Origin of the sequence: Pseudomonas sp. P5_109, assembly GCF_034009455.1 — a bacterium.
Taxonomy (GTDB): Bacteria; Pseudomonadota; Gammaproteobacteria; order Pseudomonadales; family Pseudomonadaceae; genus Aquipseudomonas.
Genome location: NZ_CP125380.1, coordinates 5,836,347 through 5,948,623, shown reverse-complemented (window position 1 = coordinate 5,948,623; position 112,277 = coordinate 5,836,347). Strand labels below are relative to the sequence as shown.

106 protein-coding genes, 1 tRNA gene, 1 other RNA gene, 1 pseudogene and 1 riboswitch (2 of these 110 cut by a window edge) are annotated in these 112,277 nt (G+C 60.5%); of the genes and pseudogenes, 64 read left to right on the top strand and 45 right to left on the bottom strand.

The window, feature by feature from the left end; translation table 11 throughout:
• A protein-coding gene (locus QMK54_RS26370) for an ABC transporter permease (protein WP_320401581.1) crosses the window boundary here: on the bottom strand, positions 1 to 526 show its 5' portion. 395 nt of this gene lie to the left of the window's left edge; 526 of the gene's 921 nt are visible here — the first part of the coding sequence; the start codon lies at positions 524 to 526; its stop codon lies off the left edge, out of view.
• Positions 527 to 541: 15 nt separating this feature from the next.
• Positions 542 to 1,660: an ABC transporter ATP-binding protein gene (locus QMK54_RS26365; protein WP_320401580.1), complete on the bottom strand. Its 1,119-nt coding sequence runs from the start codon at positions 1,658 to 1,660 to the stop codon at positions 542 to 544.
• A gap of 228 nt (positions 1,661 to 1,888) precedes the next feature.
• Between QMK54_RS26365 and QMK54_RS26360 the strand changes: the two genes are divergently transcribed.
• The gene (locus tag QMK54_RS26360) at positions 1,889 to 2,794 is read left to right on the top strand and encodes a LysR substrate-binding domain-containing protein (protein ID WP_110661198.1); all 906 of its coding nucleotides are present in this window, start codon (positions 1,889 to 1,891) and stop codon (positions 2,792 to 2,794) included.
• A gap of 15 nt (positions 2,795 to 2,809) precedes the next feature.
• Here the strand turns inward: QMK54_RS26360 and QMK54_RS26355 are convergent, their stop codons facing one another.
• Positions 2,810 to 4,867, bottom strand: a complete 2,058-nt coding sequence (locus QMK54_RS26355) for a methyl-accepting chemotaxis protein (RefSeq protein WP_223588366.1) — start codon at positions 4,865 to 4,867, stop codon at positions 2,810 to 2,812.
• Positions 4,868 to 5,201: 334 nt separating this feature from the next.
• Here QMK54_RS26355 and QMK54_RS26350 point away from each other — a divergent pair, with 334 nt between their 5' ends.
• A complete protein-coding gene (locus QMK54_RS26350) occupies positions 5,202 to 6,419 on the top strand; it encodes an MFS transporter (protein ID WP_223588371.1) in 1,218 nt (405 codons plus the stop codon).
• A 167-nt stretch (positions 6,420 to 6,586) separates the two neighbouring features.
• On the opposite strand, the gene ychF is transcribed toward QMK54_RS26350, so the two are convergent.
• The 8 genes from ychF to QMK54_RS26310 form a co-directional block, all read right to left on the bottom strand.
• Positions 6,587 to 7,687 carry a redox-regulated ATPase YchF gene (ychF, locus tag QMK54_RS26345; RefSeq protein WP_056726278.1) on the bottom strand — a complete coding sequence of 367 codons (1,101 nt, stop codon included), beginning with the start codon at positions 7,685 to 7,687 and terminating at the stop codon, positions 6,587 to 6,589.
• A gap of 22 nt (positions 7,688 to 7,709) precedes the next feature.
• A complete protein-coding gene (gene pth, locus QMK54_RS26340; RefSeq protein WP_046030136.1) occupies positions 7,710 to 8,294 on the bottom strand; it encodes an aminoacyl-tRNA hydrolase in 585 nt (194 codons plus the stop codon).
• 169 nt (positions 8,295 to 8,463) lie between these two features.
• Positions 8,464 to 9,063: a 50S ribosomal protein L25/general stress protein Ctc gene (locus tag QMK54_RS26335; protein ID WP_110662322.1), complete on the bottom strand. Its 600-nt coding sequence runs from the start codon at positions 9,061 to 9,063 to the stop codon at positions 8,464 to 8,466.
• 142 nt (positions 9,064 to 9,205) lie between these two features.
• A complete protein-coding gene (locus tag QMK54_RS26330; protein ID WP_003171603.1) occupies positions 9,206 to 10,147 on the bottom strand; it encodes a ribose-phosphate pyrophosphokinase in 942 nt (313 codons plus the stop codon).
• Positions 10,148 to 10,193: 46 nt separating this feature from the next.
• A tRNA-Gln gene (locus QMK54_RS26325) sits at positions 10,194 to 10,268 on the bottom strand.
• Between the two features lie 36 nt (positions 10,269 to 10,304).
• Complete coding sequence (gene ispE / locus QMK54_RS26320; RefSeq protein ID WP_320401579.1) at positions 10,305 to 11,156, bottom strand: 4-(cytidine 5'-diphospho)-2-C-methyl-D-erythritol kinase; 852 nt, start codon at positions 11,154 to 11,156, stop codon at positions 10,305 to 10,307.
• Position 11,157: 1 nt separating this feature from the next.
• A complete protein-coding gene (gene lolB / locus QMK54_RS26315; RefSeq protein WP_320401578.1) occupies positions 11,158 to 11,775 on the bottom strand; it encodes a lipoprotein insertase outer membrane protein LolB in 618 nt (205 codons plus the stop codon).
• Between the two features lie 4 nt (positions 11,776 to 11,779).
• Positions 11,780 to 13,504: a tetratricopeptide repeat protein gene (locus tag QMK54_RS26310; protein WP_110662950.1), complete on the bottom strand. Its 1,725-nt coding sequence runs from the start codon at positions 13,502 to 13,504 to the stop codon at positions 11,780 to 11,782.
• 325 nt (positions 13,505 to 13,829) lie between these two features.
• Here QMK54_RS26310 and hemA point away from each other — a divergent pair, with 325 nt between their 5' ends.
• The 6 genes from hemA (at position 13,830) to QMK54_RS26280 (ending at position 19,205) form a co-directional block, all read left to right on the top strand.
• The gene (gene hemA / locus QMK54_RS26305; RefSeq protein ID WP_223588379.1) at positions 13,830 to 15,119 is read left to right on the top strand and encodes a glutamyl-tRNA reductase; all 1,290 of its coding nucleotides are present in this window, start codon (positions 13,830 to 13,832) and stop codon (positions 15,117 to 15,119) included.
• The gene (prfA, locus tag QMK54_RS26300; RefSeq protein WP_223588383.1) at positions 15,116 to 16,198 is read left to right on the top strand and encodes a peptide chain release factor 1; all 1,083 of its coding nucleotides are present in this window, start codon (positions 15,116 to 15,118) and stop codon (positions 16,196 to 16,198) included. Before hemA ends, prfA begins: the two co-directional genes overlap by 4 nt.
• Positions 16,199 to 17,029, top strand: a complete 831-nt coding sequence (prmC, locus tag QMK54_RS26295; RefSeq protein ID WP_320401577.1) for a peptide chain release factor N(5)-glutamine methyltransferase — start codon at positions 16,199 to 16,201, stop codon at positions 17,027 to 17,029.
• Positions 17,023 to 17,778, top strand: a complete 756-nt coding sequence (locus tag QMK54_RS26290; protein WP_223588387.1) for a molybdopterin-synthase adenylyltransferase MoeB — start codon at positions 17,023 to 17,025, stop codon at positions 17,776 to 17,778. Before prmC ends, QMK54_RS26290 begins: the two co-directional genes overlap by 7 nt.
• A complete protein-coding gene (gene murI / locus QMK54_RS26285; protein WP_110658462.1) occupies positions 17,771 to 18,562 on the top strand; it encodes a glutamate racemase in 792 nt (263 codons plus the stop codon). Before QMK54_RS26290 ends, murI begins: the two co-directional genes overlap by 8 nt.
• 124 nt (positions 18,563 to 18,686) lie before the next feature.
• The gene (locus QMK54_RS26280; RefSeq protein WP_110658461.1) at positions 18,687 to 19,205 is read left to right on the top strand and encodes an acyloxyacyl hydrolase; all 519 of its coding nucleotides are present in this window, start codon (positions 18,687 to 18,689) and stop codon (positions 19,203 to 19,205) included.
• A gap of 132 nt (positions 19,206 to 19,337) precedes the next feature.
• Here QMK54_RS26280 and QMK54_RS26275 read toward each other — a convergent pair whose 3' ends face one another.
• The 6 genes from QMK54_RS26275 to QMK54_RS26250 form a co-directional block, all read right to left on the bottom strand.
• A complete protein-coding gene (locus tag QMK54_RS26275; RefSeq protein WP_110658460.1) occupies positions 19,338 to 19,643 on the bottom strand; it encodes a YkgJ family cysteine cluster protein in 306 nt (101 codons plus the stop codon).
• Between the two features lie 99 nt (positions 19,644 to 19,742).
• Positions 19,743 to 20,525: an SDR family NAD(P)-dependent oxidoreductase gene (locus QMK54_RS26270; RefSeq protein WP_110658459.1), complete on the bottom strand. Its 783-nt coding sequence runs from the start codon at positions 20,523 to 20,525 to the stop codon at positions 19,743 to 19,745.
• Positions 20,526 to 20,622: 97 nt separating this feature from the next.
• Positions 20,623 to 22,065, bottom strand: a complete 1,443-nt coding sequence (phrB, locus tag QMK54_RS26265) for a deoxyribodipyrimidine photo-lyase (protein WP_320401576.1) — start codon at positions 22,063 to 22,065, stop codon at positions 20,623 to 20,625.
• Positions 22,066 to 22,086: 21 nt separating this feature from the next.
• Positions 22,087 to 23,028 carry a MerR family transcriptional regulator gene (locus QMK54_RS26260; protein ID WP_110658457.1) on the bottom strand — a complete coding sequence of 314 codons (942 nt, stop codon included), beginning with the start codon at positions 23,026 to 23,028 and terminating at the stop codon, positions 22,087 to 22,089.
• Positions 23,028 to 23,987, bottom strand: coding sequence for a DUF523 and DUF1722 domain-containing protein (locus tag QMK54_RS26255; RefSeq protein WP_320401575.1), 960 nt, complete (start codon positions 23,985 to 23,987; stop codon positions 23,028 to 23,030). The genes QMK54_RS26260 and QMK54_RS26255 overlap by 1 nt, the downstream gene beginning before the upstream one ends.
• Before the next feature lie 154 nt (positions 23,988 to 24,141).
• On the bottom strand, positions 24,142 to 25,128 hold the full coding sequence (locus QMK54_RS26250; RefSeq protein ID WP_110658455.1) for an NAD(P)/FAD-dependent oxidoreductase: 987 nt from the start codon (positions 25,126 to 25,128) through the stop codon (positions 24,142 to 24,144).
• A 196-nt stretch (positions 25,129 to 25,324) separates the two neighbouring features.
• Between QMK54_RS26250 and QMK54_RS26245 the strand changes: the two genes are divergently transcribed.
• Together QMK54_RS26245 and hemH are read left to right on the top strand one after the other, a co-directional pair.
• The gene (locus QMK54_RS26245; RefSeq protein ID WP_320401574.1) at positions 25,325 to 26,227 is read left to right on the top strand and encodes a TIGR01777 family oxidoreductase; all 903 of its coding nucleotides are present in this window, start codon (positions 25,325 to 25,327) and stop codon (positions 26,225 to 26,227) included.
• A gap of 13 nt (positions 26,228 to 26,240) precedes the next feature.
• Positions 26,241 to 27,263 (top strand): ferrochelatase, encoded by a 1,023-nt coding sequence (gene hemH / locus QMK54_RS26240; protein WP_320401573.1) that lies wholly within the window; start codon positions 26,241 to 26,243, stop codon positions 27,261 to 27,263.
• Positions 27,264 to 27,366: 103 nt separating this feature from the next.
• Here the strand turns inward: hemH and QMK54_RS26235 are convergent, their stop codons facing one another.
• Complete coding sequence (locus QMK54_RS26235) at positions 27,367 to 28,641, bottom strand: uracil-xanthine permease family protein (RefSeq protein ID WP_110658452.1); 1,275 nt, start codon at positions 28,639 to 28,641, stop codon at positions 27,367 to 27,369.
• A 2-nt stretch (positions 28,642 to 28,643) separates the two neighbouring features.
• Positions 28,644 to 29,282 (bottom strand): uracil phosphoribosyltransferase, encoded by a 639-nt coding sequence (upp, locus tag QMK54_RS26230; protein ID WP_102671705.1) that lies wholly within the window; start codon positions 29,280 to 29,282, stop codon positions 28,644 to 28,646.
• A gap of 175 nt (positions 29,283 to 29,457) precedes the next feature.
• Between upp and QMK54_RS26225 the strand changes: the two genes are divergently transcribed.
• The 4 genes from QMK54_RS26225 (at position 29,458) to QMK54_RS26210 (ending at position 31,484) form a co-directional block, all read left to right on the top strand.
• The gene (locus QMK54_RS26225) at positions 29,458 to 30,015 is read left to right on the top strand and encodes a hypoxanthine-guanine phosphoribosyltransferase (RefSeq protein ID WP_007981338.1); all 558 of its coding nucleotides are present in this window, start codon (positions 29,458 to 29,460) and stop codon (positions 30,013 to 30,015) included.
• Between the two features lie 3 nt (positions 30,016 to 30,018).
• Positions 30,019 to 30,492 carry a WbuC family cupin fold metalloprotein gene (locus QMK54_RS26220; protein ID WP_223588406.1) on the top strand — a complete coding sequence of 158 codons (474 nt, stop codon included), beginning with the start codon at positions 30,019 to 30,021 and terminating at the stop codon, positions 30,490 to 30,492.
• Between the two features lie 155 nt (positions 30,493 to 30,647).
• Positions 30,648 to 31,133 carry a hypothetical protein gene (locus tag QMK54_RS26215; protein WP_223588409.1) on the top strand — a complete coding sequence of 162 codons (486 nt, stop codon included), beginning with the start codon at positions 30,648 to 30,650 and terminating at the stop codon, positions 31,131 to 31,133.
• A gap of 63 nt (positions 31,134 to 31,196) precedes the next feature.
• Positions 31,197 to 31,484, top strand: a complete 288-nt coding sequence (locus QMK54_RS26210; RefSeq protein ID WP_015096805.1) for a PA4642 family protein — start codon at positions 31,197 to 31,199, stop codon at positions 31,482 to 31,484.
• 151 nt (positions 31,485 to 31,635) lie between these two features.
• Here the strand turns inward: QMK54_RS26210 and mqo are convergent, their stop codons facing one another.
• Positions 31,636 to 33,144: a malate dehydrogenase (quinone) gene (gene mqo / locus QMK54_RS26205; protein ID WP_320401572.1), complete on the bottom strand. Its 1,509-nt coding sequence runs from the start codon at positions 33,142 to 33,144 to the stop codon at positions 31,636 to 31,638.
• Between the two features lie 706 nt (positions 33,145 to 33,850).
• Positions 33,851 to 34,090 carry a hypothetical protein gene (locus QMK54_RS26200; RefSeq protein WP_320401571.1) on the bottom strand — a complete coding sequence of 80 codons (240 nt, stop codon included), beginning with the start codon at positions 34,088 to 34,090 and terminating at the stop codon, positions 33,851 to 33,853.
• Between the two features lie 204 nt (positions 34,091 to 34,294).
• Between QMK54_RS26200 and QMK54_RS26195 the strand changes: the two genes are divergently transcribed.
• On the top strand, positions 34,295 to 34,879 hold the full coding sequence (locus tag QMK54_RS26195; RefSeq protein ID WP_007973847.1) for a YajG family lipoprotein: 585 nt from the start codon (positions 34,295 to 34,297) through the stop codon (positions 34,877 to 34,879).
• 123 nt (positions 34,880 to 35,002) lie between these two features.
• Here QMK54_RS26195 and QMK54_RS26190 read toward each other — a convergent pair whose 3' ends face one another.
• Positions 35,003 to 35,209: a hypothetical protein gene (locus QMK54_RS26190; protein ID WP_033052291.1), complete on the bottom strand. Its 207-nt coding sequence runs from the start codon at positions 35,207 to 35,209 to the stop codon at positions 35,003 to 35,005.
• A gap of 191 nt (positions 35,210 to 35,400) precedes the next feature.
• On the opposite strand from QMK54_RS26190, the gene QMK54_RS26185 reads away from it, so the two are divergent.
• Positions 35,401 to 35,679 carry a hypothetical protein gene (locus QMK54_RS26185; RefSeq protein ID WP_223588416.1) on the top strand — a complete coding sequence of 93 codons (279 nt, stop codon included), beginning with the start codon at positions 35,401 to 35,403 and terminating at the stop codon, positions 35,677 to 35,679.
• 146 nt (positions 35,680 to 35,825) lie between these two features.
• Here the strand turns inward: QMK54_RS26185 and QMK54_RS26180 are convergent, their stop codons facing one another.
• The gene (locus QMK54_RS26180) at positions 35,826 to 36,989 is read right to left on the bottom strand and encodes a 1-acyl-sn-glycerol-3-phosphate acyltransferase (RefSeq protein ID WP_181432077.1); all 1,164 of its coding nucleotides are present in this window, start codon (positions 36,987 to 36,989) and stop codon (positions 35,826 to 35,828) included.
• 142 nt (positions 36,990 to 37,131) lie between these two features.
• Here QMK54_RS26180 and QMK54_RS26175 point away from each other — a divergent pair, with 142 nt between their 5' ends.
• From QMK54_RS26175 to QMK54_RS26165, 3 genes are read left to right on the top strand one after another with little or no spacing between them, the layout of a single operon-like run.
• Entirely contained in the window at positions 37,132 to 37,314 is a 183-nt protein-coding gene (locus QMK54_RS26175; protein WP_320401570.1) for a CPXCG motif-containing cysteine-rich protein, read from the top strand.
• Positions 37,315 to 37,323: 9 nt separating this feature from the next.
• Positions 37,324 to 37,584, top strand: a complete 261-nt coding sequence (locus QMK54_RS26170; RefSeq protein WP_160390402.1) for a putative signal transducing protein — start codon at positions 37,324 to 37,326, stop codon at positions 37,582 to 37,584.
• Positions 37,585 to 37,619: 35 nt separating this feature from the next.
• Positions 37,620 to 38,243 (top strand): SOS response-associated peptidase, encoded by a 624-nt coding sequence (locus QMK54_RS26165; protein WP_110660668.1) that lies wholly within the window; start codon positions 37,620 to 37,622, stop codon positions 38,241 to 38,243.
• Between the two features lie 101 nt (positions 38,244 to 38,344).
• Here the strand turns inward: QMK54_RS26165 and QMK54_RS31315 are convergent, their stop codons facing one another.
• Positions 38,345 to 39,088: a methyl-accepting chemotaxis protein gene (locus QMK54_RS31315; RefSeq protein ID WP_413787378.1), complete on the bottom strand. Its 744-nt coding sequence runs from the start codon at positions 39,086 to 39,088 to the stop codon at positions 38,345 to 38,347.
• Between the two features lie 111 nt (positions 39,089 to 39,199).
• Positions 39,200 to 39,397 (bottom strand): annotated as a pseudogene (locus tag QMK54_RS31310) (HAMP domain-containing protein); the annotation flags it as partial.
• 1,364 nt (positions 39,398 to 40,761) lie between these two features.
• Between QMK54_RS31310 and QMK54_RS26155 the strand changes: the two are divergent.
• The gene (locus QMK54_RS26155) at positions 40,762 to 41,580 is read left to right on the top strand and encodes a M48 family metallopeptidase (RefSeq protein WP_110660670.1); all 819 of its coding nucleotides are present in this window, start codon (positions 40,762 to 40,764) and stop codon (positions 41,578 to 41,580) included.
• A 151-nt stretch (positions 41,581 to 41,731) separates the two neighbouring features.
• On the opposite strand, the gene QMK54_RS26150 is transcribed toward QMK54_RS26155, so the two are convergent.
• The 3 genes from QMK54_RS26150 to QMK54_RS26140 all read right to left on the bottom strand — a co-directional run bounded on the left by QMK54_RS26150 (position 41,732) and on the right by QMK54_RS26140 (position 44,578).
• Positions 41,732 to 42,316, bottom strand: a complete 585-nt coding sequence (locus QMK54_RS26150) for a TMEM165/GDT1 family protein (protein ID WP_008016665.1) — start codon at positions 42,314 to 42,316, stop codon at positions 41,732 to 41,734.
• A gap of 89 nt (positions 42,317 to 42,405) precedes the next feature.
• A riboswitch (yybP-ykoY riboswitch) is annotated at positions 42,406 to 42,528 on the bottom strand.
• 51 nt (positions 42,529 to 42,579) lie between these two features.
• A complete protein-coding gene (locus tag QMK54_RS26145) occupies positions 42,580 to 43,578 on the bottom strand; it encodes a class I SAM-dependent methyltransferase (protein ID WP_110660671.1) in 999 nt (332 codons plus the stop codon).
• A gap of 34 nt (positions 43,579 to 43,612) precedes the next feature.
• A complete protein-coding gene (locus tag QMK54_RS26140; RefSeq protein WP_110660672.1) occupies positions 43,613 to 44,578 on the bottom strand; it encodes a 2-hydroxyacid dehydrogenase in 966 nt (321 codons plus the stop codon).
• 263 nt (positions 44,579 to 44,841) lie between these two features.
• On the opposite strand from QMK54_RS26140, the gene QMK54_RS26135 reads away from it, so the two are divergent.
• From QMK54_RS26135 to QMK54_RS26105, 7 genes are all read left to right on the top strand, one after another.
• Positions 44,842 to 45,471, top strand: coding sequence for a LysE family translocator (locus QMK54_RS26135; protein ID WP_110658928.1), 630 nt, complete (start codon positions 44,842 to 44,844; stop codon positions 45,469 to 45,471).
• A 160-nt stretch (positions 45,472 to 45,631) separates the two neighbouring features.
• Positions 45,632 to 47,314, top strand: coding sequence for a fatty acid--CoA ligase (locus tag QMK54_RS26130; protein WP_223588423.1), 1,683 nt, complete (start codon positions 45,632 to 45,634; stop codon positions 47,312 to 47,314).
• 338 nt (positions 47,315 to 47,652) lie between these two features.
• Positions 47,653 to 49,539, top strand: a complete 1,887-nt coding sequence (locus QMK54_RS26125; RefSeq protein WP_110658932.1) for a DUF1302 domain-containing protein — start codon at positions 47,653 to 47,655, stop codon at positions 49,537 to 49,539.
• A gap of 28 nt (positions 49,540 to 49,567) precedes the next feature.
• Positions 49,568 to 50,932, top strand: a complete 1,365-nt coding sequence (locus QMK54_RS26120; RefSeq protein WP_320401569.1) for a DUF1329 domain-containing protein — start codon at positions 49,568 to 49,570, stop codon at positions 50,930 to 50,932.
• A 175-nt stretch (positions 50,933 to 51,107) separates the two neighbouring features.
• Positions 51,108 to 53,846, top strand: a complete 2,739-nt coding sequence (locus QMK54_RS26115; protein ID WP_320401568.1) for a LuxR C-terminal-related transcriptional regulator — start codon at positions 51,108 to 51,110, stop codon at positions 53,844 to 53,846.
• A gap of 87 nt (positions 53,847 to 53,933) precedes the next feature.
• A complete protein-coding gene (locus tag QMK54_RS26110) occupies positions 53,934 to 54,575 on the top strand; it encodes an MBL fold metallo-hydrolase (RefSeq protein WP_223588427.1) in 642 nt (213 codons plus the stop codon).
• A 103-nt stretch (positions 54,576 to 54,678) separates the two neighbouring features.
• A complete protein-coding gene (locus QMK54_RS26105) occupies positions 54,679 to 55,419 on the top strand; it encodes an OmpA family protein (protein WP_110658945.1) in 741 nt (246 codons plus the stop codon).
• Positions 55,420 to 55,557: 138 nt separating this feature from the next.
• On the opposite strand, the gene ehuA is transcribed toward QMK54_RS26105, so the two are convergent.
• From ehuA to ehuB, 4 genes are all read right to left on the bottom strand, one after another.
• Entirely contained in the window at positions 55,558 to 56,433 is an 876-nt protein-coding gene (gene ehuA / locus QMK54_RS26100) for an ectoine/hydroxyectoine ABC transporter ATP-binding protein EhuA (protein WP_411740826.1), read from the bottom strand.
• Positions 56,433 to 57,089 (bottom strand): ectoine/hydroxyectoine ABC transporter permease subunit EhuD, encoded by a 657-nt coding sequence (gene ehuD / locus QMK54_RS26095; RefSeq protein WP_110658947.1) that lies wholly within the window; start codon positions 57,087 to 57,089, stop codon positions 56,433 to 56,435. Before ehuD ends, ehuA begins: the two co-directional genes overlap by 1 nt.
• Positions 57,086 to 57,745 (bottom strand): ectoine/hydroxyectoine ABC transporter permease subunit EhuC, encoded by a 660-nt coding sequence (gene ehuC, locus QMK54_RS26090; RefSeq protein WP_110658949.1) that lies wholly within the window; start codon positions 57,743 to 57,745, stop codon positions 57,086 to 57,088. Before ehuC ends, ehuD begins: the two co-directional genes overlap by 4 nt.
• 75 nt (positions 57,746 to 57,820) lie before the next feature.
• Positions 57,821 to 58,675 (bottom strand): ectoine/hydroxyectoine ABC transporter substrate-binding protein EhuB, encoded by an 855-nt coding sequence (gene ehuB / locus QMK54_RS26085; protein ID WP_320401567.1) that lies wholly within the window; start codon positions 58,673 to 58,675, stop codon positions 57,821 to 57,823.
• Between the two features lie 292 nt (positions 58,676 to 58,967).
• Between ehuB and QMK54_RS26080 the strand changes: the two genes are divergently transcribed.
• The 8 genes from QMK54_RS26080 (at position 58,968) to QMK54_RS26040 (ending at position 68,469) form a co-directional block, all read left to right on the top strand.
• Positions 58,968 to 60,362 (top strand): PLP-dependent aminotransferase family protein, encoded by a 1,395-nt coding sequence (locus tag QMK54_RS26080; protein WP_110658963.1) that lies wholly within the window; start codon positions 58,968 to 58,970, stop codon positions 60,360 to 60,362.
• A 106-nt stretch (positions 60,363 to 60,468) separates the two neighbouring features.
• Positions 60,469 to 61,440, top strand: coding sequence for a hydroxyectoine utilization dehydratase EutB (gene eutB / locus QMK54_RS26075; protein WP_320401566.1), 972 nt, complete (start codon positions 60,469 to 60,471; stop codon positions 61,438 to 61,440).
• Between the two features lie 36 nt (positions 61,441 to 61,476).
• Positions 61,477 to 62,469, top strand: a complete 993-nt coding sequence (gene eutC, locus QMK54_RS26070; protein WP_110658955.1) for an ectoine utilization protein EutC — start codon at positions 61,477 to 61,479, stop codon at positions 62,467 to 62,469.
• A 42-nt stretch (positions 62,470 to 62,511) separates the two neighbouring features.
• Positions 62,512 to 63,702, top strand: a complete 1,191-nt coding sequence (gene doeA / locus QMK54_RS26065) for an ectoine hydrolase DoeA (protein ID WP_320401565.1) — start codon at positions 62,512 to 62,514, stop codon at positions 63,700 to 63,702.
• A 3-nt stretch (positions 63,703 to 63,705) separates the two neighbouring features.
• On the top strand, positions 63,706 to 64,707 hold the full coding sequence (doeB, locus tag QMK54_RS26060) for a N(2)-acetyl-L-2,4-diaminobutanoate deacetylase DoeB (protein WP_110658959.1): 1,002 nt from the start codon (positions 63,706 to 63,708) through the stop codon (positions 64,705 to 64,707).
• 131 nt (positions 64,708 to 64,838) lie between these two features.
• Positions 64,839 to 65,318, top strand: coding sequence for an Lrp/AsnC family transcriptional regulator (locus tag QMK54_RS26050; protein WP_320401564.1), 480 nt, complete (start codon positions 64,839 to 64,841; stop codon positions 65,316 to 65,318).
• 270 nt (positions 65,319 to 65,588) lie between these two features.
• Positions 65,589 to 67,061 (top strand): NAD-dependent succinate-semialdehyde dehydrogenase, encoded by a 1,473-nt coding sequence (locus tag QMK54_RS26045; RefSeq protein ID WP_110660703.1) that lies wholly within the window; start codon positions 65,589 to 65,591, stop codon positions 67,059 to 67,061.
• A 22-nt stretch (positions 67,062 to 67,083) separates the two neighbouring features.
• Entirely contained in the window at positions 67,084 to 68,469 is a 1,386-nt protein-coding gene (locus QMK54_RS26040; protein WP_110660702.1) for an aspartate aminotransferase family protein, read from the top strand.
• A 185-nt stretch (positions 68,470 to 68,654) separates the two neighbouring features.
• Here the strand turns inward: QMK54_RS26040 and QMK54_RS26035 are convergent, their stop codons facing one another.
• Complete coding sequence (locus QMK54_RS26035) at positions 68,655 to 69,089, bottom strand: YhcB family protein (protein WP_110660701.1); 435 nt, start codon at positions 69,087 to 69,089, stop codon at positions 68,655 to 68,657.
• A 144-nt stretch (positions 69,090 to 69,233) separates the two neighbouring features.
• On the opposite strand from QMK54_RS26035, the gene QMK54_RS26030 reads away from it, so the two are divergent.
• From QMK54_RS26030 to zapE, 3 genes are all read left to right on the top strand, one after another.
• Complete coding sequence (locus QMK54_RS26030; RefSeq protein ID WP_320401563.1) at positions 69,234 to 69,863, top strand: alpha/beta hydrolase; 630 nt, start codon at positions 69,234 to 69,236, stop codon at positions 69,861 to 69,863.
• 24 nt (positions 69,864 to 69,887) lie between these two features.
• The gene (locus QMK54_RS26025) at positions 69,888 to 71,243 is read left to right on the top strand and encodes a tryptophan--tRNA ligase (protein WP_110660699.1); all 1,356 of its coding nucleotides are present in this window, start codon (positions 69,888 to 69,890) and stop codon (positions 71,241 to 71,243) included.
• Positions 71,244 to 71,333: 90 nt separating this feature from the next.
• Positions 71,334 to 72,428, top strand: a complete 1,095-nt coding sequence (zapE, locus tag QMK54_RS26020) for a cell division protein ZapE (RefSeq protein ID WP_110660698.1) — start codon at positions 71,334 to 71,336, stop codon at positions 72,426 to 72,428.
• Positions 72,429 to 72,619: 191 nt separating this feature from the next.
• On the opposite strand, the gene QMK54_RS26015 is transcribed toward zapE, so the two are convergent.
• A complete protein-coding gene (locus QMK54_RS26015; RefSeq protein ID WP_110658921.1) occupies positions 72,620 to 73,615 on the bottom strand; it encodes a GlxA family transcriptional regulator in 996 nt (331 codons plus the stop codon).
• A 146-nt stretch (positions 73,616 to 73,761) separates the two neighbouring features.
• Here QMK54_RS26015 and QMK54_RS26010 point away from each other — a divergent pair, with 146 nt between their 5' ends.
• Positions 73,762 to 74,898 carry an acyl-CoA dehydrogenase family protein gene (locus tag QMK54_RS26010; protein ID WP_110658919.1) on the top strand — a complete coding sequence of 379 codons (1,137 nt, stop codon included), beginning with the start codon at positions 73,762 to 73,764 and terminating at the stop codon, positions 74,896 to 74,898.
• Between the two features lie 125 nt (positions 74,899 to 75,023).
• On the opposite strand, the gene QMK54_RS26005 is transcribed toward QMK54_RS26010, so the two are convergent.
• The gene (locus QMK54_RS26005; protein WP_320401562.1) at positions 75,024 to 76,064 is read right to left on the bottom strand and encodes an NADP(H)-dependent aldo-keto reductase; all 1,041 of its coding nucleotides are present in this window, start codon (positions 76,062 to 76,064) and stop codon (positions 75,024 to 75,026) included.
• A gap of 245 nt (positions 76,065 to 76,309) precedes the next feature.
• Here QMK54_RS26005 and rplM point away from each other — a divergent pair, with 245 nt between their 5' ends.
• The 7 genes from rplM to QMK54_RS25970 all read left to right on the top strand — a co-directional run bounded on the left by rplM (position 76,310) and on the right by QMK54_RS25970 (position 81,199).
• Positions 76,310 to 76,738, top strand: coding sequence for a 50S ribosomal protein L13 (rplM, locus tag QMK54_RS26000; RefSeq protein ID WP_007917032.1), 429 nt, complete (start codon positions 76,310 to 76,312; stop codon positions 76,736 to 76,738).
• Positions 76,739 to 76,752: 14 nt separating this feature from the next.
• Positions 76,753 to 77,145, top strand: coding sequence for a 30S ribosomal protein S9 (gene rpsI, locus QMK54_RS25995; protein WP_003228056.1), 393 nt, complete (start codon positions 76,753 to 76,755; stop codon positions 77,143 to 77,145).
• Positions 77,146 to 77,413: 268 nt separating this feature from the next.
• Positions 77,414 to 78,007 (top strand): ubiquinol-cytochrome c reductase iron-sulfur subunit, encoded by a 594-nt coding sequence (gene petA, locus QMK54_RS25990; protein WP_110658915.1) that lies wholly within the window; start codon positions 77,414 to 77,416, stop codon positions 78,005 to 78,007.
• Positions 78,007 to 79,218: a cytochrome b gene (locus QMK54_RS25985; RefSeq protein WP_008045954.1), complete on the top strand. Its 1,212-nt coding sequence runs from the start codon at positions 78,007 to 78,009 to the stop codon at positions 79,216 to 79,218. The genes petA and QMK54_RS25985 overlap by 1 nt, the downstream gene beginning before the upstream one ends.
• Positions 79,218 to 80,000 (top strand): cytochrome c1, encoded by a 783-nt coding sequence (locus QMK54_RS25980; protein ID WP_320401561.1) that lies wholly within the window; start codon positions 79,218 to 79,220, stop codon positions 79,998 to 80,000. Before QMK54_RS25985 ends, QMK54_RS25980 begins: the two co-directional genes overlap by 1 nt.
• Positions 80,001 to 80,151: 151 nt before the next feature.
• Positions 80,152 to 80,769, top strand: a complete 618-nt coding sequence (locus QMK54_RS25975; RefSeq protein WP_007972581.1) for a glutathione S-transferase N-terminal domain-containing protein — start codon at positions 80,152 to 80,154, stop codon at positions 80,767 to 80,769.
• Positions 80,770 to 80,785: 16 nt separating this feature from the next.
• Positions 80,786 to 81,199 (top strand): ClpXP protease specificity-enhancing factor, encoded by a 414-nt coding sequence (locus QMK54_RS25970; protein ID WP_007972582.1) that lies wholly within the window; start codon positions 80,786 to 80,788, stop codon positions 81,197 to 81,199.
• Positions 81,200 to 81,362: 163 nt separating this feature from the next.
• Here the strand turns inward: QMK54_RS25970 and QMK54_RS25965 are convergent, their stop codons facing one another.
• The 4 genes from QMK54_RS25965 to QMK54_RS25950 all read right to left on the bottom strand — a co-directional run bounded on the left by QMK54_RS25965 (position 81,363) and on the right by QMK54_RS25950 (position 84,809).
• Complete coding sequence (locus tag QMK54_RS25965) at positions 81,363 to 81,941, bottom strand: BON domain-containing protein (protein ID WP_223588441.1); 579 nt, start codon at positions 81,939 to 81,941, stop codon at positions 81,363 to 81,365.
• Positions 81,938 to 82,531, bottom strand: coding sequence for a phosphoheptose isomerase (locus QMK54_RS25960; protein ID WP_007972584.1), 594 nt, complete (start codon positions 82,529 to 82,531; stop codon positions 81,938 to 81,940). The genes QMK54_RS25965 and QMK54_RS25960 overlap by 4 nt, the downstream gene beginning before the upstream one ends.
• Positions 82,532 to 82,635: 104 nt before the next feature.
• Complete coding sequence (locus tag QMK54_RS25955; protein ID WP_110658909.1) at positions 82,636 to 82,998, bottom strand: YraN family protein; 363 nt, start codon at positions 82,996 to 82,998, stop codon at positions 82,636 to 82,638.
• Positions 82,998 to 84,809: a penicillin-binding protein activator gene (locus tag QMK54_RS25950; protein ID WP_110658907.1), complete on the bottom strand. Its 1,812-nt coding sequence runs from the start codon at positions 84,807 to 84,809 to the stop codon at positions 82,998 to 83,000. Before QMK54_RS25950 ends, QMK54_RS25955 begins: the two co-directional genes overlap by 1 nt.
• A gap of 177 nt (positions 84,810 to 84,986) precedes the next feature.
• On the opposite strand from QMK54_RS25950, the gene rsmI reads away from it, so the two are divergent.
• The 18 genes from rsmI to lpxC all read left to right on the top strand — a co-directional run bounded on the left by rsmI (position 84,987) and on the right by lpxC (position 104,497).
• On the top strand, positions 84,987 to 85,892 hold the full coding sequence (rsmI, locus tag QMK54_RS25945; protein WP_320401560.1) for a 16S rRNA (cytidine(1402)-2'-O)-methyltransferase: 906 nt from the start codon (positions 84,987 to 84,989) through the stop codon (positions 85,890 to 85,892).
• 75 nt (positions 85,893 to 85,967) lie between these two features.
• Positions 85,968 to 86,321, top strand: an RNA gene (gene rnpB / locus QMK54_RS25940) — RNase P RNA component class A.
• 357 nt (positions 86,322 to 86,678) lie between these two features.
• Entirely contained in the window at positions 86,679 to 87,134 is a 456-nt protein-coding gene (mraZ, locus tag QMK54_RS25935; RefSeq protein WP_103396242.1) for a division/cell wall cluster transcriptional repressor MraZ, read from the top strand.
• Positions 87,131 to 88,078, top strand: a complete 948-nt coding sequence (gene rsmH, locus QMK54_RS25930) for a 16S rRNA (cytosine(1402)-N(4))-methyltransferase RsmH (RefSeq protein WP_411740827.1) — start codon at positions 87,131 to 87,133, stop codon at positions 88,076 to 88,078. The genes mraZ and rsmH overlap by 4 nt, the downstream gene beginning before the upstream one ends.
• Positions 88,075 to 88,368: a cell division protein FtsL gene (gene ftsL, locus QMK54_RS25925; RefSeq protein WP_085724063.1), complete on the top strand. Its 294-nt coding sequence runs from the start codon at positions 88,075 to 88,077 to the stop codon at positions 88,366 to 88,368. Before rsmH ends, ftsL begins: the two co-directional genes overlap by 4 nt.
• Positions 88,368 to 90,107 (top strand): peptidoglycan D,D-transpeptidase FtsI family protein, encoded by a 1,740-nt coding sequence (locus tag QMK54_RS25920; protein ID WP_223588465.1) that lies wholly within the window; start codon positions 88,368 to 88,370, stop codon positions 90,105 to 90,107. The genes ftsL and QMK54_RS25920 overlap by 1 nt, the downstream gene beginning before the upstream one ends.
• On the top strand, positions 90,107 to 91,570 hold the full coding sequence (locus tag QMK54_RS25915; RefSeq protein ID WP_110661761.1) for a UDP-N-acetylmuramoyl-L-alanyl-D-glutamate--2,6-diaminopimelate ligase: 1,464 nt from the start codon (positions 90,107 to 90,109) through the stop codon (positions 91,568 to 91,570). Before QMK54_RS25920 ends, QMK54_RS25915 begins: the two co-directional genes overlap by 1 nt.
• Complete coding sequence (locus QMK54_RS25910) at positions 91,563 to 92,930, top strand: UDP-N-acetylmuramoyl-tripeptide--D-alanyl-D-alanine ligase (RefSeq protein ID WP_223588448.1); 1,368 nt, start codon at positions 91,563 to 91,565, stop codon at positions 92,928 to 92,930. Before QMK54_RS25915 ends, QMK54_RS25910 begins: the two co-directional genes overlap by 8 nt.
• Positions 92,930 to 94,012, top strand: a complete 1,083-nt coding sequence (gene mraY, locus QMK54_RS25905) for a phospho-N-acetylmuramoyl-pentapeptide-transferase (RefSeq protein WP_008005012.1) — start codon at positions 92,930 to 92,932, stop codon at positions 94,010 to 94,012. Before QMK54_RS25910 ends, mraY begins: the two co-directional genes overlap by 1 nt.
• Before the next feature lie 6 nt (positions 94,013 to 94,018).
• Positions 94,019 to 95,365, top strand: a complete 1,347-nt coding sequence (gene murD, locus QMK54_RS25900; protein ID WP_223588450.1) for a UDP-N-acetylmuramoyl-L-alanine--D-glutamate ligase — start codon at positions 94,019 to 94,021, stop codon at positions 95,363 to 95,365.
• The gene (gene ftsW / locus QMK54_RS25895) at positions 95,362 to 96,579 is read left to right on the top strand and encodes a putative lipid II flippase FtsW (protein WP_103396249.1); all 1,218 of its coding nucleotides are present in this window, start codon (positions 95,362 to 95,364) and stop codon (positions 96,577 to 96,579) included. The genes murD and ftsW overlap by 4 nt, the downstream gene beginning before the upstream one ends.
• Positions 96,569 to 97,639, top strand: coding sequence for an undecaprenyldiphospho-muramoylpentapeptide beta-N-acetylglucosaminyltransferase (gene murG / locus QMK54_RS25890; RefSeq protein WP_110659918.1), 1,071 nt, complete (start codon positions 96,569 to 96,571; stop codon positions 97,637 to 97,639). Before ftsW ends, murG begins: the two co-directional genes overlap by 11 nt.
• Entirely contained in the window at positions 97,632 to 99,092 is a 1,461-nt protein-coding gene (gene murC / locus QMK54_RS25885; RefSeq protein ID WP_110659917.1) for a UDP-N-acetylmuramate--L-alanine ligase, read from the top strand. The genes murG and murC overlap by 8 nt, the downstream gene beginning before the upstream one ends.
• Positions 99,089 to 100,057 carry a D-alanine--D-alanine ligase gene (locus QMK54_RS25880; protein WP_110659916.1) on the top strand — a complete coding sequence of 323 codons (969 nt, stop codon included), beginning with the start codon at positions 99,089 to 99,091 and terminating at the stop codon, positions 100,055 to 100,057. Before murC ends, QMK54_RS25880 begins: the two co-directional genes overlap by 4 nt.
• A gap of 4 nt (positions 100,058 to 100,061) precedes the next feature.
• On the top strand, positions 100,062 to 100,931 hold the full coding sequence (locus QMK54_RS25875) for a cell division protein FtsQ/DivIB (RefSeq protein ID WP_103396251.1): 870 nt from the start codon (positions 100,062 to 100,064) through the stop codon (positions 100,929 to 100,931).
• 15 nt (positions 100,932 to 100,946) lie between these two features.
• Entirely contained in the window at positions 100,947 to 102,206 is a 1,260-nt protein-coding gene (ftsA, locus tag QMK54_RS25870; protein ID WP_110659915.1) for a cell division protein FtsA, read from the top strand.
• 73 nt (positions 102,207 to 102,279) lie between these two features.
• Positions 102,280 to 103,473 (top strand): cell division protein FtsZ, encoded by a 1,194-nt coding sequence (gene ftsZ / locus QMK54_RS25865; protein ID WP_046041931.1) that lies wholly within the window; start codon positions 102,280 to 102,282, stop codon positions 103,471 to 103,473.
• Between the two features lie 112 nt (positions 103,474 to 103,585).
• Positions 103,586 to 104,497, top strand: a complete 912-nt coding sequence (lpxC, locus tag QMK54_RS25860; RefSeq protein WP_007939852.1) for a UDP-3-O-acyl-N-acetylglucosamine deacetylase — start codon at positions 103,586 to 103,588, stop codon at positions 104,495 to 104,497.
• 173 nt (positions 104,498 to 104,670) lie between these two features.
• Here the strand turns inward: lpxC and QMK54_RS25855 are convergent, their stop codons facing one another.
• The 6 genes from QMK54_RS25855 to QMK54_RS25830 form a co-directional block, all read right to left on the bottom strand.
• A complete protein-coding gene (locus tag QMK54_RS25855) occupies positions 104,671 to 106,173 on the bottom strand; it encodes a sensor domain-containing diguanylate cyclase (protein WP_320401559.1) in 1,503 nt (500 codons plus the stop codon).
• Between the two features lie 367 nt (positions 106,174 to 106,540).
• Complete coding sequence (locus QMK54_RS25850) at positions 106,541 to 106,765, bottom strand: hypothetical protein (RefSeq protein ID WP_110659919.1); 225 nt, start codon at positions 106,763 to 106,765, stop codon at positions 106,541 to 106,543.
• Positions 106,766 to 107,045: 280 nt separating this feature from the next.
• Positions 107,046 to 108,410 (bottom strand): heavy metal sensor histidine kinase, encoded by a 1,365-nt coding sequence (locus QMK54_RS25845; RefSeq protein ID WP_110662599.1) that lies wholly within the window; start codon positions 108,408 to 108,410, stop codon positions 107,046 to 107,048.
• Complete coding sequence (locus QMK54_RS25840; RefSeq protein WP_007989910.1) at positions 108,400 to 109,077, bottom strand: heavy metal response regulator transcription factor; 678 nt, start codon at positions 109,075 to 109,077, stop codon at positions 108,400 to 108,402. Before QMK54_RS25840 ends, QMK54_RS25845 begins: the two co-directional genes overlap by 11 nt.
• A gap of 9 nt (positions 109,078 to 109,086) precedes the next feature.
• The gene (locus tag QMK54_RS25835) at positions 109,087 to 112,200 is read right to left on the bottom strand and encodes a multidrug efflux RND transporter permease subunit (RefSeq protein ID WP_320401558.1); all 3,114 of its coding nucleotides are present in this window, start codon (positions 112,198 to 112,200) and stop codon (positions 109,087 to 109,089) included.
• Positions 112,197 to 112,277: the final stretch of an efflux RND transporter periplasmic adaptor subunit gene (locus QMK54_RS25830; RefSeq protein ID WP_110662358.1), read on the bottom strand. Its footprint extends 1,080 nt past the window's final position; 81 of the gene's 1,161 nt are visible here — the last part of the coding sequence; its start codon lies beyond the right edge, outside the window — the gene reads right to left on this strand; the stop codon is at positions 112,197 to 112,199. The genes QMK54_RS25835 and QMK54_RS25830 overlap by 4 nt, the downstream gene beginning before the upstream one ends.

Below are 112,277 nucleotides of genomic sequence, written 5' to 3'. Positions count from 1 at the left end.
GCAGCACCGCGCCGTCGGTGTAGAGCAGTTGCAGCGGCTGGTCGATGACCCCGAGGCCCATGAGGCTGTTGTTGATCACCCCGGTGTTGCGCAGCAGCAGAATCCACGCATAGGTGCGGATCAACAGGTTGGCCCAGAACGGCACGGTGATCAGGAAAATCAGCAAGCCGCGACGATGGGCCGGTTGCATCGCCAGCCACACCGCCACCGGAAATCCGATCAGCAGGGTGATGACCGTGGTCAACCCGGCGATGCCGATCGAGCGCAGGGCGATGATCAGGTAGGAGTCGGCGAAGGCCAGGCTGTCGTCCAGTTGCCGCTCGAACAGCAGCGAGGTGTAGGCGTCAGTGCTGAAGACCTTGTTCACCCCGCCGTAGGGGTTGGCTTCCATCAGCGAGTAGCCGATGACGATCAGGATCGGCACGATCAGGAACAGGCCGATGGCGATCAGCGCCGGGCTGACTCCGAGAAAGCTCTGGAAGGCCCGCCGACGTTCCAGCGTGTTGGCAATCGGTAAAGCGTGCATGGCAATTCCTCGTGCTCAATCGTGCAGGACGCTGGCGCTGCCCTGGTCGAACAGCAGACCGGCCTCGCTGCCGACGGCGAAACGCTTGCTCTGGTCGACGCAGTTGGGGGTGCGTACGGTGAGGCGCGAACCGTCGCTCAGGCTGACCTGGTATTGCAGGTCGGTGCCGAGGTAGATCTGCGCTTCTATGCGGCACGGCAGAGCGTTTTCAGTGGTGGCTGGCACCAGATGCAAACGCTCGGGGCGCACCGACAACGCAACGCTGGCACCGACCCGCACATCGCTGCACGGCTGCGCAGGCAGCGGATGTCCCGCTGGGCCGGCGAACCAGGCCAGGCCGTCTTCGACGCGGGTGACCGTGCCTTCGATGAAGTTGGTTTCGCCGATGAAGTCCGCGACAAAGCGATTGCGCGGGCGCTCGTAGATGTCTTCCGGGCGGCCGACCTGCTGCACTTCGCCTTCGGACAACACGGCGATGCGATCGGACATGGTCAGCGCTTCTTCCTGGTCGTGGGTGACAAAGATGAAGGTGATGCCGGTGCGCGCCTGAATGGTTTTCAGCTCTTCGCGCATGGCCTGGCGCAGCTTGAGGTCCAGCGCCGAAAGCGGTTCGTCGAGCAGCAAGACTTTGGGGTGCGGCGCCAGTGCGCGAGCGAGGGCGACGCGCTGTTGCTGACCGCCGGACAGTTGCGCCGGCTTGCGATTGGCGAAACGCTCCATCTGTACCAGGGCGAGCATCTCGCGCACCCGTTCGGCCATCTGCGTTTTGTTCAGGACTTTGCCCATCGGGTGGGACTCAAGACCGAAGGCCAGGTTCTCGGCGATGGTCATGTGCGGGAACAGTGCGTAATGCTGGAACACCGTGTTGACCGGGCGCTGGAAGGGCGGGCGGTCGGCGATGTTTTCGCCGTAGAGCAGAATTTCGCCTTCGGTAGGGAATTCGAACCCGGCGATCATCCGCAGGAGCGTGGTTTTGCCACAGCCCGAAGGGCCGAGAAGGGTGAAGAACTCGTTGTCACGAATGTCCAGGTCGATGCTTTTCAGCGCCACCGGGCCAGTCTTTGGATCACCGTAGACCTTGCGCACTGAGCGGATGGACACCGCCAGCGTTTGCAGCGAATGCAGGGCATTCATGCGTTACCTCCGATTCCCCCATCGCCTGCGCACGGGCTGAAAACAGCTGTGTCGTCGGGCCATGGATATTATTTTTCTGGGCAGGATCGAGATTGCGTTCGGGTGTTGTAACCAGCTGTTTTTTTGTTCTGCTGTGGATCGATTATCAGCGAGGGGTTGCGGGGGCGAAACTTCAATTTTAACATAGGGGTTGTTAAAAAATTTAACAGCAAAAGGCGCCCGGAACTCATGCCCGACCACCGTTTGCCGCCGCTCAACGCGGTGCGTGCCTTTGATGCCGCAGCCCGGTTGGGCAGCTATGTCGAAGCCTCCAAAGCCCTGCACGTGACCCAGCCGGCCATCGGCCGTCATGTGAAGTTGCTGGAAGACTGGCTGGGCATCCAACTGTTCGAGCGCACCTCTCGCGGGGTCAACCTGACGCTGGCGGGGGAGAAGTACCACCGCAAGATCAGCGCCGCCTTGCAACTGATCATCGAGGCCGGAAAAGAGGCGCAGCCCAAACACGCCGAGCGCTGGTTGCGCATCATGGTGGTGCCGGGGTTCGCCAAGCGCTGGCTGATGCCGCGCATCGAGGCCATGCGCCATCTGCGCCCGGGTTTGAAATTCGCCATCGAACCCAACTCCACCTTCACCGAAGTCGACGGTAAAAGCGCTGACCTCGGCATCGTCTACGGGGTGGATGGCCAATATGCCCACTCGCGCACCAGCCTGATTTGCCCTCGGGTGTTTCCGATCTGCTCCCCCGACTACCTGGCCAGTGTCGCGCCCATCGACAGCCCGGCGGACCTGGTGAAGCACAACCTGATCCACGTCGATGACGGCGAATGGTGGAACCTGTGGTTCGCCGCCAACGACCTCGACATCCACCTCAATTCGGACATGCTCTACGTCAACAATGACCATGCATTGTCGGTGGCCGAGAGCGGGCAGGGCATCGCACTGGCCAACGAAGTGCTGGTGCGCGAAGAACTCCATAGCGGCAAGCTGGTGCGGGTGGTGGACGCGCAGGTGAAGCTGGAAAGCTATCGGGTGCTGACGCCGTCCGCCGAGCTCTCGGCGGACGTGGCGTGGTTTATCGACTGGCTCAAGACCGAGCTGGAGCAGGACTTCCCGGAGGCGGTGATCCGCGCCTGAGAAGTCCTGGCAGGTTCAACTCAAACGGAAGCGTCCAGTGTTGTCGCTGAGGGCCTTGCTGCCGTGGCTCAAGGTGTCCGCTGCCTGATTCACCGCGCGCGCCCCTTCGAGCAAACGCACCGCCGCTTGATCGACCTGCTGGATATTGCCGCTGACCTCGTCGGCGGTACTGGCCTGTTCTTCAACCGCCGTGGCGATCTGCGCCAGGGTATCGGTGACGCTCTGCACGGCACTGGCGATTTCCCCGAGTCGTTCACCGAGGTCGGTGACCGTTTGTGCATCATTCTCTGCCTGAGAGCACGCGGCTTGCATCAGGTTGACGGCCTCGTTCACGGTGTGACGCAGGCTGTCGACCGTACCGGCTATCTGTGCGGTCGACGATTGCGTGCGTTGTGACAGGCTGCGTACTTCATCGGCCACCACCGCGAAGCCACGCCCTTGCTCGCCCGCCCGCGCCGCCTCGATGGCGGCGTTGAGGGCCAACAGGTTGGTCTGCTCGGCGACGCCGCGAATGGTGTCGACCACCAGCTGAATCTGCTGTCCCTGCTCGCTGACCCGGCCCAGCGCCGCAGCGGTCTCGTTCAGGCGTTGATTGAGTTGCTGGATACTCGCGGTGGTGCGTTGGCTGTCACGGCTGCTGTCGGCGGCAATGCGCCGGGTGTGCTGGGCGCTGCCAGAGGCCTGTTCGCAACTGTGGGCCACCCCTTGTGAGGTGGCGGCCAGTTGCGTCGCCGCCGCGGCAATCTGGCTGATCTGCAACTGCTGGGCTTCGACTTCACCCAGGGCGTCGCTGGAATGATGGTTGAGGGCTTGCACTGCGTGGCTCAATTGCAGGGTTTCGTGGTCGACCCCTTGCAGGCTGGTGCGCAGTTGCACCACGGCGACGTTCAGCGCGGTGCTGATGACTGCCAGTTCGTCCCGGCCTTGAACCGGCACTTGCAGGCTCAGATTGCCGTCGCGCAAGGCCTCGGCCAGTACTGTGATGCCGCTGGCGCTGCGACGGATCGAAGCCTGCAAGCAGATGAACAGATACAGCGCGGCCAGTAACAGGCAACCCAACACGGTGGCCGCCACAATGAACTGGCGGATCGCCGAGCCGTGGTAGTAATCCAGGCGTTGATCCAGCGACACCAGCGACTGCTGGCGCAACGAGGCGAGTTCAGTGAGCAGGGCATCGAGACTGCGTTCGAAGTCATCCGGCTTGAGGTTGATGCTGCCGCCGAATACACCGTCATCAAGGACTTTCAGGCCTGCATCGAGGCGCTTGAGGCTGTCATGGTATTGCCCGGCCCAGGTTTGCAGGGCGCTGGGCAAACGTGCTTCGAGCAGGCTCGCGGTTTTAACCAACTGCTCCCGTGCGTCGCCAATGCGGCTGCGCAGGTCGCGCAGTTGCAGGCGGCTTTGCAGGGTGAATTGCCCGGACACAACCGATGCCTGGCCTACCGCCGCCAGTCGACCGACCCGCTCGATCAGGTCGGGCGCATGCTGGGTGGAAATCTGCGTCAGCAAATAAGTCTCAAGCCACGGCGCCAGCGTCAGGCGATTGTCCATGGCGATCTGCTCGCGCAAGGCTTGCAGGGCGCTCAAGGCGTTGGTGAAGCGATCGTAGCCATCCGGCCACCAGCCAACACTGCTCAGGCTTTTTGAGTCAAGGCCATCGAGGGCGGTTTGCAGGGACTGGTAGCGGGTCAGCGTCTGACCTTCTGCACCTTCTTTTTGCAGGGCATTGCCCAGCTCGGCAGTGGCCTGGCTGACGGCTGGCTGCACCGTATCGAAGGCGGCCATCGCGGCGAGGGTGGCCGGCGTTGGCTGGCGATTGGTTTCCGTGGCACGCCAGCGGGCGGCGCGATCACGCTGGGCGGCGAGCAGGTCATCCAGCACATCAAGCGCCAGCAGTTGCCGCACCCCGGCGCGTTCGCCGGAGATCAGGTTGAGTTTGTCGCGATAATCCTGGCCGATCATCCACAGGCTGCCGGCCAGCGGCAGGATAAACAGCAGAAACAACAACTGGAATTTGCGTGCAAAACCAAAACGCCCCAGCAGCCCGATCCCCGGTGATAAAAAAGCCTGCATGCCCCATGACTCCTCTGGACACCACGCACTATTGGCGTGCGTCGGAGGTTGTTGCACCGCCGACCCGTGCCCTCTAAAAAGGCCTCGAAAGTTCACCCTTGTCCGCTCTGTAGGCCGACTCTGTGGCAAAACTTCCCATTGTCGGCCTCCTTTGTAAGGAAGCCGCGTTCAAGCCGACAAGGAAGGCAAGATTCAGACCATGGCGTTGCGCCATCAAGGTTGTGGCGATGAAGATGGAGGTCGTTAGCAGGCTAAGGGGATGGCGTTGCTGCACTGAAAAATGGCACATTGGCGCACCTGCCCGTTTGCACCCATCTGTTGTACGGAAAACCCCATGGCTATCAGCAACGCCCAGACCGGCTCAGTGCCGGCATCCGCAACGCCCCAAAGCAGCCCCCTGGTGATGCGCATCATTGGCGCGGTGGCGCTGGCGCATTTGATCAACGACCTGATCCAGTCGGTGCTGCCGTCGATCTACCCGATGCTCAAGGCCAACTATGGCCTGACCTTCACCCAGGTCGGCCTGATCACCCTGACGTTCCAGTTGACGGCCTCGCTATTGCAGCCGTGGGTGGGTTACTACACCGACCGCCATCCAAAACCGTGGCTCTTGCCGGCGGGTACGGTCTGCACCTTGATCGGGATTTTGATGATGTCGGTGGTCGCCAGCTTCCCGTTGATTCTGCTGGCGGCGGGCCTGATCGGCATCGGCTCTTCGACCTTCCACCCGGAAGCATCCCGCGTGGCGCGCCTGGCTTCGGGCGGGCGCTTCGGGCTGGCGCAGTCGACCTTCCAGGTCGGCGGCAACGCAGGCTCGGCGTTCGGCCCGTTGCTGGCGGCGGCGATCATCATTCCCTACGGACAGGGGCATGTGGCGTGGTTCGGCCTGTTCGCGGTGTTTGCGCTGTTCGTGCTCTATCGGATCAGCCGCTGGTACGCCAACCACTTGAACCTGTTCAAGCTCAAGCAAGGCCAGGCCGCGACTCACGGCCTGTCGAAGGGTCGAGTGACCAGCGCGCTGGTGGTACTCGGGTTGCTGGTGTTCTCCAAGTATTTCTACATGTCGAGCCTCACCAGCTACTTCACCTTCTACCTGATCGAGAAGTTCGACCTGTCGGTGGCCAGTTCGCAGTTGCACCTGTTCCTGTTTCTCGGCGCGGTAGCGGCGGGGACATTCTTCGGCGGACCGATCGGCGACAAGATCGGGCGTAAGGCGGTGATCTGGTTCTCGATCCTCGGCGTTGCGCCGTTCACCTTGTTGCTGCCCCATGTCGACCTGTTCTGGACCAGCATCCTCAGCGTGGTCATCGGCTTCATCCTCGCCTCGGCGTTCTCGGCCATCGTGGTATACGCCCAGGAACTGGTGCCGGGTAATGTCGGGATGATCGCCGGGGTGTTCTTCGGCTTGATGTTTGGTTTTGGCGGGATTGGCGCGGCGTTGCTCGGGCATCTGGCGGACATTCACGGCATCGAATACGTGTACTACCTGTGTTCGTTCCTGCCGTTGTTTGGCGTGTTGGCGATCTTCCTGCCGCGTACCCGGAAGGCGTGAGTAGCAGGTGACCTGTAGGAGCCGGCTTGCTGGCGATGAACGATTACGCGGTTTGCCTGGTTAACCGCGGCGTCCGGATCGCCAGCAAGCCGGCTCCTACGGGATGCGGAGATGTCAGGCACAAAAAAGCCGCGTATCAAACGCGGCTTTTTCTTGGGGGTTGCGGCTTACACGTTGAAGCGGAAGTGCATCACGTCGCCGTCTTTAACGATGTAGTCCTTGCCTTCCAGGCGCCATTTACCGGCTTCCTTGGTACCGGCTTCGCCCTTGTACTGGATGAAGTCGTTGTAGGCGATCACTTCGGCGCGGATGAAGCCTTTTTCGAAATCGGTGTGGATCACGCCAGCGGCTTGTGGTGCGGTGGCACCGACGCGGACGGTCCAGGCGCGGACTTCTTCGACACCGGCGGTGAAGTAGGTCTGCAGGTGCAGCATTTCGTAGCCGGCGCGGATCACGCGGTTCAGGCCAGGCTCTTCGAGGCCCAGGGCTTCGAGGAACATGTCTTTCTCTTCGCCGTCATCGAGCTCGGCGATTTCCGCTTCGATCTTGTTGCACACCGGTACAACCATGGCGCCTTCTTCTTCGGCGATGGCGCGCACAACGTCCAGGTGCGGGTTGTTCTCGAAGCCGTCTTCAGCGACGTTGGCGATGTACATGACCGGCTTGGTGGTCAGCAGGTGGAAGCCCTTGATCACCGCCTTCTCGTCGGTGCCCATGTTCTTCATCAGGCTGCGCGCCGGCTTGCCTTCGGTGAAGTGAGCGATCAGTTGCTCCAGCAGGCCTTTCTGGACCACTGCGTCCTTGTCACCGCCCTTGGCGTTGCGCGCGACTTTCTGCAGTTGCTTCTCGCAGCTGTCGAGGTCGGCGAAGATCAGTTCCAGGTCGATGATTTCGATGTCGCGTTTCGGGTCGACGCTGTTGGAGACGTGAATCACGTTCTCGTCTTCGAAGCAGCGGACTACGTGGGCGATGGCATCGGTTTCACGGATGTTGGCCAAAAACTTGTTACCCAGGCCTTCACCTTTCGACGCGCCGGCAACCAGGCCCGCGATGTCGACGAATTCCATGGTGGTCGGCAGGATGCGCTTTGGATTGACGATGGCCGCCAGGGCATCCAGGCGCGGATCCGGCATCGGCACGATACCGCTGTTCGGCTCGATGGTGCAGAAGGGGAAGTTCTCGGCCGCGATCCCGGATTTGGTCAGGGCGTTGAACAGGGTGGACTTGCCGACGTTAGGCAGGCCGACGATGCCGCAATTGAATCCCATGGTGTTTCCCCTCGGATAAGAGTCAGGCCTTCTGGCTGTGCAGGTTTTTCATCGCGCGGTTCCATTCCCCGGCGAGGATATCCGGCAGCACGCCGAGGGCAAAGTCGATGCTGGCATCGAGTTTTTCCTGTTCGGCGCGTGGCGCACGACCCAGGACGAAATTTGAAACCATACTGGCAACGCCCGGGTGGCCAATGCCAAGCCGCAGGCGATGAAAGGTATTCTGATTGCCCAGTTGCGCAATGATGTCGCGCAACCCGTTGTGACCGCCATGGCCGCCGCCCTGCTTGAGCTTGGCAACGCCGGGTGGCAGGTCGAGTTCGTCGTGCGCCACGAGGATTTCTTCAGGCTTGATGCGGAAGAAACCGGCGAGTGCCGCTACGGCCTGGCCGCTACGGTTCATGTACGTGGTGGGAATCAGCAGACGAACATCCTGACCCTGATGCGAATAGCGACCGGTCAGGCCGAAATACTTGCGATCCGCCACAAGGTTCACGCCTTGTGCGTTCGCGATGCGCTCAACAAAAAGGGCCCCTGCGTTATGCCGGGTCTGTTCGTATTCAGCGCCTGGATTTCCCAGGCCAACGATCAGTTTGATGGCAGTCACGATAGGGGCCCTTCCTTGGAGTGGTGGATAACATCGCCGCGATCAGGGAAAGCGGCGAAAGTGGACGAAAAATGCTCATTTACCATGATGTAAACTCCGCGTTCTCGCCCGCTTTCTCGCTATGCTCTAGTCCGCGATGTTTCCGGTCACTCCGGCGTACAGAGTAAAATTACTCTGCAGCGCCTTCTGCAGCTTCTGGAGCAACACGTGGAGCGTGGACGTTGGCAACAGCCTTGTCATCGCCGTGTGCCAGAGCAACGAATTCAACGCCTTTAGGAGCTTTGAGGTCCGACAGGTGAATGATCGCGCCGATTTCGGCGTTAGCCAGGTCGACTTCGATGAATTCAGGCAGGTCTTTCGGCAGGCAGGAAACTTCGATTTCCGAAGTAACGTGCGAGATTTCGCCGCCTTTCTTGATCGGTGCTTCTTCGTTGATGAAGTGCACTGGAACGATAGCGGTCAGTTTCTGGCCAGCTACTACGCGTACGAAGTCAGCGTGCATCACGTGGCCTTTGGCCGGGTGACGCTGCAGGGCTTTGATCACGACGTTCTGCTTGGTGCCACCAACGTTCAGCTCGATGATGTGGCTGTAAGCCGCTTCGTTTTCGAGCAGTTTGGCAACTTCTTTGGCCAGCATGCTGATGGATTCAGGGGCTTTGTCGCCACCGTAAACTACAGCTGGAACCAGGCTTGCGAGACGACGCAGGCGGCGGCTCGCACCTTTCCCCAGGTCGGAACGCACTTCAGCATTCAGGGTAAAATCGTTCATGTTGTATCTCCAAAATAACCACATTCGCCCCAGCGTTTGCGACCAGCGCTAAAGGCGATATGGGCAAAAAAGCCCCGCCCCGACAGGAATGCCGGGGCGGGGCGCTTTTCGTCAACGAGACATTTCGAGAAGGGCAGGGCCCTTAGCGGAACATCGCGCTGATCGATTCTTCATTGCTGATGCGGCGGACCGCCTCGGCAACTACCGGTGCGATATCCAGTTGGCGGATACGCGCACAGGCTTGTGCTGCAGCGGACAGAGGAATGGTGTTAGTGACCACCAACTCGTCCAGCACGGAATTTTCAATGTTTTCGATCGCCCGACCCGACAGCACAGGGTGCGTGCAGTAGGCGAAAACCTTGGCAGCGCCATGCTCTTTCAGGGCCTTCGCCGCGTGGCACAGGGTGCCGGCGGTATCGACCATGTCATCGACCAGAATACAGGTACGCCCTTCGACATCACCGATGATATGCATCACTTCAGAGTGATTGGCTTTCTCACGGCGTTTGTCGATGATCCCGAGATCCACGCCCAGGGATTTGGCAACGGCACGTGCACGCACGACGCCACCAATGTCCGGGGACACGATCATCAGGTTTTCGAAGCGCTGATCTTCGATGTCATCCACCAGAACCGGGGAGCCGTAGATGTTATCTACCGGAATATCGAAGAAACCCTGGATTTGGTCAGCATGCAGATCAACCGTGAGAACACGATCGATGCCGACTACGGTAAGCATGTCAGCGACGACTTTCGCGCTGATAGCCACACGTGCGGAACGCGGACGGCGATCCTGACGGGCATAACCAAAGTAAGGAATAACAGCAGTGATACGAGTAGCCGAGGAGCGGCGGAAGGCATCAGCCATCACTACCAGTTCCATCAGGTTATCGTTGGTCGGAGCGCAAGTCGGCTGAATAATGAAGACGTCTTTACCGCGGACGTTTTCATTGATCTCGGCTGTAATTTCGCCGTCGGAAAATTTACCGACAGAAATGTCACCGAGAGGGATATGCAGCTGACGTACGACACGCCGAGCCAGATCGGGGTTAGCGTTCCCCGTAAAGACCATCATCTTGGACACGCGCAGTACCTGAAGGCTGAGGGTAACCTGGATGAGTATTAGAAAATGGCAGGGGCGGCTGGATTCGAACCAACGCATGGCAGGATCAAAACCTGCTGCCTTACCGCTTGGCGACGCCCCTGTATCTGTTGCAACGATTACCCAGTAATCGGTTCCTTTAGAGCAGACTTTGAAGCTTGCGATGCAACATCGAAATGTTGCTTCCTTTTGCTACAAAACCTGTAAGGGTCTCTGTCAGAAGGGCCGAGACTTTATCAGCTTCAGCTTTGCTTGGGAAGCCCCCAAACACACAACTTCCAGTTCCGGTGAGTTTTGCTTCGGTAAATTTACCTAACAAATTCAAGGCGTTACGTACCTCTGGATAACGTCTTGTTACCACCGGCAAGCAGTCATTTCGACTGTTTCCCTTGGGAACGGGGCGCACTTTAATGGGAGGAGTGTTACGTGTCAACAACGGATCTGAAAAAATTTCTGCCGTACTTACAGAGACTTGCGGTACCAGCACGAGATACCAGGGTTCTTCGGGGTCGACAGGGGTGAGTTTCTCGCCCACACCCTCGGCGAAAGCCGCGTGGCCGCGCACGAAAACCGGGACGTCTGCGCCCAGCGTCAATCCCAGGCCAGCCAGGCGATCTTCATCCCAGCCCAATTGCCAGAGGTGATTCAAGCCAAGCAATGTCGTGGCGGCGTTCGAGCTGCCGCCACCGATACCGCCGCCCATTGGCAGGATTTTTTCAATCCAGATATCAACGCCCAGCGAACAACCGGATTGCTCCTGAAGTTTTTTCGCGGCCTTGACGATCAGGTTGCTGTCGTGGGGAACGCCCGGGAACTCGGTGTGCAGTTGAATGACGCCGTCATCGCGCACGGCATAGGTGATCTCGTCACCGTAATCGAGAAACTGAAACATGGTTTGCAGTTCGTGGTAGCCGTCTTCGCGGCGACCCAGAATGTGCAGCATCAAATTGAGCTTGGCCGGCGAAGGCAGTGTCAGGCGATTGTCTGGCATTTCACTGCCCCAACTTGCGCGGTTGCCAAGTCTTGATCACCAGCGTGACATCCAGGTCGATGCCATGAAGTTTGATCCGTTCGGGCAACCAGTAACCGTTCAGTTGGGTGTATTCGGTGTATTCGACCTGCCAACCGTCCTGTTCGAGGCTGGCCAAACGACTCTCGCCGTCCAGCGTCAGGTGGCTTTTGCTGTCCGGAGCCGGGAGGCCGCGCACCCACCAGGCCAGGTTGGACACCGGCAGCTTCCAGCCAAGCTGTTCTTCGAGCAACACTTCCGGATTCGGCGCGTCGTAACGCCCCTGGTTGGCGACTTCCAGCGACACCTTGCCCGGACGTCCGGTCAGGCGAGCCGCACCGCGACCCAGTGGTCCGGACAGGCGAATGTCGTAGTAATCCTGGCGTTGCAACCAGAACAGCGTGCCGCTGCCCGAGTCTTTCGGAGCGCGAATGCCGATCTTGCCGTCGATCTGCCAGCCATCGAGGCCGGTCAGTTGCTGTTTGTGTTCGCGCCATTGGGCGGCGTTGCCATGCCCCTCGACCGACTCGCGGGGACCCAGGCCCGCGCAACCGGCGAGCAGGGCGATAAAACTGAAAACGATGAAATGGCGCAAAAACATAATCTTAAAGAGTCTCTGATCCGGTCAGGCGTTTGATGGTGCCGCGCAGGGTCGGGCTGTCGGGTTGTTCCTTGAGGAACTTGCCCCAGACTTGCCGGGCTTCACGTTGTTTGCCATTGGCCCACAGCACTTCGCCCAGGTGAGCGGCGACTTCCTGGTCGGGGAAGCGATCCAGGGCCTGACGTAGCAGGCGTTCGGCTTCGTCGAGATTGCCCATGCGGTAATTCACCCAGCCAAGGCTGTCGAGTACCGCCGGGTCCTCCGGACTGATCTGGTGTGCCTGTTCGATCAGGGCCTTGGCTTCGGCGTAGCGCGTGGTGCGGTCGGACAGGGTGTAGCCAAGGGCGTTCAAGGCCATGGCATTGTCCGGATCGCGCTTGATGATCAAGCGCAGGTCTTTTTCCATCTGCGCCAGGTCATTGCGTTTTTCCGCCTGCATGGCGCGGGTGTAGAGCAGGTTCAAGTCGTCCGGGTATTGCTGCAAGGCTTGTTGCAGAACACCCCAGGCCTTGTCGCCCTGATTGTTGGCGGACAGGGTTTCGGCTTCGATCAGGTACAGCTGGATTGCATAATCCGGCTGCTCATCGCGCTGCGCCGCCAGTTTGCGCTGGGCTTCGGCGGTCTTGCCGTTGTCGATCAGGATGTCGGCCTGGCGCAATTGCGCCGGCAGGTAGTCGCTGCCCGGGCCAACCTTGGCGTATTCGATCAGGGCGCCTTGCGGGTCGTTCTGTTCTTCGGCGATGCGGCCGAGGTTCAGGTGTGCCGAGTCGACGTGGCTTTCCCGGTCGATCAGGTCTTCCAGATAACCCTTGGCCTCATTCCAGGCCTTGGCTTCCAGGCAGACCAGTGCCAGGGAGTAACGCAGTTCGTCGTCTTCCGGGTACTGCTGGACCAGGCTCGAGAACTCGGCCTTGGCATCGTCCATGCGGTCCTGTTCAACCAGCATGCGTGCGTAAGTCAGGCGCAGGCGCTTGTCGTCCGGGTATTTCTTGATGCTTTTTTGCAGCAGTGGCAGGGCTTCGTCGCCGCGATCCTGGGTTTGCAGCAGGCGTGCGCGCAGCAGGATCGGCGCTATTTCGCCGTCTTCGGGTGGATTGTTTTCCAGCAGCGTCAATGCGCCTTTGGCGTCGCCGTCCTGTTGCATCAGCAAGGCCTTGCCGAAAATCAGCTGGCTGTTGTTCGGATGGCGTTGCAGCAAACGGTCGAAGCTTTTCATCAAGCCGTTGCGGGTGTCCTGGTCGGTGTCGGCCGCGGACAGCGCGAGGAAGTCGAAATGGGTATCGCCCTTGCCTTGCAGGACTTTCTCCATATAGACCATGGAGTCGTCATAACGCCCGGCGCGTGCCAGTTGCACGGCGGCGGCGCGTTGCGCTTCGAGGTCGTCGGGGGCGTTTTTGGCCCAGATCAATGCGGTGTCCAGGGCTGCCTGATCGGCACCCAGGTATTCGGCGATACGGAATGCCCGCTCGGAAATGCCCGGATCCTGAGTGTTGATGGCCTGGGTCACATAGTTGTCCAAGGCAATGTCGAAACGATTGCGCTGGCCAGCCAGTTCGGCGCTCAACAGGCTGAAGACGGTTTCCTCGCTGAATGAGCTGTAGACCTTGGGCTTTTCAGGGGCCGGGGTGCTGTCTTCCACCGGAGGGGTACCGTCCGACGACACGGGTGCCAATGCCTGGCAGCCGCTGAGGAAGATAAAAGCGAGGAGCAACGCGGAAGATCTATTCATATAGGAAGAGGACGACTAACCTGCGGTCGGATCATCATGACACAAGCTTTCGGCCAAACATAACCGGCCCGGCATTTTCACACGCACACGGTCCCTGTAGGAGCTGGCTTGCCAGCGATGGTCGTTAACGATGACGCGTTTCTACCGGAAAGACGCGGCGCCAGTCAGTCCATCGCTGGCAAGCCAGCTCCTACAGGGATTGTGTTTAAACGAGAACCGCTCGCAACGTGGACGCCGCCTAACGGCGCGATAGATATCGAGTAGTTGTTCTCCATGTGTCGAAGTAGGACAATTGCCGGCTTCACGTCACCATCAGCGACTTTGAATGGCCTTCCTTGCACTCGGTATTAACCACAAGACTGCTTCAGTAGACGTCCGCGAGCGCGTGGCTTTTACCCCTGAGCAGCTGGTTGAGGCCTTGCAGCAGCTCTGCCGACTCACCGACAGCCGCGAAGCTGCGATCCTCTCCACCTGCAATCGCAGTGAACTCTATATAGAACAGGATCACCTGTCGGCGGACATCGTGCTGCGCTGGCTGGCCGAATATCATCATTTGAGCTACGACGAGCTGCGCGAAAGCGCCTATGTGCATGAAGATGATGCGGCAGTTCGTCACATGATGCGGGTCGCCTCCGGGCTCGACTCGCTGGTGTTGGGTGAACCGCAGATTCTCGGCCAGATGAAGTCGGCCTATGCCGTGGCCCGCGAAGCCGGCACCATCGGGCCATTGCTCGGGCGGCTGTTCCAGGCCACGTTCAATGCGGCCAAGCAGGTGCGCACCGACACGGCCATCGGTGAGAACCCGGTGTCGGTGGCGTTTGCCGCAGTGAGCCTGGCCAAGCAGATTTTCAGCGACCTGCAACGCAGCCAGGCGTTGTTGATTGGCGCTGGCGAAACCATCACCCTGGTCGCCCGCCATCTGCATGATCTGGGTGTAAAGCGCATCGTGGTGGCCAACCGCACCCTGGAGCGCGCCAGCATTCTGGCCGAACAGTTCGGTGCCCATGCGGTGTTGCTGTCGGATATTCCGGCAGAGCTGGTGCGCAGCGATATCGTCATCAGTTCCACCGCCAGCCAGTTGCCGATCCTGGGCAAGGGCGCGGTGGAAAGCGCCTTGAAACTGCGCAAGCACAAACCCATTTTCATGGTGGATATCGCCGTTCCGCGCGACATCGAGCCAGAAGTCGGCGAGTTGGACGACGTTTACCTCTATAGCGTCGACGACCTTCACGAGGTGGTTGCCGAGAACCTCAAGAGTCGTCAGGGCGCAGCCCAGGCAGCCGAAGAGATGGTCTCGGTCGGCGCCGAAGACTTCATGGTCCGCCTGCGCGAGTTGGCGGCGGTGGACGTGCTCAAGGCTTATCGTCAACAGAGCGAACGCCTGCGCGACGAAGAATTGCAAAAGGCCCAGCGTATGCTAGCCAACGGCAGCAGTGCCGAAGAGGTGCTGGTGCAACTGGCCCGCGGGCTGACCAACAAACTGTTGCACGCACCGAGCGTGCAGTTGAAAAAGCTCTCTGCCGAAGGTCGCCTGGATGCGCTGGCGATGGCCCAGGAACTCTTTGCCCTCGGTGAGGGCTCATCGGATAGCTTTTCGGATAAAAAACCGCAATGAAAGCGTCACTGCTCAATAAGCTGGATATTCTCCAGGACCGTTTCGAGGAATTGACCGCCCTGCTGGGCGATGGCGAGGTCATTTCCGATCAGAACAAGTTCCGCACCTATTCCAAGGAGTACGCGGAAGTTGAACCGATCGTGGGCACCTATAAAGAGCTGCTGAAAGTGCAGGATGACCTCGAAGGTGCCCAGGCACTGCTCAAGGACAGCGACCCGGACATGCGTGAAATGGCCGTGGAAGAAGTCCGCGAGGCCAAGGAGCGCCTGGTTACGCTCGAAGCCGACCTGCAACGCATGCTGCTGCCCAAGGATCCGAACGACGGGCGCAACGTGTTCCTCGAAATCCGCGCCGGCACCGGCGGTGACGAAGCGGCGATTTTCTCCGGTGACCTGTTCCGCATGTATTCGCGTTACGCCGAGCGGCGTGGCTGGCGGGTGGAGATCCTCTCGGAAAACGAGGGTGAGCATGGCGGCTATAAAGAGGTGATTGCCCGGGTCGAGGGCGACAACGTCTACGGCAAGCTGAAGTTCGAATCCGGCGCGCACCGCGTGCAGCGGGTTCCGGCGACTGAATCCCAGGGCCGCATCCACACGTCGGCCTGCACCGTGGCGGTATTGCCCGAGCCGGACGAACAGGAGGCCATCGAGATCAACCCGGCCGACCTGCGCGTCGATACCTATCGCTCCTCCGGCGCCGGTGGCCAGCACGTCAACAAGACCGACTCGGCGATCCGTATCACGCACTTGCCGTCCGGCATCGTGGTCGAGTGCCAGGAAGAACGTTCGCAGCACAAGAACCGCGCCCGGGCGATGTCCTGGTTGTCGGCCAAGCTGAACGATCAGCAGACCTCCGCCGCGGCTAACGCCATCGCCAGTGAACGCAAGTTGCTGGTCGGTTCCGGTGATCGCTCCGAGCGTATCCGCACGTATAACTTTGCCCAGGGCCGGGTCACCGACCACCGGGTCAACCTGACCTTGTATTCCCTCGACGAGATCCTCGCCGGCGGTGTCGATGCGGTGATCGAGCCGTTGTTGGCCGAGTATCAGGCCGATCAACTGGCGGCGATAGGTGAGTAAATGACGATCATTGCCAGTTTGTTGCGTGCCGCCGATCTACCCGACTCGCCGACGGCGCGTCTGGATGCCGAATTGCTGCTGGCGGCGGCGTTGGGCAAGTCCCGCAGCTTCCTGCACACCTGGCCGGAACGCATCGTGCCGAGCGACGCGGCGCTGACGTTCGCCGAGTATTTGCAGCGCCGCCGCGGCGGTGAGCCGGTGGCCTACATACTCGGCCAGCAGGGTTTCTGGAAGCTGGATCTGGAAGTGGCACCGCACACGCTGATCCCGCGCCCCGACACCGAACTGCTGGTGGAGGCTGCGCTGGAATTGTTGCCGGCCACCCCGGCCAAGGTGCTCGACCTCGGCACCGGCAGCGGTGCGATTGCCCTGGCGTTGGCCAGCGAGCGTCCGGCGTGGAGCGTCACTGCGGTGGATCGAGTGCTGGAAGCCGTGGCCCTGGCCGAGCGCAATCGCCAGCGCCTGCACCTGAACAACGCCCATGTACTGAGCAGCCATTGGTTCAGCGCCCTGGAAGGTCAGCGTTTTCAACTGATCATCAGCAACCCGCCGTATATCGCAGCGGCCGATCCGCATCTGGTCGAGGGCGATGTGCGCTTCGAGCCGGCCAGCGCCCTGGTGGCCGGCGTCGACGGGCTCGACGATCTGCGCCTGATCGTCGCCCAGGCGCCAGACCATCTGCACGCAGGCGGTTGGCTGATGCTCGAACATGGCTATGATCAGGCCGGGGCAGTTCGCGATTTACTGCTGACCCGTGGTTTTGAGGAAGTCCACAGCCGCACCGATCTGGGCGGTCATCAACGCATCAGTCTGGGGCGCCTGCCGTGCTGAATGATCAGGAGTTGCTGCGTTACAGCCGGCAGATTCTGCTGCAACACATCGATATCGACGGTCAGTTGCGGCTCAAGGAGAGTCGCGTATTGATCGTCGGTCTCGGTGGCCTCGGCGCGCCGGTGGCGCTGTACCTCGCCGCCGCCGGTGTTGGCCAATTGCATCTGGCGGACTTCGACACCGTCGACCTGACCAACCTGCAACGCCAGATCATTCACGACACCGACAGCGTCGGCATGACCAAGGTCGATTCGGCGCTCAAGCGCCTGAGCGCGATCAATCCTGAAATTCAACTGATCGCCCATCGTGCGGCGCTGGACGAAGATTCCCTGGCCGCCGTGGTGACCGGGGTGGATCTGGTGCTCGATTGCTCCGACAATTTCTCCACCCGTGAAGCGGTTAATGCCGCTTGTGTGGCGTCCGGCAAACCCTTGGTCAGCGGCGCAGCGATTCGCCTTGAAGGGCAACTGTCGGTGTTCGATCCGCGTCGCCCAGAGAGCCCGTGCTACCACTGTTTATATGGGCACGGCAGCGAAGCCGAACTGACCTGTAGCGAGGCCGGCGTGGTCGGGCCGCTGGTGGGGTTGGTCGGCAGTCTGCAAGCGCTTGAAGCGCTGAAGTTGCTGGCCGGATTCGGTGAGCCGCTGGTGGGGCGCCTGCTGTTGATCGACGCCTTGGGTACACGCTTCCGTGAGTTGCGGGTCAAGCGCGATCCGGGTTGCAGCGTCTGTGGGTCAAAAAATGCGTGAAGCGCCGATTGGCGTGTTCGACTCCGGTGTCGGCGGGCTCTCGGTACTGGCCGAGATCCAGCGTTTGCTGCCCAATGAATCTCTGTTGTATGTCGCCGATTGCGGGAATGTTCCCTATGGCGAGAAAACCCCGGAGTTTATCCAGCAGCGTTGCAGCGTGATGGCCGACTTCTTTCAGCAGCAGGGCGCCAAGGCCCTGGTGCTCGCCTGCAACACGGCCACGGTGGCTGGCGTCGCCGACTTGCGTCGCGACTATCCAGAATGGCCCATCGTCGGCATGGAGCCGGCGGTCAAGCCTGCCGCCGCCGCCACCCGCAGCGGCGTGGTGGGGGTGCTGGCCACCACCGGCACCTTGCAGAGCGCCAAGTTCGCCGCGTTGCTTGATCGGTTTGCCACCGATGTGCGGGTCATCACCCAGCCTTGTCCGGGGCTGGTTGAGCTGATTGAAAACGGCGACCTGCACAGTCCCGCCTTGCGTCAGTTGCTGGCCGGATATGTCGAGCCATTGCTGGCGGCTGGCGCCGACACGATCATTCTCGGTTGCACCCATTACCCCTTTCTCAAGCCGATGCTGCGGCAGATGATCCCCGAGAACATCAGCCTGATCGACACCGGTGCCGCCGTCGCGCGGCAACTCCAGCGGCTTTTGGCCGAAGGCGAGCTGCTCGCCGAGGGGCCGGCCCGTGAAGCGCAGTTCTGGACCAGTGCCGATCCGCTTCATTTCAGAAATATCTTGCCGATACTGTGGAATACCGCTGGCGTTGTGCGAAGCTTCAACAGGTAGAAGCCTGTCCGGGGGGGAGTACGAAAAATCGGAGTGAACTTCTGATAAATCGCTGACTTCTATAGTTTCGCAGGGCTTGGTAACAAAAAAACCATACGAAATCGTTCGGAAAAGGAAGTTTCTAGTGAAGCGACTATTCTGCTTGGCCGCGATTGCGGCCGCATTAATGGGGCACACCTTTACTGCGCAGGCGGCAGGTGTGGAGTTCGCGGTTGGTCAGACCAGCGATTCGACCATGACATATCGACTGGGCATGCAATTCGATTGGGACCAGAGCTGGTGGCAGAGTGACGTGGGTCGTCTGACCGGCTACTGGAGCGGCGCCTACACCTACTGGGAAGGTGACAAGACTTCGAGCAACAACAGCCTGTCGTTCTCCCCGGTGTTCGTTTATGAATTCGCCGGCCAGAACGTCAAACCGTACGTTGAAGCAGGCATCGGCGTGGCGGTGTTCTCCAATACCCGACTCGAAGACAACAACATCGGCGGTGCTTTCCAGTTCGAAGACCGTTTCGGTTTTGGCCTGCGCTTCAATGGCGGCCATGAGGTCGGGATCCGCGCGACGCACTATTCCAACGCCGGCCTCGCCAGTTCCAACGACGGCGTAGAAAGCTACTCGCTGCATTACACGTTGCCGTTGTAACTGCTGAATACACACCAATGTGGGGGGCGGGCTTGCTCACGAAAGCGGTGGAACATTCAACATCCCTGTTGACTGACACGCCGCCTTCGCGAGCAAGCCCGCTACCACGTTTGTTCCTGGGTGATTCTGAAATCAGCGATACGCCGTCGAAATTCCCTGGCGTTCGTCGATGCACTCCGGTGCGCCCATCTCGAATTCCCGGCAGATCAGCGGGCGTTTTTCGTAGATGGTGCACATCATCGTGTTGCGATCCAGTGCGGCACACCAGCCGTCATCCAGGCGCAGCATGACTTCCCCGCCCCAGTCATCGGTATCGATGAACCGTTCAGGCACACCCGTGTCGGTGATCAGCATGACTTCAAGCTGACAGCAGCAGGCTGCGCAGGTCGAGCACGTGACCGCGGGCTCCGCGATTTGCGTAAGGGGGATGGTTTTCATGGCGCGCAGTGTAAGGCAGTCACCGGGTGCTGTGTGAAAGGTCTGACGGACGCTCACGTATCGGAGCGTCAGGGATGCCGCCGCCGATGCTGGCGACTTTCAGGGTTGATCCTTGATCGGTGGCTGGCTGCGCGACACGCGTTTGCCGATCTCAAGTTTCACTCGGTTCGGCCGTTTGGAGAGCGGCCAGAGGGCAGCCATGAACGCTGCCGGGAAAACGATTTCCAGCGGGCGTTCCCTGAGTTTTTCGAAGATGTGCCGTGCGGCTTTTTCCACCGGCCAGCTCAATGGCATGGAGAAGTCGTTTTTCTCCGTCAGCGGCGTTTCGACAAAGCCGGGGCTGATCACCGTGAGTTCTATGCCTTCCGGGGCCAGGTCGATGCGCAGGGATTCGAGCAGATAACGCAGCCCGGCCTTCGCGGTGCCGTACGCTTCTGCCTTGGGCAGCGGCAGGTAAGTCACCGTACTGGCCATGGCCACCATATGCGGTGCGGTGCCGGCCCGCAGCAAGGGCAAGGCGGCTTCGATGCAATAGCTGCTGGCCAACAGGTTAGTGCGCACCACATGCTCGACAATCGACGCGTCGAACTGTTTGGCATCCACGTACTCACTGGTGCCTGCGTTGAGTATCACGGTGTCCAGCGAGCCCCAGTCCTCGGCAATCTGCTCGCCGATCTCACGCACGGTCTGGCTGTTGGTCAGGTCGCCGGCGACCACCAGCACCTGTCCCGGATAACGTAGCGACAAGTCCTTCAGTGGTGCCACCGTGCGTGAACTGACCGCCAGGTGCGCGCCGGTTTTCAGGATTTCTTCGGCCAGGGCGGCTCCGATGCCACTGCTGGCGCCGGTCAGCCAGTATCGTCGTGCGGGTGTACGACTCATTCAAATCTCCTTTTCAGCCGGGCAACGACCGGGCCCAACATGGGTAAATGTTCATAAAGCAGAGCCCCGGCATCGAGGTGATCCCGGTGGCGATAACTCATGACCCGACGGCGGCGTATTGCCGCGAGGGCAGGTTTTTGAATGCCGTCAACGCGCGCGCACGCGAGCTACTCAAATCGACGATCGGTGAGGGGTAATCCACCACACCGAACAGGCCGCCGAGATTGGCCGGGTTGTGCAGGTCTTTTTTGTTCAGCCCTGCCAGCTCCGGCAGCCAGTGTTTGATGAATATGCCGTCGGGATCGAATTTTTCCGACTGGCTCAACGGGTTGAAAATCCGGAAGTAAGGCGCCGAGTCGGTGCCGGTGGAGGAACTCCACTGCCAGCCACCGTTGTTGGCCGCCAGGTCGCCATCGATCAGGTGGCGCATGAAAAAGCGTTCGCCTTCGCGCCAGTCGATCAGCAGGTTTTTAGTCAGGAACATCGCCACCACCATGCGCAGGCGGTTGTGCATCCAGCCGGTTGCCAGCAGTTGGCGCATGGCGGCGTCGATGATCGGCAAGCCGGTGCGCGCCTGTTGCCAGGCGGCCAGTTCTTCGGGGGCATCGCGCCAGGCCAGTGCTTCGGTTTCCGGGCGAAACGCGCGGTGCCGGGACACCCGTGGGTAGCCCACCAGGATGTGTTTGTAGAACTCGCGCCACAACAGCTCGTTGATCCAGGTGACGGCACCGGTGTTGCCGCTTTCGAATTCGCCCTGATTGCTGTTCAACGCGGCGTGCAGGCATTGACGGGGAGAGATCACCCCGGCGGCCAGATAGGCCGAGAGCTGACTGGTGCCGGGTTTTGCCGGGAAGTCGCGTTCGCCTTGATAGTGATCGATCTGCGCATCGGCAAAACGGTCGAGGCGATGCCGGGCTTCGGCTTCGCCCGCCGGCCACAGCTTGCGCAGGTTGTCATCGGGTGTTGCGAAACCCTCGATACTTGCGGGGATCGCATCGCTGGCAATGTTCAGCGGCGCTTGTTTTTGCGGTGCGCGGACCAGGCTGGGCAGCGAGTGGTGCAGTCGTTCGTAGCAGACCTTGCGGAACTGGCTGAAGACCTGAAAGTAAGTGCCGGTCCGGGTCAGCACACTACCGGGCTTGAACAGCAATTGATCGAGGTAGCGGTGAACCTCGATGCCTTCGGCCCCGAGCGTCCGGGTGACCGCTGCATCGCGACGGGATTCATGAATGCCGTATTCCTCGTTGAGGTACAGCGCGTCGACCTGCCACTGCCGGCACAGGTCCAGCAGTACGCCTGGCGCGTCCTCCCAGCGCGGTGCCCGGCGGATCAGAAGCGGAATGTTCAATTGACCCAGTTCGCGGCTCAACGCGCGCAGGTTACGCAGCCAGAAGTCCACTTTGCAGGGCGCGTCGTCGTGTTCCAGCCATTGTTCCGGGCTGAGCAGATACACCGCCGCGCAGGGGCCGCGAGCCGCGGCGGCCGAGAGGGCGGTGTTGTCATGTAGACGCAAGTCGCTGCGCAGCCAGATCAATTGCATTTTGGTATCCACGCGATTCATTCAAATCAGCCCGCACTGAACGAGTGCCTGGTGTGCCGACAACGGATCTTCGGCCAGGTACAAATCAGCGATCTCGGAAGTACTTGCGGACAACTCGGTCTGGTGGATGCATACCGTTGGTCCGGCAATCATTTTTGGGCAACTGACACCTTTGAAAAGTTTCACCAGTTGCGCCAGGTTCATGGCCTTGCTTGAGTACAGCAGAACCCCGCGGGGTTGCAGCAGTTCCACCGCCAATGCCAGTTCGCCGACAGGCAGCGGCCCGTCGAAGACCTCCACCGGGCAATCCGCGCTACTGATCAACCAGGCCGTGAGCCACAGATGCGGCTCCATGGGCAGGTCCGAGTGGTTGATCAACAGCAGCGGCGCGGTGCGCAACTGACGATTGTTATGGTAGATACGTGCGCCGAATTTGCTGCGTAGCCAGGCACAAAAAAAGCCCCGTTCCATCTGCGCTCCGAACTGGCCTTGCCAGCGTTGCTCCAGAGTGGCCAGCAAGGGCATCAGCAATCGCTCGCACAGGGTGCGCGGCGGATACAGCGCCATGGCTTGATTGACGCTGTCATCCAGGGCGCGCTCCTGCAGCCCGCTGACCGCCTGCAGCAATGTTTGCAGCAAGATGTGCCAATCGTTGTCGACGGACTCGCTGAAGGCTTGCGGTGTGTCGAGCAATTGCTTGACCTGGCTGACGGCAACGCCACGGTTGAGCCAAGTGAGGATCGCCTGGATGCGTTGTACATGCTCGACCGAGAACAGCCGATGCCCCTTGGGCGTGCGATGCGGCACGATCAGACCATAGCGGCGCTCCCAGGCGCGCAGGGTCACGGCATTGACGCCGGTTTGCCGCGCCACTTCACGGATCGGTAGCCAGCCTTCATCCAGCGCCTTTTTAAAGTCATCGCCGAGGTCTTCGCGGGCGCTGGTGTCGAGTGTGTTTTTCATTAGATGGCGTTTCGCAGACTGAGATTTTCCGGGTGCGGTTGCAGGTAAACCTGTTGTTTGATGTACGGGTCGGGGTGTTGGCGAAAGTGATGTTTGAGCAGCGTCAGCGGTACCACCAGCGGCACGATGCCCAGGCGGTACTGGCTGATCACTTGCTGCACTTCCTGCTTGTCTTCGCGGCTGATGGCCTGTTTCAGGTAGCCACTGAGGTGTTGCAGGACGTTGGTATGGGTGCGGCGGGTGGCGCATTTTTTCAGCGCCGACATCAGTTCACTGAAATAGCGCGGGCCAAGCTCCTCTGGATCGGCATGGCCCATGTTGCCCAGCAGGCGGCCCAGGGTTCTGTATTGCACCGGGTTGTGGGCCATCAGCAGGTATTTGTAGCGCGAGTGAAAGTCCGTGAGACCGTGCCGGGTCAGGCCCTCCTCGCGTAGCTGCTGCCAGGCGCTGTAGGCGAACACGCGGGTGAGGAAGTTTTCCCGCAGCACCGGATCGTTGAGCCGGCCGTCTTCTTCTACCGGCAAGTCCGGGCGCAGCAGGCAGAAGGCCTGGGCGTAGATGCCGCGACCGCCACGTTCAACCCGTGCGCCGTTGGCGTGGTAGACCTTGACCCGCTCCAGGCCGCAGGACGGGGAATTGTGCATGAAGATATAGCCGCAAATATCCCCCAGATGCGTTGCCATGTCCCGGCCGTAAGTGGCCAGCGGTTGTGTCACGTTAAGGTTGTGATCGAGGGTGCCCAGGGCTTCGGGTTGATCTGCACCAGCCACCAGCCGAATCGGTTGGCGGGGTACGCCGAGGCCGATGGCCACTTCCGGGCAGACCGGGATGAAATCGAAGTAATCGGTGAGGGTACGGCTGCACAGTCGCGACTCCTTGTGCCCGCCGTTGTAGCGCACGTCGAGCCCCATCAGGCAGGCGCTGATGGCGATTTTCGGTTTGGCGGGGGCGTGGGTCATCGGAGCACCTCGAATCTGAACCTGTACAAACCATCTGGTCTGTACAAGATAACTTCATCATAGATTCGAAGTTGTACAAGTCAACTTTTATGTATAGGTTTTTGACCGGCTGCTGCCCATGACGACAGCAGCGATTTGCCCGGATTGATGCTCTTTACTGCAGGTGCTCATGCAAGCGTCGGGCGGCTTCCTGTCCGCTGAGCCAGGCCCCTTCGACGCGCCCGGACAGGCACCAGTCGCCACAGGCGTACAGCCCCAGGTCGGCATCGGCCAGGGTGCCCCATTCGTGACTGCTGGCGGGGCGGGCGTAGAGCCAGCGGTGGGCGAGGCTGAAGGTCGGTGCGGGCATGGAGTCGTGTAGCAGTTCGGCGAAGGCACCGTGCAGCTGTTCGATCACGGCTTCCTTGGACAGGTCAATGTGCTGGCGACTCCAGGCGCTGGTGGCGTGCAGGACCCAGGTATCGAGGGTGTTGTCGCGCCCTGGTTTGCTGCGGTTGCGGGCTAGCCAGTCAAGGGGGCTGTCCTGGACGAAGCAGCCTTCCATAGGCGTTTCCAGAGGCGTTTCGAAGGCCAGGGCGATGGCCCAGGTCGGGTCCATTTTCACCCCCGCGGCGGCCCCGGCGAGTTTCGGTGCCGCTGCCAGCAAAGCCGTGGCCTGTGGGGCCGGCGTGGCGATGACCACGTGGCTGAACGGCCCGTGGGTGAAACCCTCGGCGTCCTGCAGATGCCAGTGTTCCTCACCGCGATAGACCTCGGTGATCCGGCAGGCGAAATGCACTTCAAGGTCACCGAGCAAGGCGCGGGTAATGGCGCTCATGCGGGGCGTGCCGACCCAACGGGTCTGCTCGTCCGGCGACAGGTTGAGTTGGCCGCCATGGTAGGTGTACAGCTGTGGCGTCCATTCAGCGACCCAGCCCTTGGCCTGCCAGCGCTGGACTTCAGTGACAAAGCGCCGGTCACGTGCGGTGAAATACTGCGCGCCCATGTCCAGAGCCCCCGCATCGCTGCGCTTGCTCGACATGCGCCCGCCGCTACCGCGGCTTTTATCGAAAAGTTGAACCACGTGCCCGAGGTCGGTCAGGGCCTGGGCGGCGGAGAGTCCGGCAATGCCGGTGCCAATGATTGCGATAGGTACAGTCATAGGGGCCTCGTTTACCTTTCTGTACAGACTACGCCGGGGTTCAAACCTGTACAATATTGTTTTTTGGTATAACTTTTAGCGTTCTCGTTCTGACAGCTTGGCCTATTGTTAAACATAGAGCCTGCTCGATACCAAAGATCCCTGCTTATAAAAATAGACTAATGGACAGGGTAAAACGCCACGCGAGGAAGAAGTCATGCACATATTGCTGACCGGCGGTACTGGTTTGATAGGACGTCAGCTTTGCCGGCACTGGTCGGGCCAGGGATATCGCCTGACAGTCTGGAGTCGCAAGCCTGAAAAAGTCGCGAAAATATGTGGTGCCCAGGTGCGTGGAATTGCCCGGCTGGAGGATCTGGGGCAGGAGCCTGTGGATGCGGTCATCAATCTTGCCGGAGCACCGATTGCCGATCGACCCTGGACGCACAAGCGTAAAGCCTTGTTGTGGAGCAGCCGCATCACCCTCACCGAAACGCTGCTGGCGTGGCTCGAAAGTCGCGAGCAGAAACCCCGGGTGTTGATTTCCGGTTCGGCTGTCGGCTGGTATGGCGATGGCGGCGAACGTGAGCTGACCGAAGATTCGGGGCCGATCAGCGAAGACTTCGCCAGCCAGTTATGCATCGCCTGGGAGGAGACTGCGCAGCGGGCCGAAGCGCTGGGTATTGGTGTCATTCTCATCCGGACCGGGTTGGTGCTGTCGGCCGAGGGCGGTTTTTTGTCGCGGCTGTTACTGCCGTTCAAACTGGGCCTGGGAGGGCCGATCGGCAACGGCCGGCAGTGGATGCCGTGGATTCATATCGACGATCAAATCGCCCTGATTGATTTTCTTCTGCATCGCAACGAGGCCAGCGGTCCTTATAATGCGTGCGCGCCCAAACCGGTGCGCAACCGCGAGTTTGCCAAGACGCTGGGCAGCGTGCTGCATCGCCCGGCGTTCATGCCGATGCCGGCCTTCGCATTGAAGGTGGGGCTGGGCGAGTTGTCGCTGTTGTTGCTGGGCGGCCAACGGGCTACTCCGGTGCGTTTGTTACAGGCTGGTTTCACTTTTAAGTTCACGGATTTGCGCGCGGCTCTGGACGATCTGTCCGGTCGCCTTTGAAATAGGACGTTGCATGACCGATCACGCGTTGCTTCTGGTCAACCTGGGTTCACCTGCCTCCACCTCGGTGGCGGATGTGCGCAGCTACCTCAATCAATTTCTGATGGACCCGTACGTGATCGACTTGCCATGGCCAGTGCGACGCCTGCTGGTGTCGCTGATCCTGATCAAGCGTCCCGAGCAGTCGGCCCATGCTTACGCCTCGATCTGGTGGGACGAGGGGTCGCCACTGGTGGTGCTCAGCCGCCGCCTGCAGCAAGCGATGAGCAGTCAATGGCAGCACGGCCCGGTCGAACTGGCGATGCGTTATGGCGAGCCATCAATCGAATCGACGCTGGTGCGCATGGCCGCCGCGGGGCACAAGCGAATTACGCTGGCGCCGCTTTATCCACAGTTCGCCGACAGCACCACTACCACGGTCATCGAAGAGGCCAAGCGCGTTGTGCGCGAGAATAAACTCGACGTGCAGTTGTCGGTGCTCCAGCCTTTCTACGATCAACCGGAGTACCTCGATGCGCTGGTGGCCACGACCCGGCCGCATTTGCAGCAGGGCTTCGATCACTTGCTGATGAGTTTTCATGGGTTGCCGGAACGGCATCTGAAGAAGCTCAACCCCGGTCATAGCTTCGAGGGTGGCGGTGATTGCTGCGCGGGTGCGCCGCCGGAGGTGGTCGCCACCTGTTATCGCGGCCAATGCCTGCGCACGGCGGCAGAGGTGGCGAAGCGTTTGGGGCTGTCGGAGGGCCAGTGGTCGGTGTCGTTCCAGTCGCGCCTGGGGCGCGCCAAATGGATCGAACCCTACACTGAAGCGCGCCTCGATGAGTTGGCCAAAAGCGGCGTGAAAAAGATTCTGGTGATGTGCCCGGCGTTCGTTGCCGATTGCATCGAGACCCTGGAAGAGATCGGTGATCGCGGCAAGGAGCAGTTCCGCGAGGCGGGGGGCGAGGAGTTGGTGCTGGTGCCGTGCCTCAACGATGACCCGCATTGGGCGCGGGCGTTGAGTGTGTTGTGCGAAAGGGCGCCGTTGGCGCTTTAAAAGCTTCGCGAGCAAGCCCGCTCCCACAGGGAAATGCATTCCAAACTGTGGGAGCGGGCTTGCTCGCGAAAGCTATTTCATTAACAACAAAGCTCTTGAAGCATTACAGCAGCGGCTCATCCGCCTTCTTGTGCTTCCAGCTGTCATTGCCCGGCAGGAGCAGGTTCAAGCCAATCGCCACCACCGCGCACAGCGCGATGCCTTTCAGGCCGAAATCGTCCGGCCCGGTGCCGGTGCCGATCAGCACGCCGCCGATCCCGAACACTAGGGTCACCGAAACAATCACCAGATTGCGCGCCTCGCCCAGATCGATCTTGTGGCGGATCAGCGTGTTCATCCCCACCGCCGCAATCGAACCGAACAACAGGCACAGAATCCCGCCCATCACCGGCACCGGAATGCTTTGCAGCAGTGCGCCGAACTTGCCGATGAATGCCAGGCTGATGGCGAAGATCGCCGCCCAGGTCATGATTTTCGGGTTGTAGTTCTTGGTCAGCATCACCGCGCCAGTCACTTCGGCGTAAGTGGTGTTGGGCGGGCCGCCGAACAGACCGGCCGCCGTGGTGGCAATGCCATCGCCGAGCAGGGTGCGGTGCAGGCCTGGCTTCTTCAGGTAATCGCGACCGGTCACGCTACCCACGGCAATCACGCCGCCGATGTGTTCGATAGCCGGGGCCAGGGCCACCGGAACGATGAACAGAATCGCCTGCCAGTTGAATTCCGGCGCGGTGAAGTGCGGGATGGCGAACCAGGGTGCCGCCGCGATCTTCGCGGTATCGACCACACCGAAATAGAACGCCATGCCGAAACCGACCAGCACGCCGGAGATGATCGGCACCAGGCGGAAGATGCCCTTGCCGAAAACCGCGACGATCAGTGTGGTCAGCAGCGCCGGCATCGAGATCATCATCGCCGTCTGGTAATGAATCAGCTCGCTGCCGTCACCGGCCTTGCCCATGGCCATGTTGGCGGCGATCGGGGCCATGGCGAGGCCGATGGAGATGATCACCGGGCCAATCACTACCGGAGGCAGCAGGCGGTCGATGAAACCAGTGCCTTTGATCTTCACCGCAAGGCCGAGGAAGGTGTAGACGAAACCCGCCGCCATCACGCCGCCCATGGTCGCGGCCAGGCCGAACTGGCCCTTGGCGAGAATGATCGGGGTGATGAAGGCAAAGCTCGATGCCAGGAACACTGGCACCTGGCGCCCGGTGACGATCTGGAACAGGATCGTCCCCAGGCCGGCCGTGAACAGCGCCACGTTGGGGTCGAGGCCGGTAATCAGCGGCATCAACACCAGGGCGCCGAAGGCCACGAACAGCATCTGTGCACCCGACAGTACCGTGCGCCAGAGCGGATCGTTGAACTCTTGCTGCATGGTCACGCGTCCTTCTGCTTGGTGCCGAAGATCTTGTCACCGGCATCGCCCAGCCCTGGGATGATGTAACCGTGTTCGTTCAGTTTTTGATCAATGGACGCGGTGTAGATGATCACGTCCGGGTGAGCTTTCTCGACCACGGCAATGCCTTCAGGCGCGGCGACCAGCACCATGGCGCGAATGTCCTTGCAGCCGGCTTTTTTCAGCAGGTCGATGGTGGCAACCATCGAGCCGCCGGTGGCGAGCATCGGGTCGATGATCATCGCCAGGCGTTCGTCGATTTCCGGTACCAGTTTTTCCAGATAGGTGTGGGCTTCGAGGGTTTCCTCGTTGCGAGCCACGCCGACGGCGCTGACTTTGGCGCCGGGGATCAGGCTGAGCACGCCTTCGAGCATGCCGATGCCGGCACGCAGGATCGGTACCACGGTGATTTTCTTGCCGGCGATCTTTTCGACCGATACGGTGCCGCACCAGCCTTCGATATCGTAGGATTCCAGCGGCAGGTCTTTGGTGGCTTCATAGGTCAGCAGGGCGCCGACTTCCTGAGCGAGCTCACGGAAATTCTTCGTGCTGATGTCTGCGCGGCGCATTAGGCCAAGTTTATGACGGATCAGCGGGTGGCGGATCTCATGGATGGGCATGGGGAAAGGCTCCGGCGGCGGGCAAAAAAACCGGCCTAGATTAATCTATCCGAGGGTGTTGTCCTATAGACATACAGTACGTTAGTCCACAAACGCTTGATCTGGCCTCGCTGGATGCGTACCTTTGCCCGCTTTTCCGAATCCGTCCCTCCCCCTCAAACCCTTGGAGAGCGCCATGTCCGCTGATCTCGAGCATATCCGTCAAATCATGCGAGAGGCTGACTGCCTGTACACCGAAGCTGAAGTCGAGGCGGCCATCGCCCGTGTCGGTGCACAAATCAACGAACAAATGGCCGACAGCAACCCGGTGGTGTTCTGCGTGATGAACGGCGGCCTGATTTTCTCCGGCAAGCTGCTGACCTATCTGCAGTTCCCGCTGGAAGCGTCCTACCTGCACGCGACCCGCTATCGCAACGAAACCAGCGGCGGTGACCTGTTCTGGAAAGCCAAGCCGGAAGTGTCCTTCATCGACCGTGATGTATTGATCATCGACGACATCCTCGACGAAGGTCACACCCTGGGCGCGATCATCGACTTCTGCAAACACGCCGGCGCGCGTAAAGTGCACACCGCCGTGTTGATCGACAAAGACCACGACCGCAAGGCCCGCCCGGACCTCAAGGCCGATTTCGTCGGTCTGCCGTGCATCGACCGCTACATCTTCGGTTACGGCATGGACTACAAAGGCTACTGGCGTAACGCCAACGGGATTTTCGCCGTTAAAGGAATGTAAGACATGGATACGCCTCGCTTTCTGGATCAGACCTTGTTCGCCGAGCTGGCCGGGAAAGCCGCGGCCAGTCCTCGTGGACGTCAGCATCACAACTTCCATCAGATGGAAGATGCCTGCCATCGCATGGCGGTGGGGTTGCAGCCGTCCACGTATATCCCGCCTCATCGGCATCTGGGCGACAACAAGGCCGAAACCCTGTTGGTCCTCAAGGGGCGGCTGGGCGTGTTGATCTTTGATGAGACCGGTACGGTGCTGAGCAAGACCGTGCTTGAGGCTGGCGGCGACTGTGTTGGCGTGGACCTGCCAACCGGTGTGTTCCACGGTTTGGTGGTGCTGGAAGCCGACAGCCTGATGTTCGAATGCAAGGCCGGCCCTTACCGTCCGGTTGGTGAAGGTGAACTGGCGCATTGGGCGCCGCGCGAAGGCGAGCCTGGTGTTGCCGTGTATCAGGCCTGGATGCACGCGCAGTTCGATTGATCGGTACCCTGTGGGAGCGGGCTTGCTCGCGAAAGCGGTGTGTCAGCTGCATTGATGTTGACTGACACTCCCTCTTCGCGAGCAAGCCCGCTCCCACATTGATCTGCGTCCATGCACCCATGCTAGAGTGTTCGGCCCCGATTCCGGAGTCTGTCATGAGCCGTTCGATCCGCTGCTGCGCCGCCCTGTTGCTGACCCTCAGCCTGCCGTTGGCTGCCGCTCCTGCGCCCATGCACAGTCAATTCCTGCCGCCGGACGATCTCACTCTGCGCGATGCCGCTCCCGAACAGCAGCAACTGATGCAGGTCACCGATTATTCGGTGGTGGTCGGCGCTCAGCGTCAGTCCAATCAACAGCCGATACCGGTCACCTCGCCCTTGATGATTCGCCTCAAGGGCAAGTCCCTGAACAAGGGCGCTACCATCAGTCAGGTGCTGGTCAACTTCGATGGCGAGAGCAAAAGCCTGAAGAAGCCCGTCTACGACGAGTCGAGCAAGACCCTGACCCTCTATTACCCGCTGGCGCAATACCGGGTGGTGATCGACTTGTTACGCAATGACACCGTGTATTGCCAGTTCCTCAGCTACGCCAATGGGCATGTCTGGGCCGATCTGCACACCGGTAGCACGCGTGCGCGTTGAGCCTTGAGCCCGCACGGGGGTAAACTGCCCGCCCCGTGAAATGTCTGCGAGCTGGAGCCGGCAATGCGTAAAGATAAAAAACAAGTGATTGGTGACGAGATCGGCGATGAGCAGATCAAGTTGTTCCTCGATTTCGAACCGGTCGACGCGACTTCTCCGTCTCTGCACAAGCTGGTCAAGGCCTACCGTGGCCTGCGCATCGACGATTTCGAGCGTTTCCTGACGTTCTTCGTCGAGGCTGGTTACGACGTGAATGGCAAGGATGAGCACGGCAATGACTTCGTTGCCCTGATCAAGGATCAGCGCAATGCGCCGGATTACATCGAACTGATCGAGAAGGCGCGCGGTTAAGATCTTTTAGGCACCGCAAAAAAAACGCCCCGTACTTGTAGGAGCCGGCTTGCTGGCGATGGCATCACCTCGGTCTGTCAGATCCACCGGGGTGATGCCATCGCCAGCAAGCCGGCTCCTACAGGAGCGGGGCGTTTTTCATACGGCCGAATCAAGCGTAGCTTTCGGTCTCGCTGCTGGCTTCAACCAGTTCCAGGGCAACGTTGTTCTGCGTGTTGATCTTGCGATACAGCGCAGCGTCGATTTCCAGGACTTTTTCCCGGGCCGGGAAGATCTCTGCCAGTTTGCCAGCCCATTCGCCCTTGGCCTTGGTCGGGAAGCATTTTTCGATCAGCTCGAGCATGATCGAAACGGTCACCGAGGCACCTGGCGAAGCGCCGAGCAGTGCCGCCAGGGAACCGTCCTTGGCCGCGACCAGTTCGGTACCGAATTGCAGGATGCCGCCTTTTTTCGGGTCTTTCTTGATGATTTGCACCCGTTGGCCGGCCACTTCCAGGCGCCAGTCTTCGGCTTTCGCCTCCGGGTAGAAGCGGCGCAGGGAATCCAGGCGCTGCTCCATCGACTGCATCACTTCGCTGACCAGGTACTTGGTCAGGTCCATGTTGTTTTTCGCCACGGCCAGCATCGGCCCGATGTTGCCGGCGCGAACCGACATCGGCAAGTCCATGAAGGAACCGTGCTTGAGGAACTTGGTGGTGAAACCGGCGTAGGGTCCGAACAGCAGGGACGTCTTGCCATCGACCACGCGGGTGTCCAGGTGCGGCACGGACATGGGCGGCGAACCCACGGCTGCCTGGCTGTACACCTTGGCCTGGTGGTGCTTGACCACTTCCGGGTTGTCGCAACGCAGCCACTGGCCGCTGATCGGGAAGCCGCCGAAGCCTTTGCTTTCTTCGATGCCCGAGGCTTGCAGCAACGGCAATGCCGCGCCGCCAGCGCCGAGGAAGACGAACTTGGCGTCGACTTCACGGGTGTTGCCGCTGTTGACGTCCTTGATGCTGACAGTCCAGCCGCCGTTGCTGCGCTTGAGGCCGGTCACGCGCTTGCAGTACTTGACCTGGGCATCGGGTGCGCTGGTCAGGTGCTTGAGCAACTGGTTGGTCAGGGCGCCGAAGTTGACGTCGGTGCCATTGATCACGCGGGTGGCGGCCAGGGTTTCGCCAGCGTCGCGGCCAGGCATCATCAATGGCATCCACTCTGCCATCTTTGCCTTGTCTTCGGTGTACTCCATGTCCGTGAAGGCGTGGTGCTTGCTCAGCACCTTGAAGCGTTCCTTGAGGAAGGACACGCCGCTGTCGCCTTGCACGAAACTCAGGTGTGGCACCGGGCTGATAAACGATTTGCACGAGCCGAACGTGCCTTTTTTGGTCAGGTACGACCAGAACTGCTTCGACACCTCGAATTGGGTGTTGATGTGCACGGCTTTCTTGATGTCGACGGCGCCATCGGCGGCCTGCGGCGTGTAGTTGAGCTCACACAGCCCGGCGTGACCGGTACCGGCGTTGTTCCACGGGTTGGAACTCTCCGCGGCACCGGAATCCATCAGCTCGACGACTTCCAGCTTGATCGCGGGGTCGAGCTCTTTGAGCAGTACCGCCAGGGTGGCACTCATGATGCCGGCCCCAACCAGTACTACGTCGACTGCTTCGTTATGCGCCATTTAACGCGTCTCCAAAATCTGCAGCACCAAATTGTCGGCATGGCTGCCAGGCGTTCCGGGGCGAGTCAGTGATGCCCCTCGAACTCATGGCAGTATCGCCATGTCCGAATCTTCGCAATTTATCGCAACTTCGACGGACGCTACCTGCCGGGCCTATGAGCCATATGAACTCATTTCAGCGCGCGGGAGGCAATTCGACTTATGGTCGATACATCCGTTTGTGCAACCAAATCCGTAGCGGACAGGCTTCAGGCTCCGGTGTTCGAGGAATACTCGGTCCTGTGTCGTTGGGCTGTTGTAGACGCTAATGGTGCATGTTCAGACGCAAAACTATTCATTTGCTCGCCACACTCTTGTGAAGTTGTGAAAACCCGTTTTTTTCACGCTCTTTTGAAGACGTGAACCTCAAAAAGGGCTGTCCCAGCCTGGCACCGTGCCCGAAAAACGGGCAGACAGCTCAGTGACCGAGCGTAATGACAGCTCTGCAGATTCGCGAAAAGTGGAGGTTTTGCTCAACAAAACAGCAAGCGCGCCAGCTTCACTCGATCTGTGTGGGCGGCTCTCTGTGGGCGGTGCGGGGTGTCAATACAAGCGCATTGACGATGCTGCGAGGCCCGATCAGGAGACGTCCTTATAATCGGGGGGAGATTGTATCTAAGAAACGCAGGGAAATGGTCGTGTTTAATGACTTTTATTAGGTGTTTGGTCAGGTTGTCAGCAGTTGCTGTGCACGTGAGCGTGGCTGCTGCTGTTGCGAGACGACGCGGGCGCCGGCTGGCAGCGGCTGATTCAGCCAGTTCAGACGGATCTCTTCGATTTCAACCCAGCCATCGCCCATGGGCTGGAGGCTGCACTGTTTGAAGGACTGGCAGTGGCCGTTGCGGTCGAGCAGGGCGAAGCAGCGATGCAGTGGGCGTGGCGCGAACAGGGAGATCAGATGGCGCATGGCGAAATACCGTGTGGGTGACTGCTGAGAAGATTGCCTTCAGGCCATTACGTGCAAGTGTAGGAGTGGTGACATCTGTGTGACAGGAACCGCATTTCCGAGGGGGTGTCAGAGATTTCATCAAACACTGTGCGGTGCTGGTTACCCGCAGTGGCGCACCGCTATACTGCCGGCCTGTTTGTGCCTGATTCTGGAGAGAAGAGCATGTTGCAACGCCTGTTGTTCGGTTTGATCACTGTGACCAGTTTGACCCTGGTTGGCTGCGCCCACAGCCCGCAACAACTGAGCCCGGAACCCAAGCTGACCGCCCAGTTGGCCCCGGTCGGCCATGGTCAGCCTGTCGTGGTGCGTGTAGTGGACGGTCGTCCGTCACCGACGCTGGGCACCCGTGGTGGCCTGTACCCGGAGACCAGCGCGATCACCGTGCAGGGCGCACAGATCCTGCCGAAGCTGCAGGCCCAGGCTGAGGCCGCCGTACGTCTGTTGGGCTTTACCCCGACGAACAATGCGATGAATGCACCGCAATTGACCGTGACCCTGGCAGAATTGAAGTACCAGTCGCCCAAGGAAGGCATGTACGTGACCGAAGCCACCATCGGCGCGACGTTCCGCTCCGATGTACAGAACGCCAACCGTCGCTACAGCGGCCGTTATGGTTCGTCCCTGGACCAGCGCTTCGGTATGGCGCCGAACCAGGAAACCAACACCAAGCTGGTCAGCGATGTGCTGAGCGATGCATTGACCCGCTTGTTCAAGGACCCGACCGTGGGTCAGATTCTCGGCGAATAATGCGAGCCCCTGTAGGAGCGAGCCTGCTCGCGATGGACTTGAGGGCGCCGTGGGGTATCAGATTCCCCGCGTAATCGTTAACGACCATCGCGAGCAGGCTCGCTCCTACAGGGGGCGTTGGTGTCACGCCGCCTGCGAGTAAAAGTCCAGCACGCTCACGCCCGTCAGCAAATCCGCCTCCGGTAAATCCGCATGCTGGTGGCCACCGAGGGCGCAATACACCAGCCAATGGCGGTCCTGAACGTTGAAAGCGAGGCTGCCGACGAGGGCCTGTTGTTCTTCGCTGGGGGTGATGAGGTAAAGACGATCCTGGTTTTCGGCGTGGAGCATGACGTAGTCCGTGTCGGTTTCGAGGCGCGCATGGTCGCCGATTCAGATGACGAAACCGTGACGCAGGACAGCCCTTGATCAATTGCTTTGTTATTTGTCGGAAACAGAGGGCAGGTGCGCAGGCTTTCGGTAGAATCCGCGCCGCGGTCGCCGGTCGGCACCTGCCATGCCTGTTTTGCCTGAGGTTTGTGATGTCGCTGCACTTGATGACGCTGTTTACCGCCCATCCCGCCAAATTGATCAATCTGCTGGCCTTGCTTTTTGCCTTCCCGGGCGGCTGGTTGCTGCACGCGACTCGACGCCGTGAAATGCGCGCGATGGCCAGTCTGCAGGCGCAGCGCCAGAGCAGCCCTAACGTAGAGCCCACGCTGGACTGGGCGACCTTGCGCATGAACCGGTTTTTCTACATCTTCGGTTTTGCCTGTATGGGTTTGGCGCTGCTGGTGTCGTGGATCAGTACTCAAGTCTGAAGTCCTGACGCAGCACCTGTGGCGAGGGGGCTTGCCCCCGTTGGGCTGCGAAGCGGCCCCAAGAAGCTTGCGACTGCTACGCAGCCGAACGGGGGCAAGCCCCCTCACCACAAGAGGGCGCCGTTTTCACATCTGGCGGAAACCGCTTACAGCGGCAAGCCAGCCTTCACCCGGTACTGATTGCGCACCGGCGTCGCATATTGCAGCACCAGGAATGGACGATGCTCTTCAGGGCAGGCGTCCAGGCGGCGTTGCCATTCTTCCTGGGCCTTGGCCAGTTCCTCGGCCGGGAACACTTGCGCGGCTTTCGGCACCTGCAACTGCGGATCAGCGTCTTTCCACTGCGCGTAAGCCAGGTAGTGCACCGGGAACAAGCGGTATCCGCTGAGGATTTGCTTGTCCATCTCGACGGCCAATTGCTTGGTGTCTTCGAACAGTTCGCTGATCGGCGCGGCAAAGTTCACATGCACCCGGCCCTTGTAGCCGGTGATGCCCTTGGCGATGCTCACGTCATCCTCGCCCGGTACCTTGGTGTAGCTGCCGGTGGTGGCGCGGATGTAAAGCTCGCGGGCCTTGGCCTGGTCGCACGGGTCGTATTCGTAGCTGATCGACACCGGGGTCAGGTTCAGCGACTGAATGACCTCGCCGAACGGCTCGTCCTTGCGGCTCATGTGGAACATCTTGAGGATCGCCGATTCGGTACGGTCGTCACCGTCCTTGGCGCGGCCTTCAGCCTGGGCGATCCAGATCGAGGCGCAATCGTTGCGGATCGAATGGTTGATGTACGCCGACAGCAGCTGATAAGCCGCCATTTTCTCCCGGCGACCGCTGATCGAGCGGTGCACGATGAAGCTCTTGTTCAGGCGCATCAGGTCGCTGACGAAAGGCTTTTGCAGCAGGTTGTCGCCAATGGCGATACGCGGGGTCGGCAGGCCGGCGTGGTACACGGCGTAGTTGACGAAGGCCGGGTCCATCACGATATCGCGGTGGTTGGCGATGAACAGGTAGGCACTGCCGGACTTGAATTGCTCCACCCCGGTATAGGTGACACCGTCGGTGGCGCGTTCGATGGTGTGGTCGACGTAAACCTCGACTTTGTCCTGTAACGTGGCCACACAGGTCACGCCGGCAAACTCACGGCGTAGCCGATGGGCTATAAGAGGTTTGAGCGCCCAGCCTAAAGCGCCGGCGAAACGCGGGAAGCGGAAGTGGGTGAGGATATCTAGAAACGCCTTGTCGCCAAGCAGCCGATCCAGCACCGCTGGGACTTCGCTGTCGTCGTAAGGTCGGATGGCATCGAATTCGCCCATCATGCTCTCTTGTTAGAAACGGCTAGGGTAAGTAAAGGTTCTGATAGAAAACCGGCGGGGCACGGTCTGAAAAAGTAGCCAGACAAAAATAGCCCTGTAAATAGACCGGCGATTATACGCACAAGTCACCTGGGAGACCGCGATGCTGGAAAACGCGCTGTATGAATGTCCGTATTGTGGTGAGGAAGTCGAGACGACAGTAGACCTGTCCGGTGGCGATCAGACCTACATCGAGGACTGTCAGGTGTGTTGTCGACCGATCACGTTTGTATTGCAGGTTCACGACGAGGACTGGTTTCTGGAAGTCTTCAGCGAAAACGAGTGAGGGGCGCCCATGCAGCGAATCTACGATCCGGAGAACCTGATGGAAGGCGAGTTGCTGCAAGGCATGCTCGCCAGCGAGGGCATCGAGGCGCATCTGGTGGGCCGTGATTTGCTCGGGGGCAGCGGCGAGTTGCCGATCTATGGCCTGCTCGGGCTGTCGGTCGATAACGACCAGGCCGAATACGCCCGTGAGCTGATCACCGCGTACAATGCAGCGCTGCCGCTGTCCGGCGATGAACCGGACAGCTATCCCGGCACGCTGGTCTGTTAGGCTGGCGTTCGATTGATCAAGAGCCGTGTTGCCCCATGTGTGGACGTTATGCCCTGTTTCGCTGGAATCCCGCCTTTGCGGCGCTGCCCGGTTTTCCCGCCGACCAACAGGCGCAGTGGAACATTTCCCCGAATGATTCGGTGTTGATGCTGCGAGCCGGGCCCGACGGCCAGCGCTCGCTGGCCCGCGCCCGTTGGGGCCTGACGCCACCCTGGCTGACCGACCTGTCCCGTACCCCGGCCCATGCCCGTGCCGAAACCGTTGCCGAGCAGCCAATGTTTCGCCAGGCCTTGCGCGAGCGCCGCTGCCTGTTGCCGGCCAATGGTTTCTACGAGTGGCGCGGCACGACGCGCAAGCGCCCGTACTGGCTGACACCGGGGGAGGGCTCGTCATTGTTCTTTGCGGCGATCTGGGAGGCGTATCCGGTGCAGGAGCAGGTGTGGCTGAGTACCGCCGTGATTACCCAACCGGCGGCGAGCCAGCGGCGGCCGTTGATTCTTGATGAGGCGGGGCAGGCCACGTGGCTGGATCCAGAGACGCCATTGCATGCTTTGCAGGCATTGCTGGCCAGTGAGCCTGCCGCGTTGCGCGAAAGGGTGCTGGCCAATATGGTGAATGATCCGAAGCTCAATGGGCCGGAGTGTTTGACCCCGGGTTGAGTTTTTTGGTGTCAGTGCTGGCCCATCGCTGGCAAGCCAGCTCCTACAGGTGTTCGCAAATCCCTTGTAGGAGCTGGCTTGCCAGCGATGAGGCCCTTGAATCAAACCCTGAACTGATTGATCAGCCGCCGTTGCTGCTCGGCCAGTTTGGTCAAGTCCGCACTGGCCGCACTCGACTCATCCGCGCCGCCGGCCACTTCATTGGCTACCTGGCCGATGTTGATCACGTTGCGGTTGATGTCGTCCGCCACCGCACTTTGCTCCTCGGCCGCGCTGGCAATCTGGGTGTTCATGTCGTTGATCACCGACACCGCCTGAGTAATGGTTTCCAACGCCTCGGCGGCCTTGGCCGCGTGCTGCACGCTTTCGTCCGTGCGGTTCTGGCTGTCTTCCATGACCCGCACCACATCCCGCGTGCCTTGCTGCAGTTGCTGGATCATTGTCTGGATTTCTTCGGTGGCCTTTTGCGTCTTCTGCGCCAGGTTGCGCACCTCGTCGGCTACCACGGCAAAACCTCGGCCCTGTTCACCGGCGCGGGCGGCCTCGATGGCGGCGTTTAAGGCCAGCAGGTTGGTCTGCTCGGCGATCCCGCGAATGGCGGTGAGGATGGCGTTGATGTTTTCGCTGTCCTTGGCCAGGGTTTGCACCACGCCCACGGCCCGGCCGATCTCCACGGCGAGGGCGCCGATCGAGTTCGAGGTGTCGCGCACGATCTGCATGCCCTGGCTGGCGGCCTGGTCGGCATGGCTAGCGGCCTGTGCGGCCTGGGTCGCATTGCGCGCCACGTCCTGGGCGGTGGCGGTCATTTCCTGCACAGCGGTGGCCACCTGATCGATCTCGGCCATCTGCTTGTGCACACCGGTGTTGGTGCGGATGGCGATGTCGGCGGTGTGTTCCGACGAATCGCTGACGCTCTGCACCGACGTCACCACCTGGGTGATCATCGCCTGCAACTTGGCCAGGAAGGTGTTGAAGCCTTTGGCGATCGAGCCCAGTTCGTCGGCGCGGTCGCTGGTCAGGCGCCGTGTCAGGTCACCTTCGCCCTGGGCGATATCGTCGAGCATGGCCACCATCTGCTTGAGTGGACGGGCGATGCCGTGGCCCACCAGCCAGATCACCAGCAAGCCGATACCGGCAATCACCAGGCCGACCATCGCCATGCCAAAGGTGTCGGATTTGCGTTGTGCGTCCAGGTCGGCCTGGAGTTTTTGCAGGTCGGCCATCACCGCGTTCAGTGGCAATTGCAGCATCAGGGTCCAGCGGGCGTCGGTCTGGCCGATGCCGAAAGGCAGGTACAGCTCGATCCGGTCCTGGGCCTTGTCGACGCTGTAGGTGACTTCGCCGCGCTTGAGATTGGCCATGTTGGCAATCTGCTTGCTGTCGAGGATGTCGCTGACCTTCTCGCCGAATTTGCTCGGATCCTTGGTGTAGGCAACGATCCGGCCATTGCCGCCAATCAGGGCCATTTCGCCTGCGCCGCTGTAGAGTTTCTGGTTGGCGCCCAGGAGCATTTCCTGGATGAAGTTCACCGACAGGTCGGCGCCGACGATGCCCTGGAAGGCGCCGTTGAGCATGATCGGTTCAATAAAGGAGGCGAGCATCACGATCTTGTCGCCGACCTTGTAAGGTGCCGGATCGATCACGCAGGATTTTTTGCTTTCTTTCGAGCACAGGTAGTATTCGCTGGCGCGCACGCCGGTGGACAGGGTCTTCTGGTCGTCGACGTCCACCAGTTTGTCCAGGCCCAGGGTGCCGTCGTCGTTGCGGAACCACCACGGCAGGAAGCGCCCGTTGGCGGCGTCGATGCCAACCACTTGAGTGCCGACGTAGGCCGCATCGTTGTGATCCAGTGCGTCCTTTTCCCAGCCGATGTAGGTGCCGAGGATTTTCGGGTTCTTGACCACGTTTTCCTTGATCAGGCCAATCAGTTGCTCGCGGCTGAGACTCAGCGAAGGCTGGCCATCGGCGCCCGGTGTGCCGATCAGGGCGTTGACCCGCACCAGTCCGCCTGCAATCAGCAGCGGTGCTTCGAGTTCGCGCTGGATCTGGCTGACCTGGGTTTGCGCCAGGGACGTCAGGCGTTGTTCGATGACTTGCTCGAATTGTGCCTGGGTCCGCTCCTGGACCATGTCTTGGGTCCGGGCGCCGGCAAACAGCGCGTACACCACCAGCGCTGCCACGACACTAAGGACAATGGCGCCGGCAAGGGCCGCCACGGAAAACTGGATCGACTTGAATTTCATGGGGGCTCCGCACGCGAAAGGACGTCTGCGGAGGTGTATCGGCAGGGTGGCGGGCGGGCATGAGCGCGGGTGACTGAAATGACCGTTTTTGCGTGCCGGATGTCGTAATTGAATCAATGCCCGGCGTGATGGGCCGCGGATTGTCGCCGTATGTGAATTTTTTTTTCTACGGGTGATGAGAGCTTTGTCCGAATTGCGCGTCTTACGTCCATTGTATCTGGCGTCGATACATATCCACGCCTAGGATACGCGGCAGGTTTTCAGGGAGTTTTTTGATGAACAAGATTTTGGTTGTCAGTGCACTGAGCGCGGCGCTGCTGCTCACCGGTTGCCAGTCGGTCAATACCACCAGCGGTGGTGCCGTAGGCGTTGAGCGCAAGCAGTACATGTTCAGCATGTTATCCGCGCAAGAGGTCGACCAGATGTACGCCCAGTCCTATCAGAAGACTGTGGGCGAGGCGTCCAGCAAGGGTGTGCTGGACAAGACCAGCAATGATGCCAAGCGGGTTCAGGCGATTGCCGATCGGCTGATTGCCCAGGCGCCGAACTTCCGCCCGGACGCGGCCCAGTGGAAGTGGGAAGTCAACCTGATCAAGAGTGATGAGCTCAACGCCAACTGCGGCCCTGGCGGCAAGATCATCTTTTACACCGGGTTGATCGACAAACTGCAGCTGACCGACGATGAAATCGCCGCGATCATGGGTCATGAAATCGCCCACGCCCTGCGCGAACACGGTCGTGAAGCGATGTCCAAGGCTTACGGCATCGAAATGGCCAAGCAGGGCGCCGGTGCGTTGCTCGGGTTGGGGCAGGACAGCCTGGCCCTGGCCGATACCGTGGCCAACTACGGTATGACCTTGCCCAACAGCCGCGCCAATGAAAACGAAGCGGACCTGATCGGCCTGGAATTGGCAGCCCGCGCTGGCTACAACCCGAATGCCGCGATCACCTTGTGGAACAAGATGAGCAAGGTCTCGGAAGGTGCGCCACCGGAGTTCATGAGCACTCACCCGGCGTCGGCGAGCCGTATTGCGGCGTTGCAGGCGGCGATTCCGAAAGTCATGCCTTTGTATGAGCAGGCCAAGAAGTCCTGATGGTTATGTGGTGAGGCCGCTGGCCTCTTCGCGAGCAAGCCCGCTCCCACACTGAGTCTCCTTTGACTGCAAATTTTGTATGCACTGGAGATCCAATGTGGGAGCGGGCTTGCTCGCGAAGAACGATAACGCGGTCTATCGACCTAAACCGTCAAACCCACCCGCTGCTCTGCATCGCCTTGTACACCGCGACAATCGCCAGGATGAAGAACGCCGACGCTGCCAATCGACGGATCAGGGTCAACGGTAGTTTGTCCGCGGCAAAGTTACCCGCCAGAACCACCGGTACGTTGGCAATCAGCATGCCGAGGGTGGTACCGATGATCACCAGCCACAACTCCGGATATTGCGCAGCCAGCATCACGGTCGCGATCTGCGTCTTGTCGCCGATTTCCGCCAGGAAGAACGCGATCAGCGTGGTCAGGAACGGCCCGAACTTGCGGGCGGTGCTGGCTTCGTCGTCATCCATCTTGTCCGGCACCAGGGTCCACAGGGCGGTCGCGGCGAAGCTCGCGGCGAGGATCCAGTGCAGCATCGTATCCGAGAAGAAACTGCCGACCCAGGCGCCAACTGCACCGGCGGCCGCGTGGTTGGCCAGGGTCGCGGCGACGATACCGGCAATGATTGGCCAGGGCTTGCGGAAGCGGGCAGCGAGAATGAGCGCGAGCAGCTGCGTCTTGTCGCCGATTTCGGCCAAGGCAACGATTGCGGTGGGTACGAGTAGTGAATCCAGCATCAGGGTTTTCCTAAGGGGCGGGTCGACACGGCTATGACACGTACAGCCTTCCCGCCCCGGGTAAGGTGTTCGTGTCATAGGTCTTGTCAAACCCTGCGATCCATCTGGTGTGGATGCTTGGGTCGCATGCGCCATGGTCTGAGGACCAAGTATGTTGACGCATGCCGGACGAGCGTGGCGCTCGTGGGAGACTACTCCCCTAGGACGGAGCGGATTCTGCCTAGGCAAAATCCATTCGGCAAGCCTTCTTTTTCAGAAAAAGCTCAACCGCGTTTAGCCCGGTAGATCCGGAAACCCTGTCCTTCGGCCTTGATCGCACACACGCCGAGGTGCTCTTCGATCAGCGGTTGATACTTCAGGAAGCTGTTCGCTACCAGGCGCAGTTCGCCGCCGTTTTTCAGATGTTTGGCTGCTTTTCGCAGCAAGTTTTCCGTTGCGAAATAGTCGGTGTGCACGCCGACATGGAACGGCGGGTTGCTCAGGATCGCACTCAAACCCATAGGCGCGGCATCGATTCCGTCACCGGTAATTACCTCGGCTTCCAGACCATTGGCCGCCAGGGTCAGGCGACTGCTGGCAGCGGCAAAGGCATCCACATCCAGCAAAGTGACCTGGTTGTGCGGGTAACGACGTTTCACCGCCGCGCCCAGAACCCCTGCGCCGCAACCGAAATCGAGCAAGTGACCGCTGGGCAATTTGTCCAGATGCTCCAGCAGCAGCGCGCTGCCGCGATCGAGGCGACCATGGCTGAACACCCCCGGCAGGCTGATGACCTTCAACGGGCCTTCGGCCAATGGCAGTTCGTAGGTTTGCGCCAGGCTTTCCAGCGGTTTGGCTTCAGGCGCGTTGGCCACGGTGACCAGCCAGAGCTGGCAGTGGCGCGCGCTGTCGAGTTTGCGCGGCTTGCCGAACGGGTTGAGTTGTTTGGCGGCACCTTCGATGCCGCTTTTTTTCTCGCCGACCAGGTACAGCTCGCGGCCGGCCAGCCGCGAGGCGAGGGCGTTGAGGATGTAATCGGTCAGGTCCTTGGCCTTGGGCAGAAACACCACGGCGGCATCGAACGAGCGCTCGGGCGCATTCACGCCAAAATGGCTGCGCTCGGCGAAGCGGGCGTCCAGCGCGGCCTGATCGCCGGCGTGCCAGCACCAGCCATGAGCTTCGGGCAGACGGCCCAGCAGGTCGTCGGCGGGCAAACCGGCCAACAACACCGAACCCTGGAATAACTCGGCCTGACGAAGCAGTACTTCACTGCGCGGATCCATAACTGCTCCCGTGAAAAAAAAGTGCCGCAGTTTATCAACTGACGACCCGCAGCGCCTTACCGCTGAAGTATCCCAGTGCGTTTTCGGTCACTTGACCGACGATTCGCTGGCGCGCTTCGCGGCTGCCCCAGGCGTTGTGCGGGGTGACGATCAGACGCGGGATATCGTGGGCCAGCAGCGGATTGCCATGGATGGGCGGTTCAACGCTCAGCACGTCAGTGGCAGCGCCGCCCAGATGCCCGTTGCGCAAAGCATCGGCCAGGGCCTGTTCGTCGATCAGGCCTCCGCGGGCGGTGTTGACCACGAACGCGCCGGGCTTCATCGAGGCCAGTTCACGGGCGCCGATGAAGTGGCGGGTGTGTTCGTTGAGCGGGCAGTGCAGGGTCAGGGCGTCGATTTGCGGCAGCAGTTCATCCAGTGGCATGCGGTCCGGCCGGGCAGGGCGTCCGGGAATTTGCCCCAGCACAACGCGCATGCCGAAGGCTTCGGCCAGCCGTGCAACCGCGCCGCCCAGTTCACCGTGGCCCAGCAGTCCGAGGGTTTTGCCTTCGAGTTCGACAATCGGGTAATCCAGCAAGCAGAACTGCTTGGCCTGCTGCCAGCGACCTGCGCCGACGGCCTTTTGATAATCGGCCAGGCGCGTGGCCAGGTTGAGCAGCAGCATGATCGTGTGCTGCGCCACCGACGGTGTGCCGTAGCCCTGGCAGTTGCACACGGTGATTCCATGGGCTCGGGCGGCGGCGAGGTCGACGTTGTTGGTGCCGGTCGCGGTGATCAGGATCAGCTTGAGATCAGGGCTGGCGGCCATGGCGGCGGCATCGATCAGGATCTTGTTGCTGATGGCGACAGTGGCGCCCTTGAGGTGTTCGATGACTTGATCGGGCAGGGTCTGGGCGAACAGCTGCAAATCGCTGAAACAACTGCGCAGCGGGTTGAGGTCAAGGTCGCCGAGGTCCAGGGACGGGTGGTCGAGGAAAACGGCGCGGTGAGTGTTCGTCATCAACTGTACCTTTTGTGCATTGAACTGAAGGCGTAATCTGCCGAGCCTACCAGATGAAATAACTGTGGCGAGGGGGCTTGTCGGATCGCCGCACCGCCCCGTTGGGGCGCGAAGCGGCCCCCTTAACGCTGGTTTTGTCAGGTGTACCTGATGGACCGGTTTTGCGACTGCTGCGCAGTCGAACGGGGGCGAGCCCCCTCGCCACAGGTGTGATGGATGCCTCGGACTTTTTATTGATTGGCCTACCCCTAAAGGAGCCCCACATGTACTGGACAGAGTTCTTGACCGTTGCCCTGATTCACTTGCTGGCCGTGGCCAGCCCCGGCCCGGACTTTGCCGTGGTGGTACGTGAAAGTGTTACCCATGGTCGCCGCGCGGGCACCTGGACCGCACTGGGTGTGGGCACGGCGATTTTCCTGCACGTGGGTTACTCGCTGTTGGGTATCGGCCTGATCGTGTCCCAGTCGATCGTGCTGTTCAATGCCTTGAAGTGGGCCGCCGCCGCTTACCTGCTGTACATCGGTTACAAGGCACTGCGCGCGCAGCCGGCCAAGCCTGTGGCGGACGATCTGCACAAGGAAGCCGGCGAGCGCACGGCCCGCGGCGCCTTCACCTCGGGTTTCGTCACCAACGGCCTCAACCCGAAAGCCACATTGTTCTTCCTCTCGTTGTTCACCGTGGTGATCAACCCGCACACGCCGCTGGCCGTGCAGGCCGGTTACGGGGTTTATCTGGCCGCCGCGACAGCCGCCTGGTTCTGCCTGGTGGCGATGTTGTTCAGCCAGCAGCGCGTACGCGCCGGTTTTGCGCGCATGGGGCATTGGTTCGACCGGACCATGGGCGCGGTGCTGATTGCGATCGGCGTGAAGCTGGCGTTCACCGAGATGCATTGATTGCGCTGAGCACAAAGTACATCGAACAGCGCGAATGCTGGCTCAAAGCCAGTATTCACGCGGCTCTACAAATCATTCCTTTGGCTGATTTGGCTGACGATCAAGGGCACTACAGTGCGTACTTTCAGTCACGTCCGTGCAGTCAGAAAAAGGGATTCTTATGTTGCAGACTCGCGTTATCCCCCCGGCCGAAGGCGCATACCAGTACCCGCTGCTGATCAAGCGGCTGCTGATGTCCGGTGCCCGTTATGAGAAAACCCGCGAGATCATCTACCGCGACAAGTTGCGCTACAGCTACCCGACCCTGATCGAACGGGTGGCCCGCCTGGCCAACGTGCTGACAGCGGCCGGGGTCAAGCCTGGGGATGCCGTGGGTGTGATGGACTGGGACAGCCATCGTTACCTGGAATGCATGTTCGCCATCCCGATGATCGGTGCGGTGATCCACACCATCAACGTGCGCCTGTCGCCGGAACAGATCCTCTACACCATGAACCACGCCGAGGACCGCTTTGTGCTGGTCAACAGCGAGTTCGTCGGCCTCTACAAGGCGATCGAGGGGCAACTGACCACGGTCGACAAGACCCTGCTGCTGACTGACCTGCCGGAAAAAACCGCGGACCTGCCGAACCTTGTCGGCGAATACGAACAACTGCTGGCCGCGGCGAGCCCGCAGTACGATTTCCAGGATTTCGACGAAAACTCGGTCGCGACCACGTTCTATACCACCGGCACCACCGGCAATCCCAAAGGTGTGTACTTCACCCATCGGCAACTGGTGCTGCACACCATGGGTGTGTCGACCATCATGGGCGCGATCGACAGTGTGCGCCTGCTGGGCACCAACGATGTGTACATGCCGATCACCCCGATGTTCCACGTGCACGCGTGGGGCTTGCCGTATGTGGCGACCATGCTCGGGCTCAAACAGGTGTACCCCGGCCGCTATGACCCGGAATACCTGGTGGAGTTGTGGCGCAAGGAGAAGGTCACGTTCTCCCATTGCGTGCCGACCATTTTGCAGATGGTCCTCAATGCCAAGGCCGCGCAGAACCTCGACTTCGGCGGCTGGAAAATCGTCATCGGCGGCAGCGCCCTGAACCGCACGTTGTACGAGGCTGCCAAGGCCAAGGGCATTCAGTTGACCGCCGCCTACGGCATGTCGGAAACCGGGCCACTGGTGTCGTGCGCGCACTTGAACGATGAGTTGATGGCCGGCACCGAAGACGAACGCACCACCTACCGGATCAAGGCCGGCGTGCCTGGTCCTTTGGTGGAGGCGGCGATCGTCGACACCGAGGGCAACTTCCTGCCCGCTGACGGCGAGACCCAGGGCGAGCTGGTACTACGCGCGCCATGGCTGACCGAGGGGTATTTCAACGAGCCGCAGAAGGGTGCCGAACTCTGGGCCGGTGGCTGGCTGCACACGGGTGATGTGGCGACCCTCGACAGCATGGGCGTGATCGACATTCGTGACCGGATCAAGGACGTGATCAAGACCGGTGGCGAGTGGATCTCCTCCCTGGACCTGGAAGACCTGATCAGCCGTCATGCGGCGGTACGTGAAGTAGCAGTGGTGGGGATCCCCGATCCGCAGTGGGGCGAGCGGCCGTTTGCCCTGCTGGTAGTCCGTGAAGGTCATGTAATCGGGGCCCGGGAACTCAAGGAACACCTCAAGCCGTTTGTGGAGTTGGGGCACTTGAGCAAGTGGGCAATTCCAAGCCAGATCGCCCTTGTTACTGAAATTCCCAAGACCAGCGTTGGCAAGCTCGACAAGAAGCGCATTCGTGTCGACATCAGCGAATGGCAGGCCACCAACAGCACCTTCCTCTCGACGCTTTAAGTGCCTCCTGGCGTGCCCGAAATGGCACGCCAGGCCCACCAAGCAAGCGCTTGGCTTGTCAAATCGAAATTTTCAGCCATCCTTGCCGTGCCGACGGGTGTCGGACTGGCGAAAGGACTGTTCCAGAGTGGCTGGCAGCTGCAAATCACACTTTAGAGGGATCAAGCGCTACTACCTGCTGGCTATAGTCCGCTCAAGGATTTTTAAGAACGGGGCAACCGCACGAACCGGGGCGATGCAACTTTGGAAAGACTTTGGGATGCCATGGCTCCCGGTTATCCACAGCGTTTTTAGAAGTGCTCATGCCATAACAATAAAATGCACATGGAGTAGCGTCGATGACATCAGTAAACCAGTTCTGGCGCCGGGCGAAACTGCCCCTGGCTGTCAGTCTTGCCTCTACGCTCGCCGGGCCAGCATTCGGCGTCAGTTTCAACGTCGGTGAAATCGAAGGTCAGTTCGACTCATCCCTCTCGATTGGTGCCAGTTGGTCTACCGAGCAGCCGAACAAGAACCTCATTGGTGTCAACAACGGCGGCAAGGGTCTGTCCCAGACTTCTGATGACGGTCACCTGAACTTCAAGAGCGGGGAAACCTTCTCGAAGATCTTCAAGGGCATCCATGACCTTGAACTGAAATACGGCGATACCGGTGTTTTCGTCCGTGGCAAATACTGGTACGACTTTGAACTGAAGGACGAAAGCCGTCCGTTCAAGGACATCAGCGACGAGGGCCGCAAGGAAGGCGCCAAGTCCGCCGGCGGCCAGATCCTCGACGCCTTCGTCTACCACAACTACTCCATTGCCGATCAACCAGGCTCCGTGCGTCTGGGCAAGCAGGTCGTGAGCTGGGGTGAAAGTACCTTCATCGGTGGCGGCATCAACTCGATCAACCCGATCGACGTGTCCGCATTCCGTCGCCCGGGTGCCGAGATCAAGGAAGGCCTGATCCCGGTCAACATGTTCTATGTGTCCCAGAGCCTGACTGAAAACCTCTCGGCCGAAGCGTTCTATCAAATTGAATGGGACCAGACTGTCGTCGACAACTGCGGCACGTTCTTCTCCCAGCCGGACATCGTTGCCGACGGCTGCGACAACAATCTGCGCGTGCTGAACAAACGCTCGCAAATTCCGGCCATTGCCCTGGGGCCTCTTGCCGCCAACGGCGTTGACGTCAACGAAGAAGGTGTTCTGGTGCGTCGCGGCCCGGATCGCGATGCCCGCGACAGCGGTCAGTGGGGTGCGTCTTTCAAGTACATGTTTGATCCGCTGGACACCGAGTTCGGCGCCTACTTCATGAACTACCACAGCCGTGCGCCGATCTTCAGCGCCACCGGCGCGCCGCAATCGGTCTACAACACCGCACGCGCGCTGCCCGGCCCGTTCGCGGCACTTGGCCCACTGCTGGTGGCGGGTAACTCGCAATACTTCATCGAGTACCCGGAAGACATCCGTCTGTATGGCTTGAGCTTCTCCACCACCCTGCCTACCGGTACGGCGTGGAGTGGTGAGATCAGCTACCGACCGAACGCTCCGGTGCAGCTCAACTCCACCGACATCCTGTTCGCCGGTGTTCGTCCATTGGGCGGCTCCCTGAGCAACGCCTCGCTGCTCAACGGCGTGCCTGGCCAGGACCTGCACGGGTATAACCGCAAGGAAATCACCCAGTTCCAGACTACCCTGACGCACTTCTTCGATCAGGTCATGGGCGCCAGCCGTCTGACCCTGGTAGGTGAAGTGGGCGTGACCCATGTCGGCGGGCTGGAAAGCTCTTCCGATGTCCGTTACGGCCGTGACCCGGTCTACGGCCCTGGCGAGTTGCCGGCGACCGGTGGGCAGAATACCTGCGTTGCACTCAACAACAGCACCATCAACGGTGCCGGCCCGGGCACGCCGAGGAACAACCTCAGCCGCAACTGCACCGACGAAGGCTTCACCACCGCGACTTCGTGGGGCTACCGCGGCCGCGCCATCTGGGAATACAACGACGTGTTTGCCGGTGTGAACCTCAAGCCGAACGTTGCCTGGTCCCATGACGTGAGCGGTTACTCCCCTGGTCCTGGCGGCAACTTCGAGGAAGGCCGTAAAGCGGTGAGCCTGGGTGTCGATGCCGAGTACCAGAACACCTACACCGCGAGCCTGGCCTACACCAACTTCTTCGACGGCAAGTACACCACCGTGGATGACCGCGACTTCGTTGCGCTCAGCCTCGGCGTGAACTTCTAAGCACAGTATTTTCAGGACGAACGCATAAATGAAAATAACAAAGAGTCTGTTCCACGCCGGTGTTCTGGGTCTTTCGCTGCTGGCGACCAGCGTCATCGCAGCGGTCCCCCAAGCCGAGGCCGACAAACTGGGCAAGAGCCTGACCCCGATGGGCGCTGAAATGGCGGGTAACGCCGACGGTTCGATCCCGGCCTGGAAGCCGATGGCGAAGAACGCCGGTACGGTCGACAGCAAAGGTTTCCTGTCCAACCCGTTCGCCAGCGAAAAACCGCTGTTCACCATCACGGCGCAGAACGTCGACCAGTACAAGGAAAAGCTCGCCCCGGGCCAGTACGCGATGTTCAAGCGCTACCCGGAAACCTTCAAGATGCCGGTCTATCCGTCTCATCGCGGTGCTACCGTGCCGGATGACGTGTTCGCTGCCATCAAGCGCAACGCCACCAACACCAACCTGGTGTCCGGCGGCAACGGCCTGGAAAACTTCGAGAGCGCCGTGCCGTTCCCGATTCCGAAAAGCGGTGTGGAAGTCATCTGGAACCACATCACCCGCTATCGCGGGGGCAGCGTGACCCGCCTGGTGACCCAGGCCACGCCGCAGCCGAATGGCTCGTTCAGCCTGGTGTATTTCCAGGACCAGTTCGTCTTCCGCGACAAGATGAAGGACTACGACCCGAAAAACCCGGGCAACATCCTGTTCTACTTCAAACAGAAAGTGACCGCCCCGGCACGTCTGGCCGGTGGTGTACTGCTGGTTCACGAGACGCTCGACCAGGTCAAGGAACCACGTTCGGCGTGGGTCTACAACGCCGGTCAGCGCCGTGTCCGTCGCGCGCCACAAGTGTCCTATGACGGTCCGGGTACCGCGGCCGACGGCCTGCGTACCTCCGACAACCTCGACATGTTCAACGGTGCACCGGATCGTTATGACTGGAAGCTCGAAGGCAAGAAGGAGCTGTACATCGCTTCCGACAGCTACAAGCTCGACGACCCGAACCTCAAGTACGCCGACATCATCAAGGCCGGCCACATCAACCAGGATCTGGCGCGTTACGAGTTGCGCCGGGTGTGGCATGTGGTTGCCACGTTGAAAGAAGGTCAGCGCCACATCTACGCCAAGCGTGACTTCTACATCGACGAAGATACCTGGCAGGCCGCAGTCATCGACCATTACGACGGTCGTGGCCAACTGTGGCGTGTAGGCGAGGCACATGCCGAGAACTACTACGACAAGCAAGTGCCGTGGTATGCCCTCGAAGCCCTGTACGACCTGCAGTCAGGTCGCTACCTGGCGCTGGGCATGAAAAACGAAGAGAAGTCGGCCTATGACTTCGGCTTCACTGCCACCACCAGCGACTTCACTCCGGCCGCCCTGCGTCAGGATGGCGTTCGCTAAGGTGAACTGAGTAGAGACCGCACCCTCTGAAAACGCCCCGACTGGTTCGGGGCGTTTTTTTTGCTTGTAGACTTTTTGTAGCCATTTGTAGCAATTACCTTCATTCCCTATCCGTTTACGGCTAGTCTGCGGACATCTGCAACGCCGCCACCCGCAATTCAAACAAGAGCCGGCTATGACTGATCTGTCTACACCCTCAGGTTCTGCACAGGTTGCTGTCGCGACACTCGACGGGCGCTTTTTCCGCCCGCCGTTGCCCGACGGCCATGTGCTGCGTCCACGTTTGTGCGAGCGCCTGAGTGCCGGGCTCGCAGGCAGGTTGTTGCTGGTCAGCGCACCGGCAGGGTTCGGCAAGAGTTCGCTGGCGGTGGAGTTTTGTCAGGGCTTGCCGGCACACTGGCAAAGTCTCTGGCTGGGGTTGAGCCCGCGCGACAGTGACCCGGGACGCTTTCTCGAGCGCCTGCTCGAAGGCCTTCAGGACTATTTCCCGCACCTGGGCAGGCAATCCCTCGGGCTGTTGAAAATGCGCCAGCGCCATCAGCCATTCGCGTTCGAAGAATGGCTGGACGGCCTGCTCGACGAGCTGGCCGTGCACCTGTCCACTGCGACGCCATTACTGCTGGTGCTGGATGATTACCATCTGGCCCAGGGGCCGGTGCTGGACCGTTGCCTGCAATTTTTCCTCAATCATCTTCCCGATGGCTTGCTGGTGATGGTCACCAGCCGCCAACGTCCCGACTGGCATCTGGCGCGGCTGCGGCTGTCGCGGCAACTGCTTGAGTTGCATGAACAGGATCTGCGCCTGACCCACGACGAGGCCTTGAGCCTGCTCGACCGGCACAGCAGTTCCTTGCGCGGTGAGGCACTGGAAAACCTGATCCAGCGCAGCGAAGGTTGGGTCGCGGGGTTACGCTTCTGGCTGCTGGCCGCTTCGGAGGCGGGTACCGATGGCGCGCTGCCGCAATCGTTGCACGGTGGGGAAGGGCTGATCCGCGATTACCTGCTCGAAGAGGTTATCGATTGCTTGCCCGCCGAGGTCCAGTCGTTCCTCTATGACACGGCACCCCAGGAACGTTTTTGCAGCGAACTGTGCGATGCCGTTCGCGACGCCCACGACAGCGGGGAGATCCTGCGCTTCCTGCTCGCCCACCAGGTGTTCCTGGTGCCGCTGGACGAACATGGCCATTGGTATCGTTACCACCACCTGTTTTCCGATCTGTTGCGCACGCGTCCGACTTCCCAGTCGATGGTCCCGGCCGCCAGCCTGCACCTGCGCGCCTGCCGCTGGTTCAATGCCCAGGGACTGCTCGATGAGGCCGTGGAGCAGGCCTTGCGTGCCGGTCACCTGGACGTCGCGGCGAACCTGGTGCAGAACCTCTCCGAGGAGCAACTGCTGGCCGAGCAGAATGTCGGCATGCTGCTGCGCTGGAAAATGGACTTGCCTGACAGTTTGCTGATCAGTACGCCGCGACTGATCGTTCTCTACAGCTGGGCGTTGGGCATGGCTTGCCAGCTGGATGCCGCCGAGGAGCTGGCCAGCCATCTGAGCCGCTTCCTGCCAGCTCCGTCGGCCACCGCACAGAAGTCCATGCTTGCTCAATGGCTGGCGTTGAGCGGCATCATTGCCCGTGGGCGCGGCAACCGCGAACTGACGCTGCGGTACTGCCGCGAAGCGTTGGACAGTCTTCCGTCCAAGCGTTACGGCCAGCGCCTGATGTGCCTCTCGACCCTGTCCAACCTGGCCATCGCCGACGGTGATCTGTGGCGGGCGCGGGGGTTGAATCGCGAATCGCTGGAGTTGGCGCAACGCGTCGGCAACCCGTTGTTCGAAGCACTGGCTCACTACGACCGTGCGCGGGTGCTGCAAGCGCGCGGGGAAATCTGTCGGGCGCTGGAGGAGGTCCGTCAGGGCCTGCAACGCCTGCAGAGCCTGTCTGCGCAACGGCTATATGCGGTTCGCGCCCGGTTGACCTTGTACGAGGGTTTTTTGCTGGCCCTGCGCATGCAGCCGCAATCGGCGCGGGTGCGATTGCAGGCAGGGTTGAGCGAGGCGCGTGCCTGTCGTGACATCAGCGTGCTGATCGGCCACTGCGTGATTGCAAGGCTGGAAGGCAGCAGCGGCGAGTTCGCCAAGGCCTTTGCCGAACTGGCCGAAGCCGAGCGGCTCATGCACATCTGGGATGTGCCACCGATTTACTACCTGGCCATGATCACCCTGGTCAAATGTGAACTCTGGCTGGGCCAGGGGCGCACCGACCTGGCCGAAGCCTGGCTGGCGCGTCTGGGGCAGACCTATAACGGCGAAAACGCGGCAGCACCACCGGAGTTCCATCCGCAATTACCGCTGCATATCGAATTGCAGCAAGCTTTGCTGGAAGTCATCCAGGGCCAGCCGATGCTGGCCGAAGGACGATTGAATGCGTTGCTCGAACATGGCCAGCAAAGCGGTCGGCAGATGCTCAGTGCCATGGCGCTGACCCAGAAAGTGGCGTTGTTGCTGGGCAGCGGACGCGAGCCGGAAGCACGCAAGGCGCTGGCCCAGGCGCTGGACGCCGCCGGTGGAGGGGTGCTGCAACCCTTTGAGGGTCTGCTGGCCGAGCACCCGGACTGGCTGCGTGGACAGCTGCAACTCTGCCCGCCAACCCCCGTTTCCCTGAGCCTCAGTGAAAAACTGCCAGCATTGGCTAGCCGTTCCGCAGTGGAGTCCTGCGTGGCCGCGGAACAACTCAGCGCGCGGGAACTGGCGGTCCTGCGCTTGATCGCCCAAGGCTGCTCGAACCAGGAAATCAGCGATCAGCTGTTTATCTCCCTGCACACGGTCAAGACCCACGCCAGTCACATCAACAGCAAGCTCGGCGTTGAGCGGCGTACACAGGCCGTGGCGCGGGCCAAGGAGTTGGGGGTACTGGGTTAAGGATTTTTCACGTTACTTGTCGTGGCCATTGGCTGGATACTCAATTGTGCGAAAATCGCTCGTCCCCGTTTATCGAGCAGGCCCCCGATGTCCCAGCAACCCACTCTCATCCGCGAAACCTTCCCCGTCGGCCCGTTGCAGTGCAACTGCACGATCATCGGCGATCCGGTGACGAAAAAGGCCATCGTTGTCGATCCGGGTGGCAATCATGAGCTGATCCTGGCGCGTCTCGACGCCTTGGGGCTGAAGGTGGTCAGCATCATTCATACTCATGCGCACCTCGATCATTTCCTGGCTTCCGGTCAACTCAAGGAGAAAACCGGCGCTACCCTGCACCTGCACAAGGAAGACCAGTTTCTGTGGGACAACCTGGAAATGCAGTGCCAGATGTTCGGTGTGCCTTACACCCCGGTGCCGTCCCCGGACCGTTGGCTGGCCGATGATGAAGAGCTGGCCTGTGGCTGTGGCGTGGCGCTGCACACGCCTGGGCATACACCGGGGTCGATGAGTTTCTGGTTTGCCGATGCCAAGCTGCTGATTGCCGGTGACACGTTGTTCAAGCGTGGAGTAGGGCGCACGGATTTGTGGGGTGGCGACCAGGCCACCATCGTGCGTTCGATCAAGCAACGTTTGTACACCCTCGACGAGGAGGCGATAGTGGTGGCCGGGCATGGTCCGGATACCCGTCTGGGCGATGAAATGCGCGAAAACCCGTTTGTACGGGCCTGATTTGTAACGAGCGGAATTTTTGTTCCAGAAAGTGATCCAACGCCCGCAAAGGCTGATGCCTTGGTCCGTTGCACCACAGAATGCAAAAAAGTAGGAGCTCTACATGTTCACCACGCGTCGTTTGATTATTCTCGCTACGGCTGTGGCCGTTTTGTCCGGTTGTGCCGCGCCTAACCCTTACGGCGCTCAAGGCCAGGCTCAGGGGCAGGCGGATAGCGGCTCCGAAGGCATGAGCAAGACCGCGAAATACGGTGGTCTCGGCGCTCTGGCCGGCGCGCTGGCCGGTGCTGCCATCAACCACGATAACCGTGGCAAGGGCGCGCTGATCGGTGCGGCGGTGGTCGGTGCTTCCGCGGCCGGTTACGGCTACTACGCCGATCAGCAAGAGAAAAAGCTGCGTGCCAGCATGGCCAACACGGGTGTTGAAGTGCAGCGCCAGGGCGACCAGATCAAGCTGATCATGCCGGGCAACATCACGTTCGCTACCGATTCGGCGAACATTGCCCCAAGTTTCTATCAGCCGCTGAACAACCTGGCGGGCTCGCTGAAAGAGTTCAACCAGAACCAGATCGAGATCGTCGGCTATACCGACAGCACCGGCAGCCGCCAGCACAACATGGACCTGTCCCAGCGCCGTGCCCAGAGCGTGGCAACCTACCTGACCTCGCAAGGTGTCAGCGGTGCCAACCTGAGCGCTCGCGGTGCCGGCCCGGATGGCCCGGTTGCCAGCAACGCTGACGTCAATGGCCGGGCGCAGAACCGCCGTGTAGAGGTCAACCTCAAGGCGATTCCGGGCCAGCAGTATGGTGGTCAGCAGCAAGGTAACGTTCAGCAATATCCATAACACCGCAAAACAAACTGTGGGAGCGGCGGTGCGACGATTCGACTTGCTCGCGAAGAGGGAATATCAGTCGACATTACAGTTGCCTGATACACCGCCTTCGCGAGCAAGCCCGCTCCCACATTTGCATGTGCTGCTTTTTTAGTTGGCTTCTTTCACCGCACTGAGAAACGCACACGTACGTTCCTGTTGCGGGTGTTCGAAGATCTGTGCCGGTGTGCCCTGCTCGTGGATCTGGCCCTTGTAGAAGAAGCACACACGGTCAGCGAACTCCCGGGCGAACCCCATCTGGTGGGTGACCATCAGCATCGTCAGGTTGTGTTCGGCACCGAGCTTGCGGATCACGTTGAGTACTTCGCCGCACAGCTCCGGATCGAGTGCTGAAGTCACTTCGTCGAACAGCATGACTTTCGGCCGCATGGCCAATGCGCGAGCGATCGCCACCCGTTGCTGCTGGCCACCGGAAAGCTGCGAAGGGTAGTGCCCCAGCTTGCTGCCCAGTCCTACCAGCTCCAGCAGATCCGCTGCGCGTTCCCGTGCTTCGGCGGCTTTCATGCCCAGCACTTGCACCGGCGCCTCGATGACGTTCTGCAACGCCGTCATGTGCGGGAACAGGTTGAAGCTCTGGAACACCATGCCGATCTTGCCGCGCACACGGCGGATATGCCGATCATTGGCCGGCACTAGCACGCCATTGCGATTGGGCATGTGTGTCAGCAAATCGTCTTCGATGCGGATCAGACCGTCGTCAATGCCTTCCAGGGTCATCAATACCCGCAACAGCGTGGATTTCCCCGAGCCGCTGGGGCCGATGATCGCGACTTTTTCGCCGGGTGTGACGTCCAGGTTCAAATGGTCGAGCACTGTGAAATTGCCGTAGCTTTTGGTGACGTCCTGGAAGCTGACAATCGGCTTGAGCGCTTTCGGTTGATGCATGGCCGTGGCCTCTTGCGGATGCAGCGGCGTCAGGTTGCCGCGCCGGGAAAGGTCGTTGGAGGTCGAGAGTGGAGAAGTCATTAGCGTAGCTCCAGGCGCAGTTCGAGGCGCCGTACCAGATAAGCCAGGGCGATGCTCAGGGCGAGGAAAAACAGACCGACCATGGTGATCGGCTCCAGGTAACGGAAGTTCTCGGAGCCGATGTTCTTGGCCTGCTGCATGATTTCAACCACGGTGATGGCCGACAGCACTGGCGTGTCCTTGAGCATTGCCACCAGGTAGTTGCCCAGCGGCGGCAGGATCGGCCGCAAGGCCTGGGGCAGGATGATGTTGCGGTAGGCGCTGTACGGTGCGATGTTCAGCGCGGTCACCGCTTCCCACTGCGCCCGCGGCACGGCATCGAGCCCGCCGCGATAGACCTCGGCGATGTAGCAGGCGTAGTGCACGCCGATGCCGATGATCCCCACTTGCATGGCCGTCATGCTGACGCCGTAGTTGGGCAGCACGTAGTAGAGGAAATACACCTGGATCAGCAGCGGTGTGCTGCGGATGAATTCGATCATCCCGGCGATCGGCCACGACAGCCAGTACAGGCGGCTGCGCCGGCCGATGGCGAGGAACAGCCCCAGCACGATGGCGATCAGGAAACCGATCAGGGTAATGCCCACGGTGTTGAGCGAAGCGCGCAGCAAATCGGGGAGGATCTGCCAGGCATAAGTCCAGTCGAACAGGGTCATGACAGACCTCCACGCATCCGGCCGCGCGCCAGCCGACGCTCAATGCTGCGCATGCCGAGGTTGATCGCTTGCGCGAGGATGAAATACATCACCAGCGCCAGGCTGAAGATTTCCAGGGTCTGGAAGGTCGCCTGATCCAGTTGTCGAGCGCGAAAGCTCAGGTCGGACAAGGTGATCAGTGACACCAGCGAAGTATTTTTCAGCAGTTCGATCAGCAGGTTGGTGCCCGGCGGGATGGCCGCGAGCAAGGCCTGAGGCAGAATGATTCGGCGAAAGCGCTTGTAGCCGCTGAAGTTCAGCGCAGTCGCCGCTTCATACTGACCCTTGGCCACGGAGCTGATCGCACCGCGCATCACCTCGGCGCCGTAAGCGCCGATGTGCAGGCCAAGGCCGACGATGGCCACGCTGTAGGGGCTCAGTTCCAGATTGAACGGTGGCAGCGGCAACACGAAGAACAGCCAGAACAACTGCACCAGCAACGACGTGCCGCGAAACACTTCAATGTAGGCGACCGAGAACCAGCTCAGCGGCCGCCACGGCGACATGCGTCCCAGCGCCGCCAGAATGGCCGCGACGATCGCCAGGATAGAGCCGAAGAAGGTTACCTGGAGCGTGACCCAGGCGCCTTGTATCAAAAGCGGAAGTAATTCACCCATTGTTCACACCTGCATGGTTCAACATCCGAAGTCAGCAGGGATAGGCATCGCGCCGCAGCGCCATGCCTGCCTCGACTATTGAGCGCAGAGCTCGGCAGCCGTTTTGCTGGTCACGTTGGATTTGTCGAAGCCGAACGGGGCGACCGTCTTGAGGTGCTCTTCGGAGCCCAGCCACTTTTTCAGTTCGGCGTTGACCGCATCCCGCAGGTCCTTGTCTTCCGGGCGGAAGGCGAGGGCGCCGTAACCGGTATGCGACGGGTCATCTTTGAATTCGGTGACCGCTTCGACCTTTTCACCACCCTTGGCAGCCAGGCCTTTCATGGTCAATTGGGTGCCCACGGCAGCATCGGCGCGACCGGCGCGCACGGCTTGCAACTGCGCGGTGGTGTCCGGCACCTGGAGGATTTGTGCGTCCTTCACCCCGGAATCCCGTGCGTATTTCAGGTTGACCGTGCCGGCCATGATCGCCAGTTTCACATCCGGGTTTTTGGCGATGTCTTCATAGCTGTGCAGATTTTTCGGGTTGCCTTTGGCGGTCAGGAGGGCGTCGGGCAACTGATACTGCGGATCGGTGAAGATGACTTGCTTGCAGCGTTCGGGCGTGATGTACATGCCCGCGGCGATCACGTCGAAACGCCCGGCGCGCAGGCCCGGGATCAGCGAGCCCCACTCGGTCAGCACGCCATCGACTTGCTTGATGCCCATTTTGGCGAAGATGACTTTGGCGATTTCCGGCGATTCACCGGTGACCCGGCCATCGGTCTCGGTAAAGGCGAACGGGGTTTCGTTGGCGTAGCCGATGCGGATGCTGCTGTTTTTCGTAATGGTTTCCAGCGTCGAGGCATGGGCGCTGGCGGCCAGGCCGAACATCGCGCAAGCCACGAACAGGTGACGCAAGACATGGGGAGTGCGGGGAATGGAATTGCTCATCGATAAAATCTCCTGTTTCTTGTGGACCCGTCTTTGACGGCTCTGTGGTAGGAGGCAGTGTGACAAGAGCAAAGCGTACGAGGGCTGGTCCACCTGTTGAGCCGAAGCGTGGAGAGACAGTTCCGGTACAGATCGATTGATTGTTGTTGGCGGCTGGTTCAGCAGCCTGTGCATCGACCTTGTACCGAGCATACAAAAGCCCTGCGCCACATTGCATTGCACTAGGACAATTGCTTTGCAGGGGTTCTCGCGGGATGCTGTCGGCACTGGCAAACACGTGGGTTCGGCGCTGATGGACAAGTGGAAGGCAGCATTGGAAATCGCCCGCAGCGGCGAGTCGAAATACAAGATCCTGGTCCAGGCGATCGCCGACGATATCGAGCAGGGTGTACTGGCCAATGATCAGCGGTTGCCACCGCAACGTAATGTTGCCGACGCCATGGGCATCAGTGTGCAAACCGTCACCAATGCCTACAAGGAGCTCGAGCGCCAGGGCCTGGTCAGGTGTGAGGTCGGGCGCGGCAGTTTTGTCTCGCGGCGAATGAGCGACCGGGTCGCCACTTATATTCTCGACAGCCCTGAACGGGCGCTGGTGGATTTTTCCATCACACGGATCATGCACACCCGAGAGCATGATCAGTTCTGGCGCGAAACCTGTCGCGAACTCAGCACCGAAGAGGATCAACCCTGGATTCACGCATTTCGCCCGATTGCCGGTTTTGAGTCGCACCGTGAAGCGGCAATGCACTGGATCGCTCGGCAAGGCCTGCGGGTCGAGCGCGACGACATCCTGATCACCAACGGCGCCGCCCACGGAATTTTCCTGGCGTTGGCATCCCTTGCCGGCCCGGATGACGTGGTGCTTTGCGAAGGCTTGACCGACCACGGCGTGATCGGTAATTCCCAGGTGCTCGGGTTTACCCTCAAGGGCCTGGAAATGGACCGCTACGGCATCGACCCGGAACATTTCGAGGACATGTGCAGCAATGAGCGGATCACCGCGCTGGTCTGCACACCGAACCTCAACAACCCGACCACCAGCCTGATGCCGGACAACCGTCGGCGCGAAATAGCCGAGATTGCCCGGCGCTTCGGCGTGCACATCATCGAAGACGACGTCTACGGGCCGCTGCTCGATGAGCGCCGCGCACCGCCGATCAGCCATTACCTGCCGGAGCTGTCGTTCTATTGCACCAGCATGACCAAGTCAGTGCTCACCGGTTTGCGCGTCGGTTACCTGGTGATGCCCAAGCGCCTGGCGCTGCGCACCGAGAGCATTTTGCGGGTTAACAGCTGGATGGCCACGCCCATGGTTTCGGAAATCGCCACGCGCTGGATTCGCGACGGGCGCGCCGACACGCTGGTGGAGTTGCAACGCAAGTTATTGGGCGGGCGTCAGGCGATGGTCAGCGAATACCTTGGCGAATACCTGCTCGGCCAGCACCCGCATGCGTTGAATGCCTGGATCGGCATTCCGCCGCACTGGGAGCTCGACAGCCTGGTGCGCGCGCTACGGCACAAGCATATTGCGGTCACTTCACCCGACCCGTTCACCGTGCGCGGCACGCCGCGGCCACGGGCGGTGCGAGTGTGCGTCGGTGCCGAATGCAGTGACGAGGAAATGCGCGATGCGCTGATGGGCATGCGCGAGATCTTCGGCCAGTACCCGCAAATCCATGACTTTTGAGGTGAAAAAAAGACGCCGAAATTTTGTCGACTAAATTGCCCTAGTACATTCAGCGCGACAATCCAGCCCTCTTAGACTGCGCCCAATACCTCTTCGGGATGCGGTCATGTCAGCGCTACAGCTCAACGATATTTACCTCGCCCGCCAGCGCATCGCAGCGTTGGTCCGGTGTACGCCCATGGAGCCTTCGCCCAGCCTGTCGCGGCATGTGGGCGTGCCGGTGTACCTCAAGCTCGAATCCCAGCAAATCACCGGCAGCTTCAAGTTGCGCGGCGCGAGCAATGCCGTGGCGCAGCTCAGTGCCGCGCAGAAGGCGCGTGGCGTGGTCGCCGCGTCGACCGGCAATCATGGCCGGGCGCTCGCTTACGCCGCATCGCAACACGGCGTGAAGGCGACAATTTGCCTGTCGCACCTGGTGCCGGGCAACAAGGTCCAGGCCATTCGCGATCTCGGCGCTGATGTGCGCATCGTCGGCCAGTCCCAGGATGACGCTCAGCGTGAAGCCGAGCGCATTGCCCATGAGCAAGGCGCAACGCTGCTGCCACCGTTTGACCACCCGGCGATCATCGCCGGGCAAGGCACGCTGGGGCTGGAAATCCTTGAGCAGCAGCCGGGCGTCGCCCATGTGCTGGTGCCGTTGTCCGGCGGCGGTCTGTTCGCCGGCGTGGCGCTGGCGCTGAAAAGTGCCAACCCGCAGATCGTCACCCACGGCATCAGCATGCAACGCGGTGCGGCCATGCACGCCAGTCTTGCGGCCGGCTGTCCCGTGGAAGTCGAAGAGCTGCCGACCCTGGCTGACTCGCTTGGCGGCGGCATCGGCCTGGACAACCGCTTCACCTTTGCCATGACCCGCGATACCTGCGATCACCTGCATCTGCTCGGCGAAGCCTCCATCGCCAATGCGATCCGCCACGCCTACCGCGAAGAGCGCCTGGTGCTGGAAGGGGCGGCGGCGGTGGGGATTGCCGCGCTGCTCGAAGGCTTGATCGCGCCGCGCGGGCCGGTCGTGGTGGTGGTCAGCGGACGCAACGTCGATATCGATCAGCACCTGCGCGTGCTGACCGGTGCCGATGCATGAATTCCCACAATATCGACTCAATGGAGTGCCGCGTTGATGAGTGAAATCACCTTGTTGAGCGAAGCCGATCTGCGTGCCTGCGTGGCGCTGGATCTGCCGAGCATCGAAGCCATCGAGCAGGCCTTCGTGCTGCTCGCCACTGCCGCTGTGGCCATGCCGCCGATCCTGCGCCTGGACATTCCTGAACATAACGGTGAAGTGGACGTGAAGACCGCCTACCTGCCGGGCCTGGAGCGCTTTGCGATCAAGGTCAGCCCGGGTTTTTTCGACAACCCGAAAATCGGGTTGCCGAGCCTCAACGGCATGATGATGTTGCTGTCCGCGCGCACCGGTCTGCTGGATGCCTTGCTGCTGGACAACGGCTACCTGACCGCCGTGCGTACAGCGGCGGCCGGGGCCGTGGCGGCGCGGGCGCTGTCGCGGGAAGACAGCCGCAGTGTGGCGCTGATCGGTGCCGGTGAGCAGGCCGCGCTGCAACTGCAAGCCCTGCGCCTGGTGCGGCCGATCGACAGCGTGCGGGTCTGGGCGCGGGACACCGCCAAGGCGCAGGCCTTCAGTGTCGAGCTGGCTCGCGACAGTGGCCTGGCGGTCAAGCCGTGCACGAGCATCGATGAGGCCATGGCCGATGTCGACATCGCAATCACCTGTACGCCGAGTCGCGAGCCGTTGATCGATGTGCGCCATTTGCACCCCGGCCTGCACATCACCGCCATGGGCTCGGACGCCGAGCACAAGAACGAAATTTCCCCCCGTGCGCTGGCGCAGGTCGACCGCTACGTGGCCGATCGTTTGAGCCAGACGCGCATTCTCGGCGAGCTGCATCACGCCCTCGCGGCGGGCGTGGTCAGCGACGAATCGGGTTTCGCAGAACTTGGCCAGGTGCTGGCCGGCCAACGGCCCGGTCGCACGCACGCAACGCAGATCACCTTGTGCGACCTCACGGGCACCGGCGCCCAGGACACGGCCATGGCTAACCTGGCCTTCGAGCGCGCGCGTTCGGCGGGCAAAGGATTTCAGTTCGGCAGTTAAACCGTTTTTTCATCCGTGCGTCATTTATCAGAGGGCATGTGCATGTCTCAGATAGTCGTCAATCTTCCGTTCCAGCGGGAGGAATACGCCCTGCGTCTGGCCAAGGTGCGAGCGGCCATGCAGGCGCAGGGCATCGAGCTGTTGCTGGTCACCGATCCGTCGAACATGGCCTGGCTGACCGGCTATGACGGTTGGTCGTTCTACGTTCATCAATGCGTGCTGTTGGCCCTCGATGGCGAACCGGTGTGGTTCGGTCGCGGCCAGGACGCCAACGGCGCCCGGCGCACGGTGTTCATGCAGCAAGAGAACATCGTCGGTTACCCGGACATCTACGTGCAGTCGCGGGAACGCCATCCGATGGATTATCTGTCGCGGGAGGTGATCAGCGCCCGGGGTTGGGATGCGCTGACCATCGGCGTGGAGATGGACAACTATTACTTCAGCGCCGCCGCGTTCCTGTCGCTGCAGAAAAACCTGCCGAAGGCCCGATTGATCGACGCGGTCGGGCTGGTGAACTGGCAGCGGGCGGTCAAGTCGCCGCAGGAAATCGCCTACATGCGCATCGCCGCGCGCATCGTCGAAAAGATGCACGGGCGGATCCTCGAACGGATCGAACCGGGCATGCGTAAAAACGAACTGGTGGCGGAAATCTACAGCAGCGGCATCCTCGGTGCGGACGGCCACGGCGGCGATTATCCGGCCATCGTGCCGCTGTTGCCGACGGGGGCGGATGCCAGTGCGCCGCACCTGACCTGGGATGATTCACCCTTCGAAAAGGGCGCCGGCACCTTCTTTGAAATCGCCGGTTGCTACAAGCGTTATCACTGCCCGTTGTCGCGCACGATCTACCTGGGCAAGCCGCCGCAGCACTTCCTCGATGGCGAGAAAGCCGTGGTCGAAGGCATTGCCGCCGGTCTAGAAGCCGCAAAACCGGGCAACACCACCGGCGACATCGCCGTGGCGTTTTTCAAGGTGCTGGAGAAGTTCGGTATCCACAAGGACAGTCGCTGCGGCTACCCGATCGGTATCAGTTATCCACCGGATTGGGGCGAGCGCACCATGAGCCTGCGTCCCGGCGACACCAGTGTGTTGCAACCGGGCATGACGTTCCACTTCATGCCGGGACTGTGGATGGATGACTGGGGGCTGGAGATCACCGAGAGCATTCTGATCACCGAAACCGGCGTCGAGACGTTGTGCAATGTGCCGCGCCAATTGTTCGTGAAGGATTGAGCCATGAGTGAACTGCCAGACAACCCGATCAGCGCCACGGTGGATTTCAGCCGCGAAGGTGTGCAGCACGGTTTTCTCAAACTGCCATATTCCCGGGACGATTCCGCCTGGGGCGCGGTGATGATCCCGGTCACGGTGATCCAGCGCGGTCAGGGACCGACCGCGCTGCTCACCGGCGGTAACCACGGTGACGAATACGAAGGCCCGGTGGCGCTGAGCAAGCTGGCGCAAAGTTTGACGGCTGCCGACGTCAACGGACGGGTGATCATCGTTCCGTTCATGAACACCCCGGCGTTCCACGCCGGGCGGCGCACGTCGCCGATCGACAAGGGCAACCTCAACCGCAGCTTTCCCGGCAAGCCTGACGGCACGGTGACCGAGAAGATCGCCGACTATTTCACCCGCACTTTGCTGCCACTGGCCGACATCGTGCTGGACATCCACTCCGGTGGGCGCACCCTGGATTTCTTGCCGTTCGCCGCGTGTCATGTCCTGCCGGACAAACAGCAACAGGCGCAATGCGAGGCCGGCATGCGTGCGTTCAATGCGCCGTACAGCATGCGCATGCTCGAACTCGATGCCGGAGCGATGTACGACACCGCCGCCGAGTCCCAGGGCAAAGTCTTCGTCACGACCGAGTTGGGCGGCGGCGGTTCGTCCACGGCGCGCAGCGTGGCGATAGCCGAGCGCGGGGTACGCAATCTGCTGGTGCACGCCGGGATTCTTGAGGGCGAAGTGCAGACGGCGCCGTCGATCATGCTCGACATGCCCGACGGCGATTGCTTCATCGCCAGCGAGCACGACGGCTTGCTGGAAATGTGCTGCGACCTGGGCGATAACGTGAACAAGGGCGACGTGATCGCCCGCGTCTACGACGCTACCCGCAGCGGCGTTGCTCCGGTGGAATACTGCGCGGCGCGCAGCGGTTTGCTGGCGGCGCGACACTTTCCGGGGTTGGTGGGCTGTGGCGATACCATTGCGGTCATCGCGGATGTATTGACCTAAACCCTATCCTGTGGGAGCGGGCTTGCTCGCGAAGAGGGCGTGTCAGTCAACATTGATGGTGTCTGACACACCGCCTTCGCGAGCAAGCCCGCTCCCACAGGGTTCCCCTACATTCAGGAGATTCCCGGCCCATGCACAAACTCGATCGCTATGACCTGAAAATCCTGCGAATCCTCGCTGACGACGGGCGTATCACCAAGTCGAGCCTGGCCGAGGCGATCAATCTTTCGGTGACCCCGGCCTGGGAGCGTGTACGCAAGCTCGAAGCCCTCGGATTGATCAAGGGCTATCGCGCGCAGATCGACTGGAACGCGGTGTTCAAAAGTCAGCAAGTTCTGGTGGAAATCACCCTGGCCCGGCACACCGCGCAGGACATGCGACGCTTCGAACAGCGCATGAGTGAAGCCCCCGAAGTCGCCTTCTGCTATGCCACCGGTGGCGGCGTCGACTACATGGCGATGATCCAGGCTCCGGACATCGATTATTACCAGCGCTTCATCGACCAACTGTTGCTCGACGACCTGGGCATCGAACGCTATTTCACCTACATCGTCACCAAAACCATCAAGACCGGTGGCGCCTTGCCGGCTGAGCTATCCCAAGATTCCTGAAATCACCACAAATCAAAAAATGTGGGAGCGGGCTTGCTCGCGAAGAGGGGACTTCAGTTAACCATACGTACCTGACACACCGCTTTCGCGAGCAAGCCCGCTCCCACAATGGATTTGTGTCGATTCGAGAGCCGAATTCATACCGCAAAAATCCGCTGTTCACCCCCGCCCAATCAGAAAAAACCACCTGCAGCACACCCTCCGAACGCCAAATTCCGAAGGCCCGGCTGCCCTAGCATGGTTCCACGCACACGGATTGGAGTGAACACCATGACTTACAAACATCCCCTGCTGTTCAAGGCCCTTTGCTACGTCGATGGTCATTGGGTCCATAGCGATAGCGGCCACAGCATCGCCGTGCATAACCCGGCTGATCAAAAACTGATCGGCCATGTCCCGATGCTCGATCAACCGCAGATCGTCGCCGCCGTCGATGCCGCGCACCGCGCGTTCGCCGGCTGGCGCGAGCAAAGCCTGGAGGCTCGCGGCGTGATTCTGCGGCGCTGGGCGGCATTGATTCTTGAGCATCAGGAAGATCTGGCGCGGATTCTCAGCCTGGAGCAGGGCAAGTCCCTGGCCGAGTCCCGTGGCGAAATCGCCTACGCCGCCAGTTTCATTCCGTGGTTTGCCGAGGAGGCCCGACGCTTGTATGGGCAAAACATTCCCAGCCACATTCCCGGTGCGCACCTGGGCACGGTCAAGGAACCCGTCGGTGTTTGTGCATTGCTGACCCCGTGGAATTTCCCCTCGGCAATGATCACCCGCAAAGCCGCCGCAGCCCTGGCCGCCGGGTGCACCGTGGTGATCAAGCCGGCGCATGAGACGCCGTACTCGGCGTTCGCCCTGGCGCAACTCGCCGAGGAAGCGGGTTTTCCGGCCGGCGTGTTCAACGTGGTGCTGGGCGAGCCGCAGATGACCATGCAAACCCTGGTGCAGGACCTGCGCGTGCGCTCGGTCAGTTTCACCGGCTCGACCCGCGTCGGTAAGTTGGTGCTGCAAGCCGCAGCTCAGGACGTGAAAAAGGTTGCGCTGGAATTGGGCGGCAATGCGCCGTTCATTGTCTGTGCCGATGCCGACCTTGAGCTGGCGGTGAAAGTCGCGGTGGCGGCAAAGTTCCAGACCTCCGGCCAGGATTGCTGTGCGGCAAACCGCATCATGGTCGAACGATCGGTTTATCCGCAGTTTCTCAAGCGATTTGCCGTTGCCGTGCGTGAGTTGAAGGTCGGTCCGGCCATGATCGGCGACCGCGAGCAACAGGTCGATGTCGGACCGTTGATGCACCAGGCGGCCTTCGATGTCACCACCGAACGTGTCGCCGATGCCCTGCAACACGGCGCGCAACGACTGGTGGGTGGGGAGGCTCATGCCCTTGGCGGCTTGTTTTACCAGCCAACGGTGCTGGCCGACGTCACGCCGCAGATGCGCATCTACCGCGAGGAAAATTTCGCGCCGATTGCCGGGGTGATGCCGTTCGACACCCTCGATCAGGCCGTCGAGATGGCCAACGACACCGAATATGGTCTGGCCGCCTACATTTGCTCCAATCGCCTGGACCTGATTTACCCGCTGATCCGCCGGCTCGACCACGCCATGGTCGCCGTCAATGGCGTCAAGTTCACCGGTCATCCGATCCCGTTCGGTGGCATGAAAGCCTCGGGGCTGGGCCGTGAAGGCGGCACCGAAGGCTTCGAAGCCTTTGTCGAAACCAAATACTTTTGTCTGCATCATCAAGGCCAGTTCTAAGGCCAGTTCTCAGGAGATTGCCATGAACCAAGAACTCGACTCGCTATTCGAACAAGACCGTGCGCACTTCATGCACCCTTCGACTCACGCCCATGACCACGCCAGCGGCGCACTCAAGGGCCGCATCATCACGGGCGCCTCGGGGATCCGTATCCGCGATCACGAAGGCCGCGAACTGATCGATGCCTTCGCCGGCCTGTACTGCGTGAACATCGGCTATGGCCGAACCGAAGTGGCCGACGCGATCTACAGGCAAGCCAAGGAACTGGCCTATTACCACACCTACATGGGGCACTCGACCGAGGCAATCATCGAGCTGTCGAGCCGCATCATCGACTGGGCGCCAGAAGGTATGAAGAAGGTCTACTACGGCCTCTCCGGTTCCGACGCCAACGAAACCCAGATCAAACTGGTGCGCTACTACAACAACGTGCTGGGGCGCCCGCAGAAGAAGAAAATCATCTCGCGCGATCGCGGTTATCACGGCTCGGGCATCATGACTGGCAGCCTGACCGGCCTGCCGAGCTTCCATCAGCATTTCGACCTGCCGGCCGAAGGCATCAAACACACCGTATGCCCGCACTGGTATCGCAAGGCGCCGACCGGCATGGATGAAGCAGCGTTCGTGCGCTACTGCGCCGACGAACTGGAAAAAATGATCCTCGCCGAAGGCCCGGACACCGTTGCCGCCTTCATCGGAGAGCCATTGATGGGCACCGGCGGAATCATCGTTCCGCCGGCCGGCTACTGGGCCGCGATCCAGGCGGTGCTGAACAAGTACGATGTGCTGCTGATCGCTGATGAAGTGGTCTGCGCCTTCGGTCGCCTGGGCTCGAAGATGGGCAGCCAGCGTTATGGCATGCGCCCGGACCTGATCACCACGGCCAAAGGCCTGACCAGCGCTTATGCGCCTTTGTCGGCGGTGATCGTCGGTGAAAAGGTCTGGGACGTGATCGAAAAGGCTTCCGAGTCCCAGGGCGCCATGGGCCATGGCTGGACCTATTCCGGGCACCCGATCTGCGCGGCGGCGGCCTTGGCCAACCTCGACATCCTGGAGCGGGAAAACCTCACGGCCAACGCCGACAAGGTCGGTGCCTATCTCAATCGGCGCATGCGCGAAACCCTTGAAGGCCATCCGCTGGTGGGCGAAGTGCGCGGTGACGGCATGCTCGCGGCGGTCGAGTTCATGGCTGATCGTGAACAGCGCACGCCATTCGATACCGCCCTGAAGGTCGGCCCTAAAGTCTCGGCGGCGTGCCTGGAGCGCGGCATGATCGCCCGGGCGATGCCCCATGGCGACATCCTTGGTTTTGCACCGCCGCTGGTCCTGACCGAGGCTGAAGCGGATCTCATCGTTGGTATCACCAAGGATGCGATCGATCAGGTGGCCGGCGAAGTCTTGGGCTGATCATCTGATGTCCCATCGCGGGCAAGCCCGCTCCTGAACACAGGTTTTGTGGGCGACATCAATCACTGTGGGAGCGGGCTTGCCCGCGAAGAGGCCGGGACATTCAACCGAGATGTCCGATCAGAAATAAAAAAGCCCCCGGACAAATGAATGTCCGGGGGCTTTTTACATCGCGCGAAACCTGATTATTTCTTCAGGCCGTAATGCTCATCGAGCATGCCCGGCGAGTTCGGGGTTTTAGGGGCGTAGTCGCGAGGCGGCTCCTGATTGCGCGGTGGCGTCAGGCGTTCCCGTGGAGCCTGCGCCGCGTCGGCGTGCAGGGAGGCCAGCAGGCGTTGGCGAGTCTGTTCGTCCAGGGCCAGGCGGTTGGCACCCTCGGCGAGATGATCTTGCACTTCCTGATAGCTCGCAGTCAGTTTCTTGACCAGTGTCGCGGTGCTGTTGAAGTGGGTTACCACCTCGTTCTGATAACTGTCGAAACGTTCCTGAATATCGTCCAGCTGACGTTGAGTGCTGCTAGGCGCGGCATTCGGCGCAAGGCGAGCGATCAGAAACCCAATGGCGACACCCACAACCAGGGCAAGAGTCGGTAACAACCAAACTAAGAGCGAGTGTTCCACGAGTCCTTCCTCTATAAACGGCTTTGCTTTACGTTAACGGCTCGAACCTGCGCTGTATACCGCGATTCACTCGCAATAGACAGCCACAGACAATTTGCTAGACGAGTCGACCCGATTCGAGGTCACGGAGTTCCTTCCTTGCTTATGCGTGAAACCCCTGTAGTGATTGATGGCCCGGTGGGTCAACTGGAAGCACTGTACCTGGACAACGAGCAGCCTCGCGGCCTGGCGCTCATCTGCCATCCAAACCCGGTGCAGGGCGGCACCATGCTCAACAAAGTGGTCTCGACCCTGCAGCGTACTGCGCGTGATGCCGGTTTGATTACTTTGCGTTTCAACTACCGTGGTGTCGGGGCCAGCGAAGGCTCCCACGACATGGGCACGGGTGAAGTCGATGATGCCCAGGCCGTGGCCGAGTGGTTGCGTGCCAAACATCCAGAATTGCCATTGACGCTGTTCGGTTTCTCTTTTGGCGGGTTTGTTGCGGCAAGTCTCGGCGGGCGCCTGGAAGCGCAGGGCGAGCAGCTCAAGCACCTGTTCATGGTCGCGCCGGCGGTCATGCGCCTGGGGGATCAGGATCAGTTGCCGCAGCACGGTGAACTGACCCTGATTCAGCCGGAAACCGACGAAGTGATCGATCCGCAAGTCGTTTACCAATGGTCCGACACGCTCGAACGTCCCCATGAGCTGCTGAAAGTGGCAGAATGCGGACACTTTTTTCATGGCAAGCTGACCGATCTCAAGGATCTGATCCTGCCGCGTCTCTCGAATTGATTGCAGTCTGACAAGCGATTACCCATGACGACTCGTACCCGTATCCTCACCGGCATCACCACTACCGGCACGCCACACCTGGGCAACTACGCCGGCGCCATCCGCCCGGCGATCGTCGCCAGCCGTGACAGCAATGCCGATTCGTTCTACTTCCTGGCCGACTACCACGCCCTGATCAAGTGCGATGACCCGCTGCGCATCCAGCGCTCGCGTCTGGAAATTGCCGCGACCTGGCTGGCCGGTGGCCTGGATGTCGACCGCGTGACTTTCTACCGCCAGTCCGACATCCCGGAAATCCCTGAGCTGACCTGGCTGCTGACCTGCGTTGCCGCCAAGGGCTTGCTCAATCGCGCTCACGCCTACAAGGCTTCGGTGGACAAGAACGTCGAAACCGGTGAAGACCCGGATGCCGGCATCACCATGGGCCTGTACAGCTACCCGGTGCTGATGGCCGCGGACATCCTGATGTTCAATGCGCACAAGGTGCCGGTCGGTCGCGACCAGATCCAACACGTGGAAATGGCGCGGGACATCGGCCAGCGCTTCAATCACCTGTTCGGCCAGGGCAAAGAGTTCTTCACCATGCCCGAGGCGTTGATCGAAGAGAGCGTCGCCACGTTGCCGGGCCTGGATGGCCGCAAGATGTCGAAGAGTTACGACAACACCATTCCGTTGTTCAGCAGCGCCAAAGAGATGAAGGACGCGATTTCGCGGATCGTCACCGACTCCCGCGCGCCGGGCGAAGCCAAGGATCCTGATAACTCGCACCTGTTCACCCTGTTCCAGGCCTTCGCCACTCCGGCGCAGGCCGACGAGTTCCGCAGCGAATTGTTGCAGGGCCTGGGTTGGGGCGAGGCGAAGAGTCGCCTGTTCCAGCTGCTCGACAACGAATTGGGTGAATCCCGCGATCGTTATTACAAGCTGATCGAGCGTCCGGCGGACCTGGAAGACATCCTGCAGCACGGCGCGAAAAAGGCCCGTGCGGTAGCGACACCGTTCCTCAATGAACTGCGTGAAGCGGTGGGTCTGCGCTCCTTTGTTGCCCAGGCCCAAGTGGCGACGAGCACCAAGAAGAAGGCCGCGAAAGCTGCACGTTTTGTCAGCTTCCGCGAAGACGACGGCAGCTTCCGCTTCCGTCTGCTGGCGGCCGATGGCGAACAACTGCTGCTGTCGCGCAACTTCGCCGACGGCAAGACCGCCGGTCAGGTGACCAAGCAACTGCAATCGGGTCAGCCACTGGATGTGCGCAGTGAAGAGCTGGGTTTCAGCGTCTGGCTCGAAGGCGAGTGCGTTGCCGACAGCCCGGCCTTCGCCGACAGCACTGCGCGCGATGCTGCCATTGAAGCTTTACGCATTGCCCTGACGCCAGTTCAGGAATAAACAGCGGCCCGGCTCGACCAAGGGCCGATTGCCATTCCTCCGGGCCGTCGCTACAGTGTCGGCCCGTTTTTGTTGCCTTGCTAACGAATTATGACGCCCCTAGAACGATATCAAGCTGATCTGAAACGCCCGGAATTCTTCCATGATGCCGCGCAGGAAACTGCTGTGCGTCATTTGCAGCGCCTCTACGACGACCTGGTCGCGGCCGAGCAAAACAAACCGGGCCTGCTGGGCAAGCTGTTTGGCAAGAAGGATTTGACCCCGGTCAAGGGCCTGTATTTCTGGGGGGGCGTAGGTCGCGGCAAGACTTACCTGGTGGACACCTTCTTCGAAGCACTGCCGTTCAAGGAAAAGTCCCGCACTCACTTCCACCGCTTCATGAAGCGTGTGCATGAAGAGATGAAGACCTTGGGTGGCGAGAAAAACCCGCTGACCATCATCGCCAAGCGCTTCGCCACCGAAGCCCGGGTGATCTGCTTCGATGAGTTCTTCGTTTCCGACATCACCGACGCCATGATCCTTGGCACCTTGATGGAGGAGCTGTTCAAGAACGGCGTGACCCTGGTCGCGACCTCGAACATCGTGCCGGACGGCCTGTACAAGGACGGCCTGCAACGCGCGCGCTTCCTGCCGGCCATTGCGCTGATCAAGCAGAATACCGAGATCGTCAACGTCGACAGCGGCGTCGACTATCGTCTGCGTCACCTTGAACAGGCCGAGCTGTTCCACTATCCGCTCGACGAAGCCGCCAACGAAAGCCTGCGCAAGAGCTTCCGGGCGCTGACGCCGGAATGCACGGCGGCGGTCGAAAATGACGTGCTGATGATCGAAAACCGTGAAATTCGTGCCCTGCGCACCTGCGATGACGTGGCCTGGTTCAACTTCCGTGAACTGTGCGACGGCCCACGCAGCCAGAACGACTACATCGAGCTGGGCAAGATCTTCCACGCCGTGTTGCTCAGCGATGTCGAGCAGATGAGCGTCACCACCGACGACATCGCCCGACGCTTCATCAACATGGTCGACGAGTTCTACGACCGTAACGTGAAGCTGATCATTTCTGCCGAAGTGGAGCTTAAAGACCTGTACACAGGTGGCCGCCTGAACTTCGAGTTCCAGCGTACTTTGAGTCGTCTGCTGGAAATGCAATCCCACGAATTCCTGGCTCGGGCGCACAAGCCGTAGGACGATTCTGGAAATAAAAAAAGGCCTGCAATTGCAGGCCTTTTTTTGTGCAAAAAAACGCCCGTCATCGCAATCCTTGTAGGAGCCGGCTTGCTGGCGAAGAACGATTACACGGTTTGCCTGTTCAACCGCGGTGTCTGAATCGCCAGCAAGCCGGCTCCTACAATTGATTTTTGTTGGGATTGTGAGACCTATGCAGCCTGCTGAAACTGCTGCCGATACTGGTTCGGCGACAACTCTGTGTGCTGGCGGAACAGCCGTGCAAAGAAGCTCGCGTCGTCATAGCCAACTTCATAGCTGATGGTCTTGATGCTCTTGCGGCTGCCGGACAGCAAGCCCTTGGCTGTTTCGATGCGCAGGCGTTGCAGGTAATGCAACGGCTTGTCGCCGGTGGCGGTCTGGAAGCGGCGCATGAAGTTGCGGATGCTCATGCCGTGTTCGCGGGCGACGTCTTCGAAGCGGAACTTGTCGGCGAAGTGTTCTTCGAGCCAGTGCTGGATCTGCAGGATGATTACGTCCTGGTGCAGTTTCTGTCCGCCGAATCCAATCCGTCCTGGGGAATAGCTGCGCTGCACCTCATACAGAATGTCCCGGGCTACGGCCTGGGACACGTTGGCGCCGCAGAAACGCTCGATCAGGTAAATGTACAGATCGCACGCCGAGGTGGTGCCACCGGCACAGTACAGGTTGTCGGCATCGGTCAGGTGCTTGTCCTGATTGAGTTGCACCTGGGGGAAGCGTTCGGCGAAAGCATTGAAGAAGCGCCAATAGGTGGTTGCTTCCTTGCCATTGAGCAGCCCGGCTTCGGCGAGCCAGAACACGCCGGTGGCCTCGCCGCACAGTACGGCACCGCGCGCATGTTGCTGGCGCAACCAGGGCAGGACTTGCGGGTAGCGTTTGCACAGGCTGTCGAAATCGTCCCAGAACGCGGGGAGCACGATGATATCGGCGTTTTCCAGTCCGCCATCCACCGGAATCAACACATCGCTGAAGGTGTTGACCGGTTTGCCATCGGGGCTGACCAGGCGTGTTTCGAACGCCGGTGTCAGGCCCTGGCCCAGCTGTTTGCCGTAGCGCAGGCTGGCGAGGTGGAAGAAATCCTTGGCTTGCAAGAGGGTGGAAGCGAAAACCCGGTCGATGGCCAGGATGCTGACGCGCCGCAATGGCGTGGAGGCTTGGTTAGACATAATTCAACTTTATTTTTATAGGGGGAAGTGGTCACCAGACGGCTGGATCGTCTTATTTTTTGTCGGTTGTGTCCAGTGTCCTGTATCGGGTGCGAGGCATAGTCTCTGAAGGTCAACTCCTTCTAAAAACAAAGAAAAGGTGCCGCATGATTCCCAGAACCCTGTTCAGTTCCGAGCACGAGCTCTTCCGTGACAGCGTGCGCACGTTCCTCGAAAAAGAGGCCGTGCCGTTCCATGGGCAATGGGAAAAACAAGGCTATATCGACCGCAAACTGTGGAACAAGGCGGGGGAGGCGGGGATGCTTTGCTCGCACTTGCCGGAAGAGTACGGCGGCCTGGGGGCGGACTTTCTCTACAGCGCGGTGGTGATCGAGGAGGTGGGGCGTCTGGGCCTGACCGGCATCGGTTTTTCCCTGCATTCGGACATCGTGGCGCCCTACATCCTGCATTACGGCAGTGAGGCGTTGAAGCACAAGTACCTGCCGAAGCTGGTGTCCGGCGAGATGGTTACCGCGATCGCCATGACCGAGCCGGGTGCTGGTTCCGATCTGCAAGGGGTGAAAACCACCGCCGTGCTCGATGGCGATGAGTACGTGATCAACGGCTCCAAGACATTCATTACCAACGGTTACCTGGCCGATCTGGTGATCGTCGTCGCCAAGACCGATCCGAAGGCTGGCGCCAAGGGCACCAGTCTGTTTCTGGTGGAGGCCAATACGCCGGGCTTCGACAAGGGCAAGCGCCTGGAGAAGGTCGGAATGAAAGCCCAGGACACTTCGGAGCTGTTCTTCCAGGATGTGCGAGTGCCCAAGGAAAACCTGCTGGGCCAGGCCGGGATGGGTTTTGCCTACCTGATGCAGGAATTGCCTCAGGAACGCCTCACCGTGGCCGTTGGTGGGCTGGCGTCAGCCGAAGCGGCGTTGCAATGGACGCTGGACTACACCCGCGAGCGCAAGGCGTTCGGCAAGTCGATCGCGGATTTCCAGAATACCCGGTTCAAGCTGGCGGAGATGGCCACGGAAATCCAGATCGGCCGCGTCTTTGTTGACCGCTGCCTGGAGTTGCACCTGCAAGGCAAACTCGACGTACCGACAGCGGCGATGGCCAAGTACTGGGGCACCGACCTGCAATGCAAGGTGCTCGACGAGTGTGTGCAGTTGCACGGCGGTTACGGGTTCATGTGGGAGTACCCGATCGCGCGGGCATGGGCGGATGCGCGGGTGCAGCGGATTTATGCCGGGACCAACGAGATCATGAAGGAGATCATTGCGCGGTCGCTTTGAAATTGCGGTGACTGGGCGGACGCTTTCGCGAGCAAGCCCGCTCCCACATTCAATCGAGTTTTCCCAGGGGAATACGGTTGAAAATGTGGCAGCGGGCTTGCTCGCGAATGCTGTTTAGCTATCGATCAGGGCGCCGGGTTCGGGTGATCCTTGTGAATCGCCTCGATCCCTTCCAGCACTTCCTTCGACAATTTCAGATCAAAACTGGCGATGTTGCTCTCCAGTTGCTCCATCGTGGTCGCGCCAATGATGTTGCTGGTCACGAACGGCTGCTGCGTCACGAACGCCAGGGCCATTTGTGCCGGGTCCAGGCCGTGCTCGCGAGCCAGGGCCACGTAACGGCTGCAGGCTGCTTCCGACTGCGGGTTGAAATAGCGGCTGAAGCGGCTGTAGAGGCTCAGGCGACCTTTTGGCGGGCGGGCGCCACCTTCGTACTTGCCTGACAGGAAACCGAACGCCAGCGGCGAATAGGCGAGCAGGCCGCATTGTTCGCGGATGGCGATTTCCGCCAGGCCGACTTCGAAGCTGCGGTTGAGCAGGTTATACGGGTTCTGGATCGATACGGCGCGTGGCCAGCCGCGGGCTTCGGCCAGGGCCAGGAAACGCATGGTGCCCCACGGCGTCTCGTTGGACAGGCCGATGTGGCGGATCTTGCCGGCGCGAACCTGCTCGTCCAGCGCTTCGAGGGTGTCCTCCAGTGGAGTCAGGTTGGCTTCGGTCTGGTGCTTGTAGCCCAACTGCCCGAAGAAGTTGGTGCTGCGCTCTGGCCAGTGCAACTGGTACAGGTCGATGTAGTCGGTCTGCAGGCGCTTGAGGCTGGCGTCCACGGCTTCGGTGATGTGCTGGCGATTGTGCCGAAGGTTCTTGTCGCGGATGTAGTCGATGGTGTTGCCGGGGCCGGCGATCTTGCTGGCCAGGATCCAGTCGGCGCGGTCGCCGCGGCTTTTGAAGTAATTGCCGATATAGCGTTCGGTGGTGGCGTAGGTCTCGGCCTTGGGCGGCACCGGATACATCTCGGCGGTGTCGATGAAGTTGATCCCGGCACTCTTGGCCCGTTCAATCTGGGCGAAGGCGTCTGCCTCGCTGTTTTGCTCGCCCCAGGTCATGGTTCCGAGGCAGAGGGCACTCACGTTCAGATTGGTGCGGCCTAGCTGGCGATAGTCCATCGGGTGCTCCTTGGGCAAAACAATCATAAAAGCAGGTTGAATTATTTTTCGCAATCTGCATAATTGCGCACCTCTTTCTGCAGTGGAAGTGATGCGCCGCCGCCGAAGAATCTTGCCGTTGAACGGACGCGCCGACCCGAGCCCCCGAAAGCGTCTGTATCCGGCTGCCTTTGACTTGTCAAAGTACGCACTATTCAGTAAGATCCGCCGTCTAATTTACAGGGCGGCCCCTGAGGCTATAAAGAATGAAGACTTTTACTGCTAAACCGGAAACAGTAAAGCGCGACTGGTTTGTCGTCGACGCTGCTGGTCAGACCCTGGGTCGTCTGGCCACCGAAATCGCGAGCCGTCTGCGTGGCAAGCACAAGCCTGAGTACACTCCTCACGTTGACACCGGCGACTACATCGTCGTAATCAACGCTGAGCAGATCCGTGTTACCGGTGCTAAAACCACTGACAAAATGTACTACTCCCACTCCGGTTTCCCGGGCGGCATCAAGTCGATCAACTTTGAAAAGCTGATCGCCAAGGCCCCTGAGCGCGTGATCGAGACCGCGGTCAAAGGCATGCTGCCTAAGAACCCGCTGGGTCGCGACATGTACCGTAAGCTGAAAGTCTATGCGGGCGCTGCACACCCACATACTGCTCAGCAGCCCCAAGAACTGAAGTTTTAACGGAATAGTACATTATGTCGGCGACTCAAAATTACGGCACTGGCCGTCGCAAGACCGCAACCGCACGCGTTTTCCTGCGTCCGGGTACTGGTAACATCTCCATCAACAACCGTTCGCTGGATAATTTCTTCGGCCGCGAAACTGCCCGCATGGTAGTTCGTCAGCCGCTGGAATTGACTGAGACTGTCGAGAAGTTCGACATCTACGTCACCGTGATCGGCGGTGGTGTGAGTGGTCAAGCTGGCGCAATCCGCCACGGCATCACTCGCGCTCTGATGGACTACGACGAGACTCTGCGCAGCGCCCTGCGTAAAGCCGGCTTCGTAACCCGCGATGCTCGTGAAGTTGAACGTAAGAAAGTCGGTCTGCGTAAAGCGCGTAAGCGTCCGCAGTACTCGAAGCGTTAATTCGCTTTCACGTTCAAAAAAGAACGCCCAGTTTCCTCACGGAGCTGGGCGTTTTTTTATGTCTGCGATTTATCAAAGAATTGCGCTGTGACAACTTGCCACATCCGCAGACGCCCTATACTACAAGGCTTGGGGGTGATGGGCTCCGGTAATTACCTTGTCAGAATTGGGGCTTTTCATTACCATTCGGCAAAATTTTTATAAGTACATAGATTTACTTAGTAGATGCCTGATTTAACAGGCCACAAAGCTGATGGGAGAGGACTGAATGAGCAATGACGGCGTGAATACAGGCCGGCGTCGCTTCTTGGTAGCAGCCACATCCGTGGTGGGTGCTGCAGGAGCGGTGGGGGCTGCGGTCCCGTTCGTGGGGTCATGGTTTCCCAGTGCCAAGGCGAAAGCCGCAGGTGCACCGGTGAAAGTGAATGTCAGCAAAGTCGAGCCAGGCCAGCAGATGATTGCTGAGTGGCGCGGCCAGCCGGTGTTCATCGTCCGCCGTACACCGGAAATCCTGGGGAACCTGAAGAAGATCGAGGGCCAGCTCGCTGACCCGGAGTCCAAGAGCTCGACACAACCGACTTACGTTGATCCGGAAACCCGTTCGATCAAACCCGAGGTCCTGCTGCTGATCGGTATCTGCACGCACCTGGGTTGCTCGCCGACCTTCCGTCCTGAAGTGGCGCCTGCGGATCTGGGTAAAGACTGGGTAGGTGGCTATTTCTGCCCTTGCCACGGTTCCCACTACGATCTGGCTGGCCGCGTCTACAAGTCGCAACCTGCGCCTTTGAACCTGCCAGTGCCCCCGCATTCCTATGAGACCGATGAAATTATTATCATTGGCGTCGATACGGAGAAAGCGTGATGAGCAAATTCATGGATTGGGTTGATGCACGCTTTCCCGCGACCAAGATGTGGGAAGACCATCTCAGCAAGTATTACGCTCCGAAAAACTTCAACTTCTTCTACTTCTTTGGCTCCCTGGCGCTGCTCGTTCTGGTCAACCAGATCGTTACCGGTGTCTGGCTGACCATGAGCTACAACCCGTCGGCGGAAGAGGCGTTCGCTTCCGTCGAATACATCATGCGTGACGTCGAGTACGGCTCGATCCTGCGTCTGCTGCACTCCACCGGTGCTTCGGCGTTCTTCATCGTGGTCTACCTGCACATGTTCCGTGGCCTGCTCTACGGTTCGTACCAGAAGCCGCGTGAGCTGGTGTGGGTCTTCGGCATGCTGATCTACCTGGCGCTGATGGCTGAAGCCTTCATGGGTTACCTGCTGCCGTGGGGCCAGATGTCCTACTGGGGTGCCCAGGTGATCATCTCGCTGTTCGGTGCGATCCCGGTCATCGGCAACGACCTGACCCAGTGGATTCGTGGTGACTACCTGATTTCCGGTATCACCCTGAACCGCTTCTTCGCCTTGCACGTGGTTGCCCTGCCGATCGTTATCCTGGGTCTGGTGGTGCTGCACATCCTGGCGTTGCACGAAGTCGGTTCGAACAACCCGGACGGCGTGGACATCAAGAAACACAAGGACGAAAACGGCATACCGCTGGACGGCATTGCCTTCCACCCGTACTACACCGTGAAAGATATCGTCGGCGTGGTGGTGTTCCTGTTCATCTTCTGCTCGATCGTGTTCTTCTTCCCGGAAATGGGCGGCTACTTCCTCGAGAAGCCTAACTTTGAAGTGGCGAACGCCTTCAAGACCCCAGAGCACATCGCTCCGGTCTGGTACTTCACTCCGTTCTACGCCATCTTGCGTGCGATTCCGGACAAGCTCCTTGGTGTGATCGCCATGGGCGCGGCCATTGCTGTGCTGTTCGTCCTGCCATGGCTGGACCGTAGTCCGGTCAAGTCGATGCGCTACAAGGGCTGGCTGAGCAAGATCTGGCTCTGGGTGTTCTGCATCTCGTTCGTGATCCTGGGCGTGCTGGGCGTATTGGCTCCAACCCCTGAGCGTACGTTGCTGTCGCAGGTATGTACCTTCCTGTACTTCGCCTACTTCATTCTGATGCCGTTCTACACCAGGCTCGAGAAGACCAAACCGGTTCCGGAAAGGGTGACTGGCTGATGAAAAAACTATTTGCTGTATTGATGCTTGCTGCGCTGCCAGTGTTCGCTTTCGCAGCTGAACACGGTGGTCCGGAGCTGGAAAAAGTCGATATCGACGTTTCCGATAAAGCAGCCATGCAGGACGGCGCGCGTACGTTCGCCAACTACTGCATGGGTTGCCACAGTGCCAAGTTCCAACGCTATGAGCGTGTTGCCGACGACCTGGGCATTCCTCATGAGTTGATGCTGGAGAAGCTGATGTTCACCGGCGCCAAGATCGGCGACCACATGAGCATCGGCATGCAGCCTGCGGACGCCAAGGCCTGGTTTGGCGCGGCGCCGCCGGACCTGACCCTGGTTGCCCGTGTTCGTGGCACCGACTGGCTCTACGGCTACCTGAGGTCGTTCTACGAAGATCCTGCGCGCCCATGGGGTGTGAACAACAAGGTCTTCCCGAACGTGGGCATGCCTAACGTCCTGGCCGGCCTGCAAGGTCGCCAGGTGGTTGGTTGCAAACAGGTTCAGATCGTCGAAGACGGCAAGAAGCAATTTGATCCGTTGACCGGCACGCCATTGACTCATGAAGCGTGCGATCAACTGACCATCGTGCCGAAAAGCGGTGCCCTGACTGCAGAGCAGTTCGATGAGAAGGTCAAGAATCTGGTAACCTTCCTGGCTTACTCGGCTAACCCGGTTAAGCTGCAACATCAGCGCATCGGTACGTACGTATTGTTGTACCTGGCGTTCTTCTTCGTCTTCGCTTACCTGCTCAAGCGCGAATACTGGAAAGACGTGCACTGATAAAGCTTCAAGCTATTGCTGTTAATCGCGCGCGCCCAAGGGCGCCTCTGAAGATGTAGCGAATCTGGTGATCCAGTCGTTACGGGAGGCGCCCTCTGGGCGCGCTCGTTTTTGAGCTTTTCGATAATTTCTACAAGCGAGGAGGATCGCCATGGGCGTGACCAATCGGTTGGCCTGTTACTCCGACCCCGCCGACCACTATTCCCACCGAGTGCGCATCGTACTGGCAGAGAAGGGTGTCAGCGCCGAGATCATTTATGTGGAAGCTGGACGCCAGCCACCTAAACTGATTGAGGTGAACCCTTACGGCAGCTTGCCCACCCTGGTCGATCGCGACCTGGCGTTGTGGGAGTCGACTGTGGTGATGGAATATCTGGATGAGCGTTACCCGCACCCGCCGCTACTGCCGGTTTATCCCGTGGCGCGCGCCAACAGTCGTCTGCTGATACACCGCATTCAGCGCGACTGGTGTGGTCTGGTGGATCTGATTCTGGATTCGCGGACCAAGGAGGCGGCCCGTGCCGTGGCTCGCAAAGAGTTGCGCGAAAGCCTGACGGGTGTGTCGCCACTGTTCGCCGATAAACCGTTTTTCCTCAGTGAGGAACAAAGTCTGGTGGACTGCTGCCTATTGCCAATACTCTGGCGATTGCCGATTCTGGGTATAGAACTGCCGCGGCCAGCCAAGCCGCTGCTTGATTATATGGAGCGCCAGTTTGCGCGTGAGGCATTCCAGGCGAGTCTGTCTGGTGTCGAACGCGACATGCGCTAAGGCTTAAGGAGCCGCTATGAACTCCAGTCGACCTTATCTGGTCCGCGCGCTCTATGAGTGGATTGTGGACAACGATTGCACCCCGCACATGCTGGTCAATTCCGAGTATCCGTCGGTGCAGGTGCCTCAGGGGTTTGCCAGTGACGGACAGATCGTCCTGAACGTATCGCCACAAGCTGTGCGTCACTTGCACATGGATAACGAGGCGGTCAGTTTCGAAGGGCGCTTTGGTGGCGTACCGCACACCTTGTACGTGCCTATTGCTTCGATCCTGGGTATCTACGCCCGGGAGAATGGCCAGGGCATGGTGTTTGATCTGGAATCGCCAATGGGCGAGGACGACGACATCGAGCCGGATGACGATCTCCCGCCACCGGACAGCGAGCCGCCGCGTCCTAGCGGTCGACCGAGTTTGAAGGTGGTGAAATAAAAAAAGGGTGATCCGCAAGGATCACCCTTTTTTTATTTCGCCCCCTTCAAACGATGTAGGAGCGAGCCTGCTCGCGATGGGCGTGAACGATGACGCGGGCTGTCTGAATGAGCGCATTCACCGGACGTTTTTCGCGAGCAGGCTCACTCCTACAGGATGGGGTTCAATCGATGTACTCAAACAGCTTCACAATCTTCTGCACACCGGAAACGCCTTGCACCAAATTGGTCGCCTGCGCAGCTTCCTGTTTGGTCAGCAGACCCAGCATGTAGACAATGCCGTTTTCAGTGACGACCTTGATACGCGAGCCTGGGATGTTCGCGTCGGCGAGCATCTGGGTCTTGATCTTGGAGGTCAGCCAGGTGTCGTTCTGGCGGGCCAGGAAGCTGGAAGGTGGCAGGACTTGCAGTTCGTTGTGCACCTGCTTCACGCGCTGGACCGCGGCTGCGGCCTGTTCGGCCTTGGCCTTGAGGTCTGCGCGGGGTGTTTGCCCGGCGAGCAGCACGACACCGTTGAAGCTGGTGACGACGATATGCGAATCCTTATCCAGGGCCGGGTCGGCCTTGGCGACGTTCACGCCAACTTTAGTGTCGATCAGGGAGTCGTCGATCTTGCTGCCCAGTGTGCGAGTGCCACGGTCATCTTCAATCGGAGCCTCGCGGCTGGCAGTCACCACCGAGGTGCAGCCGCTGATGCCGAGGCACAGGGTCAAGGCCAGTAGGCCAAGGCGATTAGGGGTCATTCTTCACTCCCGAACAATTGGCTGTCGATCAAGTCGCAAAGGCAATGGATCGCCAGCAGGTGGACTTCTTGAATACGAGCGGTGACGTTGGCCGGTACGCGAATCTCGACGTCCTCGGGCAACAGTAGCGACGCCATGCCGCCGCCGTCACGTCCCGTCAATGCTACGACAATCATTTCGCGATCATGTGCGGCCTGGATCGCTTGAATTATGTTGGCCGAGTTGCCGCTGGTGGAGATAGCCAGCAACACATCGCCCGGTTGGCCGAGTGCACGGATCTGTTTGGAGAAGATTTCGTTGTAGCTGTAGTCGTTGGCGATCGAGGTGATCGTCGAGCTGTCGGTTGTCAGGGCGATGGCTGGCAGGCTCGGGCGCTCGCGCTCAAAGCGGTTGAGCAGCTCGGACGAGAAGTGCTGGGCGTCGCCAGCAGAGCCGCCGTTGCCACAGGAAAGCATTTTGCCTTCGTTGAGCAGGGCGTTGACCATGACCTGGCTGGCTTGCTCGATGTGCGGTGCAAGTACTTCCATCGCCTGTTGCTTGGTGTCGATACTGGCCTGAAAAAGCTGGCGAATTCGCGATTGCATGTCCATCTGTGTGACCTTAAGTAGCGCGGCTGTTCGGCACGTGAATGTGCAGCCCGCAAAGCAAAGAGCAAAAGTGTTGGGTGATAGTGTCCGGTTCGCAATGCCGGCGATCAGCCGTCGAAGGCATTCTGTAGCCAGTTCAACTGATCGAGGTGGCTGTCGATGGCAATCACGTCGAAGCGGCAAGGGGAATTGGCCCAACGCGACTCGCGCTGAAGAAAATATTGCGCGGCGAAAATCAGTTTTTGCCGTTTGCGCTCATCGATGCTATCGAGCGCGCCACCCCATTGAGTGTTTTTTCTGTAGCGGACTTCAACGAATACTACTGTATCGCCATCTAGCATGACCAGATCAAGCTCACCGCGTTTACACAACCAGTTCTGCGCCAGCAGGCGCAGACCCTGTTGTTGAAGATGCTCGAGCGCATGGCGCTCGGCATCCTTGCCGCTTTGCTGGCGTGACCTGTCAGGCATCAGCGAGCGGTGTCCGGCAGGCGCTGGATCTGACCATTGGCGAACTGGGCCCAAGGCAACTGACGCACGACCCGCTGGGTCTGAGTCATGCCAAGGCTGCCCGATTCACCGTCGATGCGGCTGTCCGGCAGGGACTTGAGCTGGCCCAGGCGTGGCGCCAGACGATAGGCATCCACACCCATTGCATACAGGCGACCCAGGCTGCCGGCGGCCTGTGGCCACTGGGCGGTGACCTGGCGGCGCAGTGGGTCGTTGGTCTCCAGCAACCATGGCGTTTCGCAGAAGCGAATGCCGTTCATGTCGTTGTACTGGTTGACGTCACCGCTGGCGCTGAACACGTGGGAGGTGGCGTAGACCGGCACATCGCCCGCGTACTGGAAGTTCAGGGTCGGTTTGATCTGTTGGGCCTGTTGCGGCGTTGCGGCAAGGAAGATGAATTCGATGTCCTGGCGGCGCGACGGCTGGGCGGCTACTTGTGAGCCAACAGTGCTTTGCAGGCTCTTGGCGCGACCTTCGCTCTGGCGCAGCTGGAACATATCGGCAATCTGCTGGGCCAACTGTACCGGTTGATCAACACGTTCGGTGGCAACGATGGTGCCGCCATTGGCTTGCCAATCCTGGCTGAATGCCCTGAGCACGCGGTCGCCCCATTCGCCTTTCGGCACCATGATGGCGGCGCGATGCAGGCCGTCGGCGCGGGCGCGGCGCGACACTTCGCGGGCTTCGTCTTCTGCGGCCAAGCCGAACTGGAACAGCTGCGCCGGACCTTGGTCGCCCTCGCTGTAGTTCAGTGCCAGCGTGGTGATCGGCAGTTGCGGGCGAGTACTCAGCTGTTTGACCAGTGGCTTCTCCAGCGGGCCGACGACCAGTTGCACGCCATCGGCCTGGGCCTTGCGGTAGAACTCGTCCATGGAGGTCAGGCGCGAGCTGTCGTAGAACTCGATGGCAGGTGGTTTCTGCCCGGCCTGTTGGGCCTGGTAGTGGGCGGCCATGAAGCCGTCGCGCAGCGCTTTGCCGACCGAGGCCAGTTGGCCGTCCTGAGGCAGCAGCAGGGCGATTTTGGTCAGGGGCTGGCTGGCCAGTTCCTTGAGTTGGGTCAACGCCTGCGGCAACTGAATGGCTGCAGGATGTTTCGGATTCTGCGCGCGCCAGTTGTCGATGGCGGCCTGTTGCTGCTCCAGGGTGCCGGCGGACTTCACCGCCAGCGCCAGGGCCATCCAGCCGCCGAGATCGTCGGTACTGTTCGGCTGCAGCTGCTCGGTCGGCAGCGAAGCGATCAGGGCCCAGATGGCTTCGTGGTTCTTGCTCGCGGCTTCACCCTTGAGCATTGGGGCGATGAAAATGCGCTCGCGAGCCGCGGCAAGGGTCTGGCCATCGGCTTCAAGGGCGCGGGCGTGAACGGTGCCGGTGCGAACCTGTTGCTCGACGGGCAGTTCGCTCAAGCGTTGCATGCTCGGATGGCTCAAGGCAGTCAGCGCAGCTTTGGGCTGGTTGCGAGTCATGGCCAGTTCAGCCGCCAGCGTGCTGGCGAAGACCTGTTGGCCTGGCTTGAGCTGTTCGACAGGCACCTGTTGCAGGATTTGCGCGGACTGGCCGGCATTGCCCTGGTGGTAGGCCAGGTCGGCAGCGCTCAAGCGCAGCAGGGCGGCATCTTCCGGTGATTTGCTTTGGGCGGCTTTCTCAAGCAACTGCTCGATACTGGCGTCCGGTGTCCGTGGAAGTTCGCCAAGGCTGGAGGAGGGCGAGCTGGCGCAAGCCGCCAGCAAGGCAGCGAGGCAGAGGGCAGATAACAGCCGCAGGCAAGCGATCATGTAAGCGTTCCTGATACTCGATCAAATTAGCGTGGAATTGTACCCAAGCACTGGCCGGGGCGCGATGTTAGTGGCGTGAATCGATCAATTTAGCTGGTGTAAATGTTGCGCCAGCGCACAAATGGTCGCCGATGACAGGTTTGCTTGCGCGTATCGTGAGCCTCGCTACGCGCTACAATGGCGACTTTTACCGATCATGAGGTGTGCGCTTTGACTGCTCCAGGTGCTTTGAATTCCGCTGCTGGCTCGCTTTATGTGGTGGCGACGCCCATCGGCAACCTGGATGACATCAGTGCCCGGGCGCTGAAGATTCTGCGTGAAGTGGCCTTGATCGCCGCGGAGGATACCCGCCATTCCCAGCGCTTGATGCAGCACTTCGGCATTTCGACACCATTGGCGGCCTGCCATGAGCACAACGAGCGGGATGAAGGTAGTCGCTTTATCACTCGCCTGCTTGCCGGTGACAACGTGGCGTTGATCTCGGATGCCGGGACGCCGCTGATTTCCGATCCGGGTTATCACCTGGTGCGGCAGGCGCGAGCGGCGGGCATCAATGTGGTGCCGGTTCCGGGTGCCTGCGCATTGATTGCGGCGTTGTCGGCGGCTGGGCTGCCTTCCGACCGTTTCATTTTCGAAGGCTTTCTGCCAGCCAAGGCTGTGGGGCGGCGAGCGCGTCTTGAGCAGGTAAAGGAAGAGCCTCGCACATTGATCTTCTATGAGGCTCCGCATCGCATCCTTGAGTGCCTGCAAGACATGGAGCTGGTGTTCGGCCCCGAGCGCCCGGCACTGCTTGCCCGTGAGCTGACCAAGACGTTTGAAACCCTGAAAGGATTGCCGCTGGCAGAGCTGCGCGAGTTTGTCGAGTCGGACAGCAATCAGCAGCGCGGCGAGTGCGTGGTGTTGGTGGCGGGCTGGTCTGCCCCCGAGGAAGAGGGCGCCGTCAGCAGCGAGGCGATGCGCATCCTCAACCTGCTGCTCGAAGAAATGCCGCTCAAGCGTGCGGCCGCTTTAGCGGCGCAAATTACCGGCGAGCGAAAGAATGTGCTGTACCAGATCGCGCTGGATAAACAAAAGGCTGAGTAAAACCCGACGCGCAGGCGTGCCCAAAGGCGCTTAACGCTTGTTCTTCGGGCGCTCTGCCGGTAACCTTCGCGGCGGAGAGTCGATCGGACAGTCGCTGCCCTCTATGAAAATTAGGGGGGGGAGGAAAGTCCGGGCTCCATAGGGCGAAGTGCCAGGTAATGCCTGGGAGGCGTGAGCCTACGGAAAGTGCCACAGAAAATAACCGCCTAAGCGCTTCGGCGCCGGTAAGGGTGAAAAGGTGCGGTAAGAGCGCACCGCACGTCTGGCAACAGTTCGTGGCTAGGTAAACCCCACTTGGAGCAAGACCAAATAGGGTCCCAAGGCGTGGCCCGCGCTGGGACCGGGTAGGTTGCTAAAGATGTCCAGTGATGGCCATCGTAGACGAATGACTGTTCAAGACAGAACCCGGCTTACAGATCGACTCTCCACCTTTTTCTTTCCTCTGCTTGAATCAATGAGCAGGGGAGCCAGGTGATAGCAATTTCCCTTCTTATACAATCATCCGCAGAACCTCTTTTGTAATACCAAAAAAATCTTACTCTTAATAAATTACTTTAACTTCCGAACGCAGCCGCCTGTGCTGATTCAAGTTATGGGGCAGTTTCATCTGCCGAATTCTCGTTACCCCTCCGTTAATGCTCCTAAATCTCAGTTCTGTAAGGCTTTTCCTTTAATCCGCGCCTTGACGGTGTGGTGGGCGCATTCCTATAGTGTGCGCAAGTGGCGGAAAGTGGCATGAAGTGGGTTTTTTGAGCTAAAAACGCTAGAATTTGGAGAAACGCTGACGTGTTTCGCGGAGCCAACGCTATCAGTCTCGATGCAAAGGGCCGTCTCGCAATGCCGAGCCGGTACCGTGACGAGCTCGATTCGCGCAGTTCCGGTCAATTAATCGTGACAATTGATGCCGTTGATCCTTGTTTGTGTGTTTACCCCCTCGATGAGTGGGAAATTATTGAAACCAAACTGCGCGCACTGCCTTCGCTTCGCGAAGAGAACCGCCGCCTGCAACGTTTACTGATTGGTAATGCCGTCGACCTCGAGCTCGATGGCAGTGGTCGTTTCCTGGTTCCACCGCGTCTTCGTGAATATGCCAAGTTGGATAAGCGCGCGATGTTGGTGGGCCAACTGAACAAGTTCCAATTGTGGGACGAGGATGCCTGGAACGCGGTTTCTGCCGCTGACCTGGCTGCTATTCAACAACCGGGCGCCATGCCTGAAGAACTGCGTGATTTGATCCTGTGACTATTGATAGCGGCTTTAACCACATCACCGTACTGCTTGACGAAGCCGTCGAGGCTCTCGCCGTACGTCCTGATGGCTGCTATCTGGACGGCACGTTCGGACGCGGCGGACACAGCCGGTTGATCCTCAGCCAGCTCGGTCCCGATGGTCGGTTGCTCGGATTCGATAAAGATCCACAAGCGATTGCCACCGGGCAGACGCTAGCGGCCGAAGACGGCCGCTTTGTCGTTGTGCAGCGCAGCTTTGCCGAGCTCGGTGCCGAAGTGGCCGAGCGTGGCATGAACGGCAAGGTCAGCGGTGTGTTGCTCGATCTGGGCGTGTCTTCACCGCAGCTCGACGACCCTGAGCGCGGTTTCAGTTTCCTCAATGATGGTCCGCTGGACATGCGCATGGATCCGTCCCGTGGCATCAGCGCAGCCGAATTCGTCAACACCGCGCCTGTGGAAGAAATCGCCCGGGTGTTCAAGGAATACGGCGAAGAGCGTTTCTCCGGTCGCATGGCTCGCGCCGTGGTCGAGCGTCGCGACGTCAAGCCATTCGAGCGTACCGGTGACCTGGCGGAAGTCCTGAAAGTCGCCAACCCGGCGTGGGAAAAGGGCAAGAACCCGGCAACCCGCGCATTCCAGGGCTTGCGTATTCACGTCAACAACGAACTGGGTGATCTGGAAACCGGCCTCGAAGCCGCGCTGGAGTGCCTGGAAGTGGGCGGTCGCCTGGTGGTGATCAGCTTCCATTCGCTGGAAGACCGTATCGTCAAACTGTTCATGCGCAAGCTGGTGAAAGGCGAAGCCGACAACCTGCCGCGCAACCTGCCGGTTCGGCACGTCGCCTTCGAACCGAAAATCAAAGTCCATGGCAAAGCGCAGACGGCCTCCGACGCCGAACTCAAAGCCAACCCACGTTCCCGTAGCGCTGTCATGCGTGTGGCGGAGAAGCTGCGGTGAGCAGGCTTTTCGCCAAGCCATTACCCGGCGGAAGCTTCTTCATGCTGCTGCTGTTTGTCGGCGTGCTCGTGTCGGCTATCGGCGTGTCTTACAGCGCCCACTGGAATCGCCAGTTGCTGAACACGCTGTACAACGAATTGAGCGTGCGCGACAAGGCGCAGGCCGAGTGGGGCCGGTTGATTCTGGAGCAAAGCACCTGGACCGCCCACAGCCGTATCGAAGTGCTGGCCACCGAACAACTGAAAATGCACATCCCCGGTGCCGCTGACGTGAAGATGGTGGCGCCATGATGAAACTCGAAGGCGCACTCTTCCCGTGGCGGTTCCGCGTGGTGCTGGGGTTGCTCGGCGTCATGGTGGCCGCGATCTGCTGGCGCATCATCGATCTGCAAGTGGTCGACCGTGACTTCCTTAAAGGTCAGGGCGATGCGCGCAGCGTTCGGCATATTCCAATTCCGGCGCACCGTGGCCTGATCACCGACCGTAACGGCGAGCCTTTGGCCGTCAGTACCCCGGTGACCACGCTGTGGGCCAACGCCAAGGAAATGCAGCTGGAAAAAGACAAGTGGCCGGCACTGGCCGCCGCCTTGGGGCAAGACCCCAAAGCCCTGACCGAGCGTCTTGAAGCGCAGGCCAACAAGGAATTCATTTACCTGGTGCGCGGGCTGACGCCTGAGCAGGGGCAAGCGGTGCTCGACCTGAAGGTCCCAGGGGTCTACGGCATCGAAGAGTTCCGGCGCTTTTATCCTGCCGGTGAAGTCACCGCCCATATGGTCGGGTTTACCGACATCGATGATCACGGTCGTGAAGGCGTCGAACTGGCGTACGACGAATGGCTGGCCGGGGTCCCTGGCAAGCGTCAGGTGATCAAGGACCGGCGCGGCCGGCTGATCAAGGATGTCCAGGTCACCAAAAACGCCAAGGCCGGCAAGCCCTTGGCGTTGTCCATTGACCTGCGCCTGCAATACCTGGCCAACCGCGAATTGCGCAACGCGATCATCGAGAACGGCGCCAAGGCCGGCAGCCTGGTGATCATGGACGTGAAGACCGGCGAGATTCTCGCGATGGTCAACCAGCCGACCTACAACCCGAACAATCGTCGCAACCTGCAGCCGGCGATGATGCGTAACCGCGCGATGATCGACGTGTTCGAACCGGGTTCGACCATGAAAGCGATCTCGATGAGCGCCGCCATCGAAACCGGCCGCTGGAAACCGAGCGACACCGTCGAGGTGTATCCGGGCTCCTTGCAGATCGGCAAGTACACCATCAAGGACGTCTCCAAGAGCGAAGGGCCAGTGCTCGACCTGGCCGGCATCCTGATCAATTCCAGTAACGTCGGCATGAGCAAGATCGCCTTCGATATCGGTGGCGAGACGATTTTCCGCCTGGCGCAGAAAGTCGGTCTGGGCCAGGATACCGGCCTCGGCTTCCCGGGCGAGCGCGTTGGCAACCTGCCGAACTACCGCGAATGGCGCAAGGCTGAAACCGCCACGCTGTCCTACGGCTACGGTGTATCCGTGACGGCGATCCAGCTGGTCCACGCCTTCTCGGCCCTGGCCAACAACGGTCGCCTTGCACCGCTGACCCTGATCAAGACCGACAAGGCGCCGCAAACCACCCAGGTGTTGCCGGAGGCCGTGGCGAAAACCATGCAAGGCATGCTGCAACAAGTGATCGAGGCCCCGCGCGGTGTGTTCCGTGCGCAGGTGCCGGCGTATCACGTGGGCGGCAAGTCGGGTACCGCGCGTAAAACCTCGGTTGGCACCAAGGGTTACGCCGAGAATTCCTACCGCTCGCTGTTCGCCGGCTTCGGCCCGATGAGCGATCCGCGTTACGCCATTGTGGTTGTAATCGACGAGCCGACCAAAGCCGGTTACTTCGGTGGCCTGGTTTCCGCGCCGGTGTTCAGTCGTGTGATGTCGGGCACCCTGCGCCTGATGAACATCACGCCGGACAACCTGCCACCTACTCAACAAGCGAACGCTACACCGGTCGTTCCGCTGAAAGCCAATGGAGGGCGCGGCTGATGTCTCTGAGCCTGAACAAGATTTTCCCTCACGCCGGCCACGATCTGCTGATTCGCGAGCTCGCCCTGGACAGCCGCAACGTGCGCGCGGGCGATCTGTTCCTCGCCGTGCCGGGCGGCAAGTTCGACGGCCGTGCGCACATTGCCGACGCCTTGCAGCGCGGTGCTGCTGCGGTGGCTTATGAAGTCGAAGGCGCTACGGTCCTGCCGATCACTGAAGTGCCGCTGATTCCGGTCAAGGGCCTGGCGGCCCAGCTGTCGGACATCGCCGGGCGTTTTTATGGCGAGCCGAGCCATCACCTGAACCTGGTGGGCGTGACCGGCACCAACGGCAAGACCAGTGTCACTCAACTGGTCGCCCAGGCGCTGGATCTGCTTGGCCAGCACTGCGGCATCGTCGGCACCCTCGGTTGCGGTTTCTACGGTTCGTTGGAAAGCGGCCTGCACACCACGCCGAACCCGATTGCCATGCAGGCGACGTTGGGCGACCTGAAAAAGGCCGGGGCCAAAGCGGTCGCCATGGAAGTGTCGTCCCATGGTCTTGATCAGGGCCGTGTCACCGCACTGGCGTTTGATGTGGCCGTGATGACTAACCTGTCCCGCGATCATCTGGACTATCACGGCACCATGCAGGCCTATGGTGAAGCGAAGGCCAAGCTGTTCGCCTGGAACGATTTGAAATGCCGTGTGGTTAACCTCGACGACGATTTCGGCCGGCAACTGGCCGCCGAAAAGCGTGAATCGCGGCTGATCACCTACAGCCTGCTCGACAGCAGTGCTTACCTCTATTGCCGTGAGGCGCAGTTCGACGACGAAGGCGTACGCGCCACGCTGGTCACGCCACAGGGCGAGCACCACTTGCGCAGCACCTTGCTCGGTCGTTTCAACCTGAGCAACGTGCTCGCAGCGGTTGGCGCATTGCTTGGCCTGGATTACGCACTGGACGAAATTCTCAAGGTGCTGCCGAAACTCGAAGGCCCGGCCGGTCGCATGCAGCGCCTCGGTGGCGGTACTCAACCGTTGGTAGTGGTCGACTACGCCCATACCCCGGATGCCCTGGAAAAAGTCCTGACGGCCTTGCGTCCACACGCAAAGGGTCGGCTGCTGTGCCTGTTCGGCTGTGGCGGTGACCGCGATCGCGGCAAGCGTCCGTTGATGGCCGAAGTGGTCGAGCGCCTGGCCGATGGCGTGCTGGTGACCGATGACAACCCGCGCACGGAAGATCCATCGGTGATTTTCGATGATATCCGCGCCGGTTTCACGGCTGTGGATAAAGTGGAGTTCGTTGCCGGTCGTGGTCAGGCGATTGCCCGGCTGATCGCCAGTGCCTCGGTGGATGACGTGATTGTCCTGGCCGGTAAAGGTCACGAGGACTATCAGGAAATCAACGGCGAGCGGCATGCCTTTTCCGATCTGGTCGAGGCTGATCATGCCTTGACCGCGTGGGAGGTGGCCCATGCTTAAGGCGTTGAAACTGAGTGAACTGACCGGTGTGCTGAACGCTCGCCTGGTGTCCGCCGATGCCAGCTTCGACGGCGTCAGCATCGACAGCCGTGCAATTAAGCCGGGTCAACTGTTCATTGCCCTGACCGGTCCGCGTTTTGACGGTCATGACTATCTCAATGAAGTCGCCACCAAGGGCGCCGTGGCCGCGCTGGTCGAGCGTGAAGTCGCCGACAGCACGTTGCCGCAGTTACTGGTCAGCGACACCCGCCAGGCCCTGGGCCAGTTGGGCGCGCTGAATCGCGCCGCTTATACCCACCCGGTCGCGGCCATCACCGGTTCCAGCGGCAAGACCACGGTCAAGGAGATGCTCGCGAGCATCCTGCGCACGCGCGGTGCAGTGCTGGCGACCCGTGGCAACCTGAACAACGACCTTGGCGTACCGCTGACCTTGCTCGAACTGGCGCCGGAACACACCGCCGCGGTGATCGAACTGGGTGCCTCGCGCCTGGGCGAAATTGCCTACACCGTCGGCCTGACCAAGCCGCACGTGGCCATTCTCAACAATGCCGGGACCGCCCACGTCGGCGAGTTCGGCGGGCCGGAAAAAATCGTCGAAGCCAAAGGCGAGATCATTGAAGGGCTGGATGCCGATGGCGTCGCCGTTCTCAATCTCGACGACAAGGCGTTCGCTATCTGGAAGGCGCGTGCCGGTGATCGCAAAGTGCTGACGTTTGCGTTGAGCAACTCCAGCGCCGATTTCTACGCCAGTGACCTGGCCACCGATGCCCGCGGCTGCCCCGCATTCAACTTGCACAGCCCTGAAGGTGCGGAGCGCGTTCAACTGAATCTGCTCGGCACCCATAACGTCGCCAATGCCATGGCCGCCGCCGCTGCCGCCCATGCCTTGGGTGTGTCGCTGTTCGGCATCGCCACCGGCCTCGGCGCGGTGCAACCGGTCAAGGGGCGAACCGTCGCGCAACTGGCCAGCAATGGCATGCGCGTGATTGATGACACTTACAACGCCAACCCCACCTCCATGTGCGCTGCCGTTGATATACTGGCCGGCTTTTCCGGTCGCACCGTCCTGGTGCTCGGGGATATCGGCGAGTTGGGCGAATGGGCGGAGCAGGGGCACCGCGACGTGGGCGAGTACGCCCGTGGCAAGGTTTCTGCGCTGTACGCCGTCGGACCAATGATGGCTCACGCCGTGAACGCATTCGGTCCACAGGCTTTGCACTTCAGCACGCAGGCTGAACTGATCAAGGCCCTGGGCGCCGAGCAAGACACAAACACCACCATTTTGATCAAGGGGTCGCGTAGCGCTGCGATGGAAAACGTCGTCGCCGCTTTGTGCGGGTCCAGTCTGGAGAAACATTAATGCTGCTGCTGCTAGCGGAGTATCTGCAACAGTTCTACAAAGGCTTCGCGGTCTTCCAGTACCTGACCCTGCGCGGGATTCTCGGTGTACTGACCGCGCTGGTCTTGTCGCTGTGCTATGGCCCGTGGATGATCCGCACCTTGCAGAACCGTCAGATCGGCCAGTCCGTTCGCAACGACGGCCCGCAGTCGCACCTGTCCAAATCGGGAACCCCGACCATGGGCGGCGCGCTGATCCTGTCGTCCATCGGCGTCAGCACCCTGCTGTGGGCTGACCTGACCAACCGTTACGTCTGGGTCGTACTGCTGGTGACCCTGCTGTTCGGCGCCATCGGCTGGGTCGACGACTACCGCAAGGTCATCGAGAAGAACTCCCGTGGCTTGCCGAGCCGCTGGAAGTATTTCTGGCAATCGGTATTCGGCCTGGGCGCGGCGATCTTCCTGTACATGACAGCCGCCACGCCGGTTGAAACCACGCTGATCCTGCCGATGCTCAAGGACTACAGCATTCCATTGGGCGCAGGCTTCATCGTCCTGACCTATTTCGTGATCGTCGGTTCGAGCAACGCGGTCAACCTGACCGACGGCCTCGACGGCCTGGCGATCATGCCGACGGTGATGGTGGGCGGTGGCCTGGGTATTTTCTGCTACCTGTCGGGTAACGTGAAATTCGCCGAATACCTGCTGATTCCTTATGTTCCGGGCGCGGGCGAGTTGATCGTGTTCTGTGGCGCGCTGATCGGCGCAGGCCTGGGCTTCCTCTGGTTCAACACCTATCCGGCGCAAGTCTTCATGGGTGACGTCGGCGCACTGGCGCTGGGCGCGGCCCTGGGCACCATCGCGGTGATCGTCCGCCAGGAAATCGTCCTGTTCATCATGGGCGGTGTGTTCGTGATGGAAACCCTGTCAGTCGTCATTCAGGTTGCCTCTTTTAAACTGACCGGTCGCCGTGTGTTCCGCATGGCGCCCATTCACCACCACTTTGAACTCAAGGGCTGGCCTGAGCCGCGCGTGATCGTCCGTTTCTGGATCATCACCGTGATTCTCGTGCTGGTCGGCCTTGCCACCCTGAAGCTGAGGTAGAAACCCGTGTCTCTGATCGCTTCTGACCACTTCCGCATCGTTGTCGGCCTCGGCAAGAGCGGCATGTCCCTGGTTCGCTTCCTGGCGAACCGGGGCGTGGCGTTTGCAGTGGCCGATACGCGGGAAAATCCACCGGAACTGGCCACGCTCAAGCGTGACTATCCGCACGTGGAAGTGCGTTGTGGCGAGCTGGACGTCGAATTCCTGTGCCGTGCCGACGAGCTCTACGTGAGCCCCGGCCTGGCCCTGGCTACCCCGGCCCTGCAGGCTGCCGCCGCCCGTGGCGTGATACTGTCCGGTGACATCGAGCTGTTCGCGCGTAACGCGAAGGCACCGATCGTGGCCATCAGCGGCTCCAATGCGAAAAGCACCGTCACCACCCTGGTTGGCGAGATGGCTGCTGCGGCTGGCAAGCGAGTGGCCGTCGGCGGCAACCTCGGTACCCCGGCGCTGGACCTGCTGAGCGACGACGTCGAGCTGTACGTGATGGAGCTGTCGAGTTTCCAGCTGGAAACCACCGATCAGCTCAACGCCGAAGTGGCGACCGTGCTCAACATCAGCGAAGACCACATGGACCGTTACAGCGGTCTGCCGGCCTATCACCTGGCCAAGCACCGGATCTTCCGTGGAGCGAAGCAGTTTGTGGTCAACCGTCAGGATGCGCTCAGCCGTCCACTGATAGGCGAGGGCCAGCCGTGCTGGACCTTTGGCTTGACCAAACCAGATTTCAAGGCCTTTGGCCTGCGCGAAGAAAGCGGCGAGAAATACCTGGCCTTCGAATTCCAGAACCTGATGCCGGTGCGTGAGCTGAAAGTTCGTGGTGCCCACAACCAGTCCAATGCCTTGGCGGCCTTGGCGCTCGGTCATGCCGTCGGCCTGCCGTTCGATGCCATGTTGTCGAGCCTGCGCACCTTCGCCGGCCTCGAGCATCGCTGCCAATGGGTCCGCGACCTCGATGGCGTTGGCTACTACAACGATTCCAAGGCCACCAACGTCGGTGCCGCGCTGGCGGCTATCGAAGGCCTGGGCGCGGACATCGACGGCAAGGTCGTGCTGATCGCCGGCGGTGACGGCAAGGGTGCCGAGTTCAAGGACCTGCGCGATCCCGTGGCGGCCAACTGCCGCGCCGTGATCCTGATGGGCCGCGACTCCGACAAGATCGGCGAAGCGATCGGCGACGCAGTGCCGCTGATCCGCGCCGGTTCCCTGGTCGAAGCTGTCGAGCAATGCCGCGCTGCCGCCCAACCGGGCGACGTGGTGCTGCTATCGCCAGCCTGCGCCAGTTTCGACATGTTCAAGAACTACGAAGACCGTGGTCACCAGTTCGTCCAAACCGTGGAGGATCTGGCATGAGCCTGAAAGGCATCATCAAGCCGTATCCATCGCCGATCATTACCGGACGCGGAATAGACCTCGATTTCCCGATGCTCGCCGGTTGCCTGACGCTGCTCGGCCTGGGGCTGATCATGATCGCCTCGGCATCGACCGAAGTGGCGGCGGTGCAGTCCGGCAGTGCCCTGTACTACATGATTCGCCATCTGATCTACGTGGTGCTGGGCCTGGGAGCCTGCATCGTCACCATGATGATCCCGATTGCCACGTGGCAACGCCTGGGCTGGCTGATGCTGCTGGGTGCGTTCGGCTTGCTGGTGATGGTGATCATTCCGGGGATCGGCCGTGAGGTTAACGGTTCGATGCGCTGGATCGGCTTCAGCTTCTTCAACGTCCAGCCATCCGAGATCGCCAAGGTGTTCGTGGTGATCTACCTCGCCGGTTATCTGGTGCGTCGCCAGAAAGAAGTGCGGGAAAGCTGGATGGGCTTCTTCAAGCCGTTCATCGTGCTGCTACCGATGGCGGGCCTGCTGCTGATGGAGCCGGACTTCGGTGCCACCGTCGTGATGATGGGCGCTGCGGCGGCGATGCTGTTCCTTGGCGGCGTCGGGCTGTTCCGTTTTTCCCTGATGGTGGTCCTGGCGGTCGGCGCGGTGGTGCTGTTGATTCAAATGCAGCCGTATCGAATGGCGCGCCTGACCAACTTCGCTGACCCGTGGGCCGATCAGTTCGGTGCCGGCTATCAGTTGTCCCAGGCCTTGATCGCTTTCGGTCGCGGTGAATGGCTGGGCGTTGGCCTGGGCAACAGCGTACAGAAACAGTTCTACCTGCCGGAAGCCCACACCGACTTCGTGTTCTCGGTCCTGGCCGAAGAGCTGGGCGCAGTGGGTTCCTTGTGCACCGTGGCCCTGTTCGTCTTCGTGTGTATTCGTGGCATGTACATCGGTTTGTGGGCCGAGAAGGCCAAGCAGTTCTTTGCGGCTTATGTGGCCTACGGTTTGTCCTTCCTGTGGATCGGGCAGTTCCTGATCAACATCGGCGTGAACGTCGGCCTGCTGCCGACCAAGGGGCTGACCCTGCCGTTCCTCAGTTACGGGGGTAGTTCGTTGGTGATTTGCTGTGCCTGTCTCGGCTTGTTGCTGCGCATCGAGTGGGAAAGTCGAACCCACCTGGGCAGTGAAGAGATGGAGTTCCATGAGAGCGACTTCGCCGAGGAGCCGAACCATGGGCGCTAACGTCATGATCATGGCGGGCGGCACCGGTGGCCACGTGTTCCCGGCGCTGGCCTGTGCCCGCGAATTCCAGGCGCGTGGCTATACCGTGCACTGGCTCGGCACTCCGCGTGGGATCGAGAACGATCTGGTGCCGGCGGCCGGTATCGAGCTGCATCGGATCAACGCCAGCGGTCTGCGCGGCAAGGGCAAGTTGTCGCTGCTCAAGGCGCCGTTCATGTTGTTCAAGTCGGTCTGGCAGGCACGGGCGATCATTCGCCGTCTGCAACCGGTCTGCGTCGTGGGCTTTGGTGGTTTTGTGACCGGTCCTGGCGGCGTCGCGGCCAAATTGGCCGGCGTGCCGGTGATCGTTCACGAACAGAACGCCGTGGCCGGTACCGCCAATCGGTTGCTGGTGCCGTTGGCCGCCCGAGTCTGTGAAGCGTTCCCCGACACCTTTACCCTGTCGGACAGCCGCCGGACCACGGGTAATCCGGTGCGCACCGAGCTGTTCCTCGAGACATCGCGACCTGCCCTGGCCGGTCGCAAGGCGCGTTTGCTGATCCTGGGCGGAAGCCTGGGCGCAGAACCGTTGAACAAGTTGCTGCCTGAAGCCCTGTCGCAAGTCGCTGCCGACTTGCGTCCGGAAGTGTTCCATCAGGCCGGTAAAAACCACGATGAAGTGACTGCAGAGCGCTATCGCGCGGCTGGCGTCGAGGCGCAGGTGCAGCCCTTCATCAAAGACATGGCCCAAGCCTACAGCTGGGCCGACCTGGTGGTGTGTCGCGCAGGCGCGCTGACCATCAGTGAACTGGCCGCCGCCGGTCTGCCCTCGATGCTGGTGCCTTTGCCTCACGCCATCGACGATCACCAGACCCGCAACGCCGAATATTTGGCCCGTGAAGGCGCAGCCTTCCTGATGCCGCAAAGAACGACTGGCGCAGCGGATCTTGCCGCTCGCCTGACAGAGGTCCTGATGCAACCACAACGACTCAACGAAATGGCTACCGCGGCACGCCGCCTGGCCAAACCCGATGCCACCCGTAACGTGGTCGATAGCTGCCTGGAGGTGGTCCATGGTTGAGAGTCAGAAAGCCATGCCACAACCGGAAATGCGCCGTATCCGTCGCATCCACTTCGTCGGTATCGGCGGCGTGGGCATGTGCGGGATTGCCGAAGTGTTGCTGAACCTGGGTTATGCCGTTTCCGGTTCCGACCTGAAGGCTTCGCCGGTGACCGAGCGCCTGGAATCCTTCGGGGCGCAGATCTTCATCGGCCACCGCGCCGAGAACGCCGCTGCCGCCGACGTGCTGGTGGTGTCGAGTGCCGTAAACACCTCCAACCCGGAAGTCGCTACCGCGCTGGAACGCCGTATTCCGGTGGTGCCGCGTGCAGAGATGCTGGCTGAGCTGATGCGCTATCGCCACGGTATCGCCGTTGCCGGTACCCACGGCAAAACCACCACCACCAGCCTGATCGCTTCGGTGTTCGCCGCCGGTGGCCTGGACCCGACGTTCGTCATCGGTGGACGCCTCAATGCCGCGGGCACCAATGCCCAGCTCGGCACCAGCCGCTACCTGATCGCCGAGGCCGACGAAAGCGACGCCAGCTTCCTGCACTTGCAGCCGCTGGTGGCCGTGGTTACCAACATCGACGCCGATCACATGGCGACCTACGACGGTGACTTCAACAAACTGAAGAAAACTTTCGTCGAATTCCTCCACAACCTGCCGTTCTACGGTCTGGCGGTGGTGTGCCTGGACGATCCGGTGGTGCGTGAAATCCTCCCGCAGGTCAAGCGTCCGACGGTCACCTATGGCTTCGGCGAAGACTGCGACGTGCGCGCCATCAACGTCCGCCAGCAAGGCATGCAGACCTTCTTCACCGTGCTGCGCCCTGACCGCGAGCCGCTGGATGTTTCGGTGAACATGCCGGGCAACCACAACGTGCTGAACTCGCTGGCGACCATCTGCATCGCCACCGACGAAGGCGTCAGCGATGAAGCCATCGTCCAGGGCCTGTCCGGGTTCCAGGGGGTCGGCCGACGCTTCCAGGTCTACGGCGAACTGCCGGTGGAAGGCGGCAACGTGATGCTGGTCGATGACTACGGTCACCACCCGACGGAAGTCGCGGCCGTGATCAAGGCCGTTCGCGGTGGCTGGCCGGAGCGCCGCCTGGTGATGGTCTACCAGCCGCACCGTTACAGCCGTACCCGCGACCTGTACGACGATTTCGTCAATGTGCTGGCCGACGCCAACGTCCTGCTGCTGATGGAAGTCTATCCGGCCGGCGAAGAGCCGATTCCGGGCGCCGACAGCCGCAAGCTGTGCAACAGCATTCGTCAGCGTGGCCAGCTCGACCCGATCTACATCGAGCGTGGTGTCGACCTTGCGCCAGTGGTCAAGCCACTGCTGCGCGCTGGCGACATCCTGCTGTGCCAGGGCGCCGGTGATATCGGCGGTCTCGCACCAAAACTGTTGAAAAGCGAGTTGTTCGCCGGTGCCGTTGCCGCGCCGGAGAAGGGGACGTTGAAATGACTGCTGCCTACGCCAACCTGGTCTCCACCATCGCGCCGAAAGACTTCGGTCGCGTCGCCGTGCTGTTCGGCGGCAAGAGTGCCGAGCGTGAGGTCTCCCTGAAGTCGGGCAACGCGGTGCTCGATGCACTGCAAAGCGCCGGTGTGGACGCCTTCGGCCTCGACGTGGGCGATGACCTGCTGCAGCGTCTGCTCAACGAAAAGATCGACCGCGCCTTCGTCATCCTCCACGGTCGTGGCGGTGAAGACGGCAGCATGCAGGGCCTGCTCGAATGCCTGGGCATTCCGTACACCGGCAGCGGCATCCTGGCGTCGGCCCTGGCCATGGACAAACTGCGCACCAAGCAGGTCTGGCACAGCCTGGGCATTCCGACGCCACGTCACGCGGTACTCGGCAGCGAGGCCGATTGTATTTCGGCGGCGACGGAACTGGGCTTCCCTTTGATCGTCAAACCGGCCCATGAAGGTTCGAGTATCGGGATGGCCAAAGTGAGTTCCGCGTCTGAATTGATCGACGCATGGAAAGCGGCCAGTACCTACGATTCGCAAGTGTTGGTCGAGCAATGGATTCACGGTCCGGAGTTCACCATCGCCACCCTGCGTGACCAGGTGTTGCCACCGATTGCCCTGGGCACGACGCACAGCTTCTACGACTACGACGCCAAGTACATCGCCAACGATACCCAGTACCGCATTCCATGCGGGCTGGACAGCGCCAAGGAAAAGGAACTCATGGACCTCACGGCGAAAGCCTGTGAAGCGCTGGGTATCGCCGGTTGGGGCAGGGCAGACGTGATGCAGGACGCCGAAGGGCGGTTCTGGTTCCTGGAAGTCAACACCGCACCGGGCATGACTGATCACAGCCTGGTGCCGATGGCGGCCCGTGCCGCCGGTCTGGATTTCCAGCAACTGGTCCTGGCCATTCTGGCCGAGAGCGTTGCCGGCAATAAAGAACCAAGAGGTTAAGAGTATGCAAGGCGCACAGCTGAGACATCAGCCCCCCGCATCGCCCGGTCGCAAGCCGGTGCCACGGGGTGCCAGCCGAATGGTGGCCAAAGAGCCGATGTCCGCGCGCCTGCCGAAAGCCAACTTCGGTTTTCTCAAAGCGTTGTTCTGGCCGGTGCTGCTGGTGGCCTTGGGGTTCGGTACTTACGAAGGCGCGACACGCTTGTTGCCGTACGCCGACCGGCCGATCACCAAGATCAACGTGCAGGGCGACTTGAGTTACATCAGCCAGCAAGCGGTGCAGCAGCGAATCGCCCCATACGTGGCGTCGAGCTTCTTCACCATCGACCTGGCGAGCATGCGCACCGAGCTGGAACAGATGCCATGGATTGCCCACGCCGAAGTGCGCAGGGTATGGCCGGATCAAGTGGTGATCCGCCTGGAAGAACAACTGCCGGTGGCCCGTTGGGGCGACGAGTCGCTGTTGAACAACCAGGGCCAGGCCTTCACTCCGCGTGAGTTGGCGAACTACGAACATTTGCCTCAGCTGTTCGGGCCTCAGCGGGCCCAGCAGCAGGTGATGCAGCAGTACCAGGTGTTGAGTCAGATGCTCCGGCCTCTGGGCTTCTCGATTGCACGCCTGGAGTTGCGTGAACGCGGCAGCTGGTTCCTGACCACCGGCCCCGGCAGTGCCGGCCCGGGAATCGAACTGCTGCTTGGCCGCGGCAACCTGGTGGAAAAGATGCGCCGCTTTATCGCCATCTATGACAAGACGCTCAAAGAACAGATTACGAACATTGCGCGCATCGATCTGCGCTACGCCAACGGCCTCGCTGTTGGCTGGCGGGAACCTGTAGCGCCCACGGCAGCCCAACCCGCTGTCGCGAAGAATTAAGAAGAGGCAGGACCCATGGCAAACGTGCAAAGCGGCAAAATGATCGTCGGTCTCGATATCGGCACCTCCAAGGTGGTGGCGCTGGTAGGCGAGGTCGCGGACGACGGCACGCTGGAAATCGTCGGGATCGGTACCCATCCGTCCCGTGGCCTGAAAAAAGGCGTGGTGGTGAACATCGAGTCCACCGTGCAATCGATCCAGCGCGCCATCGAAGAAGCGCAGCTGATGGCTGGTTGCCGCATTCACTCGGCGTTCGTCGGCGTGGCCGGCAATCACATCCGCAGCCTGAACTCCCACGGCATCGTGGCGATTCGTGATCGCGAAGTCAGCTCGGCGGACCTTGAGCGCGTGCTCGACGCTGCCCAGGCCGTGGCGATCCCGGCTGACCAGCGCGTGCTGCACACCCTGCCGCAGGATTACGTAATCGATAACCAGGAAGGCGTCCGCGAACCGCTGGGCATGTCCGGCGTGCGTCTGGAAGCCAAGGTCCACGTGGTCACCTGCGCCGTCAACGCCGCTCAGAACATTGAAAAATGCGTGCGCCGCTGCGGTCTGGAAATCGACGACATCATTCTCGAGCAGCTTGCTTCCGCGTATTCGGTACTGACCGACGACGAGAAAGAGCTGGGCGTGTGCCTGGTGGACATCGGTGGTGGTACCACCGACATCGCGATCTTCACCGAAGGCGCGATCCGTCACACCGCCGTGATCCCGATTGCCGGTGACCAGGTGACCAACGACATCGCCATGGCGTTGCGCACCCCGACCCAGTACGCCGAAGAAATCAAGATTCGCTACGCCTGCGCCCTGGCCAAACTGGCCGGTGCCGGTGAAACCATCAAGGTGCCAAGCGTTGGCGACCGTCCGCCGCGCGAGCTGTCCCGCCAGGCCCTGGCCGAAGTGGTCGAGCCGCGCTACGACGAACTGTTCACGCTGATCCAGGCCGAACTGCGCCGCAGCGGCTACGAAGACCTGATCCCGGCCGGCATCGTGCTGACCGGCGGTACCGCGAAGATGGAAGGCGCCACTGAACTGGCCGAGGAAATCTTCCACATGCCGGTGCGCCTGGGCGTGCCTCACGGCGTGAAAGGCCTGGATGACGTAGTGCGCAACCCGATCTATTCCACTGGCGTAGGCCTGTTGATGTACGGCCTGCAGAAGCAGTCCGACGGCATCTCGTTCTCGGGCATCGGCAGCCGCGACAACTACAGCAATGAAGAGCCACAGGCTCCGCTGCTGGACCGCCTGAAGAAGTGGGTCCAGGGCAACTTCTGAAGATTTACCGAAACACCGTTACACCGAAGCACGCAGTAGGCGAAAAAACTAGAGAATGTAAAGGAGAGGGAAAATGTTCGAACTCGTAGACAACATCCCCGCAAGCCCGGTAATTAAAGTTATCGGTGTCGGCGGTGGCGGCGGCAACGCTGTCAACCACATGGTCAAGAGCAACATTGAAGGCGTCGAGTTCATCTGCGCCAACACTGATGCCCAGGCGCTGAAATCCATCGGCGCGCGGACCATCCTGCAACTGGGCACCGGCGTGACCAAGGGTCTGGGCGCTGGCGCCAACCCTGAAGTTGGCCGTCAGGCCGCTCTGGAAGACCGTGAGCGTATTGCCGAAGTCCTGCAGGGCACCAACATGGTGTTCATCACCACTGGCATGGGCGGTGGTACCGGTACCGGTGCTGCGCCGATCATCGCCGAAGTGGCCAAGGAAATGGGGATCCTCACCGTTGCGGTGGTGACCCGTCCGTTCCCGTTCGAAGGCCGCAAGCGCATGCAGATCGCCGACGAAGGCATCCGTCTGCTGTCTGAAAGCGTCGACTCGTTGATCACCATTCCCAACGAGAAGCTGCTGACCATCCTCGGTAAAGACGCCAGCCTGCTGTCGGCTTTCGCCAAGGCAGACGATGTACTGGCCGGTGCCGTTCGTGGTATCTCCGACATCATCAAGCGTCCGGGCATGATCAACGTCGACTTCGCCGACGTGCGTACCGTGATGAGCGAAATGGGCATGGCAATGATGGGCACTGGCTGCGCCAGCGGTCCGAACCGTGCACGCGAGGCCACCGAAGCGGCCATTCGCAACCCGCTGCTGGAAGACGTGAACCTGCAAGGCGCTCGCGGCATCCTGGTAAACATTACCGCCGGTCCGGATCTGTCCCTGGGTGAGTACTCCGACGTGGGTAGCATCATCGAGGCATTCGCTTCCGAGCACGCGATGGTCAAGGTCGGTACCGTTATCGATCCGGACATGCGCGACGAGCTGCACGTGACTGTCGTTGCAACCGGTCTGGGCGCTAAAATCGAGAAGCCTGTGAAGGTCATCGACAACACCGTCCACACCTCGATGGCTGCACAGCCACAACAACAGGCCCCTGTTCGTCAGGAAGCTCCAGCGGTGAACTACCGTGACCTGGACCGTCCGACCGTCATGCGCAACCAGGCCCAGGCCGGTGCTGCGACTGCCGCGAAGATGAATCCGCAAGATGACCTGGACTACCTGGACATCCCGGCTTTCCTGCGTCGCCAGGCCGATTGATGAAATGTATCAGGGGTATTAGGGTGATTGGTGTTCAGCAAAGGTCTGGTCTGCTATCATCGCCAGCCTTTGTTGATACCAGTTCGCAATTTGCGCTGAAGCGGCCCATGCCATGATTAAACAACGCACCCTGAAGAATATTATCCGTGCCACAGGTGTCGGCCTGCACTCCGGGGAGAAGGTCTACCTGACCCTCAAGCCAGCGCCTGTCGACACCGGCATTGTGTTTTGTCGCGCCGACCTTGACCCCGTGGTGCAGATTCCTGCCCGCGCGGAAAACGTTGGTGAAACCACTATGTCGACCACGCTCGTTAACGGTGACGTCAAAGTGGACACGGTAGAGCACCTGCTCTCGGCCATGGCAGGCCTGGGCATCGATAACGCCTACGTCGAGCTCTCCGCGTCCGAAGTCCCGATCATGGATGGTAGCGCTGGACCTTTCGTATTCCTGATTCAATCGGCTGGCCTGGAAGAACAGGACGCCGCCAAGAAGTTCATCCGCATCCTGCGGGAAGTGACAGTGGAAGATGGCGACAAGCGCGCTACTTTCGTCCCTTTCGAAGGATTCAAGGTGAGCTTCGAGATCGATTTCGATCACCCGGTTTTCCGTGACCGCACCCAAAGTGCAAGCGTGGATTTTTCCAGCACTTCGTTCGTAAAAGAAGTCAGCCGCGCCCGTACCTTTGGTTTCATGAGTGACATCGAGTACCTGCGCAAGCACAACCTCGCACTCGGCGGCAGTGTTGAAAACGCTATTGTGGTCGACGCCGATGGCGTACTGAACGAAGACGGCCTTCGCTATGAAGACGAATTCGTGAAGCACAAGATTCTCGATGCAATTGGTGACCTCTACCTGCTGGGCAATAGCCTGATTGGTGAGTTCAAGGGCTTCAAGTCCGGCCACGCACTGAACAACCAGCTGCTGCGCAAGTTGATTGAGCAGACAGATGCCTGGGAAGTCGTGACGTTCGAAGACGCCAGCACTGCACCGATCTCTTACATGCGTCCGGTTGCGGCCGTGTAAGCAAAAAACCTCTCTAGTTTTTTAAAGGCTACCTTCGGGTGGCCTTTTTTTATGTTTCGAAGTTTGTGTTGTCGGACAGGCCTCTTCGCGAGCAAGCCCGCTCCCACAGAGGATTGCATTCCCATGTGGGAGCGGGCTTGCTCGCGAAGAGGTCAGTTGATTCAGCCAGGATTTCAACTGGCGCACACCATCCGGTTACGCCCCCCATCCTTGGCCTGATACAACGCCTTGTCCGCATTGAACAGCAATTGCTCCAGGTTGATATCGCTGGCCGCCGTCCAGGTGGCAATGCCAATACTTACGCTCATCGGCGGCTCTCCGACGTCCACCAGCGGCAGTTTTTGCACCGCCTCGCGGATCTGCTCGGCAATCTGCTTCGCGCCTTCACTGTCGGTTTCGGCCAGGACGACTGAAAACTCCTCGCCACCATAGCGAGCCACCAGGTCTGTGGCGCGATGGACATTGGCGCTGATGACCTCGGCCAATGCCCTTAACGCTTCGTCGCCAGCCTGATGCCCGTGCCGATCGTTGAAGGCCTTGAAGTGATCGGCATCGACCATCAGCAGCGATAACGGCTTGCCGCTGCGCTGCGCACGAAACCATTCATGGCGCAGGGCCTGATCAAGGGATCTACGGTTGGCCACGCCGGTCAAGGCATCGGTGGCCGCCAGTTGCGACAACTCCTGCTCGGCATGTTGGCGTAGGCGCAGCTCGCGGCAGAGCAGCCAGGTCAACCACAACAAACCGATGCACAAAACCCCGGTAGCACCGCTGATCACATAGGCCGTGCGGTTCCAGGTGGCAAACACCTCGTCGATAGAAAGGGCCACGATGACGGTCAGGGGCAGATTGCCGACCCGGGAAAAGGTGTACAGGCGCCGTTGATGGTCGACGCTCGATACGCTTTCGAAGGTGCCGCTGCGCTCTTGCAGCATGCGAATGACGTTGGGCCGGCTGGAGAAGCTCTTGCCGATGGAGTTTTGTTCCCGGTGCGGTTTCTGCGCCAGGAGAACCCCGTCATCGTTGATGATGGCCAGCGTACTGCCAGTGCCGATGTCGAGGCTGTTGAACAGCTGGTCGAAGTAGCTCATGCGCATCGAGGCTACTGCGACCCCCAGAAACTCACCCGTGGGCGAGGAAATGCGCCGGCTGAAACTGATGCGCCATTCGTCGCTGTCGTCGCAGTCGCAACGCGGCTTGAACGGTCGGCTGATAAACATGCCGGTGTCACGATTGAAGGCGTGGGCCAGGAAATAATCGCGGTCAGCGAAGTTGCCCGGTTTCGGTTCGATCAATGAGGAGTCGGCCAGCACGTCGCCGTGCTTGTCCAGCAGCAGGATGTCACCCTTGTAGCGCGCGGTGGTGGAGCGGTCGAACAGCACCAGATGACGGATCTGCGGCGAAACCTGCTTAATGTCATCCCGTTGGGCAGCGGCAATCAGGCCCTGCAAGGTCATATCGTAGAGTTCGACCGTACGCAGGACATCGGCATCGATCAGTTGCGCAATGGTGGTTGCGCTGCGTGTGGCGGTCTGCTGGGCGTAGGCGTGTTCGCGGATCAGCAGGAAAGTGACGATGCACAGGATCGAGATCACAGTCAGGGTGCTGCCGAAGATCACCATGATTTCGGGTCGCCCGGGCGGGCCTTGAAAATGCGGGGTGCGGCTTGGGGTCATAGGGCTGACGTCTGCTAAAGGGACGTTGTAAGCGTAGTTGCATAAACGCAGCAGCCGAATGAATCGTTCCTGTTACTCGAACGATTGATCAATGGCGTGGAGGTAGTGACTTTCGTTGCAAAAATTGCCCTGTAGGAGCTGGCTTGTCGGGTCGCCGCATCGCAGCGATGGTCGTTAACGATAACGCGTATGAACTGGATAAACGCGGCGCACTTGAGTCCATCGCCGGCAAGCCGGCTCCTACAGTTTCCCGGGATAGCGTGAAGAACTATAAAAAAAGCCGCTGATAGCAGCGGCTTTGAAGACAACTTTTCAAAGGGAAGAGCCGATGAAAAGTGTCGAGGGAAACAGGTATGACAGGTGCGGATCAGCTGTCTTTCTCGGCCCCTGACCGGGCCTGAGTGCTGGATGCTTGCGGGGCTTGGGCGTCTTGCGCAGCCTTGGCCGTCATCTCGATCTGATGCTCTTCGAACGCTGCAGCGCGTGCGGTGTTATGCGCGACGAAAGTCTGCGATTCTTCCGCCATCGCCAATGGCGACAGGAACAAAGAGGACAAAACGAAAGCGCTGGCAATACCCATACTGTTGGACATCTTTAAAACCTTCTTGCTTGGCAAGTGCTGTTTGGTGCGGGCAAAGATAAGGATATGAGGCGAGGGGAAAAAGAGCGGATTCATGAAAGGACTGTTGCGGCTACGGCAATAGTTGTGATGCCAGGCGCTTTTCTGTGGCGAGGGGGCTTGCCCCCGTCGGGCTGCGCAGCAGCCCCAAAACCTGCGACCGCGATTGACCTGATTCACCCGGCATACCGGATTTACGGCGGCTTCGCCACCGAACGGGGGCAAGCCCCCTCACCACAAGGGATTGGGGGAGTCAGACCGGAAGATGAATCCCGAACGTATTCATTCCATGGTCACTGCGCACAAACACATCCCCACCATGCATCAACGCAATAGCCTTGACGATGGCCAGCCCAAGGCCATGGTTGTGGCCGCTGTTGCTGCGTGATGCATCGACCCGGTAGAAGCGCTCGAACAGCCGTGGCAGGTGTTCACTGTCAATCGGCGAACCGGGGTTGGCGACGCCAATGCTGACCTGGTGCCCTGCGTTCTCTATGTGCACCTGAATCACCTGCCCGGGGGCGGTGTGCTGCACCGCGTTGTTCAGCAGATTGATCAGCGCCCGGCGCAGATGGGCGATCTCGATACGCACTTGCGCATCACCACTGACCTCAACCTGGACCTGGGCGTCTTCGAGTATGAAATCCAGATATTCCAGGGTCGTGGCCACCTCATCGGCCAGCGAGGTCGAGGTGAGCTTTGTCGCCTTGCTGCCCTGATCGGCGCTGGCGAGGAACAGCATGTCGTTGATGATCGAGCGCAGCCGCTCAAGCTCCTCGAGGTTCGATTGCAGCACTTCGAAGTAATGCTCGGCGGAGCGTCCGCGGGTCAGTGCGACCTGGGTCTGGCCGATCAGGTTGGTCAGTGGCGAGCGCAGTTCGTGGGCGACGTCGGCATTGAACGATTCAAGGCGTGAGTAGGCTTGCTCAACCCGTTCCAGGGTCGAGTTGAACGAGCTGACGAATTGATCGAGTTCCGGCGGCAACGGTGACAAGCGCAGGCGCCCCGACCGCAACGGCGGGGCCAGGCGCTGGGCTTCCTGGGACAGTTTGATCAGCGGCTTGAGGCCGATCCGAGCCACCCAGTAACCCAGTGCCGAGGCCAGTAATACGCCGACGATTGCCAGGCTGATCAGTGCGATCAGCAACTGATGCTGGGTGTGGAAAAACGTCTCGGTATCAATGGCGATCATGAAGCGCAGGGGCGGGCGCTGGTCCTTGGCCGGGAACTCGCTGACCAGCACTTTCAGCGGATAGGGGTGATCCGGCAGATGCATATCGCGCGTGCCCAGCGGTCCTTGGGCAAAGGCGCGGATCTGTGGGGTCAGGTTGCCGTATTCGAAAGGTGGATCGCCGCTGATGATCCAGAAACTGATGCGTTTGTCTTCTTCGCTCAGCAGATTGAGCTTGTTGTTGATCTTCACCCAATGCTCGGGCGTGCCGTAACGGCCGACCGTGGATTCGAGCACGCTGTAGCGCGCATCGAGTTCAGCTTCGGGCAGCAGGCCCAGGCCCTTGTCGACCTGTTGGTACAACGCCCAGCCGATCAGCAGAAAGACTAAAAGCGCCACCAGCGTGAACATCCCACTGAGGCGCAGCGCGATCGAGTTACTGGACACCACGGCTCTCCAGTACATAACCCATGCCACGAATGGTGTGCAGCAATTTCTCTTCGAACGGCCCGTCGAGTTTGGCCCGCAAGCGTTTGATCGCGACTTCGACGACGTTGGCGTCGCTGTCGAAATTGATGTCCCAGACCATCTCGGCAATGGCGGTTTTCGAGAGGATTTCACCCTGGCGCCGGGCCAGCACACTGAGCAGCGAAAACTCCTTGGCGGTCAGGTCCAGCCGTGCGCCACCTCGGGTCGCCTTGCGGCTGATCAAATCTATCCACAGGTCGGCGATGCTCACCTGCACCGGTTCATGACCACCGCTGCGCCGGGTCAGCGCTTGCAGGCGCGCCACCAGTTCAAGGAAGGAAAACGGCTTGCCCAGGTAATCATCGGCGCCATCACGCAGGCCCTTGATGCGGTCCTCCACACGCTCGCGGGCGGTGAGCATGATCACCGGGGTTTGCTTGCGCGCACGCAAGGCGCGCAACACGCCGAAGCCGTCCAGGCCCGGCAACATCACGTCGAGGACGATCACCGCGTAGTCGCTCTCCAGCGCCAGGTGCAGGCCTTCGACCCCATCCCGCGCCAGGTCCACGGTGTAACCCTGTTCCGTCAGACCGCGGTGCAGATAATCCGCGGTTTTTTCCTCGTCTTCGATAATCAGGACGCGCATGACCCCGCCTCAGTCTGTGGTCGCCAGCGCCGGTACGGGCGGAGGTGCTGGTGAGAGAGTGTGCCTATGAAATAACCGCTCCAGCCACAAGTATATGACCGGCGTGGTGAACAGCGTCAGCGCCTGGCTCACCAGCAAACCGCCGACCACAGCGATCCCCAACGGCTGGCGTAGTTCGGCGCCGGTGCCGTAGCCGAGCATCAGCGGCAGGGCGCCGAGCAGGGCGGCGAGGGTGGTCATGATGATCGGCCGGAACCGCGTGATACAGGCCTTGAAAATCGCTTCTTCAGGCGACAGCCCGCCATTGCGCTGCGCTTCGAGGGCGAAGTCGATCATCAGGATGCCGTTTTTCTTGACGATACCAATCAACAGCACCAGCCCGATCAAGGCCATGATCGAAAAGTCCTGACCGCAGATCCACAGCATGATCACCGCGCCGAGGCCCGCCGACGGCAAGGTCGAAATGATCGTCAGCGGGTGCACGAAGCTCTCGTAGAGCACACCGAGAATGATGTACACCGCCACCAGCGCCGCGAGGATCAGCCACGGCTGGCTGGCCAGCGAACTCTGGAACGCCTGGGCCGCGCCCTGGAAATTACCGCTGATGGCGGCCGGCATGCCGATGTCGGCCTTGGCCTGGTTGAGCATGATCACCGCATCGCCCAACGCTACGCCGGGGGCCAGGTTGAACGACAGATTGGCGGCGGGGAACATGCCGTCATGGGCGATGGACAGCGGGCCGACGGTCGGTGCATCGAACCTGGCCAAGGCCGACAGCGGCACCATTTCCCCACTCAGGGGCGAACGCAGGTAGAAATAGTTGAGGCTTTCGGCCTTGCCGCGCTGCTTGGTGTCCAGTTCCAGGATCACATTGTATTGATTGACCTGAGTCTGGAATTCGTTGATCTGGCGCTGACCGAACGCATCGTACAGCGCCTCGTCGACGTCGCTGGCGGTCAGGCCGAAACGGGCTGCGGCGCTGCGGTCGATGCTGATGTGGGTGATGCTGCCGCCCAGTTGCAGGTCATTGGAGATGTCGCGAAAGGCCGGGTTGGCGCGCAGTTTTTCTGTCAGGCGCTGGGTCCAGGTGCTGAGGGTCGCGCCGTCATTGCTCTTGAGCACATATTGATACTGCGCACGACTCGGGCCAGAGCTGAGGTTGATGTCTTGCCCGGCGCGCAGGTACAGGACAATGCCCGGTACTTTCATCAGTTGCGGGCGAATCCGGTCGATGAACTCGCTGGCCGAGACATCGCGGTCACTGCGTTTTTTCAGGGTGATCCAGAAGCGGCCGTTGGCGATGGTCTGGTTGCTGCCCGAGACACCGACGGAATGTGAAAACGTTTCGACAGCGGGATCGGCAGCGACGATTTCGGCCATCGCCAGGTGTTTTTTCACCATGTCGCCGTAGGAAATATCGGCAGCAGCTTCAGTGGTGCCGAGGACGAAACCGGTGTCCTGTATCGGGAAGAACCCCTTGGGAATGAAGATGTAACCGGCGACAGCCAGAGCCAGCGATAAAGCGAACACACCGATCATGGTTTTCTGGTGGGCGAGGGCACGGCGCAGGCCTTTTTCGTACCACGCCAACAGACGCTCACCGAAGCCCGGTTTGTCGTGGGCGTGATGCACCGGCGCGCGCATGAACAGCGCCGCCAGCGTCGGTGCCAACGTCAGGGAGACCACCACCGAAATCATGATGGTCGAGGTGGCAGTCAGGGCGAACTCCTTGAACAACCGCCCGACCACGCCACCCATGAACAGCAGTGGAATGAACGCAGCCACCAGCGAGAAACTGATCGACACCACGGTGAAACCGATTTCGCCGGCGCCTTTGATCGCGGCCTCGCGCATGCCGTCACCGGCCTCCAGATGGCGGTGAATGTTCTCCACCACCACGATCGCATCGTCGACCACAAACCCCACAGCCACCACGATCGCCACCAGCGTCAGGTTGTTCAGGCTGAAGCCCATCACATACATCAGGGCAAAACTGGCGATCAGCGACACACCCAGCACCGCCGACACAATCAACGTGGCCGACAGCTGGCGCAGGAACAACGCCATCACCGCCACCACCAGCATGATGGCAATCAGCAAGGTGATTTCCACTTCATGCAGCGAAGCGCGGATGGTCTGGGTGCGGTCGATCAGCACCTTGACCTGCACCGAGGCGGGCAACATCGCTTCCAGCGCCGGTAACGCCGCCTGAATGCGGTCGACGGTCTCGACGATGTTGGCCCCCGGCTGGCGGAAGATCACCAGGTTGACCCCCGGTTGCGAGCCTGCCCAGGCCTGGACGTAGGCATCTTCCGAACCGTTGACGACTTTGGCGACATCCTTGAGGTGAACCGGTGCGCCATCCTTGTAGGAAACGATCAGTTGGCTGTATTCGTCGGGATGGAACAACTGGTCGTTGGTGGACAGGGTCGAGATGCTCGACTCCCCGTACAGCGCACCCTTGGCCAGGTTGAGGCTGGTTTGCTGGATGGCCAGGCGAATGTCGGCCAGGGTCAGGCCAATCGCCGCCAGTTTATCGGCGGACACTTGCACACGAATCGCCGGACGTTGCTGACCGGTGATGGAGACCTGGCCTACACCGTCGACCTGACTGAGCTGACGGGACAACAGGGTTTCCGTCAAGTCGCTGAGCTCCGGGCCCGGCATCAACGAGGAGTTGACGCTGAGGATCAGCACCGGGCTGTCGGCCGGGTTGACCTTGCGCCAGGTCGGCAGGTTCGGCATGTCCTTGGGCAGCTTGCCGGCGGCGGTGTTGATTGCTGCCTGGACTTCCTGGGCGGCGGTGTCGATGCTCTTGTCGAGGGTGAATTGCAAGGTCAGGTTGGTCGAGCCGAGCGCGCTGCTCGAGGTCATCTGAGTCACGCCGGGGATGGCGCTGAACTGCACTTCAAGGGGCGTGGCTACCGACGACGCCATGGTTTCCGGGCTGGCCCCGGGCAGTTGCGCGGCCACCTGGATGGTCGGGAATTCCGCTTCCGGCAGAGGCGCGATGGGCAGACGCGGGAAAGCAATCACGCCCAGCAGCACCAGGGCAAAGGTCAGCAGAATGGTGGCGACCGGGTGATCGATGCACCAGGCTGAAACCGAACCATGTCCCTTCATGGTGTTGGCTCCGATTGCACCACTTGCGGTGGATCGGTCAGCACCTGCACCGTCGAACCGGGCTTGAGGCGCGACTG

Bases quoted from the DNA above. Each gene is read 5' to 3' on its own strand.
- QMK54_RS26015 (WP_110658921.1), bottom strand. From the start codon at position 73,615: ATGTCTAACCAAGCCTCCACGCCATTGCGGCGCGTCAGCATCCTGGCC.
- ychF (WP_056726278.1), bottom strand. From the start codon at position 7,687: ATGGGATTCAATTGCGGCATCGTCGGCCTGCCTAACGTCGGCAAGTCC.
- QMK54_RS26175 (WP_320401570.1), top strand. From the start codon at position 37,132: ATGCTGGAAAACGCGCTGTATGAATGTCCGTATTGTGGTGAGGAAGTC.
- upp (WP_102671705.1), bottom strand. From the start codon at position 29,282: ATGCCCATCCATGAGATCCGCCACCCGCTGATCCGTCATAAACTTGGC.
- QMK54_RS26185 (WP_223588416.1), top strand. From the start codon at position 35,401: ATGTCGCTGCACTTGATGACGCTGTTTACCGCCCATCCCGCCAAATTG.
- QMK54_RS25975 (WP_007972581.1), top strand. From the start codon at position 80,152: ATGGGCGTGACCAATCGGTTGGCCTGTTACTCCGACCCCGCCGACCAC.
- ftsZ (WP_046041931.1), top strand. From the start codon at position 102,280: ATGTTCGAACTCGTAGACAACATCCCCGCAAGCCCGGTAATTAAAGTT.
- QMK54_RS26360 (WP_110661198.1), top strand. From the start codon at position 1,889: ATGCCCGACCACCGTTTGCCGCCGCTCAACGCGGTGCGTGCCTTTGAT.
- rsmI (WP_320401560.1), top strand. From the start codon at position 84,987: ATGGCGACTTTTACCGATCATGAGGTGTGCGCTTTGACTGCTCCAGGT.
- QMK54_RS26270 (WP_110658459.1), bottom strand. From the start codon at position 20,525: ATGAGTCGTACACCCGCACGACGATACTGGCTGACCGGCGCCAGCAGT.
- mqo (WP_320401572.1), bottom strand. From the start codon at position 33,144: ATGGCGCATAACGAAGCAGTCGACGTAGTACTGGTTGGGGCCGGCATC.
- hemA (WP_223588379.1), top strand. From the start codon at position 13,830: ATGGCCTTCCTTGCACTCGGTATTAACCACAAGACTGCTTCAGTAGAC.
- QMK54_RS26165 (WP_110660668.1), top strand. From the start codon at position 37,620: ATGTGTGGACGTTATGCCCTGTTTCGCTGGAATCCCGCCTTTGCGGCG.
- murC (WP_110659917.1), top strand. From the start codon at position 97,632: ATGGTTGAGAGTCAGAAAGCCATGCCACAACCGGAAATGCGCCGTATC.
- QMK54_RS25960 (WP_007972584.1), bottom strand. From the start codon at position 82,531: ATGGACATGCAATCGCGAATTCGCCAGCTTTTTCAGGCCAGTATCGAC.
- phrB (WP_320401576.1), bottom strand. From the start codon at position 22,065: ATGCAATTGATCTGGCTGCGCAGCGACTTGCGTCTACATGACAACACC.
- QMK54_RS25970 (WP_007972582.1), top strand. From the start codon at position 80,786: ATGAACTCCAGTCGACCTTATCTGGTCCGCGCGCTCTATGAGTGGATT.
- rplM (WP_007917032.1), top strand. From the start codon at position 76,310: ATGAAGACTTTTACTGCTAAACCGGAAACAGTAAAGCGCGACTGGTTT.
- QMK54_RS26130 (WP_223588423.1), top strand. From the start codon at position 45,632: ATGTTGCAGACTCGCGTTATCCCCCCGGCCGAAGGCGCATACCAGTAC.
- QMK54_RS25840 (WP_007989910.1), bottom strand. From the start codon at position 109,077: ATGCGCGTCCTGATTATCGAAGACGAGGAAAAAACCGCGGATTATCTG.
- QMK54_RS26170 (WP_160390402.1), top strand. From the start codon at position 37,324: ATGCAGCGAATCTACGATCCGGAGAACCTGATGGAAGGCGAGTTGCTG.
- QMK54_RS26110 (WP_223588427.1), top strand. From the start codon at position 53,934: ATGTCCCAGCAACCCACTCTCATCCGCGAAACCTTCCCCGTCGGCCCG.
- QMK54_RS26210 (WP_015096805.1), top strand. From the start codon at position 31,197: ATGCGTAAAGATAAAAAACAAGTGATTGGTGACGAGATCGGCGATGAG.
- rpsI (WP_003228056.1), top strand. From the start codon at position 76,753: ATGTCGGCGACTCAAAATTACGGCACTGGCCGTCGCAAGACCGCAACC.
- QMK54_RS25950 (WP_110658907.1), bottom strand. From the start codon at position 84,809: ATGATCGCTTGCCTGCGGCTGTTATCTGCCCTCTGCCTCGCTGCCTTG.
- QMK54_RS25910 (WP_223588448.1), top strand. From the start codon at position 91,563: ATGCTTAAGGCGTTGAAACTGAGTGAACTGACCGGTGTGCTGAACGCT.
- QMK54_RS26040 (WP_110660702.1), top strand. From the start codon at position 67,084: ATGAACCAAGAACTCGACTCGCTATTCGAACAAGACCGTGCGCACTTC.
- lpxC (WP_007939852.1), top strand. From the start codon at position 103,586: ATGATTAAACAACGCACCCTGAAGAATATTATCCGTGCCACAGGTGTC.
- ehuC (WP_110658949.1), bottom strand. From the start codon at position 57,745: ATGGGTGAATTACTTCCGCTTTTGATACAAGGCGCCTGGGTCACGCTC.
- QMK54_RS25875 (WP_103396251.1), top strand. From the start codon at position 100,062: ATGCAAGGCGCACAGCTGAGACATCAGCCCCCCGCATCGCCCGGTCGC.
- QMK54_RS26250 (WP_110658455.1), bottom strand. From the start codon at position 25,128: ATGACTGTACCTATCGCAATCATTGGCACCGGCATTGCCGGACTCTCC.
- lolB (WP_320401578.1), bottom strand. From the start codon at position 11,775: ATGTTTTTGCGCCATTTCATCGTTTTCAGTTTTATCGCCCTGCTCGCC.
- doeB (WP_110658959.1), top strand. From the start codon at position 63,706: ATGAGTGAACTGCCAGACAACCCGATCAGCGCCACGGTGGATTTCAGC.
- hemH (WP_320401573.1), top strand. From the start codon at position 26,241: ATGACCGATCACGCGTTGCTTCTGGTCAACCTGGGTTCACCTGCCTCC.
- QMK54_RS25965 (WP_223588441.1), bottom strand. From the start codon at position 81,941: ATGACCCCTAATCGCCTTGGCCTACTGGCCTTGACCCTGTGCCTCGGC.
- QMK54_RS25985 (WP_008045954.1), top strand. From the start codon at position 78,007: ATGAGCAAATTCATGGATTGGGTTGATGCACGCTTTCCCGCGACCAAG.
- prfA (WP_223588383.1), top strand. From the start codon at position 15,116: ATGAAAGCGTCACTGCTCAATAAGCTGGATATTCTCCAGGACCGTTTC.
- QMK54_RS26260 (WP_110658457.1), bottom strand. From the start codon at position 23,028: ATGAAAAACACACTCGACACCAGCGCCCGCGAAGACCTCGGCGATGAC.
- QMK54_RS25955 (WP_110658909.1), bottom strand. From the start codon at position 82,998: ATGCCTGACAGGTCACGCCAGCAAAGCGGCAAGGATGCCGAGCGCCAT.
- QMK54_RS26255 (WP_320401575.1), bottom strand. From the start codon at position 23,987: ATGACCCACGCCCCCGCCAAACCGAAAATCGCCATCAGCGCCTGCCTG.
- ispE (WP_320401579.1), bottom strand. From the start codon at position 11,156: ATGCCAGACAATCGCCTGACACTGCCTTCGCCGGCCAAGCTCAATTTG.
- ftsA (WP_110659915.1), top strand. From the start codon at position 100,947: ATGGCAAACGTGCAAAGCGGCAAAATGATCGTCGGTCTCGATATCGGC.
- QMK54_RS26045 (WP_110660703.1), top strand. From the start codon at position 65,589: ATGACTTACAAACATCCCCTGCTGTTCAAGGCCCTTTGCTACGTCGAT.
- QMK54_RS26145 (WP_110660671.1), bottom strand. From the start codon at position 43,578: ATGGATCCGCGCAGTGAAGTACTGCTTCGTCAGGCCGAGTTATTCCAG.
- QMK54_RS26030 (WP_320401563.1), top strand. From the start codon at position 69,234: ATGCGTGAAACCCCTGTAGTGATTGATGGCCCGGTGGGTCAACTGGAA.
- QMK54_RS26200 (WP_320401571.1), bottom strand. From the start codon at position 34,090: ATGCGCCATCTGATCTCCCTGTTCGCGCCACGCCCACTGCATCGCTGC.
- QMK54_RS25915 (WP_110661761.1), top strand. From the start codon at position 90,107: ATGTCTCTGAGCCTGAACAAGATTTTCCCTCACGCCGGCCACGATCTG.
- QMK54_RS26225 (WP_007981338.1), top strand. From the start codon at position 29,458: ATGTCCGCTGATCTCGAGCATATCCGTCAAATCATGCGAGAGGCTGAC.
- QMK54_RS25855 (WP_320401559.1), bottom strand. From the start codon at position 106,173: ATGACCCCAAGCCGCACCCCGCATTTTCAAGGCCCGCCCGGGCGACCC.
- murG (WP_110659918.1), top strand. From the start codon at position 96,569: ATGGGCGCTAACGTCATGATCATGGCGGGCGGCACCGGTGGCCACGTG.
- doeA (WP_320401565.1), top strand. From the start codon at position 62,512: ATGTCTCAGATAGTCGTCAATCTTCCGTTCCAGCGGGAGGAATACGCC.
- mraY (WP_008005012.1), top strand. From the start codon at position 92,930: ATGCTGCTGCTGCTAGCGGAGTATCTGCAACAGTTCTACAAAGGCTTC.
- QMK54_RS26140 (WP_110660672.1), bottom strand. From the start codon at position 44,578: ATGACGAACACTCACCGCGCCGTTTTCCTCGACCACCCGTCCCTGGAC.
- QMK54_RS26350 (WP_223588371.1), top strand. From the start codon at position 5,202: ATGGCTATCAGCAACGCCCAGACCGGCTCAGTGCCGGCATCCGCAACG.
- QMK54_RS26005 (WP_320401562.1), bottom strand. From the start codon at position 76,064: ATGGACTATCGCCAGCTAGGCCGCACCAATCTGAACGTGAGTGCCCTC.
- eutC (WP_110658955.1), top strand. From the start codon at position 61,477: ATGAGTGAAATCACCTTGTTGAGCGAAGCCGATCTGCGTGCCTGCGTG.
- QMK54_RS26180 (WP_181432077.1), bottom strand. From the start codon at position 36,989: ATGGGCGAATTCGATGCCATCCGACCTTACGACGACAGCGAAGTCCCA.
- QMK54_RS26125 (WP_110658932.1), top strand. From the start codon at position 47,653: ATGACATCAGTAAACCAGTTCTGGCGCCGGGCGAAACTGCCCCTGGCT.
- QMK54_RS26010 (WP_110658919.1), top strand. From the start codon at position 73,762: ATGATTCCCAGAACCCTGTTCAGTTCCGAGCACGAGCTCTTCCGTGAC.
- QMK54_RS26050 (WP_320401564.1), top strand. From the start codon at position 64,839: ATGCACAAACTCGATCGCTATGACCTGAAAATCCTGCGAATCCTCGCT.
- prmC (WP_320401577.1), top strand. From the start codon at position 16,199: ATGACGATCATTGCCAGTTTGTTGCGTGCCGCCGATCTACCCGACTCG.
- QMK54_RS26245 (WP_320401574.1), top strand. From the start codon at position 25,325: ATGCACATATTGCTGACCGGCGGTACTGGTTTGATAGGACGTCAGCTT.
- QMK54_RS26220 (WP_223588406.1), top strand. From the start codon at position 30,019: ATGGATACGCCTCGCTTTCTGGATCAGACCTTGTTCGCCGAGCTGGCC.
- QMK54_RS26105 (WP_110658945.1), top strand. From the start codon at position 54,679: ATGTTCACCACGCGTCGTTTGATTATTCTCGCTACGGCTGTGGCCGTT.
- QMK54_RS26215 (WP_223588409.1), top strand. From the start codon at position 30,648: ATGAGCCGTTCGATCCGCTGCTGCGCCGCCCTGTTGCTGACCCTCAGC.
- QMK54_RS26365 (WP_320401580.1), bottom strand. From the start codon at position 1,660: ATGAATGCCCTGCATTCGCTGCAAACGCTGGCGGTGTCCATCCGCTCA.
- QMK54_RS25835 (WP_320401558.1), bottom strand. From the start codon at position 112,200: ATGAAGGGACATGGTTCGGTTTCAGCCTGGTGCATCGATCACCCGGTC.
- QMK54_RS26150 (WP_008016665.1), bottom strand. From the start codon at position 42,316: ATGCTGGATTCACTACTCGTACCCACCGCAATCGTTGCCTTGGCCGAA.
- QMK54_RS26115 (WP_320401568.1), top strand. From the start codon at position 51,108: ATGACTGATCTGTCTACACCCTCAGGTTCTGCACAGGTTGCTGTCGCG.
- QMK54_RS26335 (WP_110662322.1), bottom strand. From the start codon at position 9,063: ATGAACGATTTTACCCTGAATGCTGAAGTGCGTTCCGACCTGGGGAAA.
- zapE (WP_110660698.1), top strand. From the start codon at position 71,334: ATGACGCCCCTAGAACGATATCAAGCTGATCTGAAACGCCCGGAATTC.
- QMK54_RS26355 (WP_223588366.1), bottom strand. From the start codon at position 4,867: ATGCAGGCTTTTTTATCACCGGGGATCGGGCTGCTGGGGCGTTTTGGT.
- QMK54_RS25850 (WP_110659919.1), bottom strand. From the start codon at position 106,765: ATGTCCAACAGTATGGGTATTGCCAGCGCTTTCGTTTTGTCCTCTTTG.
- QMK54_RS25980 (WP_320401561.1), top strand. From the start codon at position 79,218: ATGAAAAAACTATTTGCTGTATTGATGCTTGCTGCGCTGCCAGTGTTC.
- QMK54_RS26275 (WP_110658460.1), bottom strand. From the start codon at position 19,643: ATGAAAACCATCCCCCTTACGCAAATCGCGGAGCCCGCGGTCACGTGC.
- ehuB (WP_320401567.1), bottom strand. From the start codon at position 58,675: ATGAGCAATTCCATTCCCCGCACTCCCCATGTCTTGCGTCACCTGTTC.
- ehuD (WP_110658947.1), bottom strand. From the start codon at position 57,089: ATGACCCTGTTCGACTGGACTTATGCCTGGCAGATCCTCCCCGATTTG.
- QMK54_RS26120 (WP_320401569.1), top strand. From the start codon at position 49,568: ATGAAAATAACAAAGAGTCTGTTCCACGCCGGTGTTCTGGGTCTTTCG.
- murI (WP_110658462.1), top strand. From the start codon at position 17,771: ATGCGTGAAGCGCCGATTGGCGTGTTCGACTCCGGTGTCGGCGGGCTC.
- ehuA (WP_411740826.1), bottom strand. From the start codon at position 56,433: ATGACTTCTCCACTCTCGACCTCCAACGACCTTTCCCGGCGCGGCAAC.
- QMK54_RS26195 (WP_007973847.1), top strand. From the start codon at position 34,295: ATGTTGCAACGCCTGTTGTTCGGTTTGATCACTGTGACCAGTTTGACC.
- QMK54_RS26190 (WP_033052291.1), bottom strand. From the start codon at position 35,209: ATGCTCCACGCCGAAAACCAGGATCGTCTTTACCTCATCACCCCCAGC.
- QMK54_RS26310 (WP_110662950.1), bottom strand. From the start codon at position 13,504: ATGAATAGATCTTCCGCGTTGCTCCTCGCTTTTATCTTCCTCAGCGGC.
- QMK54_RS26235 (WP_110658452.1), bottom strand. From the start codon at position 28,641: ATGCAGCAAGAGTTCAACGATCCGCTCTGGCGCACGGTACTGTCGGGT.
- QMK54_RS26155 (WP_110660670.1), top strand. From the start codon at position 40,762: ATGAACAAGATTTTGGTTGTCAGTGCACTGAGCGCGGCGCTGCTGCTC.
- eutB (WP_320401566.1), top strand. From the start codon at position 60,469: ATGTCAGCGCTACAGCTCAACGATATTTACCTCGCCCGCCAGCGCATC.
- QMK54_RS26025 (WP_110660699.1), top strand. From the start codon at position 69,888: ATGACGACTCGTACCCGTATCCTCACCGGCATCACCACTACCGGCACG.
- QMK54_RS31315 (WP_413787378.1), bottom strand. From the start codon at position 39,088: ATGGCCGAGATCGATCAGGTGGCCACCGCTGTGCAGGAAATGACCGCC.
- QMK54_RS25920 (WP_223588465.1), top strand. From the start codon at position 88,368: ATGAAACTCGAAGGCGCACTCTTCCCGTGGCGGTTCCGCGTGGTGCTG.
- ftsW (WP_103396249.1), top strand. From the start codon at position 95,362: ATGAGCCTGAAAGGCATCATCAAGCCGTATCCATCGCCGATCATTACC.
- QMK54_RS26135 (WP_110658928.1), top strand. From the start codon at position 44,842: ATGTACTGGACAGAGTTCTTGACCGTTGCCCTGATTCACTTGCTGGCC.
- petA (WP_110658915.1), top strand. From the start codon at position 77,414: ATGAGCAATGACGGCGTGAATACAGGCCGGCGTCGCTTCTTGGTAGCA.
- QMK54_RS26080 (WP_110658963.1), top strand. From the start codon at position 58,968: ATGGACAAGTGGAAGGCAGCATTGGAAATCGCCCGCAGCGGCGAGTCG.
- QMK54_RS25880 (WP_110659916.1), top strand. From the start codon at position 99,089: ATGACTGCTGCCTACGCCAACCTGGTCTCCACCATCGCGCCGAAAGAC.